Genomic DNA, 110,479 nt, shown 5'->3' with positions numbered 1-110,479 from the left:
TTTCCCCGTTCGGCCTGCAAGGCCATGCAGGCGCTGCCGTTGGTGGAAAGCGGTGCCGCGGATGCCTACGGCTTCGATGCCAAGGCTCTGGCCCTTGCCTGTTCATCGCATTCCGGCGAGCCGGAACACGTGGCGCTCGCGGCGAAGATGCTGGCCTCCGCCGGCCGCGATGTCAGTGCGCTTGAATGCGGCGCCCATTGGTCCTTCTACCAGAGGAACCTTATCGCCCAGGCGCGCACGCTTGAAAGGCCGAGCGCGCTGCACAACAATTGCTCCGGCAAGCACGCGGGGTTTATTTGCGCCTGCTGCCATTCCGGCGCGGAGCCGGACGGATATGCCGGCTACGGCCATCCGATCCAGCAGGAGATCCGCGGCATCATGGAAAGCCTCACGGGCGCGCTTCTTTCCCGCGACAATTGCGGCGTCGACGGCTGCTCGATCCCGACCTATGCCGTCCCGATGAAGGGCCTTGCCCATGGTTTCGCCCGCATGGCGACCGGTGTGGGTCTGGCGGCGGAGCGGGCCCGCGCCTCGAAGCGGCTGATCGAAGCCTGCATGGCAGAGCCCTTCTACGTTGCCGGCACCGATCGCACCTGCACGCGGCTGATGAAGGCGGCGCCGGGGCGCGTCTTCGCCAAGACCGGCGCCGAGGGCGTATTCTGCGCCGTGATCCCGGAAAAGGGTATCGGCATCGCCGTCAAATGCGAGGACGGCACGACCCGCGCCGCCGAGTCGATGGTCGCGGCGACGCTCGCACGTTTCTTCGCGGAGGACCCGGAGGTCCAGGCGGCGCTGATGGCGCAGGCCAACCACTCGATGAGCAACTGGAACGGCATCCATGTCGGCGACGTCCGTGTCACAGGAGCCTTGGCCCTGTAGCTCCGAAGCTGCCTGGATGGCGCCTAATGGATGTCGCCTAAAGCGCGCCGCGTGAATACGTTTAAATACGTCTGAACGCGACGCGCTTTAGGCCATGATCAGCGGCGTCGTGTCGCGATAGGGCGACAAGGCTTCTGCCGGTATATCCGAGGGCACGACAAGGCCGGCAAGCTCGCTGGCGCCCATGATTCGGCAAGGCGAGGCGGCGCCGAATTTCTCAGGCGTAGCAAGGAGATAGGTCTCGGCGGACTGCCGGGCGATCGCCCGCTTGATGGCGGCTTCCTCGTAATCTCCGGTGGAGAGCCCGTGGGCCGGATGAATGGCGGTGACACCGAGAAAAAAGATGTCCACACGGATCTGTTCGATCGCCGCAATCGTCACCCCGCCGGTCGCCACCATGGAATGCTTGTAGAGCCTGCCGCCGATCAGGACGACTTCGGCAAGATGATGCTCGAGTTCGGCGGCGATCGTCGGGCTGTGGGTGACGATGGTTGCGCGCAAGTCACGCGGCAAGGCACGTGCGAGTTCCGCATTGGTCGTGCCGCCATCGAGAAAGACGAACTGACCCGGCTTGACGAGTTCCGCCGCCCGGCGGCCGAGCCGGCGTTTGACGCCGCTGGCGATGGTCTGCCGGGCGGCAAAGTCGGGGAGCGGCGGCGCCAGCGGCAGCGCGCCGCCGTGGACCCGCTTCAGCAGTCCCTCGGTCGCCATTTCCCTGAGATCGCGGCGGATCGTATCTTCCGAAACGCCGAGTTCGTCTGCAAAGGTCTTGGCGACGATTTGTCCATCGCGCGCCAGCCGCGCCGAGATCATCGCCCGTCTCTGTGTGGTCAGCATCGATTCCCCCTTGACTCTTCACGATATTGCATGAACTTTCATGAAAATTCCAGAAACGATTGGAATGTTCGTGCAATTTCGTGGAGAGAGTCATGTTTATCCTGATAGCTGGTCCCTATCGCTCGGGTACGGGCGACGATCCGTCCAAGATGGCGGAGAATTTGAAGCGTCTGGAGGAACCGTCCTATGCGCTTTTCAAAGCCGGACATGTCCCTATGATCGGCGAGTGGGTTGCCTTGCCCGTCTGGCATGCGGCGGGTGGGGCCGATGTGGGGGGCGACCTCTATGAGGAGATCTTCCATCCCGTCGCCGGCCGGCTGCTTGCACTTTGCGATGCGGTGCTGCGGTTGCCGGGCGATTCCAAGGGCGCGGACAACGACGTGCGCATCGCCCTGGAGCGCGGCATCCCGGTCTACTATCGCCTCGAAGAGGTGCCCGGCTGTTCCGCCATGGCAGCGTGAGTGAAGCGTGCCGGCGGATCTCCCGCCGGCATCACGCGACTATTCATCCACATGCGGCTCGGCGACGAAGGTCAGCGTCGCCGTATAGCCGGCCTCGCCGGCGGCGCTGCGGCCTTCGAGCGGCACGTCAGGGCTGACCGCCAAAACGTTCAGCCCTGCATTGCGCAGCGTCACCTCCCGCTACGCCCTTTGCGTCGGTCTTCGCCGAGACCAGGTCCGGCAGGCCGACATGGTCGAGCATGACCTCCTTGCCTTCGAGCGGCCGGCCCTCGAAGGCCACCAAATACCAGGTCTTGTCAATTCCTTCGATTTCATCTCTTCTGCTGCCCGAATGCCGCTGCAACTGTTGCGCCGTCGGAGCGGGAACCCGGTTCTCCCGCGCCGGCTCGACAGATGATCGAGGAGCATGCTGATGCTGAAACTGTTTTATACGCCGGGAACCTGTTCGCTTGCCTCCCATATCGCGCTGGAGGAGGCGGGCGCCTCCTATGAGGCGCAGCGCGTCGACTTTTCGAAGGCCGAGCAGACGAAGCCCGAATATCTCGCCGTCAATCCGAAGGGCCGCGTTCCCGCCCTGGTGACGGACCGGGGCACGCTGAGCGAAACCCCGGCGATCCTGGCCTATGTCGCGCAGAGCTTTCCCGATGCCCGGCTCGCGCCTGTCGCCGATCCCTTCGAGTTCGCCCGGCTGCAGTCGTTCCTGAGCTATCTCTGCTCGACGGTCCACGTTGCCCACGCGCATGCCCGTCGAGCCGCACGCTGGGCGGATGATCCGGCCGCACACGAGGCGATGAAGGCGAAGGTGCCGAAGAACATGGCTGATTGCTTCGCCCTCATCGAAGGCACGATGTTCACCGGCCCCTTCGCCATGGGCGAGACCTATACGATCGCCGATCCCTATCTCTTCACCATTGCCGGCTGGCTCGAGGGCGACGGCGTCGATCCGGCGCAGTTCCCGAAAATCCTCGCCCACCGCAACCGGATGGCTGAGCGGCCGGCTGTCGCCAGGGTGCTGGAGGTAGTGCGTGCCTAGTGCATGTCGCCCAAAAGTGTGCAGCGGTTTTGGGACAACGACATGCACGAAAACAAAGACCTAAAGCGCGCCGCGTGAATAGCTTTGAATGCGACGCGCTTTCGGATCAGCGCGAATCGGCGGCGACGAATTGCGCCGCGAGCCGCTTCGGCGCCTTTTCACGCCAGGCGGCGATCAGCCTCTGCGTCAGCGCTGCATCGTCGATGATCGCGAGCCGCACGAGCATTGCCGGCCAGCCCTTGTAGTGGTCGGTCTCGAAGAAGTGCGACGGATCGAGTTCCATCAGCATTTCCTTCTCCTCGAGCGCGCACATCACCACAAGCGTCTCGGCGTCCTTCATGCGCGCGAAGCTTTTGCCTCTGACGAGCAGCGCCGGCGTGCCATGGGACGTTCCGACGGTCGTTTCCGGCAGGCCGGCCGCTTCGGCAAGGCGCCGGACGCGCGCAAAGACTGTGTCGATCTCCTGCATCATCGGTGACAGCCGTCGTTCGCCAGGAGCGGATAGAACCCGAACTGTGACCGCGATCAGGCGCGGCCGCAAGTGTTGCTTGCAGTCGCGCGAGGCCATGGCCAGCCGGGGAATGGCAGGTCCGCAAGCTCGCGCTCCGCCATGCGCGCAAGATCGGGATGCTGGAGCGGATCGCGCAGCCAAGCGGCAGGCGCTTCGGCTTGATGGTCGCGCTGCGGTGCGATCAGTTTCAGAATAGAGAAAAGCTTCGGCATGGCGGGCCCTCCCTTCGATGTTCCACGATGTCATGAATGCGTTCAGATCAAATACGCGGCCATTCACAACGCTTTGAACTGGCAGCGAAATTGCTCCATCTAGCCAAAGCAGTTACTGGCAGCATCTTCCTGTTCGGATGAGTTTGCAATTGAGATTGCCCCGTGCTTCGTTTAGAAAACCTATATGAAAGACCTCAACACGATCCATCTGAACGGGCTGCGCGCCGTCGAGGCGGCCGGGCGGCTGGGGTCGCTCGCCGCCGCGGCGGAAGAACTCGGCGTGACGCCCGGTGCCGTGAGCCAGCAGATTGCCAAGACCGAGGCGCAGCTTGGCCGGACACTTTTCGAGCGCTTACCGCGGGGCCTGGTGCCGACGGAGGCGGGCCGCTTGCTCTTGGTGCGGCTCTCGAGCGCCTTTGCCGAACTTGCCGAAGCGGTGGCTGGGGCCCGACGCCGTGACGAATCGGTGCTGACGGTTTCCGTGGCGCCGGTCTTTGCGGCGCGCTGGCTCGTCTACCGGCTCAATCACTTTGCCGACCGTTATCCCGAAATCAGGCTTCGGATCGATGCGACCACGAAGCTCGCCAACCTCGACACCTCCGATGTCGATCTCGCCATTCGCGTGGGCGCGGGACATTGGCCGGGCGTGCGCGCCGAGTTGCTGTTGGAGCAGGAGGTCTTTCCCGTCTGCTCGCCGGCCTTGGCCGCGGGACTGCGCGAGCCGGCGGACATCCTGTCGCTGCCGGCAGTAATCGACGAGCACGCGATGTTCTCTTGGGAGGTGTGGTTGAAGGCGGCCGGCCTTTCCGGCGCCGAGATGACCGTGCGCCACACCTTCAACGACGCGTCCCTGGCGCTCGATGCCGCTATTGCCGGCCAGGGCGTCATGATCGCCTGGCAGACGCTTGCCGGCTATGCCGTGATGAAGGGCAGCCTCGTGGCACCTTTTGGGATCCGCGCCAAAACGGGCTTCGGGCATTATTTCGTGACCTCGGCCTCCAGGCGTGAAAGCAAGGCGGCGCTCGCCTTCAAGCAATGGGTGCGCGAAGAGGTGGAGGAGGGGATGCGGCAGCTCTCTGCTATTCCGGCTCCTTCAGCCGCTCTTCCATCATCGCCTTGAAGTGCGGCCTGGATTGGCAGCGCGCCAGCCACGCCTTGACGCGCGGGTGCCGTTCGAATAGCGCGGTCTGGCTCATCGTGTAGCGGAACACCTCCGCCAGATTCAGGTCGGCAACGGTAAAGCGGCCGCCGACCAGGTAGTCGCGGCCGTCGAGATGCGCCTCGAGCCTGGTAAAGGCTTTCTCGAGCGACCGCCCGCAGGCGGCGATCAGGGCCTGCCCGTCGGGCGTGTTCTCGATGCCGTCGTCATAGGCGAGGACGATCTTGACCGCATGCGGCTCGATTTCGGTCGCTGCCCACATGGTCCAGTTGCCGATCTGCCCTTCCTCGGCAATATCGGTCGGCGCCAGCGGCCCGCCGTGTTTGCGGGCGAGATAGAGATTGTTGGCAAGGGATTCGGTCAATATCAGCCCGTCGTCGTCGATTGCCGGTATGAGGCCCATCGGATTGACGGCGAGGAAGCTCGGTGAGCGTGTGTTGAGCGGAGCGTCCGCGGCCAGCGGATCGGCGAGGCGGCGAGCCTGGATGACCGGGACCGACTTGAAGGGAATGCCGAGTTCGCGGGCCATCCAGTAGTTGCGCGATGCGCGTGAGCGGTAAACACCATAAATCGTCAGCATCTTCGGCCTCCTCGGTTGGCGATGCGCGATTTCATACGCAATTGTCGATGCCTGCTGTAGCCGTCCGCTTTGATGTGCGCATGAAATCTTTTGATGAGAGCCGCTCTCCGAACGGTCGCACCGTTCGCGGTTGTAAAGCGCGGTGCCACAATCGTGATTGCGTGTTTACTGGCGCAAGCCCGGCTCCAGCCGTAAATGCGAGCCTGGAGTACGATCGCGGGCGCAGTTTTTAGCTTGCGTCCTGCTCCGACTTGTCGATATCGATCACCAGGATGGCTTTGCTCGACGCAGAATCATCGTCGCACCGCTCTCTTTCCTCGCTGCACTCAAACCATCAGAGTTCGATGTCATCGCTGCCTGACTTTTCCCGCCGCCAGTTTCTCCGCGCATCCGGACTCGCAGTCGCCTCCGCCGGCCTTGCGGGCTGCACGTCGTCGATGAACACCGACCGGTTTCGCCAGGAAACGATGCCGGTCTACCGTAACCCTGCTCTAGAAAGCCGCTGGATCGACCCGCGCGCCGAGGGCATCATCGAAGAGCCGCTGACCGGCCTGCCGCCGCAGGACGCCTATTTCGCCGATATCTACGCGGAAAAGGACGATGGCGGCTTTCTCATACCGGCGGTGCCCTACCGGCAGATCGACCCGCGCTTCTATCGCCAGGAGGTCAGTGATCCGTTCGGCGAGGCGCCCGGCACGATCGTCGTCGATACGGCCGATCGCTATCTTTACCTGATCGGGACCGGCGGCAGCGCCACGCGCTATGGTGTGGGCCTTGGCCGCGAAGGCTTCGCCTGGTCCGGGCGCGGCGTCATCCAATGGAAGCAGAAGTGGCCGAGATGGACGCCGCCGGATTCGATGATCGCCCGGCAGCCGGTGCTCGCCAAATACTCGGCCGACAACGGCGGCATGCCGCCGGGCCTCGACAATCCGCTCGGCTCGCGCGCGCTCTATATTTTTCAAAATGGTCAGGACACGCTCTATCGCGTCCATGGGACGCCGGAATGGCAGTCGATCGGCAAGGCCGTCTCGTCGGGCTGCGTCCGCATGATCAACCAGGACGTCATCGATCTCTATGATCGCGTGCGCGGCAAGGCGCCGATTCTCGTCATCTGACCCTTTTGACGGATCATTCGGCTTCCGGTCCCTCGACCGGACCGTCGGCGAGGCGCTGCGTCAGCCGATGCAGCGCGTCACGCAGTTCGCCGACTTCCTCGAGACTGCATCCCGTCGCCCTGCCGATCTCCGCGAGAATCCTGAAAGCCTCGGTCTTCAGACGCCGGCCGTTCTCCGTGAGGCTGACGATAACCTGTCTTTCGTCGGCGGGGTCGCGCATCCGCCCGACATAGCCGGCCGCCTCCAGCCGCTTGAGCAGGGGCGAGAGGGTGCCGGAATCGAGGCCCAACTCTTCGCCGATCCGCTTCACCGTCATACCGTTCCGTTGCCAGAGCGCAAGCAGCACGAGATATTGCGGATAGGTGATCCCAAAGCGGTCGAGGAGCGGCTTGTAGACCCGGTTGAAGGCATGCGCGGCGGAATAGACGGCAAAGCACAGTTGCTGGCCGAGGGCCAGCGCCTCGTCGGGCAATGCATCCTGGAATTTTGCCGCTTTTGTCGTCATGCCGCTATTGTCGCAAATTCATGAGGTGAATGCAATTTGCAAAATTAATTTGCGCGCAATTTAATTTTGAGCTATTCAACGTCCATCGACAACCAAACCAGGAAGGAGAACTGCCATGCCCATTCTCTATCGCACCACCGCATCCGCCACCGGAGGCCGCGCCGGCCAGGCCAAAAGCGCCGACGGCGTTCTCGACGTGACCCTCACCCTGCCGAAGGAACTTGGCGGGGATGGGGCACGCGGCACCAATCCGGAGCAGCTTTTTGCCGCCGGCTATTCCGCCTGCTTCCTCGGCGCGCTGAAGTTCGTCGCCGGCAAAGAGAAGGTAAAGCTTGCGGAAGACACCAAAGTGACAGGCGCGGTCGGCATCGGTCCGCGTGACGACGGCACGGGTTTCTACATCGATGCGGCGCTTGAAATCTCTTCGCCCGGCGTCGACAAGGCCGTGCTCGAAGACCTCGTCCAGAAGGCGCATATCGTTTGCCCCTACAGCCATGCGACCCGTGGCAATGTCGACGTGAAACTTTCTGTGGCCTGAGAGTATATCGTGCTTCTTGTTGCTGAAGCCCGCAGCTGCGGGCTTCAGCCGCCCTTTTCACCCACTACTGGATCCACTGCATGTTTCCTTAAATCGTAGCCATTTTAAGAAAAAAACATGCAGCGATTCAAAGTGCTACAGCGTCCTTAGTGCGTCTGAAAAGACGCACCGCGCTGTAGGGCGCCATCAGGCCTTCTTGAGAAATTCGGTGCGCAGCACCAGCCCCTGACCTTTTCGACACGGCACTCGACCTCATCCGGATTGTCCGTCAGGCGGATGCCTTTCACCAGCGTACCGCGCTTCAGCGTGGTCGAGGTTCCCTTCACCTTCAGGTCCTTGACCAGAGTGACATTGTCGCCATCCTTCAGGATGGCGCCGTTCGAATCCTTGACGTCCATTGTCGGTCCTTTCCGGGCGATACCTGGCGGCAACTTTGCCGATGACGGATCGCTGCACCTCCGTAAGCAGGAGAGAGGCGCGAGCGCAAGCCCGAGCCTAGCCTATCGCTTCAGGCTGCCGAGAATACCGCGGACCAGTGCCCGTCCAACCTGGGTCGCGACCGTGCGGGCGACCGATTTCATCGCCGCCTCCATGATCGTTTCGCGCTGATAGCCGGATGAACGCGGCCGGGCCTGTCGGCCTCGGGCGTCCTCTTCTGCGTCGTCCCCGAAGCCCGGGAGGGTCCAGCGGCTGCGGCCGGTCTGTTCTTCGGCAGCCTGCGCTTCGGCCTGTTCGGCGGCCTCGGCCGCCTTTTCGGCCCGCTTGACCAGCATCTCGTAGGCCGATTCCCGATCGAAGTCCTCGTCGTAGAGACCGCGTACGGGGCTGACATTCATCACATTCTGCCGCTCGGCGTCCGTCAGCGGCCCGAGCCGCGAGGCGGGCGGCCGGATCAGGGTCCGCTCGACCATCGAGGGCGAACCCTTGCCCTCGAGCGTCGACACCAGCGCCTCGCCGGTGCCGAGATTGGTGATCACCTCGGCGCAGTCGAAATCCGGATTGGGGCGGAACGTCTCGGCCGCCGTCCTCACCGCCTTCTGCTCGCGCGGCGAATAGGCCCGCAGCGCATGCTGGACGCGGTTGCCGAGCTGGGCGAGCACGGTCTCCGGCACGTCGAGCGGATTCTGGGTGACGAAATAGACGCCGACGCCCTTGGAGCGGATCAGCCGCACCACCTGTTCGACGCGCTCGACGAGCACCTTGGGTGCATCGTTGAAGAGGAGATGCGCCTCGTCGAAGAAGAACACCAGTTTCGGCTTGTCCGGATCGCCGACCTCCGGCAGTTCCTCGAAGAGTTCCGACAGGAGCCAGAGCAGGAAGGTCGCATAGAGCCGCGGGTTCATCATCAGCTTGTCGGCCGCGAGCACCGAGATTGCGCCGCGCCCGTCATTGGTCGTGCGCATGATGTCGGTGATCTTCAGCGCCGGCTCGCCGAAGAAATGTTCGGCACCCTGCTGCTCGAGGATCAGCAACTCGCGCTGGATCGAGCCGACGGACGACTTGGAGATGAAGCCGAACTGGTTGGAGAGTTCGCTCGCATTCTCGCCCATGTAGTTCAGCAGCGCCTGCAGGTCCTTGAGGTCGAGGAGCGGCAGGCCGCCTTCGTCGGCGATCTTGAAGGCGATGTTCAGGACGCCCTCCTGGGCGTCGCTGGCGTTCATCAGCCGCGACAGGAGAAGCGGCCCCATCTCCGAGAGCGTCGTGCGGACCCGGTGGCCCTTTTCGCCGTAGAGATCCCAGAAGATCACCGGGAATTCCTGGAAATCATAGGGCGAAAGGCCGATCTGCTCGGCGCGCTTGACGAGGAAGTCCTTGGCCTCGCCGATCGCGCCGATGCCGGAAAGATCGCCCTTCACGTCGGCGCAGAAGACCGGCACGCCGGCATTCGAGAAGCCCTCGGCAAGGATCTGCAGCGTCACGGTCTTCCCCGTGCCGGTGGCGCCGGTGACCAGACCATGGCGGTTGCCGAACTTCAGTTCCAGATATTCCGGCTTGTTGATCGAATCGTCCGGCTTGCGGCTGGTACCGATATAGAGCTTGCCTTCCTGCAGCATGGCATTCCTCTCCGTCGAATCGATTTTGTCAATGGAACCGGGCATTTGCCGGACGTCTTACAACTTCCGTCATCGAAATATTGTTCGGTTCTGTTATAGGCCGCGCATTGCGACCCGGCAACACGGGTTGTAGGGGAGGCAGGGCTCCCTCCAGCGCCTGAGCATCGGCTACGGTGACGCAGGACGTATTGGTGTTGCGGTGCTATTGTCATTTCGGAAGCGATAACTTACCTTGACGTTCACGTCAAAAACTACGAGGAGATTCCCATGAGTGAACTGGTCACGCGCGTGGCGGAGAATGTCGGTATCGAGACCGCGACGGCGGAGAAGGCGGTGGGCATGATCCTCGGTTTCCTCCAGCGCGAAGCGGCCGAGGGGCCGGTCGCCCAGATGATCGAGTCGATTCCCGGCGCGGCTGAACTGGTCGCTCAGTACAACGGCGAGGGCGGCAATGGCGGCGGCCTGCTCGGCGGGCTGCTGACGGCGATCGGTGGCGGTGGGGTCATGGCGCTCGGCCAGCAACTGATGAGCCAGGGGCTCGGCATGGGCGAGATCACCGGGCTCGCCCGTGAAACCATCGCCTACGCCAAGGAAAAGGCCGGTGACGAGGTCGTTGACGAGGTGGTCGCCTCGGTTCCGGGTCTCAGCCAGTTCGTCTGATCCTTCGCGTGCAAAAAACCCCCTCTGGCCTGCCGGCCATCTCCCCCACAAGGGGGGAGAATATGTGCGGCTGACCAATTGCTCCGATCGAAAGGGCTCAGCAAACAGAACGCATCTGATGGGGTGAAAGGCGTGCCAAATCGATTCTCCCCCCTTGTGGGGGAGATGGCCGGCAGGCCAGAGGGGGTATCAATCGCCGCTCCCTCAAGCGTCCCACTCAGGCGCCAGACCTCCCGGGTTGACGATCCGCCCGTCCGGGCGGGCAAGCCCGCGGATCGCCGCCATTTCCTCCCGGGTCAGCGCGAAATCGAAGATCGCGAAGTTCTCCTTGAGCCGCGCCTCGGTGGCGGTTTTCGATAGCGTGATCACATCCTGCTGCTGCACGAGCCATCTGAGCGTCACTTGCGCGGCGGTCTTGCCGTGGCGGGCGCCGATGTCGTTCAGCAGTTGCTCGGAAGGCACCTTGCCGTTGGCCATGGCGTAATAGGCGGTGAGCGACATGCCGTGCCCTCGGGCAGCCTGCAGCACCTTCGTCTGGTCGAGATAAGGGTGGTATTCGACCTGGTTGGTCGCAATCGGCGCATCGCTGAGACTTACCGCCTCCTCCATCTGCGCCGTGTTGAAATTGCTGACGCCGATATGGCGCACCTTGCCCGCCTTCCGGACCTCGTTCAGCGCGCCGATGCGCTCGGCCATAGGTACGTCACTGCCGCCCGGCCAGTGCAGGAGCAGCAGATCGACGTGATCCGTCTTCAGCTTTCTGAGGCTCTCGTCGACGGAGGCGATGAGGTCGTCATGGCGATATCTGTCGACCCAGACCTTCGTCGTCAGGAAGATGTCGGCGCGCGGAATTCCGGAATGGTGGATAACCTCCCCGACCTCCGCCTCGTTGCCATAGGCCTGTGCGGTGTCCACATGGCGGAATCCGATCTTCAGCGCTTCCGGCAGGATCCGAAGCACCTCGGCTCCCGACATGCGGAAAGTGCCGAAGCCGAGGGCGGGGATGTTGGCGCCATTGGAATTGACTGCATGCATGGGGGCTCCTTGATCAGGGTCGCGGCAGTGAAATGAAGAGACATCCTCCTGTACTTGTCGCGGCCGATCGAGGTTTCAAGGGAGCTGGAAGACCGCTCGTCGTCAGTTCAGGGCGCCTTGACGGCGACGATGAACAGACGGGGAAAGCGCAGCAGCACCCGCCCGTCGGCCATGGCCGGATAGGCCCTGCGGACTTTCTCGGCATAGGCGGCGAGATAATCCTTGCGCCGGGCTGCGGGCAGAGCATCGAGGTAAGGCCGCAGGCCCGTGCCCTTCACCCACTCGACGATGGCATTCGCGCTGGCGAGCGGGTGGTAGTAGACCGTGTGCCAGACATCGACGCGCGCCGCCTTCGGCGCCAGTTTTTCGACATAGGTTCTCGGCGAGGGGAGGGGCGTGCGACGGATCGTCCGGCCGCCGAAATCCGTGGCGAAAGTCCGCTCTTCGGCCGTTTCCTGCATCAGGAGATGCGACGGCTCGTCGAGGTTGTCGGGCATCTGCACGGCGAGCGTTCCGCCCGGCGCCAGCGCATCGAGGAGCCGCTCGAAGACATCGGCATGTTTCGGCAGCCACTGAAAGACGGCGTTGGCGAAGAAAAGCGCAGCCCCTTGGGGAGGCGTCCAGCCCGCAAGATCGGCCCTCTCGAAGCGCAGGCCGAGCAGCCGCTTGCGGGCAGCTTCCAGCATGTCCTCGTCGCTGTCGATGCCCACGAGCGGGTTGTTGGGAAAGCGTTCGAGGATGAGCTGCGTCGAGTTGCCCGGTCCGCAGCCGAGGTCGAAGGCGGGGCCGGCGGGGAGGTCGGGGACCTGCGCCAGGAGGTCGCGCGCCGGCCGCGTCCGCTCGTCCTCGAACTTCACATATTGCGCTGCCGACCAGGCCATCGTGCCGCTCCGTCATATACCGAATTGCAGGCTTTCCAGCGAGGGCAGGATGAGTGACGGGCCATAATCCCTGTATTCGTCAGGCATGTCGGCGCGGTTGATCCAGACCGTGCGGAAACCGAATTTGGTGGCGCCGGCAATGTCGAAGCGGTTCGACGACTGGAACGAAACCGCGTGCGGATACAGCCGGTATTGCGTCGTCACCAGGTCGTAGACGGCCGGTGCCGTCTTGAAGGCCCTGACCGTATCGACCGAGAAGACGTCGTCGATGATGATGTCGAGGGCGGCATTCTTGACGGCCGACGCCAGCATGGCCGGCGAGCCGTTCGAGAGAATGGCGATGCGGGCGCCGCGCTCCTTCAGCCCCTTGAGCACGGCCGGGACCTCCGGATAGCAATCAAGGGCCCAATAGGCGTCGAGCAGTTGCTTCTTGAGTTTCGGATCGGCGGAGGGAAAGCGGGCGAAGGCGTAGTCGAGCGATTGCTCTGTCAGTTGCCAGAAATCGGCATAGGCGCCCATCAGCGAACGCACCCAGGAATATTCGAGCTGCTTGGCGCGCCAGAGCTCGGAGAAAGCCTGGCCATCCGGTCCCATTGCCTCGGCATGGCGCCGCACAGCCGCATGGACGTCGAAAAGCGTGCCATAGGCATCGAAGACATAGGCCGCATGAGACATTGAACTCTCCCGTCTTTACCATCGTCTGCGGCGCTCCCGATTGGTTGCAGCAGCGAAGGCTCTTGCGACGAAGAACGCGCCGCTTCTCCATTTGTTTTTAGGGGATCATGTCAAATTTTTGTGCGCCGCACAATGCGTCTTGCCCTCGCCGTGATTGCTCAGCCTTTCCAGCTCTTTGTCGGAAACCTGAGCGCCTGTTTGGCAAGCTTGCCCTTGAGCCCGAGCGCCGCGTCGCAAAGGCCGACCACGTGGCGGTTGGGCTTGGCCTCGGGCCGCAGCGCGTGCAGGGCGGCCGCCGCCTCTTCCGGTTCCATGTAGCGCGCCAGGATGCCGAGCGTCAGCGCGGTCGAGCGGCCGATGCCCCTGAGACAATGGACCAGCAGCTGCGCGTCCCGCGGCAGCCCGTCGATGAAGGCGAAAGTTGCCTCGACCGCCTGGGCGCGCGCCGCATCCGGCGCATCCGGGTCTGTTGCGTCGCCGAAATAGAGCTCCAGATGCCGCTCCGGCGGCAGTTCGATCATCGAAAGCAGGCGGGTTGCAGGCGCACGGATCGAGACGAGATGCGTCGGCGCCCAGTGCGCGCGATTGTGCCGCGCCTCGGTCTGCGAGCTCACGATCAGGCGCACCGGCCAGCCGCTCGGATGGGCCGCATTGGTGCCGAGAACGGGCCGGTAGAGTTCGCCTTCCGTGGCCTGGGCCGCAAGCGCCATGACGAGACCTCCCTGATTCGTCGTGCTCGCGATGAGGATAACAGTGCGTCGGCAGGATCGAAATCCCAGATCGGAAATCGGATGCCAGGACGTGAAGGGGTTTGCCCCTCTCCTCGGGTTTAACCCGAGGACTAGCCCTCTCCCCGTAAAAACGGGGAGAGGGGACCAGCGCCGGCGCGGCATATCCCTTCTCCCCGCGTGCGGGGAGAAGGTGCCGGCAGGCGGATGAGGGGCAGCGTCTGCCCACGAGAACTTCGCAACCGAGGCTATTGCAAGCCGACCGAGGCCCGCTAAAAAGGAGGGAAAGAGAGGGAATCGTCACCTTTGAAACTTTCGGTTGAGGACTTCATCGCGCGCTGGCAGAACCTCGAGGGCGGCCAGGAGCGCGCCAACTACGCGCTGTTCCTGACGGAGCTTTGCGACGTCCTCGACCTGCCGCATGCCGAGCCGGCCGGCGCCACCACCGAAACCAACGATTACGTCTTCGAGCGAGTGGTCAAGGAAGCGGGCAGGGACGGCCTCGCCTCCTTGAAGCGCATCGACCTCTACAAGCGCGACTGTTTTATCCTCGAGGCGAAGCAGAGCCGCCTTGCCGGCGAGAAGAAGCTGGCGGAGCCCGCCGACGCACCGACGTTGCCCGGCATCGCAACGGCACCCCGCGGCCGGCGCGGTGCGAGCCGCGCCTGGGACGTGCTGATGATGAATGCCCGCCAGCAGGCGGAGAACTACGTTCGCCTGCTGCCGGCTTCGCACGAGCCGCCGCCATTCGTAAGCGCCGCGTGATGGAGCCCTATCTCAACGCCAAGAAGCCGCTGTCTCTGGTGATGGCGATCCCCGACCACCCCTGGACGAAGGTGACGAGGGACAGCGCCGCCGTGCGCATCGCCATGACGGTCGCGGAGGCCGGCAAGCATGACGGGCTGTTGATGGAAGTGACGGCGGAGGAGGGGGTAGATACCGACAGTCCCGTGACCCTTTTTGACGAAACGCGCGGTAGGATCAATTCGGATTTGACGGTTGGCGTGGACTTAACAACTGTATCAGAATTGGTTGCAAATACGGGCATTGGCCACGACGGCGTAAAGCTTCACGGCGATGGATTTATTGTATCTCCGCAGTTGGCAGAACATTTAGGCCTCGGTCGTGTCGAAGGACTCGCGCAATTTATCCGACCGTACCGCAATGGACGCGATATCGCGCACCGATCGCGCGGAGAAATGGTAATCGACCTTTTTGGCCTCGATCAAGATCAGGTTCGTAGTCAATTTCCCAACGTATACCAGCATCTCCTCACCACGGTTAAGCCGATTCGTGACCAAAACAATCGCGCGTCATATCGGGACTATTGGTGGTTGTTTGGAGAACCACGGCGCGAAATGCGCCCGGCGCTCAAAGATATACGAAAATATATAGCAACGGTGGACACTGCCAGACATCGCGTCTTTCAGTTCTTGAGTATCGACATTGTTTGCGTGGATAAGATAGTGATTATAGCGTCCGACAATCCCTTTATCCTGGGAACGCTGAGTTCTCAGGTGCATGTCGCTTGGGCGCAGCGGGCAGGTGGCTGGCTAGGTGTGGGCAATGACTCCGTCTACACCAAGACCCGCACATTCGACCCCTTCCCATTCCCCGCCGCCACAGACGAGCAGCAAGTCGCGATCGGCGCCATCGCCGAGGAACTCGACGCCCATCGCAAGCGGGTGCTCGAGGCGCATCCGCATCTGACGCTGACCGGCCTCTACAATGTGCTGGAGCGCCTGAAAGCGGGCGCCAGGCCGGACGATCTCGACGACAAGGAGCGCCGCATCTTCGATGACGGGCTGGTGCTGATCCTGAAGGAGTTGCACGAAAGGCTCGATGTCGCCGTCGCTGAAGCCTATGGCTGGCCGGTCGACCTGCCGGAGGAGGAGGTTCTCGCTCGCCTCGTCGCGCTCAACACGGAGCGGGCGAAGGAGGAAAAGCGCGGCCTGGTTCGTTGGCTGAGGCCCGAATACCAGATCCCACGCTTCGGCTCGGAGAAGGAAAAGGCGAAACAACTGGAAGCCGATCTCGGCGGCGCCGCCGAAGTAGCAATTCCTGGCGCGAAACCAGCCTTTCCCTCGGGCGACGCGGAGCAGACGGCCTTCGTCCTCAACGCCCTCGTCGAAGCCGGCGCGGCGCTCAACGCCGCCGATATCGCCGCCCGCTTCAAGCAGGGCCAGAAGGTCCGCCCCGCCGTCACGAGCGTGCTGGCCTCGCTCTACCGCATCGGGCTCATCTCAACCGCCGACGGCGGCAAAACGTTTGCGTGGCGCCGGGCGGCGTGATGACGCCTGCGCCGCGTCAGCTGCACGGAAGCTAGAACCCCTCCCCAACCCCTCCCCACAAGGCGGAGGGACTTCCAGTGCCCGCCGCGCCCGACAGCCATTTGCCCAAGCCTTGCGCCTGCCGCTACGACCAAGAGGGCCGCAAGGGCGCGGCAGGTTAAGCCCCTCCCACCTGTGGGGAGGGGTTGGGGAGGGGTCTTCTGCGCCGCTCGGTCGTCAAAACCGCGTGATCACGCTGATGCCGAGATCGGTCGCGCTGTCCATCGCCGTCAGCGCCGGCACCGCTTCATCGAGCGAGATCTCGCGGCCGATCAGCCGCTTCGGGTCGAGCTTGCCGGCCACGATCATCGCCAGCATCGCGTCATAGCGCCAGGCCTGCATGCCGTGGCTGCCGTAGATTTCCAGCTCGTGGCCGATCACCTGGGCCATCGGGATTTCAGGCGTCGCGTGCTCCGCAAGCATGAGCCCGACCTGGACGTGGCGGCCGCGGCGGCGAAGGTTCCTGATCGAGTTGAAGCAGGTGGCGGGCGAGCCGAGCGCGTCGATCGAGACATGCGCGCCGCCTCCTGTGATCTCCCGGACGGCGCCGGCGACGTCGTCCGTTTGGCGCGTATTGATCGCGGCGACAGCGCCGAGCGTCCGCGCAAAGGCGAGCTTTTCCTCGGAAATGTCGATGGCGATCGGATTGGCGCCAAGTGCCGCGGCGATCATGATCGCCGAAAGACCCACGCCGCCGCAGCCATGCACCGCCACCCATTCGCCGCCCTCTACCCGGGCCTGGTCGGCGATCGCCCGGAAGGAGGTGGCAAAGCGGCAGCCTAGGCTGGCAGCCGTCGCAAAATCCATGCTCTCCGGCAGATGCACGAGGTTCTGGTCGGCAAAGTCGAGAGCCACATATTCGGCGAAGGAGCCCCAATGGGTGAAGCCCGGCTGGAACTGCGCCTCGCAGACCTGTTGGTTGCCGGAGCGGCATTCGCCGCAGCGACCGCAGCCGGAAACGAAGGGCACGGTCACCCGGTCGCCGACCTTGTAGCGGACGACGCCGCGCCCGGCGGCGGCGATCGTTCCCGCCAGTTCGTGCCCGGGCACGTGCGGCAGGCGGATGTCCGGGTCGTGCCCCATCCAGCCGTGCCAGTCGCTGCGGCAGAGCCCCGTCGCCTCGACCTTGATGACGACGCCGTTTTCGCTTGGGCTCGGATCGGGCAACGTCCGGATTTCCGGCGTTTTCTCGAAGGCATCGTAATACATCGCTTTCATCGGCGACCAGTCTCCATTGCTCTCTCACCCATTCTGGCACGGGGTCCGGTGCATGTCGCCCAAAAGTGTGCAGCGGTTTTTGGGACAACGACATGCACAAACAAAGGCCTAATGCGCGTCGCATGAATGCCACGCGCATTAGGCCGGCTCCAGAATGGACGCCATGACATTTTTTGATGTACCCATTCACCCCGATGCTGCTTTTTCCGGCTAAACCGGAAAGAACGCGAGGACGAGACGAGAGGAGGCGCCAATGGCCGTCGATACATCCCCACGATCCACCACCTGGACCTATGTCGACGGTGAATGGCTTTCCGGCAATCCGCCGCTGATCGGCCCGACGTCGCATGCGATGTGGCTCGGCTCGACGGTGTTCGACGGCGCCCGCTGGTTCGACGGCATCGCGCCGGACCTCGACCTGCATTGCCAGCGCGTCAATCGTTCGGCGGAGGCGCTCGGCCTGAAGCCCACCATGGCGGCCGAGGAGATCGAGGCTCTGACCTTCGAGGGCGTCAAGAAATTCGACGGCAAGACGGCGATCTATGTGAAGCCGATGTATTGGGGCGAGCACGGTTCGTGGAGCGTCGTGGCGGTCGACCCGGAGTCGACCCGCTTCGCCCTCTGCCTGTTCGAGGCGCCGATGGGCAACGCCCATGCCGGCTCGGCACTGACGCTTTCGCCCTTCCGCCGTCCGACGCTCGAATGCATGCCGACCGACGCCAAGGCCGGCTGCCTCTATCCCAACAATGCCCGCATCCTTCAGGAAGCGCGCTCGCGCGGCTTCGACAACGCGCTGGTGCGCGACATGCTCGGCAACATCGCCGAGACCGGATCTTCCAATGTCTTCATGGTCAGGGACGGCGTCGTCTTCACGCCGGCCGCCAACCGCACCTTCCTCGCCGGCATCACCCGCTCGCGCGTCATCGGCCTCTTGCGCGAGTCGGGTTTCGAGGTGGTCGAAACGACCCTGACGATGGCCGATTTCGAAGCGGCCGACGAGATCTTCACCACCGGCAACTATTCGAAGGTTCTGCCGGTGACCCGCCTCGACGATCGCGACCTGCAAGCCGGCCCGATCACCGCCAAGGCGCGCGATCTCTACATGGATTGGGCGCATTCGAGCGGGGACGTGTGAGACGCGGGGGTGTACCCTTTCGCCCCTCATCCCGCTGCCGCGACCTTCTCCCCGTTTTTTTAACGGGGAGAAGGGACCCGCCGCGTGCTCCCAGTCCCCTCTCCCCGTGCCTACGGGGAGAGGGTTAGGGTGAGGGGCAAATTTCAGCTTTCGACCGGACGGACGAGGACATCGGCGGAGGAGCGTGTGGTCGGTCCGTGATAGACCGCCTCGACATTGTTTCCGTCGGGGTCGAGGAGAAAAGCGGCATAGTAGCCGGGGTGATAGGGGCGCTCGCCGGGTGCGCCGTTGTCGGTGCCGCCGTTTGCGAGGCCCACATCGTAAAAGCGCTGCACTGCGTCGGGGCCCGAGGCCTGGAAGGCGAGGTGAACGCGACTCAGATAGTCATCCGCCTGATCGACGAAGAACTCGTCGAATGCAAAGAAAGCGTCGGTCTCGTAGGTGGGCCGATGGCCAAGGGCGCCAAGCACTGCCTGATAGAAGCGCTTGCTGACGGCGAGATTTTCGACACGCAGATGCACGTGGTCGATCAACCGTCCCTGATGGAATTCCATTCTTTCCTCCTGTGTCGAGGACGAAGTGAGTGGCTTAACTCCGTAAGGTAGGACAGGAATCCTGTGCGTCGACATTTCGCTTCAAGCGCGCATGGCGATCGCCGAATGAAAGTATTTTGCGCGGCTTAGGGAAATTTTGGCACCGCATCGGTTGCCTCCCGCAGAGCCGGTGCCTATGTTCCCGCTCACAGATTTCCGTCACGAAATCCAATGCCAAGAGGAGATGCCACAATGGCTTTCGAATTGCCGAACCTTCCCTATGACTACGATGCGCTCGCGCCCTATATGTCGCGCGAGACGCTCGAATACCATCACGACAAGCATCACCTCGCCTATGTGACGAACGGCAACAAGCTCGCCGAGGAAGCCGGTCTTTCCAATCTGTCCGTGGAAGAAATCGTCAAAAAGTCCTACGGCACCAACCAGCCGCTGTTCAACAATGCCGGCCAGCACTACAACCACATCCACTTCTGGAAGTGGATGAAGAAGGGCGGCGGCGGCACCAGCCTGCCGGGCAAGCTCGACGCCGCCGTCAAGTCCGATCTCGGCGGCTACGACAAGTTCCGCGCCGACTTCATCGCGGCCGGTACCGCCCAGTTCGGCTCCGGTTGGGCCTGGCTCTCGGTCAAGAACGGCAAGCTCGAAATCTCCAAGACCCCGAACGGCGAAAATCCGCTCGTGCACGGCGCCTCGCCGATCCTCGGCGTCGACGTCTGGGAGCATTCCTACTACATCGACTACCGCAACGCCCGCCCGAAATACCTCGAGGCTTTCGTCGATAATCTCATCAACTGGGATTACGTCCTCGAAATGTACGAGGCTGCGACGAAGTAACCGTTTGGTTTCTGGTCAGGAATCGGCCCGGCGCTTGCGTCGGGTCTTTTTTGTTTCGGGTTTGATTGGAGCAGTTGGTGGTTGTCGTGCACGTCGGTGAATTGCCCCTCACCCTAACCCTCTCCCCGTTTTGACGGGGAGAGGGGACTGAGTGGATGCCGCGAGTCCCTTCGCCCCGCGTGCGGGGAGAAGGTGCCGGCAGGCGGATGAGGGGCAAGCCGTTACGCGTCCCTCGCCTCGAGCGCCCGCCCGGCATTTGCCCTCCACCCTGCCATCCACACCTGTCTCAGCGTCTCGCCCTCTCCGCGGAAGTAAGCCCCGACCGGCTCGCAGTGCTCCACACGGTCGGCGCGGAAGTTGCGGATATCCTGGCGCAATTCGCACCAGGCCACCATCATCGCATGTTCCGAATAGTAGATCAGTGCCAGCGGCCGCACGGTGCGTTCCGTTGCCCGCCCGAACTCGTCGCGATAGTCGAGCGCGAGCTTTTGCTCATCGCGGATTGCGCGGCGGATCATCGCGAGGTCGACCGCGGGCGGCGGGGCGGCGACCGTGCCCCAGGCGTGCAGCGCCTGCGACTGGAAAACCTGGCGCAGCGGCTCCGGGACGGCGCCGGTGATCTTACGGCTGACCCGCTGGGCCGCGGACTTCAGCTCCTCGTCGCCGGTGCGTGCCAGCAGCGCCAGCGCCAACACGATCGCTTCCGTTTCCTCGATCGAAAACATCAGCGGCGGCAGGTCGAAGCCGGGTCTCAGGATATAGCCAAGGCCACGCTCGCCTTCGATCGGCACGCGCATCGCCTGCAGGGCGACGATATCGCGATAGATCGAGCGCGTCGTCACCTCGAGCTTCTCGGCAATCTCGGCGGCGGTGACCGGCCGCCGGGCGAGCCGCAATATCTGGATGATCTCGAAAAGCCGAGCCGCCTTGCGCATGGCAAAAACCCCCACCAACTCGAAGCCTCCTGACAGAACCCTGTCAGTTGGAGAGAGCTATAGCATGTGCCAACGGATTGAAAAATTGGCGATCCGGCCCCGCAACTCATGCAAAACTCGATGAGCAACTGACATGACCTACGCAGAAAACCTCTGGCTCTTCTTCACGCTCCTTTTCGGCATCATCGTTGTCCCGGGCATGGACATGGTCTGCGTGCTGGCCAATGCGGTAACGGGGGGACGCAGCACCGGGCTCGCCGCGACGGCCGGCATCATGGCGGGCGGCGTGCTGCACACGCTCTATGCCGCGCTCGGCGTCAGCGTCGTGCTGCATCTGGTGCCGGAGCTCTTCAACGTGCTCCTCGTCGCCGGGGCCGCCTACATCGCCTGGATCGGCTTCTCGCTGCTGCGCAGCTCCATTACCATCGGGGGTGTCGAGGAGGGGGCGAGGCTCTCACGCCGGGCAAGCTTCCGGCAGGGAGCCTTGACGAGCCTGATGAACCCGAAGGCCTATCTCTTCATGCTCGCCGTCTATCCGCAGTTCCTGAAGCCGCAGTTCGGTCCCGTCTGGTCGCAGGCCGCGGTGATGGCGCTGATGATCGCCGTGACGCAGCTTGCCGTCTATGGCGGTCTGGCGCTTGCAGCCGGCCGCGGCCGCGACCTTATTGTCGGCAGCCCCGGTGCCACGGCGGCGATCGGCAAGGCAGCCGGTCTTCTGCTCGTCGTGATCGCGGTCTTGACCGTGTGGCAGGGCTGGAGCGGTGCGCACTGAGATCGCATTTTTCGCGTTGTGGAGAGCGAATTCTGCTGAAATGACAAGCACATCAAGAAAATGTTACTTCCGTCGAAAAGCCAAAATGCCATCATGCCGGCGCCTTCAACAGGAAGCCGCGCGAGCGGGTTCGAATGACCGGAGACCATGATGAAGATACGAGCTTTTATGCTTGCGGCCGTCCTCGCAGGCCTGGGTGTGACCGCTGTCACCGCTGCCGATGAACCTCAGGCGGTCCGCCAGCAGCTGATGAAGAAGGTTGGCCAAGCCACCGGCGCGCTGAGCGGTATCGCCAAGGGCGAAAAGCCCTATGACGCGGAAATCGTGAAGGCGTCGCTCTCGACGATCAGCGAAACGGTCAAGATGTTCCCCAGTCATTTCCCCGCCGGCTCTGAAACCGGCATGGAGACGGAAGCGAGCCCGAAGATCTGGCAAAACATGGATGACTTCGAGGCGAAGGCTGCCAAACTTGGCAGCGATGCCGACAAGTTCCTCGCCCAACTCCCTTCCGATCAGGCCGGCGTTGGCGCCGCACTGGGCGTCCTTGGCAAGGACTGCGGCAGCTGTCACGAGAGCTATCGTTTGAAGAAAGAGTAGCGGCAGGCCGTTGGTTCTTCCTTCGATGCGCCGGTTCGCCCGGCGCATTCTTTTCTGCAAGTGAGGAAAGGCGATGGGGCGGCGCGCAACAAGGCTTTTGTCCGGTCTGGTTCTGCTGACCGTGGTCGGCGCCGGCGCGTTCTGGTGGCTGACGAAGCCTGCCCCTTGGGATGCCACGCATTGGGAGGGGCTGGGCGAGCCGGACCTCGCCGATGGCGAGCGGGTCTTCTGGGCCGGCGGCTGCACCAGCTGCCACGCGGCGCCCGGCGCCAAGGACGACGCCCGGCTGGTGCTCGCCGGTGGCCGGCCGCTGAAGAGCCCCTTCGGGACATTCTACCCTCCGAACATTTCGCCGGACGAGACCGCCGGGACCGGCAGCTGGACGCTCGCCGAGTTCGGCAACGCCATGACGCGCGGGGTAGGAAAGAACGGCGAACACCTCTATCCGTCCTTTCCCTACGGCTCCTATGCGCGGATGACCGTCAAGGACATCAACGATCTCTGGGGCTATATGCGAACCTTGCCGAAGAGCGCCAATGTGGCGCCGCCGCATGATCTGCCGTTCCCCTACAATATCCGCCTGGCGCTGGGCGGCTGGAAGCTCCTGTACCTCACGGATGCGCCGCGGGTTGACGTCAATGCCGCGGACGCGAAGCTCGCGCGCGGGCAGTATCTCGTCGAAGGCCCCGGCCATTGCGGCGAGTGCCACACGCCGCGCAACGCACTCGGCGGGTTCGAAGCTGACCGGTGGCTGGCCGGCGCGCCCAATCCGGAAGGCGAGGGGCGGATTCCCGACATCACCCCGGGGTCCAAGAGCATCGGCAGCTGGAGCGCGTCGGATATCGTCTCCTACCTCGAGACGGGTTTCACACCCGACTTCGATTCCGTCGGCGGTTCGATGGTCGAGGTGCAGAAGAACATGGCAAAGCTGCCCGCATCCGAGCGCGAGGCGATTGCCGCCTATTTGAAGGCGCTGCCTCCGTCATAAACGATCGCCGCGTCCGCTCAGCCGAGCTTCTGCATATAGCGCATTCCGGTCACCGGCCGCGGCACGAAACGCTCCGACTCATAGAAACGATGCGCCTGGAAATTGCCGGTGGCGGCGCTGACCGCCAGGTATTCGCAGCCGGCCATCCTTGCCTGTTCGCGCGCCTTGGCGACGAGGTGGCGGCCAATGCCCGTGCCGCGATGGGCGGGGCGCACGAAGAGATGATGCAGTTCCATGCCGCGCGCGCCTTCGGCCGCCCGGTACTGGGGAACCAGGATCGCGTAGCCGATCAGCTGGCCGCCGGCCTCCGCGACGAGCGCTGTGATCCACGGGGCGCGGCCGAAGAGGTCGCGTTCGAGCTGTTCCGACGTGAGCGGGGCGGCATCGCCGTGGTGGGCGGCAAGCTCGACGACCATCTCGCGCAGTTCGGGAAGATCGCGCGGCTTGGCACAGCGGATCGTCACCATCGGCGCTCTGACGGACGCAAGGTGGTGGAGGTTGGGGGTGGCAGTCTGCAGCATTCTCGGCTCCTATGGTTTTACCGCCATCAGGTGCCGTGAAAAACAAAAGCCGCCTGATGGCGGCCTTGTTGAATATGATCAGCAGGCCGCTCCTATCGGAACAGCCAAAAATACGCGCGGCAAATGGGTGCGTTCTTGATCATGCGCGTAGATTGTTCATTTCCGCGAAATTGTCAACGGGATTGTGGAACCCTGCCTCAGTGCTCGCTGTCGCACAACGAATGATCGGCAAGCGCGCGGATGACGTAACAGTCACCGATCGTGTGATCGCCGTGGCACGCGACGATGCGCTCCAGTTCGTGCTCCAGCTTCCTAAGGCGAGCGATCTTCTCCCGCACGGAAGCGAGATGTCCGCTCGCAATGCGATCCGCCTCGCCGCAGGGCCGTTCCGGATGTTCGCTCAGCGCCAGGAGGTCGCGGATCGCCTCGATCGACAGCCCCAGGTCGCGCGCATGGCGAATGAAGGCAAGCCGCTCGAGCTGACGTTTCTCGTAGCGCCTCTGGTTGCCCTCCGAACGTTCCGGCGCCGCGATCAGCCCCATTTGCTCGTAATAGCGGATCGTCGGGATTTTGACGCCGGTTCGCCGCGAGAGGTCGCCGATCGAATACATGCGCGCTCCATAGCTATAGTTTCTGGAGCTATATGGGGACCGCTCCCGCTGGACACAAGGCCGTCGCATTCCCGCTTGCCTGCCAAAGGAGCGCCATTGCCGTCAGTCGTGAAGTCAAGGCAGCGTGTAGGCGATGACATAGTCGCCGGGTTTGGTACCGACCGAGCCGTGCCCGCCTGCGACCATCAGCAGATACTGCCTGTCGCCGACCATGTAGGTCATCGGTGTCGCCTGGCCGCCGGCCGGAAGCCGCGCCTCCCAAAGCTGGTCGCCGGTGGTGAGGTCATAGGCCCGCAGGAAATTGTCGACCGTGGCGCCGAGAAAGGCGACGCCGCCCTTGGTGATGATCGGTCCGCCGATACCCGGAACGCCGAGCTTGAAGGGAAGGGGCAGCGGCGTCATGTCGTAGACGGTGCCGTTCTTGTGCTTGTAAGCGATCCGGCCGGTCCTGAGATCGGCGCCCGCGACATAACCCCAGGGCGGCGCCTGGCAGGGAATCCGCAAGGGACCGAGGAACGGACCCATGAAGACGCCGTAGGGCGCCCCTTCGTTGCGGTTCAGCCCTTGCTCGCTGCCCTTCTCGCCTTCGCCCTTGGGAGGAATCTGGTCGCGCGGGACGAGGCGCGAGGTAAAGGCCAGGTAGGTGGGCATTCCGAACATCACCTGGCGCTCCGGATCGACGGCGACCGAGCCCCAGTTGAAGGCGCCGAAGTTGCCGGGATAGACGAGCGTTCCTTCGAGCGAGGGAGGCGTATAGCGGCCTTCATATTTCAAGGAGAGAAACTCGATCCGGCAGGCGAGTTGGTCGAACATGGTAATCCCCCACATGTCGCGCTCCGTGAGCGGCGGCGGCATGAAGGTGAGGCCGGAGACCGGCTGGGTCGGAGCGGTGAAATCCTCCGCGATCGCACCGCCGGGGGCAGGCACTTCCTCGACCGGAATGATCGGTTCTCCGCTTCGCCGGTCGAGCACATAGACATCGCCCTGCTTGGTCGGGCCGACGAGCGCCGGCACGACGCTTCCGTCGTCCCTGGTGATGTCGAGCAGGACCGGCTGCGCCGGCACATCCATGTCCCAGAGGTCGTGGTGTACCGTCTGCCTGACCCAACGCACCGCCCCCGTATTGATGTCGAGCGCGACGATCGAGGAGGAATATTTCTCCACATGCTCGCTGCGTCCCATGCCGAGCTGGTCGGGCACCTGGTTGCCGAGCGGGATATAGATAAGTCCGAGGCTTTCGTCGACGGAGGAGACGGACCAGCTGTTCGGCGAATTGGTCGTGTAGAACTCGCCGGACGGCAGCGGCGCAGTCTGCTCTGGATTGCCGCTGTCCCAGTTCCAGACGAGCGCCCCAGAATTGATGTCGAAAGCGCGGATGACGCCGGACTGTTCCTGCGTCGAATAGTTGTCGTTGACGGCGCCGCCGACAATGATCTTGCCGGCGACGGCGACGGGTGGCGATGTCGAATAGTAATAGCCGGCGGGATTGTACCGCATGCCCTGTTCGAGGTGCAGAACGCCCTGGTCGGCAAAGCCGGTGCAGACCGTGCCGTTTGCGGCATCGAGCGCGATCAGGCGGGCGTCCGAGGTTGGCAGGTAGATGCGCTCGGCACACGGGCTGCCGGCAGCCGCCGTCGGATCGGCCCAATAGGTGACACCTCGGCATGTCTGGTGCTGACGGTCCGGGTTCAGCCCGGAGTTCGAGTCATACCTCCATTTCTCCTTGCCGCTCGCAGCATCAAGCGCGATAGCCCAATTGTGCGGTGTGCAGAGATAGAGGGTGTCCTTCACTTTCAAGGGCGTCACCTGATAGGTGGTCTCGGCGACATCATCCGGCAGTTTCACATCCCCGGTCTGGTACTGCCACGCGACCTTGAGCGTCGCGACGTTTTCACGGTGGATCTGGACGAGCGGCGAATAGCGCTGGCCGAAGAGCGTGCGGCCGTAGTGGTGCCATTCGCCGTGCGGCACGTTGCCGCCGAGATTGGCGTCTGCCGCGACGATGTCAGTCGGCAAGTCGCCGCGAATGCCGTGGATGTCCTGTGTCATCGCATAGAGCGCGACGCCGATCGCGATCAGGCTGGCAAGCGCGAGCGGCCAGACGCCGGCGCTGTATCGTTCGCCCGAGGGGCTGACGAAACCGAGCGGCCGCCTGATCCACGGTGTTAACAGCCAGAGGCCCAGCAGAATGATCACGCCGCCGCGCGGGGCAAGCTGCCACCAGTCGAACCCCACCTCCCAGATGGCCCAGCCGAGCGAGCCGAGGACGATCAGCGTATAAACCCAGATAGCCGCCGCGCTCCTGCGATAGAGCAGCAATGCCGCGAGCAGGAAGCTCAAGCCGGCGATGAGGTAGTATGGACTGCCGCCAAGCAGGACGAGCGCCGTCCCTCCGGCACTGAGCGCGAGACCGATCAGTGCGAAGAGAAGGGCCGTCGGTACAATGAGCATGAATTCCAACTCCCCGAGTTGAAAGACGATGCGGCCGCAAGGCTAAGCGCCGCGCGGGCCGCAACAGAACGAAAGGAGGAAGAATGCGTGCGATTTCCGCTTCCGGCCTCCGTCTCAACCTATACGCATCGAGCGGCGGCATTCAGCGCGCCGATTGCGAAGGTAACGCGATGCACGTGCCTTTCAATGGCGCTCACGACTGCCCCGCGCGTCTTTTCGGACGCGCGGGGGGCCTCGGTAGCGCTTTGATTTGCTGGATTTTTTGCCTCCAGACCCGGTTTGGATCGAAGGAAGCCGAAGAGCGCCCCGGTTCGTCAGGTGCCGCAGAAGGTTTGCAGCACCTCTTCGCCGGGCTGCGGCGGTGCGGCATAGGCGGCATGTCCGGGTTGCTCCTCGTAAGGCTTCGAGGTCACGTCGAGAAGCGCCTCGAATAGCGAGAAATCGGCATTTTCGGTCGCTGCTTCGATCGCCTGCTCGACGCGGTGATTGCGTGGAATGAAGGCCGGATTGACGGCGCGCATGTCTGACGCGCGTTCCGCCGGCTGGCGCGCTTCGCGTTCGAGCCGGCGGCGCCAGTCCTCGAGCCAGGGCGACAACGACTCGGGTGCGTGGAAGAGCTTGGCAAGCTCGGCATCGGCGCCAGCGTCTTCCGCCGACGCAGCAAGCCTTCGGAAGGTGAGGGTGAAATCCGCGTTGCCCTTGTGCATCAGCGCCAGCAGCGCCTGCACCAGCTCCAGGTCCCCGTCTTCCGCGGTCGAGAGCCCGATCTTGTTGCGCATACCCTCGAGCCAATGGTTCTGAAAGATCGTACCGTATTCGCCGAGCACATCGTTGGCGAGGTTCACGGCCACGTCGGCGGTCGGGTCGAAGAGCGTCACGAGCGTCTCGGCGAGGCGGGCGAGGTTCCACTGGCCGATGGCCGGCTGGTTGGCATAGGCGTAGCGGCCGAACTGATCGATCGAGCTGAAGACCTTCTTCGGATCGTAGACGTCCATGAAGGCGCAGGGTCCGAAGTCGATCGTCTCGCCGGAAACGGTCATGTTGTCGGTGTTCATCACGCCGTGAATGAAGCCGATGTGCAGCCAGCGTGCGATCAGCGCCGCCTGCCGCGCCGCCACCGCCTTGAGGAGGCCGAGATAGGGGTTCTCGTCGCCTTTCAGTTCCGGATAGTGGCGGTCGATCACGTAGTCGGCCAGCCTCCTGACCGCGTCCATGTCGCCGCGTGCGGCGAAGAACTGGAACGTTCCGACGCGGATATGGCTGGCTGCGACCCGGGTAAAGACGGCCCCTGGGAGGATCTGTTCGCGATAGACGGGCTGGCCGGTCACCGTAGCGGCAAGCGCGCGGGTGGTCGGCACACCAAGGGCATGCATCGCCTCGCTGACGATATATTCGCGCAACACCGGCCCGAGCGCTGCCCGCCCGTCGCCGCGGCGCGAATAGGGGGTCTGGCCGGATCCCTTGAGCTGGATGTCGCGGCGTTTGCCATTGCGGTCGATCACTTCGCCAAGCAGGATGGCGCGGCCGTCGCCGAGTTGCGGGACAAAGGTGCCGAACTGGTGCCCGGCATAGGCCATGGCGAGTGGCTCCGCCCCCGCCGGAACCGCATTGCCCGAGAAGATCGCCGCGCCACCGCGTTCGAGCGCCGCGATATCGAGGCACAACTCTTCTGCGAGCGGCCGGTTGAGCTTGATCAGCCAAGGCTCCGCCACGGGCGTCGGCTCGACCCGGGCGTAGAAATTCGCAGGCAATCGCGCATAGCTGTTGTCGAAGGGAAACGGGGCGGTCGCCGAGCCCGATTGCGGCGGTACGTAATTCATCATACTCCAGCGGCCCTGCTTAACTAAGTAACCGGCCGCCCTTTCCCGACAAGTCTACACGAGCGGTCCACTTTTCGCGAGGGTCGGGATCCTCCCGCCACAATGGCGGGAGGATTTTGCGTGATCAGGCACTCAGCGCTTCCGGTAGCAGGCAGGCCTCGCAGATTGCCGCGATATGGCGGTGATCGGTGCCGCAGCAGCCGCCGAGGACGCGCAAATGCGGCATGCGGCCGGTGAGCGAACGATAGCGCCGCGCGAGATCGTTGATGTCGCCTATGTCCAAAGTTTCGCTTTCGTCGAGTTCGGCGTGGCTCTTCGTCGAGGCGTTGGCGCGAATGCCCCCGATCCGCCGCACCCAGGCCTGGCGCTGATCCAGGCTGCTCTCGAAATGGCTCGGATGGGCGCAGTTGACCATGTAGTAGTGCGGATAGCCCTCGGTTTCCGCGTCCACCGTTTCCACGGCCTCCTGGAGGGAGCGACCCGTCACGAGCCGCCCGTCGGTCTCGACGGTGAAAGAGATGGCGCAGGGCATCCCGTGCTTCTTCGCCGCTCGTGTCACGCCGATAGCTTCGTCGACATTCGTCATGGTCACCGCCGTCACCATGTCGGCTTCGCTGCCGGCAAAGGCGGCGACCTGGGTCACGTGGTAGTCCTCTGCTTCTGCCGCGTCCATCACGCCGGCCTTGTAGCCGTCGCCGCGCGGACCGATAACGCCGTTGAACACGATCGGCACCTGAGGCCGCTCGTACTGCGCGCGCAGTTCTGTCAGCAGATAGACCGCGTCGCGATTGACCTGATCCAGGGCTTCGGCGTCGTAACCGAGTTTCTTGCCCCAATCGGCATTGGCGCGCCATGTGGCCGTATCGAGAACAAAGCCGGTATCGTGGCATCGGGCGATTTCCAGATAGCGCGTGTAATAGTGGAGGAGCTGCCTGCGGCCCTCCATCGAGGACAGCAGAACGAAGGACGCGAAATGCGGCAGATCGGCTCCCTCGTGGAAGATCACGGCAGTCTCCATGCCGCCGTCGCTGAGGAAAATGCCTCCCCGCAGAAGTGGCAGGTCGTGTCGGTACTTGGCGCGTTCGTGTTCCATCGTTCCCTCCTGTTCCTACTGCATGTCTCCATAAACCGACCTCGCTTCAAGGAGACACGCAGCAATTCAAGTGCTACGGCGACCTTTGGCGTCTTATAAGACGCGCGGCGCTGTAGAGGACGCTCCGGCGCGAGATCGGAAGAAGTTCTGCCGATTTATCATCTGCTAAACTAGCCGGCTTGCGGTACACTATGGCGCAATAATCCGCATACCGATGTTACATCAGGAACTTGCCGTAGGATTTAGGCGACCGGCGAATGGCCCGCCGCTGATTTCCGAACGGAAAACTTTACCGGCGGTACAGGAGTGTACCATGCGAAAGGGCGAGGAGACGCGTGCGAAGATCCTGGATGCAGCCGAAGCCGCGATGCTGGCGAAGGGCTTTGGGGCCACTTCGATCGACGAACTGATCGTCGAGACCGGCATTACCAAGAGCGGGTTCTTCTATCATTTTCGCGATAAGAACGAGCTCGCCAAGGCGCTGCTCGAGCGTTACATCGAGAATGACGAGCGCATTTATGACGAGATTTTCGGCCGAGCACACGAACTCGCCGACGACCCGCTGCAGGCGTTCCTGATTGGTCTGAAGCTGCTTTCAGAATTGCTCTCCGACCTGCCGAACGGGCATCCAGGATGTCTGGTCGCCACGATGTGTACCCAGGAGCGCGCCTTCGACCGGGAAATCCAGGAGATGAACCGCCAGGCGGCTCTGATGTGGCGCCGGCGTTTCGGCGCCATGTTCCGCGAGATCATGCAAGTCTACCGGCCGCGCGAACCGCTGGATGCAGACCAACTTGCAGATATGGTCTCGACCGTCCTCGAGGGCGGCATCGTTCTTTCGAAAGCGCTGAAGGAGCCGAAGAGCCTGCCCGATCAGCTCCTCGTCTTCCGCAGTTTCGTGCGGCTGCTGTTCCAGCCCGCCGTCCAGCCGTGATGCCGATCAGGCACCTTCGTCTTCCATGGCCGCCGCCAGTTCCGCAAGCTTGCGCACGGTGTTGAGATTTCGTGCCGTGCCGGGTTTGAGCGCCGGCAGCTTGAGCTTCGACCGGCCGGATCCATTCGGATAGTGGATATAGATCTCCCGCCCGTCGATCTTCACTTCCTCTCCATCCGGCGCGACCAGCTTGTCGAGCGCGTCCGCGGCGGGCGGCTCCGGCAGGAATGCGATGAGCAGGAAGTTCGGCTTGGCATCCGCAAACGGCACCTTTGCCGCCACCGCCTCGAGTTCACGCCGGCTGCGCAGCAGCACGCCCGGCGCCTTGCCCATCCGTTCCGCCAGCGCCGCCTCGAGTCTGCGCTGAACCTCGGATCCTGCAAGTTCGGAGCGGATCAGCACGTTGCCGCTCTGGATGTAGGTCTTGACGTCGGCAAAGCCGAGACCCTCGCAGATGGCCTTCAGCTCCGCCATGGAAAGCGTGCCGGTACCGCCGACGTTCACCGCCCTCAGCAGCGCGACATGGACCGGCATGGCGCATCTCCTAAATCCTACCGGCGACCTTGATGGCGAAGGCGTATTCGAAAGCGATTTCTTCCAGCCGCTGGAACCGCCCCGACGCGCCACCATGTCCGGCGTCCATGTTGGTCTTCAGCAGGATCGGCTCGCTGCCGGTGGTCTTCTCCCGCAGCCGGGCGACCCATTTTGCCGGTTCCCAATAGGTGACGCGCGGATCGGTCAGGCCCCCGAGCGCCAGGATCGCCGGATAGGGCCTGGCATCCACATTGTCGTAGGGGGAGTAGCCGGCAATGATGTTGTAGAATTCGGCGCTCTCGATGGGATTGCCCCATTCCGGCCATTCCGGCGGCGTCAGCGGCAGGGTGTCGTCGAGCATGGTGTTCAGGACATCGACGAAGGGAACGGCGGCGATGATGCCGCGGAACTTCTCCGGCGCCATGTTGGCGATCGCGCCCATCAGCATGCCGCCGGCCGAACCTCCCTCGGCGACGATGTTCGCGTAGGATGTGAACTTCTGCTGATTCAGATAATCAGCCGCGGCGATGAAGTCCCTGAACGTATTGGTCTTCTTCGCCATCTTGCCGTCTTCGTACCATTGAAAGCCCTTGTCCTTGCCGCCGCGGATATGGGCGATGGCATAGACGAAGCCGCGGTCGACGAGCGACAGGCAATTGGTATTGAAGCCGGCCGGAATGGTGATGCCGTAGGCGCCATAGCCGTAGAGGAGGCAGGGCGCCGAACCGTCAAGCGGCGTATCCTTGTGATAGAGGAGCGTCACCGGAACCGTGGCGCCGTCGTAAGCGGGGGCGAAGACGCGGCGCGTCACGTAGTCGTCCGCATCGTGGCCGGAGGGCACTTCCTGGGTCTTCAAGAGCGTGCGCTCGCGCGTCACCATGTTGTAGTCGAAGAGCTGCGAGGGCGTCGTCATCGACGAATAGGAGAAGCGGATGACGTCGGTGTCGTATTCGGCGGCACCCGAAAGCCCCAGTGAATAGGCCTCCTCGGCAAAGGCGATCGCATGTTCTTCACCGGTCTTCCGGTCACGGATGACGATCTCGGGCAGGCCCTCGCGGCGCTGCAACCAGACAAGATGGCGGGCGTAGGCCATGTGGCTGAGGATCAGCGTGCCGGGCCGGTGCGGTACGACCGCGCGCCAGTTTTCCTGCTGCGGCGCATCCACCGGCGCTTCCATGATCTTGAAATCCTTGGCACCGTCGGCATTGGTCAGAATGTAGAAGACCTCGCCGCCCTCGGTCATCGAATATTCAAGGCCGGTCGCACGTTTCGCCACAATCTGCGGCTCGGCCGTCAGGTCCCTGGTCGAAAGCAGCCGGTACTCGCTGGTCTCGTGATCGTGGATGTCTATGTAGATGAAGTCGTCGAGCAGCGACCCGCCGACCGACATGAAGAAGCCGGGGTCGGATTCCTCATAGACGAGCCGATCCTCCGACTGCGCCGTGCCGACGACGTGGTGGTAGATTCGCGACGGCCGGTGGTTCTCGTCGAGGACGGTGTAGAAGAAGCTCTTGCCGTCCGGTGCCCAGGCGCCGCCGCCGCCGGTATTCTCGACCACGTCTGCCAAGTCCTCGCCGGTCGAAAGATCGCGCACCTTCAGCGTGAAATATTCCGATCCCTTGTCGTCATAGCCCCAGATGCCGCGGGCATGGTCGCTCGAATGGTCGAGGCCGGCGATGCGGAAGTAAGCCTTTCCCTCGGCTTCCTTGTCGCCGTCGAGCAGCACCTGGCGGATCGTCTCGTCGCTGGCGGCTCCATCGCGCGGGATACGGAAATAGCGTGGATGCTCGCCGCCCTTCACGTAGGACGTTCCGTAGGCAAAGACGCCGTCCTTCATCGGTACGGAGGAATCGTCCTCCTTGATGCGGCCGCGCATTTCGGCAAACAGCGCCTTCTGCAAATCCTTGGTGTCGGCCATCGCGGCGTTCATGTAGTGGTTTTCCGCCTCGAGATGGCGGCGGATTTCCGGATCGAGGATCGAGGGATCCTTGAACATTGCCTGCCAGTTGTCGGCCCTCAGCCACGCGTAATCATCGGTCCGGCTAATGCCGTGGCGCGTATCCGTGATCGGCTTCTTGTGAGCGACGGGCGCGGCGGGCAGGTTCTTGAAAACGGACAAGGGTCTCTCCGGGATCTCTTCGGTGGGAGATCATGAGATAGAGAGCGCCCGACCGCCGATCAAGCGGAAAGCGCCGCCGCGTGCCGGCGGTAGGTGGCTCTGCCGTCGGAGATCAGGCCGTCGAGGCGGCGAGATTGAGTCCGATGCCCCATGGGTCGGTGAGACGATGGATGCCGCCCTCCTGGCGCACGGAAATCTGGAGTTCGTCGAGCCTTCCGATCACTGCAGCGAGCCCGTCGGCCTCCCGGAAACGGATCGTGTAGTCGGAAAGCCCAGTCATGTTGCCCTGGCGTTTCTCCGCCCCGCGCGAGTTCCAGATATTGGCTGCGACATGATGGTGGTACTTGCCCGAGGCGAAGAAGCTCGCTCCCGGATAGCGCGCCATCAGGTCGAGGCCCAGGATGTCGCGGAAGAAGGCGTCCGCCTGCGGTATGTCGGAGACCTGCAGATGGATGTGGCCGATCACGGTACCGTCCGCCAGGCCGTTCCAGCCGTCTTTCGGTGCCTCGTCATAGAGCGACTGTAGGTCGAGCGGCAAGGTGTTCATCGCGACCGTACCGTCTGCCTGGTAATGCCATTCGCTACGCGGTCGATCGCGGTAGATCTCGATACCGTTACCCTCCGGGTCGGCCAGATAGATCGCCTCGCTGACGAGATGGTCGGAGGCGCCCTGGAGGCGAATGCCGTTGTTCCCGGCATGGGCCAGCCAGCGTCCGAGCTCCAGCCGGTCGGGCACCAGGAACGCGGTGTGGAAAAGGCCGGGCGCGTTGCGCGGCGCCCTTGTCGCGGCCGCGTCCGTCGTCAGCGTCAAGAGGGGCCTTCCGGCGACACCCAGCGTCTCTCCGCTTGCGCTCGTATCGAGCGGAGCAAGGCCGAGCACCTTTTGATACCAGGCCGAGATCATCGGCAGATCCTGCACGACGAGATGGGCCAGGTCGATATAGGCCGGCATCGCTGTCGCGTGATCGGCAGGGAGATTGGTAACAGGCTGCGATTGCATCGTCATTTCCTTGAGCTACGCCTTTTGGAGCGCACCCCGGCTCTCTTAGTACCTGCCGTGGCGCCCTGAACTGTAGCCCAATATGAGCACGTGAAGGAGTTCGGGAAAGCTATTATGTTACTTGATGTTGTGTTCGATGAACGTTGACGGTCGCGGCCGTCGCGCTACCTCATCTTGAATGGTGCGAGCGCGCGAGTGGTGGCCGATTTGATTTCGATCAGTCGGGATCGCCGCCTCCGCTCACTTTCGGCCCGCAGGGCGAAAAATGCGGGATCTGGCATTCCGCTCAAATCCGCCCTCGGGTCCGGAGGATCGCCTCGTTTTCCAGCCGGCGACCGGGAACGCAACAGAAGGGAGCGTGTCTGTATGTACAGGAAGATTATCGTCCCGATCGCGATGGATCAGCTCGAACACGGTGAATCCGTTCTCGGCGTCGCCGAGAAGCTCATCGACGAGGGAGGGGAGATCATCCTCCTCAACGTCGTCGAGGATCTCAACGCCTACGCCCAGGGCTATATGATCGTCGATTTCCCCCTCGAGATGATCGAGGAATCGCGCAGGCATGCGGTCAAGACGCTGGAGGCGCTGAAGACAAAGCATGGCATCAAAGGGCGGATTGAAATTCGCACGGGTGGGGCGGCCGGCACCATCAACGCGCTCGCCAAGGAAGAGAACGCGGACCTGGTGATCATCGCCTCGCACCGTCCGGGGCTGATCGACTATTTCATCGGTTCTACCGCCAGCCGCGTGGTCAGCCACTGCCCCTGTGCCGTTCTCGTCGATCGCTAACCAACAAGAAGAATGCGGTGCGACTTTGCTGTGCCGCGACCCAAGGGAGCCCCCGCAATGGACAAATACGCGCTTGATGATTTTCGCGAAAAGCTTCTGCGCCGCAAAGACGAACTCTATGGCCGTCTGGTGAAGATCGAAGAAGATCTGGACCAGCCGATGAATGCCGACGTGCCGGACCGCGTCACGGAGCGGGAAAACGACGAAGTGCTGGAGGGACTCGGCCTGGCAGGCCAGGGCGAGATCCGTGCCATCGATGCGGCGCTCGACCGGATTGCGGCCGGAACCTATGGAATCTGCGTGCGCTGCGGCGATCCGATTTCTCAGGAAAGATTGCACGCGGTACCGCACGCGCCGCTCTGCCAGACCTGCGCCGCGGAAGTCGCCTCGCGCACCAGATAAAGCGGCCATTCACGGCCGCGCGCCTGGGCCTTCCGGCGCGGCCGTGATCACACTTTTCCACCCGGACCGGCCGCCTTCGCGGGGACCGGGCAATTGTTGTAATGCGTTGCAGAATTTGATCCTTTAGCCCCAAACCGGCGCTTTGCCGGCAATGATCCCTGTGGCACGATGAAGCGATCCGTCGGAGGGGCTACGGTGGGGGCGAGTTGGTTCGACCAGGTCACTGCGGTCCAGGACACGTGCCGATATCGGAAGCGATGCGGGATCTGGAGGGGGCCGCGTGGATATCAGCGAGGTCAAATGGAGCTATGACCGGTCGGAACTGATCGCCGACGGTATTGTCCACGGCATCGGCCTTTCCGCCGCGCTCGTCGGCGTCACGGCCCTGATATTCTACGCAACCGTCTGGAGCACCTCGGGACAGCTTGTCGCTGCCTGGATCTACGGTGCGGGCCTCGTCCTCACCTTGTCGGTATCGTTTCTCTACAATCTCTATCCGATCTGCCGGACGAAGTGGCTCCTGCGCCGCCTGGACCATTCCGCCATCTTCGTGCTGATCGCTGCGACCTATACGCCCTTTCTCCAGCGCGGCTGGGATGATCCGTTCCTCTTTTCGATGCTCTTCGGCATCTGGGCGGTCGCTCTTCTCGGCATCTCGATCAAATGTCTTTTTCCGGGACGGTTCGACCGGTTGATGATCCTTCTCTACCTGGCCATGGGCTGGGGTGGCGTTCTTGCCGCAAAGTCCTTGTTCGCCGCCCTCAACGCAACGACCTTGCTTCTCGTCGTCGTTGGCGGTGTCATCTACTCGATCGGCATCATCTTCCATGTCTGCGAGCGGCTGCGCTTCCAGAACGCCATCTGGCACGGCTTCGTGGTAGCCGGCTCGGCCGTGCACTATTCCGCCGTCCTCAGCTGCATCAGCGGTGCAGCCGCCGCCTGATCGGCAGATCGGCAGGCTTGCAGCGCCGGCCTCCTCACTCGGCTGGCTGGCAATCGTCCGACGGTCGCAGCGCTGCTGCCATGCGCGAGATGACGCCGTCGAAGCTCGTCAGCTTCGACTTGCGATATTGCAGCCGGAAATAGGCGGCGCTGCCGTCGCAGAGCGCGATCGCCCTTGTGTAGAAGACCTCGCGGCCACGAGCGCCCGAGAAGCTCGCCCAGGCGGGTGTCACGCGCGAGTAGAGAATCCTCCAATCGTCGTCTTTCTCGTAGCCGATCCGATCGGCGACATCGGTCTCGAAATCGCCCGCCGGAGGGTGGGTTCCGAACACGATCAGCGTCGCGCCATTGTCGTCGGCACGGAAACTCGCGCCGTCGTCGTTGTCGGTCCTTTGGTGCATCTCGAAACCCGGAGGAATCTCGACCGTGTAGCCGAAACGGGGATTGGAATAGGGGTGCCAATCGTCCTGCGCGACCGCCGGCAGCGCGAGCCCGGAGAGCAGAGCGAACGAAAAAAAGACGCGGCGCATGCGCAGAGCATTCCTTCGGTTGCTTACCTGCCGCTTTCCCTCAGAGAATCGCGCGTTTCCCCGGATGCGTAAAGCCCCTTGCAATGGCTGTGAGATACCGCACCGGCCATGCTCGAACGTTCCGAACCAAGACCTATCCAGTAGTCCTGCCGCCACGTCTTATCTGTTCCCCGCGGAACAGGGACACGTGTTCCTCAATCTTCCTCGAAGGTCATCGCCGTGCCGTTCAGGCAGTAGCGCAAACCCGTCGGTGGAGGGCCGTCGGGGAAGACATGGCCGAGATGGGCATCGCAGTCGGCGCAGCGGATCTCTGTCCGCACCATGTAATGCGACCGGTCGACATATTCGGCAATCGCCTGCTCATCGATCGGCGCGAAATAACTCGGCCAGCCGCAGCCGGAATCGAACTTCGTGTCGGAACGGAAGAGCGCCCGGCCGCAGCAGACGCACCTGTAGGTGCCGAGCCGCTTCTCGTTGAGAAACGGACCGGTGAAAGGGCGTTCCGTGCCATGTTCGCGGGTGATGCGGTATTGCTCCGGTGTCAGCTGTGCCCGCCACTCCGTGTCCGTCTTCTGCATTTTCCGCACTCCTGCGTCGGCCATTGTCAAAACTCCCTTCGATCGCAGCGATTATATAGGATCAAGGCCGCACGCCGACAAACAGAGAAACGGCTGCCGGACGCTGCTGGCGCCGCGCCAATGTCCCGCGCTTAACAGAGAGTTTGTTCGGCTTTGCACAGTATAACCGCGCGGATAACCGAGCACGCAACCGATTTCACTTGAGGCGAACCGGCCCTTCTTCTATGTCCGATATCAAATTGACCGAATGATCAAAGCGGGAAGGAGCATGCCAAGGCGATGGATGTCACGGCCCTGACATTTATGGCGCTCGCGCTTCCTTTCGCTGCGGCCCTTGTCGCTCCTGGGCTGACCCGTTTTCTCGGGCAGAATGCCGCCTGGGTTCTGGCCCTTGCTCCTGCGGCGATTTTCTTGCATTTCTTTCGCTTCGTTCCCGAAGTCGCGAGCGGCGAGAGCCTAACCGGCGGCTATGCGTGGATACCGTCTTTCAACGTCAGCTTTTCCTGGCTGATCGACGGTTTGTCGCTCACCTTCGTGCTGCTGATTTCCGGAATCGGGGCGCTTATCGTCCTCTATTCGGGCGGCTATTTGAAAGGCCACCCGCAACAGGGCCGCTTCTTCTGCTTCATCCTGATGTTCATGGGATCGATGCAGGGGCTCGTCGTCGCCGACAGTTTTCTGATGCTTTTCGTCTTTTGGGAACTGACGTCGATAACGTCCTTCCTGCTGATCGGCTTCGATCACGGCCGCGAGGCCGCGCGCCGCGCCGCTCTGCAGGCCTTGGTCGTCACGGGGGGAGGCGGTCTCCTGCTGCTCGCCGGTCTGCTGATCCTGTGGAATGTCAGCGGTGTCACGCAGCTTTCGCTGCTTCTCTCTTTCGGCTCCGAGTTGAAGGAAAGCCCCTTCTATCTCGCCGCACTGCTGCTGGTCCTCGGCGGCGCCTTCACCAAGTCGGCGCAGTTTCCGTTTCACTTCTGGCTGCCGAATGCGATGGAGGCGCCGACACCGGTTTCGGCCTATCTGCATTCGGCGACGATGGTGAAGGCGGGCGTCTATCTGTTGATGCGCCTCAATCCGGTCCTTGGCGGAACGCCGGAATGGCAGCTCTTCCTGTCGCTCTTCGGCGTCGCGACGCTGGTGATCGGTGCGGCGCTTGCGGTTCGCGAGTCCGATTTGAAGCTGATGCTTGCCTACACGACGATGGCGTCGCTCGGCTTGCTGGTTATGCTGATCGGGCTCGGCTCGCCGCACGCGATCGAGGCGGCGGCGCTCTACCTCGTGGCGCATGCGCTGTTCAAGGGCGCGCTGTTCATGGTGGCGGGCATTCTCGATCACGAAACCGGATCGCGCGACCTGTCGCACCTCGGCGGCCTGCGCTCGACGATGCCGCTGACCTTTTCGGTTGCCCTTGCCGCGGCGCTCTCGATGGGCGGCCTGCCGCCCTTCTTCGGGTTCCTCGCGAAGGAGGAACTCTATTCGGCTTTCACGGCGACGGATTTGCGCTCTGCGCTCTTCGCGACGCTCACTGTCCTCGGCAACGCCCTTATGTTTGCCGTCGCCTTCGCCGTCGCGCTGAAACCCTTCCTGGGGCCGCGCGTGAGCACTCCGAAGCATGCCCACGAGGGGCCGCTGCTTCTATGGATCGGCCCGGCCGTTCTTGCCCTGAAGGGGCTCTCGATCGCGCTCATGTCCGGTTTTGCCCATCGGCTCATCTCGTCGCCCACCGCCTCGGCGATCGCCGGCGAGCCAAGGACGGTCGAGATATCGCTCGCGCCGCATCTCGGTCTGCCGCTCGTGCTTTCTGCTTTGACGGTGGCGCTCGGCCTCGCCTTCTACGTCAATCTTGCCCGTTTGCGCGCCGCGATGAAGGCAATCCTCATCGATATCGGCTGGGGCCCGGATCGGGGCTTCGACCAATTCATGCGAGGTCTCGTGCGCTTCGCGGTAGCGGTGACGCGGCGGCTGCAAGGCGGTCGCTTCGAAGTCTACATGACCGCCACCTTCGCGCTCGTCGCCTTCATCCTTCTGGCGGTGCCGTTGCGCTACGGCGAGTTCCCGCGCGCCCCCTTCTTCTCCGCGGACGTTCCGGCGCACGAGCTCGCCATCATGGCAATCGCCGTCGGCGGTCTCTTCGCTGTCGTCGTTGCCGCCGACCGCCTCACCGCGATCGTATCGCTCGGCATTCAGGGATTCGCCGTCGCCGTGATCTACCTGCTCTACGGAGCGCCGGACCTGTCCTTCACGCAACTCATGGTCGAAACCCTGTCGGTCGTGGTACTGGCCCTGGTGATGACCCGCCTGCAGCTCTCACCCGCCGACCACCGACCGCTCCCGGAGAAACTACGCGACGTTGCGATAGCGCTTGCCTGCGGCCTCGGCTTCGGCCTGTTCCTTCTGAGGGTCACCGCCGTGCCTTTCGACAGGACATTGACGGAGTTCTTCAACCTCTACTCGAAGTCGGTTGCGCATGGGGCGAACGTCGTCAACGTGATCATCGTCGATTTCCGCGCCACGGACACGCTCGGCGAAATTGCCGTTGTGATGATTACCGGCCTTGCGATCCTGGCGCTGGTGCGTCTAAGGGCCGGTTCGCTCAAGCGTGCCGTGGCGCCGGAGCTCTCCACGGACGAAAGTGCCATGGAGGAACGGGTATGAAGTCGGTGATCTTCCGGACGGTCGCCCCCGTCCTGACGAGCCTGATGGCGCTCTTCTCCATCTTCGTACTGCTGCGCGGCCATAATGAGCCCGGCGGCGGCTTCATCGGCGGCTTGATCGCCGTTTCCGCCTTGGCGATCTATGGCATGGCCTACGGTGTCGAGACGGTAAGGCGGGCCATCTTCTTCCATCCGATGGCAATCGCCGGGGCCGGGCTCCTCGCAGCCACCCTTGCAGGCCTGATCTCGATCTTCGCAAGGGTCCCGTTCATGACCGGGCTCTGGATCTATCCGGCCATTCTCGGCCTCGAGGTGCCGCTCTCCACCGTGCTCCTCTTCGACGCCGGCGTGTACCTTGTGGTTGTGGGCGCCATCGGTTCGATCGCGCTGTCGCTCGAAGAGCGGGGAGGCGAGTGATGGAGGCCTGGTTCGCCTTGCTCGTCGGCATCTTCTTCACCGTTGCCGTTTACCTCCTGCTCTCGAAGTTCATCATCCGCGTGCTCCTGGGCGTCGCCATCCTGGGGAATGCGGTGAACCTGCTGATTTTCGCCGGCGGCCGGCTGACGCGCGACGTGCCGCCGATCATACCCGACGGGGCCGAGGCGCTGGTTGCTCCGGCGGCCAACGCGCTCCCCCAGGCGTTGATCCTGACGGCGATCGTCATCTCCTTTTCGTTCTTCGCTTTCCTGCTCGTTCTTTCCTGGCGTGCCTACAAGGATCTAGCGACGGATAACACGGACGAGATGCGCGTCGCCGAACCGGTGGACGAGCCGGTCCCTCCGCTTGGATATTGACCGCGTCATGGCCGCTTCGATCGCCCCTTCCGCCGACCTTTCCACAGCGCTCGTTCATGCGCCGCCGACGGCGGCCGCATGGCTGGTGATCCTGCCGGTCGCCTGGTGCCTCGCGGTCGGGGCGCTCCTGGTGATGCTGCGCCGCCCGATCGCCCTTCATCCGACCATTGCCATTGTCGGCCTTGCCGGGCTCGTGCTGATCGACGGGCTGCTTCTCAGGGAGGTCGCCGAAAACGGTCCAATGACCATGGTCATGGGGCGCTGGCTGCCTCCCTTCGGCATCGCCTTCACCGCCGATCTGACCGGGGCCTTGTTCGCCCTTGCCGCCGCGATTGTAGCGCTGGTCGCCGGCGTTTTCTCGCTTGCGGATATCAACGACAGCGGCCGCCGCTACGGCTTCTATCCGTTGCTGATGTTGCTGATGGCGGGCGTCTCGGGTGCCTTTCTGACCGGCGACATCTTCAATCTTTACGTCTGGTTCGAGGTGCTGCTGATCTCGTCCTTCGGCCTTCTCGTCCTTGGCTCGGAACCTGAGCAGATAGACGGCACGGTGAAATACGGCTTTCTCAATCTGGTCGCCACGACGCTGTTCCTGATCGCGACCGGATATCTCTATGCCGTGCTCGGGACGCTCAACATGGCAGATATCGCCCGAAAGGCCGAGGGACTGCGCGACAGCGCGCCCCTGGTGACGCTGGCTGGCCTCTTCATGCTCGCCTTCGCCATGAAGGCCGCGGCCTTCCCCGTGAACTTCTGGCTGCCCGCCTCCTACCATACTCCCCGCGTCGTCGTGTCCGCTCTCTTCGGAGGATTGCTCACCAAGGTCGGCGTCTACGCCTTGGTCCGCGTTATGGTCATGCTTTTCCCGGTGGAACGGGAGGAACTGAGCTTCGTCCTCGCCGTTGCCGGGGCCCTGACGATGATCGTCGGCGTGCTCGGCGCACTGGCGCAGACGGATTTCCGCCGCATTCTCGGCTACCTCATTGTTTCCGGCATCGGCTCGATGCTCGCCGGTATCGCCGTCGGTGGACCCGGCGGCACTGGGGGAGCCATCTTCTATGCGCTGCATTCCATGCTCGTGATGACGGGACTTTACTTCGCTTCCGGGATCGCCCTACGCCTCGGTGCGAGTTCCTCGATCGACACGCTCGCCGGCCTTTACCGCAGGCACGCCGGATTTGCCGCTCTCACGTTGATGTTATGTTTCGCCGTCTCCGGGCTTCCGCCCTTTTCCGGATTTTGGCCGAAGGTTATGCTCGTCAAGGCAGCTCTTGATATCGGCGCCTGGTGGCTTGCCGCTACGCTTCTTCTTGCGGGGTTTCTGACAACGATCGTCACCGGCCGCCTTTTTCTTCTGGCTTTCTGGCGGGAGGGGGCGCATGCGGCCGGCGAGGTTGAGGCGCTGTCGCCAGCGACATTGGGCCCGCTGGCGGTGCTCACCGGTCTGACCTTATTGATCGGTCTTTACCCGGAGCCGTTGCTGGTGATGATCCAGAACGCCGCAGCAGGCCTCGCGGAGCCGTCGGGCTACGTGGATTCGGTCTTCCCGGGGGGGCGGCCGTGATGAAATTCCTGCAGATCAATCTGATTTTCACCGTCATCTGGGGTGCCATCAGCGCCAGTTTCACGCCCGCGAATCTTGTGCTCGGCTTTGCCGTCGGCGCCTTGTCCCTGTGGCTGATCCGGCGCGAGCTGCAGCTGGTCACCTACCCGCTCAGACCATTGCGGCTGGTGCTGCTTGCGGCCCTGTTTTTCAAGGAGCTTGCCGTTTCGGCAGTCAAAGTCGCCAGTCTTGTCTTGCGCTCGCGCATGCGCCTGAAGCCCGGTATCTTCGCCTATCCGCTGACTGCCAAGAGCGATTTCGAGATCACTTTGCTCGCCAATCTCATCACGCTCACCCCCGGCACGCTTTCCGTCGACATATCCGAGGACCGCAAGACCCTCTATGTGCACGCGCTCGACTGCGCAGATCCGGGCGCCTTGCGGCAGGAGATTGCGCGCGGCTTCGAGAGGCGCATCCGGGAGGCTTTCGAACGATGACGCCCGCACCTGTCCTGGCCGCAGCGACCAGTCTTGCGCTCCTGCTCCTGTCTCTCGCCCTGCTGATGACGATGCTGCGCATTATCCGCGGGCCGACATTGCCGGATCGGGTACTCGGCCTCGATATGCTGGTTGCGATTGCGATCGGCTTCATCGCGGTCATAGCGATCAAGACCGGCTTCAACCTCTATATCGACATCGGGATTGCCCTCGGTCTTGTCGGCTTCCTCGCGACAGTCGCCTTCGCACGCTTCATCCTGACGCGCGGCCTCGCGCCGGAGCAGGCGGAAGAGGGCACTGTGGCACCGGGCATAAAACCAGCGTTGAAACGGGGCGGGGCTCTGCAGGCTGGCCGCCGCAAACGCCGGGGAGGGCGCTGATGGGGACGCTAATAGTAGCCGCGATCACGCTTCTCGTTGCACTCATCATCGTGGTCGGTGCGTGCTTTTCACTGCTGGCGGCCCTGGGGCTTCTCCGCTTCCCGGATCTTTACACGCGCATGCATGCCGCCTCCAAAGCGGGTACTGTCGGTTCGGGGCTGTTGCTGGTCGCAGCCGGGCTGCATTCGCTCGATTCTGCCGTCTTCTTCCGCGCACTTGCCGGCTTTGTTTTCCTGGTGCTGACGGCGCCGATCTCGGCGCATCTGTTGGCGAAAGCTGCACATCAGGCCGGTTACAGGATGACGAAACTGTCGGTTATAGATCAGCTGCCGCAAAAGGAAGAGCCGCGGCGCCATTGATTGGCGGCATTTCTGTCTCTGTATTTCGGCGACAATTCCGCCACGTGTGACAATTTTAGTGATCTGAAATAGATTTGCTGCGCACTGGCAAAAATTATGTTTTGACTTTTTGCAGATCAGTGTTAAGCCAGTAACCGCAAAGTGTCGTCGTATTCAATACTTTGAACTGGAATTCCAGCTTGAGTTGTGATTCTTATCCGTTGCTTTGAGGTGCCAAGGGGTACGGCACCTTGGTGACGGATTTCGCTGTCACGAATCGAGCCTTGATGTTGCGGCGGAGCGGTGCTCCCGTTGCGCGGTTATCGCTCAGTTCCAAGGCAGCAAGCGCTGTTCGGCGGCATTTTGGCACGTCCTCCCCCTGAGACCCTGTCTCAGGTTTTGTTGCTGGATTCCGATAGGAGAAAAAAATGAGTGAGAATACGCTCGGTGCGAGCAACGAACTCCTGGTTGAGCTGACGGCGGAAATCGTTGCCGCCTATGTCAGCAACCACGTGGTTCCTGTTGCCGAGCTGCCGACGCTGATAGCCGATGTCCATTCGGCTCTCAATAATACGACGGCTCCCGCGCCGGTGGTCGTTCCGGTCGAAAAGCCGAAGCCGGCAGTCTCCGTTCGCAAGTCCGTGCAGGATGACCAGATCACCTGCCTCGAATGCGGCGGCACGTTCAAATCGCTGAAGCGCCACTTGATGACGCACCACAATCTTTCGCCGGAAGAGTATCGCGAGAAGTGGGATCTGCCTGCGGACTATCCGATGGTGGCGCCGGCCTACGCGGAAGCCCGCTCGCGCCTCGCCAAGGAAATGGGGCTGGGGCAGCGTCGCAAGCGTCGCGGCAAGTAAGCCCGGCAACGGACGGGCGAAAGCTCGGGCACCGTGAACCGATGCCTGATGGCTGCAGAGTGGCTGTTGAATTGGAAGCCGGGCTGTATCAGTCCGGCTTTTTGGCGCCTGGCTTTTGCAGTTCCGCCTCGCCTATATCACGCCGGCAGGCGTGTCTCGGCTTCGCCCTTGATCCTCCGGATCATCGAGCGCAGGCCGTTGGCGCGCTGCGACGAGAGATGCTCGATGAGGCCGATCTTGCCGAAGATATCGAGAGCGTCGATTCTGGCGATCTCGGAGGCGCGCTTGCCCGAAAAGATCGCAAGCGCGATCGCCACCAGGCCACGGACGATGTGCGCGTCCGATTCGCCCTCGAAGGTCAGCACCGGATCCTCCGGATTGCCGGAGGTGCGGGTCACCAGCCAAACCTGGCTGGCGCAGCCCTGAACCTTGTTCTCGCTGGTCCTCCAGACTTCGGGCATTTCCGGCAGGCTCTTGCCCAGTTCGATGACGTAGCGGTAGCGGTCTTCCCACTCGTCGAGAAAGGCGAAATCGTCGATGATCTGGTCAAGTGAAACCATGGCTGATCCGAATGTGGCGCACTCTCGATCGACTGCGCCCTGCTCCGTCCCGTGCCAACCCGGCGGCCGGGATCCCATTCATCCATCATATAGGGGATGCGGGCCGCAAAGAGAACAGCCCTATCGCTTCCAGGAAGGTTTCATTCCGCTGAGGCTTCGACAGAAACCGACGCGAGGAGACGGGCGTCTTCGCGGCGGCACAGTTGCCAGCCGAGGCATTCCGGCAGAACTGTGCTAATTGGTCGGAGCCGACTTGGGGTCAAGGCGTCTTTCCGGGACCGGCGTGCGCTTGAAGGCCGGCATGGCTTCATTCTCGGACTCAGCCGGCAAGAGGTCTTCGGCAGTCCCCACGGTGCCGGTCATGACCTTGGCGTCGGGCGTTCCGGTGCCGGTTTCGGCAAATTGGCTGTCCAGGAACTCGTAGGCGATGCGCGCACCCTCACGGGCACGATGGCCGAGAGCGACGAAGGTCTCGGCACCTTTCTCGCAAACCTCCGGCTTCTGGATGCAAATCGCACGGATATACTGGAAGGCTTCGTTGGCGGCAGAGAAGGTATCGCCGATCTCCACCTTCGGCCCATTCTCCAGCTTGGCGCTGCTCGACGGGTCAAGGAAAGGCAGCAACACGAGCACCAGCGAAAACCAGAACGTCGCCTTTACGAGAAACCACATGTTCTGCCCATCCTCTGTCAAGCCGCCGCTTCCGGTCTTCTGAGCCGGATTGGTGTCTTCGGCATGCCCTCTATCGCCTACGCCTTTTGTTGCCCAGTGGCGATGTCGCTGCGCTCCGGGCTCGTACTGCGAGCGACGGTAGAATAGGAATCACAAGACGGATTTTCGAGAAATGCCGGGATTTGCTTCAAATTTTAGCGAACTGGCCGATTCTGGCTTTCCTGGCGGGTGCTCGTTCCGCATTTTAACGATCGCCGTTAAGGTTCGTGGCAAGCTATGTGGCGCCAGGCCCGAGAGCCTCGACACCGCCGCCGGCGCGCTCTGCCCAAATTGTTAACGGCAAGCAGAAAATCCACCAAAATCCGCTGCTTACGCACCGTTAACCACAAGAGACGAAGCTCACCGGATTTGCTTCGAAATGGGAATTTTCGCCCCTTTCGCCTGTCCGCGCGGGGGCGGCGCTTATCCTTTCATTAAGTCGGGAATGCGAGATTCGGACCATCACGAGGCGGTCCGGTTTACCCGCTTGCGAACTGCGCAAGGACTGTGGGCCTGCCCTCGCAAAAACAATAAAGGTGGCAGGGCAAGCGTGAGTGTATTGCGTAACATGGCTGGCAAATGGGCATCCCGCGTGGATGAAGCCGCCGCAGCGTGGTTGCCGCGCCGTCCGGATGGCCCCGTTGCGGAACGCTATGATTTCAGGCGACTGCGCACCATGGCCGCCGTCTCCCTGACGGCACTGCCGATCATGCCGCTGGCCTTGTCGGCTGTCCTGCCCGTTTCCGTGGCATTGCCGGCGGGAACGGCGCTCTGGGCGTCGGCCTCGTTGCTGGCCGCGGCCGCGAGCATTGCGGCACGCCGCATGGTACCTGCCTCCGCAGAGACGGAGCCGTCGAGCGCTATCGACCTGCCTGATCTTTCTGCGGCCTATGATCTCTTTGCCGGCCTTGTCACGGTTCACGACCCGCGCGGGCACGTGCTGTCCGTCCATGGGCGCGATGCCGCCGATCACCTGAAGTTGATGCGCGACCCACGCGGTGGCGGCTTCATCGAACAGATTCACGTATCCGACCGCATCACCTTCCTGAGGGCGATCGATGCATTGCGCCAGGATGGGGAGCACTCGGCGATCGATGTCCGGCTCGAGCGCCCGTCGGCCTCCGCCGATGGCGCGCAGTTCGTGCACATGCGCTGCGAGATGACGCCCCTTCGCGATGCCGAGGGGCGCCTGATGGCGATCATCGCCCAATCCCGCGACGTCTCGGACGAGGCCCGCCTGCGGGCGGAAGTCGCCGCCAAGGCAGCGCATGCCGAATCGGCCAACGATGCCAAGACGCGCTTCCTTGCAGCTGTCAGCCATGAGTTGCGCACACCGCTCAATGCCATTCTCGGCTTTTCGGATGTACTTTCCGGAGAGTATTTCGGCAGGTTGGAGAATGACCGGCAACGGGAATATGTTTCATTGATCCACCGTTCCGGCACGCATCTGCTTTCCGTCGTCAACACGATGCTCGACGTGAGCAAGATCGAGGCGGGCCGCTATGAGCTGGTGCCCGAGCCTTTCCGGATCGCCGACGCGATCGCCGCTTGCGAAGCAATGCTGTCGCATCAGGCGCGCGAAAAAGGCGTGAGGCTGGCAAGCCGCGTGACGCGGTCGGTGAGTGAAATCAATGCCGACCAGCGCGCCGTCCAGCAGATCCTCATCAATCTCGTCGGCAATGCCGTGAAGTTTACGGAAAAGGGCGGCCTCGTCACCGTCGATGCGGAACTCGACGGTGCGGCGCTGAAGTTGACCGTCAGCGATACCGGCATCGGTATTGCCGAAGACAAGCTGGAAATGCTCGGCCAACCTTTTGTCCAGATTCAAAATGACTATACGCGCCGCTACGAGGGAACCGGTCTCGGCCTGTCGCTGGTCAAGGGCCTCGTCGAATTGCATGGCGGCAGGATTTCGATCCGCAGTTCGGAAGGCGAGGGGACAGTGGTCGTGGTGTCCATACCGCGCGACGGCTCCGGTATCTTCGAGCGGGAGCAGGCGAGCACGCGCGGGACAGTGGAGTTTCCGCCGCGGTTGAAGGAGCGCGACGAAACGACGAGCGATTTGCGACTGCAGACAGAGGCTTCCGAAAGAATAGTCAGGGAAAGGGGACATGGCGCCGCGCAAGCGAAAACAGCCTGAGCGGAAACGCGGCGGGCGGCCGCGGCCAGGCCTCGCGTTGCGCGGACTGGCGCTCGCGGGTCAGGGCCTCGGCCGTTGCGCGGTGCTTGCCGGCCGGTTGATCGCGCACCATCCGGTAGGAGCCGGCGGGTCGGCAGCCTTCGCCGTCGTGTTCAGTTTCGTGGCGGCGAACGCCATGTGGTATCAGCCTGGTACCCATCCCTCGCCGCTGTTGCGCACGCGAGTTCCGCTGGTCGGCCCCGAGGTTGCCGAGCGTTTGGCCGCCGCCAATGGCGAAGCCGTCGAGCTGCGCAAGGTGACGACCTTCGTGATCGAACGCGAAGGTGAGGTGGAGACCCAACAGGTGAATGACACGGTCGCAGCGCAAGGGGGTTCGCCTGAGCGGCCGACGGAGACCATGCCGGAGATGGGTGCTGCCCTACCGTCGGCCCTTGTCGCCGATGTCCAGAGGGAACTGGCCCGGCTCGGCCTTTACGGCGGCAAGCCGGATGGCCGCAGCGGTCCGAAGACCGCATCCGCCATCCTTCGCTTCGAAAAGCGCGCCGGTCGCATGGAGACCGGGGTGGCCAGCTCCGATCTCCTTCAGGCGCTCCGGGCAGAGCACGGTTCCGAGCTGGCCGTCGCAGCCCCCAGCAATCGCCCTTATTCCGATCCGAAGACGATGGCCGCCGAAATCGATTCGGTCGCCGCGGCAATCCGCACTGCGGAAGGGGATGCAACGCTCATTCCGCGTGCCGAGATTCCTGTATCGAGCGAGCTGGTTATGAATATCCAGAAGGGGCTGAGCAATCTCGCCTATGCCGATATCGTCGTCGACGGCGTTGCCGGAGATCAGACACGGGCGGCGATCCGCCATTTCGAGAAGCACTACCGGCTTCCACAGACCGGTGAGCCGAATGGCAAGGTTCTCGAGAAGCTGAAGGAAATCGGCGCGCTCTGAGCGACGGCCGAGAAGCCGCGCAGTTGAACGCCCGTGCGGTCATTTGCATATCGATCATCGCGCGTGTATCTGCCTGCAATGCGCGTGAAAACCCATATCTTCGTCGCTTCGCTCCTGCGCCGCGTTTTTTCGAGCGGCGGTTATGCCGCCGTGCTGCGCAAGGGAGCGGAAGAGGCCGGGGCGATCTTCGTTCGCCACCGCACCCGCGCCGGAATGGAGACGCTCTATGGACCGGCGCCGCAGAGCTTCTTCGAGGAGGAAGGCGATAGCATCCGTAAGTTCGAGATTCGGCTGCGGGACGCGGAGGCGGAAAACGTCGACAGCGCCCTCTCATCCGAAATCCGCTTCGACCCGGATTGCTGGATCGTCGAGATCGAGCTCGACGATTGCGGCGACCTGTTGCAGGTCGTCGCGGATACTGACGCCAGCCGTTGAGCGCGAAATCCGCAGGGCCGCGACGAGGCGGCGCGTTATTTTCGCCCGATGTTCCGCTTGGCCTGTGCCGCAATCGGAGGGGCAGCGGCAGCCGTGCGGGTTTCAGGCCGAAGCGAGTCGGATGCTCGATTCCCGGCGAAATGGGTTTCGTGCCGGACCGGCCTTGCGGCTCCGTCCCGGTCGGCGCGTATCCAGGATTCGACGCGTTCGAGGCTCGTCTTGCGGTCGATGCTCCTGATCAGTGCCTCGGCCCGGCTGCCTGAGCCGAGCCTATCGGAAAGATGCGGGTAAAGCGCCAGAAGCAGCGGGGCCAGCTCCCGGGCGGGAAAGTCGAGCGCTGCCAGCGTTACGGCAAGCTGTTGGCCGGAAACATCCAGGAGGATTCTTTCAGCAAGCGCGCGGCTCGCTCCCAGAGCGTCGGCAAGCGCCGTCGCGAAAAGGACCGGCTCGCCGTTGCGGGCAAACCGCAGAAGCAGCGCCTGATGAAGCTCGTCGATCGGCTGAATACGTGCCCCTTCGTGGGGAGGCTTGGACCCGGCGCGCGCCAGCCCCCTGATCTCCTCACGCAACTTGTTTTCCCGGGCGACGCGCTCGGAAGAAGGGCGATCGTCGGCCGTGGCCGGCGAGGACGGCACGGCCGCGACGGGCATGTCGGCGCGCGGCGCGGCGGCGGTGAGCTGGTGGTGTTCGACAAGCGCGTCGACGACCGATGGCGAAAGGTTCTCCCGGTGCGCGATCGCATTGGCATGGGCGGCGCCCTGCTGGCGAATTATCGACATGAGGGTCCGGTCCGGGATCGCTTTCGACCGGGTAAGAAAGATCGCGGCGATCGAGATCGGCATGCTGCCGATCAGCAGCGCAACCGATTCGGGCACATGGGCACATTGCGACAGGGCGGCCGCCGCCTGACGGCGCGCTTCGTTGCTGGAGCCGAGGAAGAGCGGTTCGAAGAGTTCGGCAAACTGCTTGAGGTCGGACTTGCGCGGAATGCGAAGGCTTTCGAAGCCGGTGACGGTCGCCATCAGCACGACGTCCTTCAGTCGGCCCGTCTGTGGCCTTTCCAACTCACGAAACCGGTTCGTCACGACAAATCCCAGATGCAAAAGCATGACGCCATTGCCGATGGCTCGGAACGGCACACGTCTCAAAAAATAGATCGAAAACGTTAGCGTAGCATTAACTATGGACCTTGAGGCTTTATTCAGGCTTGCGGCATCCGCGTGGCGGCCGGTTGGCGCTGCATGTTTCCTCAAATCGGAGCCGATTCAAGATGAAATCATCCAGCAATTCAAAGTGCTGCGGCGACCTTTGTGCGTCTTAAAAGACGCACGGCGCTGTAGCGGCCGCCATCACGCCCGACGCGGCAGATCAGCCTTAAAAACTCCACAAGCCGCTCTATTCCTTCCTATGACGGTGAAGGGCGGTTTCGCCCGCCGAGGCAGAGGGCCGATGGCCTTCCGATGGGAGAAGTGTCTGTGAATAAAGCATTCTTGCGGGTGGCGGCTATCTGTGCGCTCTCGCTCATGCCGTTCGTCGCCGAAGCGGCGGAAGGCTTTGCCACCGCCAATGTCAACATGCGCTCGGGTCCGAGTACCCGCTATCCTGCCGTGACGATTATTCCGGTGGGTGAATCGGTGGAAATCCATGGATGCCTGGCCGACCGGCCCTGGTGCGACGTTTCCTTCTATGGCGGCCGCGGATGGGTCGCCGGACAATATGTTCAGGTGCTCTATCGCAGCAACAGGGTCTATGTGGAGCCGGAATATTACCGTCCGCTCGGAATCCCGACGGTCGTCTTCGAGTTCGATCGCTATTGGGATCGCTACTATCGGGGACGCGATTTCTATCGTGACCGCGACCGCTGGCGCAGCGGGTCCGATTGGGCCGAAGAACGCGACTGGCAGTGGCGACGCGAGGAGGAGCGCCGCGAATCGCAACGCCGGCAGGCCGCAGAACGCCGTGAGTGGGAACGCGAGCAGGATCGCCGCGAATGGGAACGCCAACAGGCGAGGGAACGGCAAGAGGCGAGAGAACGTCAGCAATGGCAGCGTGAGCGGGAACGCGAGCGTCGGGAGTGGCGGGACCGTCGCCGCGACGACGAGGCTCGGGAAGGCGGTTCGGCAGAGAACTATCAAGGTGCTCGCAAGGAAGAGCGGGCGCGTCAACTCCGCGAACTGCGGCGGGATGGCGAAGTCAGAACGATTCCGAAGTGCGTGTTAAACGATTTCGCCTGTGAGAATGACTGACCAAACAGCGGCTTCCGGCGGGGCGACCCGGCGCGGCGCACGAGCGAGAGGGCTGCTCAGTCCATGGTTTTCGGAAAGGCAGGCGGCGATTTGCCGCCTGCTTTTTCTTGCCCTCACTGGCGGAGTTTTGCGGGAACCAATTCCTTTCTCGACGCGTTGATTTCGCGCGAAAGGTAAGGAGCGGAGACAATGGCGGAAAAGAAGCTGGCAGCTGTGGGCCCCGAGATGGAAGTGGAAAAGACCGCGGCAGACACCCAGATGGAATTGCAGGTCCAGGTCGCGGAGTTGAGGGCCGAAATCGTTCGGCTGACGGAAACGGTTTCCGCCATCGGGAGCGGCGCGAAGGCGGTCGTGCAGGGGGAAGCGGAACTGATGACGGAACGATTGCGCGAGCGTGTTCGCGACGATCCGATCTCGACGCTGCTGACGGTCGCGGGAGTCGCCTTCCTGGTCGGCCTTTTCGCGAGACGCTGAGGTCCCTTCGGCGGTCACTCACACACCACCAGAATTGGGAATTGCTCTTGGTTAAGGCGCCTCAGTCTGGATTAAGATAGGGTTAACCAAACCGGGCTATGGCTCAATCGGAGTGGGCCGGTTATTATTGGTCCGCATCTGATGTGCATTGAAACAGGCGAAATCCGGGTGACCGGAAGAAAGTGAGTTGAGAAGGGCGCGTCTGTCCGGGTTTTCCGGGAATGCGCCAGCCCGCAATCGGGCAGGGTGAAATCTGTGTTCATCCGTCTCATGGAAGTATGGAGACGAGCATGGCAGACGTAATCAGATTGCAGGACCGCAAGGTCAAGATGCCACGAAGGCGCCCCGTCTCGGGCAGTGCCAAAGTGTTGTTTTTTACGGGCATCCGTTACGAGCGGCTCGACGGGCGTGGCCCGCAGCCAAGCGCTCCGACCGGACGGCAGGTCAAGAAGCAGTAGCCGGACACGCGCGATAGCCTCGCAAACCGCGGGCTCGCCGATGCTCAGCGCTGCGCGGCCCATCGATCTCTTCAACTTCCCACATTCACGTCACTGGCGGCGGAACGGCGCACAGCTCGATTCCGTCAGGAAATCGCGGACCTGCTCCTCGAAACTGTTGAGCGGCGCCAGGGCGCGCAGGACAGCATAGCCCTCGTCATCCTTCATCTCGATCATGATCGATTGGGCGAGCGCCTCCGGTGGCGCTTTGCGAAGCTCCACCAATTGGATTGGTGTGGCGACGACGAGATCGAGATCTCCATTGACGGCGGTCTGGTCGTTCATACTGAAGACCTCGTTCGACCCGCTATCGAAGATCGAGAGCGACCAGAAAGGCACGGCGCCGCGAGCGATGAACCGTGCCGGCGCATCCGCGATCGAGAAACTGCAGACGGCGGTGCGCAGAAAGGGATCGCTATTGTCCAGTCCGGTCGGACCCGGCTCGGCCGATAGCGCAAAGAAGCTGTCCATCTCGAGAAGGCCGAGGATCCGGGTATAGGCGTCGCGGCCGGTGAATTGCGGCAGGGAGAGGACGATGACGATATGCAGGAGGGCTGCGCCGACCAGACCGACGAGAAAGGTGAACAGAACCCTACGCATTGCCGCACCCGGTCTTGACGATCTTCGGCATTGCGAGGTCGATCAGTCCGGAGGAGCCGGCGGTCGGCGTATCGAGCAGGGTCAGGACGAGCTGAAAATTCCCCGTATGGCGGATGGCGAGCCAATTGTCCGGCTGTGCGGCCGGCGAGGCATGAATGACGAAGCTGCTGTCCTTGGCGCGCAATACCACCCACGAATTGATCGCTGAAGGTATCTCGGTTCCCGGTCGCAACGTAGCGCCGCCGGTGGTCGCGGCGTAGAGCGTCCAGAAACGGGCGGGCGGCGTAATCCCGGAAATGTCGTAGGAGCAGGCGGCGGACAGGCGTGCGCCGGAATCATCGGTGGCGGCTGTGAACCTCAACCCTTCCGCGCTGCCATAGAGCAATTCCCCGGCACGGGCCCGGTGCGCCTTTGCATAGGGATCGGCCGCGACGGTTTGCGCTTCGGGGAAGGCCACCCAAGGACCGATCGCGATCGATCCAAAGCCGATCGTCGCCTTCAGCGCCCATACGGCCGAAGTCATGCCGCCGACGAAGGCGACGACAAGGGCAAGGGCGACGAGGAGGGGAACGCGGAACAAGGGGGGCTCTACCGAATGATGTCTCGTTTATCCTGCACCAGAATCGGTTGTGCGGCGACGGCTATTGCATGTTTCCTTTAATCGTAGCTGATTCAAGGGCAAAAACATGCAGCAATTCAAAGTGCTGCAGCGATCTCTGTGTGTCTGGTAAGACGCACTGCGCTGCAGGCCGCCAGAAAACGGATTTGTCGTTGCGAAGTCAATTCTTCGCGGCATTTGTCATCAGCGGCGTCGCCGGCGCTCCCTCGGGCGCTCCAAGCGCCGCAACCCGGCCGCCGACCTTTTCTCTGGGTTTCAACGGCGACGCTTGCTCGAAGGCATTGCCGATCGATTTCAGAAGTCGGGTCACCTCGCCGGACAGGGATCGCGGCCGGACGAGGGGCGGCAAGGCGTTTTCATCCGGCGGGGCCTCGGCGACCGCCTCCGGCTTCTTTTGCGTTTCGGCCGGCGGAGCCTCGATGCCCGGGATTGCGCGATGCTCAATGCCCTGTTCGGCATAGTCCATCAGCCGCTTGAAGGTCATCGCCGGCAGGGAGCCACCGGTCATTTCTTCAGTGGAGGTGTAGTCGTCATTGCCGAACCAGACCGCCGTCGTATAGTCGCCGGTGAAGCCGACGAACCAGGCGTCGCGATAGGCTTGCGTCGTCCCCGTTTTGCCGCCCGCCACGACCCCATTGCTCAGCGCGGCCCTGCGTCCGGTTCCGATGACCGGGATCTGGGTGAGGATCCGGTTCATCGACGAGATGGCCTGTTGGCTCAGAACCCGTCGCGCCGGCGGCGCGTCGCGGCCGAAGTCGTAGAGGATGTCGCCGTCGTAATTCAGGATCTGACTGATGCCGTGCCGTCGGGATTCCAATCCTCCGGCAGGAAACACGGCATAGGCCGTCGCCTGATCGAGTACGGTTACCTCCGACGTGCCGAGCGGCATGGTCTTGTCGGTGCGGATCGGCGTTTCGACACCCATTCTCCTTGCGGTCTGGGCGATGACTTCGGTGCCGAGCTTGTCCTTCGCGAGGCGGACCGGAACGGTGTTGATCGATCTCGCCAACGCGTTCATCAAGGTGACCCGCCCGGCATACTTGCGGGCGTAGTTCTGCGGCGACCAGCCGCGCCAAGTGATCGGCGCATCGACGACCACCGTCTCGGGCGTCATGCCTTTCTCCATCGCCGCCGCGTAGGTATAGACCTTGAAGGAGGAGCCGGGCTGGCGCAGCGCCCGGGTCGCTCGATTGAACTGGCTTTCCCCATAGTCGCGGCCGCCGACCATGGCACGCACGGCGCCGCCATTTTCGATCATGACCAGCGCGCCCTGCTTCACCTTATAGCTTTCGCCATACTGCCTGAGGCTCGATTCGATCGATTCTTCGGCCGCCTGCTGCAGCCCCATGTCGATCGTCGTGCGCACGATGAGCGAATGCTGCGCGAATGGGGCGGCAATGCGCTGGACCTCATCGAAGGCCCAGTCGAGGAAAAAGTCCGGTGCCTTGACCTGGGCGCGGTCGATGACGGTTGCGGGATTGAGGCGGGCGGCGAGTACCTGGCCCTCCGTCATCAGGCCGCCCTGGACCATGTTGGACAAAACCTCGTTGGCACGAGCGCGCGCCGCCGGCAGGTTGACGTGGGGCGCATATCGCGCCGGGGCCTTGAACAGACCGGCCAGCATGGCGGATTCGGCGAGATCGACGTCGGTGATCGCCTTGCCGAAGTAGAACTGAGCCGCCGCTGCCGCACCGAAGGTGCCGCCGCCCATATAGGCGCGATCGAGATAGAGGCGGAGGATCTCCTTCTTCGAGAGATTGCTTTCGAGCCAGACGGCGAGAAACGCTTCCTTGATCTTGCGCTCGATCGTCCGCTCGTTGGAGAGGAACAGGTTCTTGGCGAGTTGCTGCGTGAGCGTGGAGCCGCCCTGAACCACGCCGCCGGCGCGGGCGTTTTCCGTCATGGCGCGCGACAGGCCGAGGAAGTCGATGCCCCAGTGGTCAAAGAAACGGCGGTCTTCCGTCGCCAGGACCGCCTTGATCAGGTGATCCGGCAGTTCGTCGATCGGAACCGAATCTTCGTGGATGATGCCCCGATGGCCGATCTCGTTGCCGTAGCGATCGAGAAAGGTGACGGCGAAGTCGCTTTGAGCCCGCCAGTCGCCCTTGGTTTCCTCGAAGGCCGGGAGCGCCAGCGCAAGCATCAGCACGGAGCCCGCGGTGCCCCAGGTCATCCCTTCGCCGAGCACTTCGAAAAGCACTTTTTTCCAGCCGCGCATGCGAAAGCGACGGAAGAAGATCGTGGTGTCTTCCCACCATTCCGCCAGGCCGAATCCGGCATTCCACACGGTCGAGTCGATCCAGGAATCGATTCGCAGAAAGATGTGTCGCTTCTTCGGCCGGTTTTCCTCTTTCGGCGGTTCCTGCACGGCTTTCATGTCCCGAAGCTTCCTTGCCACACGACGATATTTGCACGACGCGAAGTTCCAATCTACTTGCATATCGTGCCGTCGGCCTTAAAAAACCGGCAATTTTCTGCAAACTTTCCATGTCGGCGTGGAAGTGACGAAAGTGTGACGCGATGGGCGAAATGCCTTTCTGGAAGACGAAGAACCTGGAAGAGATGACCAACGCCGAATGGGAGAGCCTTTGCGACGGCTGCGGTCTCTGTTGTCTCAACAAGCTGGAGGACTGGGACACGGGTGAGATCGCCTGGACCTCGATCCGCTGCACCCTGCTCGACGGCGAGAGCTGTCGCTGCAAGGACTATGATAACCGGCAGGCGACCGTTCCCGACTGCGTCCAATTGACCCCGCAGGCGGTGCGAGAGATCAGCTGGCTCCCGCCGACCTGCGGTTATCGTCTGGTAGCCGAGGGCCATGACCTCTACTGGTGGCACCCGCTCGTCTCCGGCGATCCGGAAACGGTGCATGCGGCCGGGATCTCCGTGCGCGGACGCACAATCGCCGAGGACGGCATCGACGTCGAAGACTACGAAGATTACCTGGTTAGCTGGCCTCTGGAAGTGGGTCTGGAACCCGCGAAGTAGCCTACGCGTCGCGTTCAGACGGGTTCATGCGACGCTCCTTGTTTTCATGCATGTCGTTGTCCCAAAACCGCTGCACACTTTTGGGCGACATGCATCAGTGGCGGCCGTTTTTCCGCACGAGGCTCTTTGGGGCGGCATTCCTCCAGGCCGTCTCCAGCGACTGGCGAATGAGCTCCTCGTCGGCATCTACGAAGTAGAGAGATGTCCAGCCTCGCTCACCCCAGCCCCCGGGCACCGCGGCGCAGACGCCTGGTTCCATTTCGAGCAGCATACGCTGCTGATCGGGCGTCAGCTTGAAGACGGCACGGCCTGCCTCCGGCAGGGTCATGAATATGCGCTTGCCCACTCGGAAGTCCCGCGCTCCGAAATGGGCGTTTTCCTGCGTTCCGGGAAGGCTCAGTGCCAGCTTTTCGATCTCTTCGGTTAGCATCCGAAAAGAGTAGCACGAATTCCGTAATTGACAAAAACTCGCGCCACGATGCGTCAGCGGGCGCAATCCAATGCTTTCACGGGTATGAAGGCCACTTCTCGGCGAACCAATCGCCGAGAAGGAGTGATCATTTTGCAGCCGGAATCGGCCTTGGAGCAGTTTCGCTGGCCGCGCGCATTTCGCGCCACTCGTTTTCGAAACGGTCGAGCAGCGACTGTGGAATCCTGGACTGCGGCGATACGAGCGGCTTGTTCGCGAGTGACTGCATCCGGTCCTCCTGAGCGAGACGGTTGGAATGGCGCCGACCATTTCATAAGGCAAATACTTTGTAAATCAGTCGGTTAAACTATTTAAACGATTGAAAAAACTTTAAATCGATTAAGGGTTGCTCGTCCACAGACGTGCTTTCCATCCACCTCCGATGGACTTGCAAGGGGGAGACCTGCGCGCCATTGCGTATGATTCCGGAAATGATGGGTGGGATGGAATAAAAGACGAGCCAAAAGGTAATCATCTTCAAAGGCTTGCGAGCAAAGCTGGAATCGCCTTCGAGCTGCCTTACTCGACTTTCGATGACCCGGAATCGAATTCTGAGAAAAAGCCTCCAAGCAATTCGGCCGATTCGCGATCGGCGAAGCCGCATCTCAGCTACGATTGAGGCAAAGCCCGCCGGTCCCAGAGTGTGATGCAAAGATCTTAACGGGCTGCGGACCTGTCGGATGAGGCTGTGCGGCAGGCCACCGACCGTTGCAATCCCTGGTGGATCTCCGGCTTGGGCGCGCCGACGTCCGCCACGGGATGTCGCGCGTCGCTGGACCGACATTCATTTGCCATTCAGCCTCTATCAGCTAATGATTTTGCCATGATCTTCCCAAGTCGAAAGTGCGTTCATGTCTTCATCAGTGACCATAGCCGCGCTCGCCGCAGGTCTCGCAGGTTTTTCGCCGCCTGCCTTTGACATGCCTACGGTTGTTGTTCGCGCGGCGGGTGATTGCAGCGCTGCGGCGGCGCAAGTCGTCGCCGAGACGGGCGGCGAATTGCTTTCCGCCCAGCCGACAGCCGATGGCAAGTGCGTCGTTACCGTGCTAATCCCGGGCAATGGAGGGCGGCCGAAGAAGGTGACGGTCAAGGTGCCGATGTAGGCATCGGCGGCGCCCGTTGCAGAGGGAAGTAGAAGCAAGATGCGCATCCTGATAGTCGAGGACGACGTCAATCTGAACAGGCAACTGGCCGAAGCGCTGAAGGAAGCCGGTTACGTCGTCGACCAGGCCTACGACGGAGAGGAAGGCCACTACCTCGGCGACGCGGAACCCTATGACGCGATCATCCTCGATATAGGCCTGCCGGAAATGGACGGCATCACGGTGCTGGAAAAGTGGCGGGCCGACGGCAAGACCATGCCGGTGCTGATCTTGACGGCTCGCGACCGCTGGAGCGACAAGGTGGCGGGGATCGATGCCGGCGCCGACGATTATGTTGCGAAGCCCTTCCATGTCCAGGAAGTGCTCGCCCGCATCCGGGCTCTGATTCGGCGCGCCGCCGGACATGCCAGTTCCGAGATCGTCTGCGGCCCGGTCCGCCTTGACACGAAAGGCTCGAAGGCGACCGTCGGCGGTGTCGCGCTGAAGCTGACCTCGCACGAATTCCGGCTGCTTTCCTATCTCATGCATCACATGGGGCAGGTGGTTTCCCGTACGGAACTCGTCGAGCACATGTATGATCAGGACTTCGACCGCGACTCCAATACGATCGAGGTCTTCATTGGCCGGCTCCGCAAGAAGATCGGCAATGACCTGATCGAGACGGTGCGCGGTCTCGGATATCGGATGCAAGCACCCGGCAATGGCCATTAGATCCCTCACGGCGCGCGTTCTGGCGGTTTCGACCGTCTGGGCTGTCGTTGCCCTCGTCGTGATCGGAGTCGTCATCTCGGCGCTCTATCGGCAGGGCTCGGAGCGCGGCTTCCAGGACCTTTTGCGCGCCCAGCTCTACAACGTCATTAATTCGATCTCCGTCGACGAGAAGGCCGCCCTGACCGGCAGTCCCCAACTCGGCGACCTGCGCTTCTCCCAGCCGCAGACCGGATGGTATTGGATCGTCGAGCCGATCGGCGAATTCAATACGCCGCCTTTGCTGTCGACGTCGCTCGGTTCTGCCAAACTGCCGATCGTGAGCGTCGATGAGGTTCCCTTCGACATTCGCTACGAGCGCTTCTACACGACCGAGGATCCTTTCGATAATGAGGTCGAGGTCGCCGAGACCGAAGTGGTGCTCGACATTCAGGGCCACGCAGCGCGCTTCCGGGTTGCCGGCAACCGCGACGTCCTGGAGGCGGACATCGACCGCTTCACCCGCAACTTGACGATCGCGCTCTCCATCTTCGGTCTCGGCGGGCTCGGGGTGAACGCCTTGACCATTCTCTTCGGCCTCAGGCCGCTCGACCAGGTGCGCCGCTCGCTCGAGAAGATCCGCACGGGCCAGAGCGAGCGTCTGGACGGTGCTTTCCCCCGTGAGATCCAGCCGCTTGCCAACGAAGTGAATGCGCTGATCGACAGCAACCGCCGCATCGTCGAACGCGCCCGCATGCAGGTCGGCAATCTCGCTCACTCCCTTAAGACGCCAATCGCCGTGCTGCTCAACGAGGCGCGCGTTCTCGAGGTCCCGCACGGCGAACTGATCAGGACGCAGGCGGACGCGATGCAGACGCAGGTTCAGTCCTATCTCAGCCGCGCCCGGATCGCCGCCCAGCGCGGATCCATTCTGGCGCGCACGGAGGCTCAGCCGGCGCTCGAAAGGATCGTCCGGGTGATGCGGCGGCTCAATCCGGAGAAGCAGTTCAGCCTGTCGATCGATCCGCCCGGGCTGGTACTGGCCATGGAGCAGCAGGATGTCGAGGAAACCGTCGGCAACCTGCTCGAAAATGCCGCGCGATACGCACGGGATCATGTCGCGCTCAGTGTCGAGCCCGCCACCGACCAGAAGCGCAGCAAGGAGTCCGGCCGCGAATGGATCGTGCTCAGCATCGACGACGACGGCCCGGGACTCGACCCGGATCAGATCGCCTTGGCAATGAAACGCGGCAAGCGGCTCGACGAAAGCAAGCCCGGCACCGGACTGGGACTGTCGATCGTCAGCGAGATCGTCGGCGAATATCAGGGCAGCGTCGAACTCAGTCGGCGCGAGGAGGGCGGGCTCAGGGCCAAACTCGTTCTGCCGGCGGCCGTCTAGCGCGGGACGTGAGGCGGTGGTTCTGTTCGGACCGGCCCATCTCAGCCGCCATCGTGGTCCGGCGGTCACACCGGCAGTCGAAAATGCCCGATGCGGCACGGGGCGCGGTTGCCTAGCGGGGCCGGGGGTGCAAAAAGAAATCGAAAGCGCCGCCGCTTCGACGCCATCGCCGAGATGCAAGCGGCGACCGGTCAGTGAGGGTTCAGTTGTCGCGTATCATGAGGATTAACGCAGAAATGGGACGGGCGGTCGCCTTGGGCGGCAGGATCGTGGTCGTCGCATCGACTGTCGCCTTTGCCGGCTGCGGGACGACTGGCGGCGGCCGGGGCGGCGCAGCCGTCGCGGGTCTTGGCGCAGCCGCAGCGGGCGGAGCGTCGTCGGCCGCCTATATCGACGCCCTGCAGGGCGGCGTCATCGCGCGCCTCGGCAATCTCGATCTTGGCAAGTCCGACCGGCAGCGCGCGCTCGAGGCGGAGTATCGTGCGCTCGAGGCCGCTCCCGGCGGCCAGCCGGTGGCATGGGAAGGGCGCGGCGTGAGCGGCTCGGTCGTGGCTGCCGCCCCCTATCAGGTCGGCTCCCAGAATTGCCGGCAATACAGCCATACGGTGGTGATGAAGGGTCAGTCATCGACGGCACGCGGCGCGGCATGCCGCAACACCGATGGCACCTGGTCGCCGCTCACCTGAGCCATCGCCACGCATTGCCCTGGTGCCGTTGCCGTGCCGCCCCTGCCGGCCGGCGCGTGCATCGTTGCGGCGAAACGCCTCAAATCTCCGTCATTTTCGGTTTTCGAGTTGGAAAGCCCGGAACCTCATAGTATTTCGCATCCATGCTGTTCTGGATTCTCGTCGCCATCTTGACGGCGGCTGTTGCTGTCGTGCTTGTCCTCCCGCTGATGCGGGCGGCGTCGCCCCTTCCGTCTCCTCACAGCCATGACCTGGAGGTCTACCGCGACCAGCTCGAAGAACTGACGAGGGATCGCGAGGCGGGGCTGATCAGCGACGAAGACGCGGAACTCGCCCGGGCCGAAATCGGGCGCCGGTTGATTGCCGCCAGCGCCGCCGACGCATCAAGCGTGGAAAGCGTGTCCAGGCGGCTTGGGTCGACGCGCTTGGCGCAGGCGTTCATTCTCCTCTGTCTTCCGGCCGTCGGGCTCTGTCTTTACTTGACGACGGGCAGTCCCGGCGTGCCGGCGCAACCGCTCGCAGCGCGGCTTGCCAATCCCGGAGAAGACATCAACATCCTGATCGCCAAGGCTGAAAATCATCTGGCTCTCAACCCCGACGACGGGGCGGGGTGGGACCTGCTCGCTCCGATCTACATGCGCAGCGGCCGCGTCGACGATGCGGTCGCCGCCTATGATCGCGCAATCCGACTGCTTGGGCCGACCGCGGCCAGGCTGGGCGGCTATGCCGAGGCGCTGATCGTGCAATCCGGCGGCCTTGTGACGGCGGCGGCACAGGACGCCCTGAAGAAGGCGCTGGCTCTCGACGCCAATGATCCGCGCTCGGAGTTCTATCTCGCCCTCGGCCTCAAGCAGGAGGGAAAGCGTGGCGATGCGCTCGCCGCCTTCCGCAAGCTCGCCGGCACTTCGCCTGCCGGGGCGCCATGGTTGCCGCTCGTCAATCAGCATATTGCCGAGCTTACCGCCGGCGAGCCCGGTGCCGGCGGCGGAGCGCCCGGAAACCCGACTTCCGAGGATATCGCCGCCGCCGAGGGAATGAGCGCCGACGATCGTCAGGCGATGATCCGTGGCATGGTCGACGGTCTTGCCGGCCGTCTGAAGGAAAATCCCGACAACATCGAGGGCTGGATGCGGCTGATCCGGGCCTATGTTGTCCTCGATCAAAGAGACAAGGCCGAGAATGCTCTACGCGAGGGGCTGCAGGCCTTTCCGGCAAGCGGCGGCGAGGGCAAGCGATTGCTGGCGCTCGGCCGCGAACTCGGCATTGACGGCGGCGGAGCGGAATAATGACGCGTAAGCAGAAACGGCTGGCGATCATCGGCGGCGGCGTAGGCTTCCTGACGGCCGCCGTGCTTCTGGTGATGTTCGCCTTCAGCCAGGCCGTGGCCTATTTCTATGTCCCGGGCGACCTGGCAAAGGCGGATCTCGCGCCGAATACACGCATCCGCCTGGGCGGGCTGGTGGAAGCGGGCTCGGTGAAGCGAGGCGACGGCAAGACCGTCACCTTCAGCGTGACCGATACGCTCGCGACAGTGCCGGTGACCTATACCGGCATTCTCCCCGACCTCTTTCGCGAGGGCCAAGGGGTCGTCGCGGAGGGGGCCTTCGTCGCCGGCAGCCCGGTTTTCGTTGCCGATACGGTGCTTGCCAAGCATGATGAGACCTACATGCCGAAGGACGTGGCCGACCGCCTGAAGGCGCAGGGCGTCACGCTCGGCGGGAAGGAAAACATCCGATGATCATCGAGCTCGGACACTATGCGCTGGTGCTGGCGCTCGCGACCGCGCTCATCCAGTCGGTGCTGCCGCTCGTCGGCGTGCGGCGCGGTGATCGGGCCCTGGTCGAGCTGGCGGGCAGCGCCGCGATCGTCTCCTTCCTGCTAGTCACCTTCTCCTTTGCGGTGCTGACCTTCGCCTATGTGACCTCCGACTTCTCGGTCAGGAATGTCTGGGAGAATTCGCATTCGCTGAAACCGCTGATCTACAAGATCTCCGGCGTCTGGGGCAATCACGAGGGCTCGATGCTCCTGTGGCTGCTGATCCTCGCCTTCTTTTCCGCTCTCGTGGCAAGCTTCGGCCGTAACCTGCCCGAAACCTTGAAGGCGAACGTTCTGGCGGTTCAGGCCTGGATCGCCGCCGCCTTCACGCTGTTCATCCTGCTGACGTCCAATCCTTTCGCCCGGCTGGTTCCAGCCCCGGGCGAGGGCCGGGATTTGAATCCCGTCCTGCAGGACATCGGTCTCGCCATCCATCCGCCCTTGCTCTATCTCGGCTATGTCGGCTTTTCCGTCTGCTTCTCCTTTGCGATCGCCGCGCTGATAGAGGGTCGGATCGATGCGGCCTGGGCGCGTTGGGTCAGGCCCTGGGCCCTGGCCGCCTGGACATGCCTGACGGCGGGCATCGCCATGGGCTCCTACTGGGCCTATTACGAGCTCGGCTGGGGCGGCTGGTGGTTCTGGGATCCGGTCGAGAACGCCTCCTTCATGCCTTGGCTGGCCGGGACGGCGCTCTTGCACTCGGCGCTGGTCATGGAGAAGCGCGAGGCGCTGAAGATCTGGACGGTGCTGCTGGCGATCCTCACCTTCTCGCTGTCGCTGCTCGGCACGTTCCTGGTGCGCTCGGGCGTGCTGACATCGGTTCATGCCTTCGCGACCGATCCGACACGCGGCGTCTTCATCCTGGCGATCCTCGTCGTCTTCATCGGCGGAGCGTTGTCGCTCTTTGCATTCCGTGCCTCGCATCTGAAGTCCGGAGGACTTTTCGCGCCGATCTCGCGCGAGGGCGCTCTCGTCTTGAACAACCTGATCCTGACGACGGCAACGGCGACAGTCCTCACCGGTACGCTTTATCCGCTGGTGCTCGAGGCGCTCACCGGGGACAAGATCTCGGTCGGCGCGCCGTTCTTCAACATGACCTTCGGCCTGTTGATGCTGCCCTTGCTCTTCGCGGTTCCTTTCGGGCCGCTGCTTGCCTGGAAGCGTGGCGACCTTGCCGCTGCCGCGCAGCGCCTCTTCGTCGCAGTAGGCGCCGGTCTGCTGTTTGCTGCTGCCGTCTACTATGCCAGGAACGGTGGTCCGGTTCTCGCCGTCCTCGGCATCGGCCTCGGCGTCTACCTGATCCTCGGTTCCATCACCGATGTCGCCCTTCGCTCCGGCTTCGGCGGGGTGGCCGGCGCTGTCGCCTTCCGGCGGTTCTTGGGCCTGCCGCGCTCGGCCTTCGGGACGGCGCTCGCCCATGTCGGTCTCGGCGTCACGCTGATCGGCATCGTCGCCGTGACGGCCTACGAGACGGAGACCGTCGTCGAGATGAAGCCTGGAATGCTGGTCGACGCCGGCGGCTATAGCCTGCGCTTCGATGGCATGCGCCAGGGCCGCGGGCCGAACTATACCGAGGACACCGGCCATTTCACCGTCAGCCGCGGCGGGGTGAAGGTGACCGAGATCTGGTCGTCGAAACGCCTCTATTCGGCGCGCCGGATGCCGACGACGGAGGCCGGGATCAGGACGTTCGGCCTCAGCCAACTGTATGTCTCGCTGGGCGACGAGATAACCGGCGGCGGTATCGTCGTGCGCATATGGTGGAAGCCGCTGATCCTCTGCATCTGGGGCGGCGCCCTCGTCATGATGGCGGCGGGCATCGTTTCCCTGAGCGACCGGCGCCTGAGGGTGGGCGCCCCGTCGCGCGCCACGAAAACGGCGCGGCTTGTAGCGGGGGCCGCCGAATGATCCGCATCCTCGTCGCGCTCTTCCTTTGCATCGCTTCCGCCGCCCCGGTCTTCGCCGTCAACCCGGATGAAGTGCTTGCCGATCCGGCGCTCGAGGCGCGGGCGCGGGCAATCTCCGCCGAGCTTCGCTGCATGGTTTGCCAGAACCAGTCGATCGACGATTCCAATGCCGAACTCGCCAAGGATCTGCGTTTGCTCGTGCGCGAGCGCCTGAAGAACGGTGATACCGACGAGGCGGTGATCGCCTATGTCGTCTCGCGCTATGGCGAATTCGTGCTGCTGAAGCCGCGCTTCGAGGCAAAGACGCTGGTTCTCTGGGGCATGCCGGTCGTCCTGCTCGTCCTTGGCGCGGTCACGCTGGTCGTCGCCGCGCGCCGGCGTCGCACGCGGCCGGCGGGCTCGCCGCTTTCCGACGATGAAAAGGAAAAGCTGGACAAGCTGCTCCGGTCCTAAGGTTCCGTCGACGCCAGTCCCGAATTCGAAAGCCGTTCAGGCGGTTGAACGAACGGTTCACGGCCCGTTTTCACCGCCCGTTTCTCCGCTCCGCCGAAACATTACGAAAAATTCATCTTCCGGACAGAACCCAGTAAGGTCCCATCCGTTACACGTTGCGTCATCGGCTGTTCCTCCAGTCACAGCCAGACGAGCGGTTCCGGGCGGTTTCGTCCGCAATCGGGCTCGTGGTCAAGGTTTCGAGGCTGTCCACCGCTCGGGGGGCTGCTTCATGCAAGAGAGAAGGCAAAACAAATGTCCATGATCAAAACTCCGCGTCCCTCGCTGAAGACCGTTCTGAAGACCTCCACGGTCGCCGGTCTTGCCGCAATCATGCTGACGACAGGTCTGCCGGCTGAGATCACCCAGTCCTTCGCTGAGGCGGTAAGGGTGCAGGCACCGTCCGTTCCGAGTTTCGCCAACGTCGTCGACGCTGTTTCCCCGGCCGTCGTCTCCGTTCGCGTCCAGGCGCGGGAGCAGGCATCCAGTGACGAAAGCAACTTCACCTTCGACTTCGGTGGCCGTGGTTTCGAAGACCTGCCTGACGACCATCCGTTGAAGCGCTTCTTCCGTGAATTCGGCGGTCCCGATTCGCGCGACGGCGACCGCGCCGATCGCTGGCGTGATCGTCGCGGTCCCCGTGGTGAGGGTCGCCTGCGCCCGAGAGCCCAGGGATCCGGCTTCTTCATCACCGAGGATGGCTACCTTGTCACCAACAACCACGTCGTTTCCGATGGCTCCGCCTTCACTGTCATCATGAACGACGGAACGGAGCTCGACGCCAAGCTCATTGGCAAGGACAGCCGCACCGACCTGGCCGTGCTGAAGGTCGATGCCGCCAACCGCAAGTTCACCCATGTCAGCTTCGCCGATGACAACAAGGTCAGGGTCGGAGACTGGGTGGTCGCGGTCGGCAATCCCTTCGGCCTCGGCGGCACCGTGACGGCAGGTATCGTCTCGGCACGCGGCCGCGACATCGGCTCCGGCCCGTATGACGACTATCTGCAGGTCGATGCGGCGGTGAACCGCGGCAATTCCGGCGGCCCGACGTTCAATCTCTCCGGCGAAGTCGTCGGTATCAACACGGCGATCTTCTCGCCGTCGGGCGGCAATGTCGGCATCGCCTTTGCAATTCCTGCCTCCGTCGCGAAGGATGTCGTCGACGCCCTGATCAAGGATGGTTCCGTTTCGCGCGGCTGGCTCGGCGTTCAGATCCAGCCGGTTACGAAAGACATCGCCGAGTCGCTCGGCCTCTCGGAAGCCAACGGTGCGCTCGTCGTCGAGCCGCAGACGGGTTCGCCGGGCGAGAAGGCGGGCATCAAAAAGGGTGATATCGTGACCGCTCTCAACGGCGAACCGGTCAAGGACCCGCGCGACCTCGCACGCCGGGTCGCGACGATGCGCCCCGGTTCCACCGCTGAGGTCACCTTGTGGCGTGACGGCAAGTCTGAGAGCGTCAAGCTCGAGATCGGCACGCTGCCGGAGGAAGCCAAGGCCACCCCGCCGGACACCCGCGACGAGCAGACGGACCAGGGTCAGGCTGGCGAAGAGGCACTGGCGGATCTCGGCTTGGCGGTCACCCCCTCGGAAGACGGCACGGGTGTCACCATCGCCTCCGTTGACCCGGACTCGGATGCTGCCGATCGCGGCCTGAAGGAAGGCGAGAAGATCGTCTCCGTCAACAATCAGGAAGTGAACTCGGCTGACGACATCCTGAAGGTGATCAACAACGCCAAGAAGGATGGCCGCAGCAAGGCGCTCTTCCAGATCGAAGCCGATGAGGGCAGCCGCTTCGTGGCGCTGCCGATCGCTCAGGGCTGAGACGCGGCGATAGCAAGACACCGGGACCGGGCGGGCAGGCTCCAAGAGCGCTCACCGCCTGCGTCTTGGACGAAGACGAGGCGCCGCGACATCTTCCGATATCGCGGCGTCTTCTGTTCCGGTCGAAGCTTGCGTTCGACCCGCAATGCGAACCCCGAAACCGGTTGAGGCGAACAGAGGTCCGGGACTATGGTCACCCGTATGAAGATTCTGATTGTTGAAGACGACCTCGAGGCCGCCGCCTATCTCGCGAAGGCGTTCCGCGAAGCGGGCATCGTGTCCGACCACGCCAGCGACGGCGAGAGCGGCTTGTTCATGGCGAGCGAGAACGCCTATGACGTGCTCGTCGTCGACCGCATGCTGCCACGCCGGGACGGCCTGTCGCTGATCACCGAATTACGGCGCAGGGGCGTCCACACGCCGGTGCTCATCCTCTCGGCCCTCGGCCAGGTGGACGACCGGGTGACCGGCCTTCGTGCCGGTGGCGACGATTACCTCCCCAAACCCTATGCCTTCAGCGAGCTCCTGGCGCGTGTCGAAGTGCTCGGCCGGCGCAAGGGAACGCTGGACCAGGACATGGTCTATCGCGTCGGCGACCTCGAACTGGACCGGCTCGCCCATTCGGTCCGCCGGCAGGGCAAGGAAATCCCGCTGCAGCCCCGCGAGTTCCGGCTGCTCGAATATCTGATGAAGAATGCCGGGCAGGTGGTGACGAGAACCATGCTGCTCGAGAATGTCTGGGACTATCACTTCGACCCGCAGACCAACGTCATCGACGTGCATGTGTCGCGCTTGCGCTCCAAGATCGAGAAGGATTTCGAACCGCCGCTGCTGAGAACCGTTCGCGGCGCCGGTTACATGATCAAGGACGACCGGACCGCTGAGATATGAGCAAATTCGGCGTTCTGTTCAGGACGACCGCGGTCAGGCTCTCCGCGCTCTATCTCGTCCTCTTCTCCCTCTGCGCCGTCTTCCTCGTTTTCTACGTCACCGGCATGTCCGAGCGTCTCCTGCAGCAGCAGACGCGTGAAGCGATATCCGTGGAGGCAACCCAGATCGAGGACATCTACGAGCGCGCCGGCGTCAGTGGCCTGCTTCGCTCGCTGGAGCGGCGCGCGCGCCAACCCGGCGCCAACTTGTATGTTATCGCGGGACCGAGCGGGGAAATCCTGGCAGGCAACGTCGCCGGTCTAGAGCCCGGCTTGCTCGACGACGAAGGCTGGACGTCCGAGCCTTTTCACTACCGGCGCTTCACCGATGAAAACCGCGCGGACAACCATGTCGCGCTCGCCCAGGTGCTCGTCCTGGACAACGGACTTCGCATCCTCGTTGGCCGCGATTTGCAGGAACCGGAAAAATTCCGCGTCCTCGTCCGCCAGGCCCTGGTCGTTGCTCTCGGCATCATGGGGCTCGGCGCGCTGGTCATCTGGTTCGGCATTGGCCGCAATGCCCTGAGGCGCATCGACCGAATGTCGGAGGCGAGCACCAAGATCATGGCGGGAGACCTTTCGCAACGGCTGCCGATGAGCGGTTCGGGCGACGAGTTCGACCGGCTGTCGGAATCGCTCAATGCCATGCTGGGGCGGATAGAGAAGCTGAACGAAGGCCTGAAACAGGTTTCCGACAACATCGCGCATGACCTGAAAACCCCGTTGACGCGGCTGCGCAACAAGGCCGAAGCGGCGCTCGCCAGCAAGGAGGGCGGGAACCAGAACGGCGCGCTCGAGGAGATCATTGGGGAATCCGACCAACTGATCCGCACCTTCAATGCGCTATTGATGATTTCGCGCGTCGAGGCGGGCTCCGCGGTCGCCGAGATGAGCGACGTGGACTTGTCCGGCATCGTCGGCGATTGTGTTGAGCTTTACGAGCCGCTCGCCGAGGAAAGCGCCCTCCGTCTGGAAGCGGACGTCCAGCCGGGTGTGGTGATCTCCGGCAACCGCGAGCTGATCGGCCAGGCGCTCGGGAACTTGATCGACAACGCGATCAAATACGCGGAAGGGGCGGAAAATCCGCGCATCCGGCTCGAGATGAAGAAAAGCGGCGTCAACGTCGTCCTGGCGGTCGCCGATCACGGCCCAGGCATCCCCGAGAACATGCGCCGCGAAGTGGTCAAGCGTTTCGTGCGGCTGGACGAGAGCCGCACGAAACCCGGCACCGGTCTCGGCCTTTCGCTTGTCGAGGCCGTGATGGAGATGCACCATGGCTCACTGGATCTCTGGGCGACGGAACCGGACGGAAATGGCCTGACGGTGCGCATGGTTTTCCCGGCCGGCGCTACCTGATACACCAGCCAGGCCGGTGCCGGCTGGATCAAGGTTTTCCCGACGATCCGAAGGGGAGGAGAAGACCGATGGTGGACGCGACCGAGAAGCGCTTGTCCGATATCGAGGCGGTGCCGATCCGCCCGGCAAGCCAGGCCGACGCCAAGGTCGCTCTTTCCGTTCTCAAGGATATGGCAAAGGGATGCGAGCCGATTGCGAAGCTTTTGGCGTCCGATACGCCGCTCAAGCACTTTGTCCTTGCCGCTTTCGCACTCTCGCCCTTTCTGCGCGATACGGCCGCCAGCAGCCCCGCCATTCTCGAGGCATTGCTTAGCGAGAGCCTGCCTGGATTTTTGCGAAGCCGGATCGATGCGGCGCGGGTAGCCTGGCGGGGCGAGGTACCAGGCAGGGCCCTGCCGGACACCGAGATCATGTCGCGGCTGCGGCGCGCAAGGCGCGAAGTTGCCTTCGCAGTCGCGCTCGCCGATCTCTCCCGCCTGTTCGATGGTCGCGAAACGACGCGCTGGCTGAGCGATTTCGCCGGTGCCGCGGTGTCGGCTGCGATCGATCACCTCCTGCTCGGCGCGCATGAGAGCGGCAAGTTCGTCCTTCCGGATCCATCAGCGCCGAGTGTCGGCTCGGGCGTCGTGGTGCTGGGCATGGGCAAGCTCGGCGCCGGCGAACTCAACTACTCCTCCGACATCGACCTCGTGATCTTCTACGATCTGCAGTCCGGCATCCTCGTCAGCCGCGACGAGGCGACGGAGATCTTCGCAAGGCTATTGCGAAGGCTGATACGCATTCTCCAGGAGCGGACCGGTGACGGCTACGTTTTCCGCACGGACTTGCGCCTTCGACCCGATCCCGGGTCGACCCCGCTCGCGATCCCGGTCGAGGCGGCAATGCTCTACTATGAGAGCAGGGGGCAGAACTGGGAGCGGGCGGCCTTCATCAAGGCCCGGCCGATCGCCGGCGACTTTTCGGCCGGCGAACGCTTCCTCAAGGAACTGACGCCCTTCGTCTTCCGAAAATACCTGGACTATGCCGCGATCGCCGACATTCACTCGATCAAGCGGCAGATCCACGCCCACAAGGGCCACGGCGAAATTGCCGTGAAGGGGCACAACGTCAAGCTTGGCCGCGGCGGCATCCGCGAGATCGAGTTTTTCGTGCAGACACAGCAACTGATTGCCGGCGGCCGGACGCCCGCGCTCCGGCTGCGCGAAACCGAGGCTATGCTGCATGTGCTCGCGGAGACCGGCTGGATCGATCGGGCAACGGCGCATGAACTGATCGATGCCTACTGGTTCCTTCGTGACGTCGAACACCGCATCCAGATGGTGCATGACGAGCAGACCCACCTTTTGCCCGAGACCGAGGCGGAGCTGAAGCGCATTGCCTCGATGCTCGGCTTTGAGGATACGGCGTCCTTCTCAAGGGAATTTTCGCGTGTGCTGCGGACCGTCGAACGGCGTTACGCGCAGCTTTTCGAACAGGAGGCAAAGCTATCGGCCGAAACGGGCAACCTGGTCTTCACCGGCCAGCAGGATGACCCGGATACGCTCGAAACGCTGAAGAGGCTGGGCTTCCAGCGCCCCTCCGACATCGCCCGGATCATCCGCACCTGGCATTACGGGCGTTATCGGGCGACCCAATCCGTGGAGGCGCGCGAACGCCTGACGGAATTGACGCCGGAGCTTCTGCGCGTCTTCGGTGAAAGCCGGCGCGCCGACGAGGCTTTGCTGCGCTTCGACCAGTTCCTCTCCGGCCTGCCGGCCGGGATCCAGCTCTTTTCGCTGCTCGGCAGCAATCCGGGGCTGTTGTCGCTGATCGTCAATATCATGTCCTCGGCGCCCCGTCTGGCGGATATCATCGCCGCCAGGCCGCATGTGTTCGACGGCATGCTGGACCCCGGGCTGCTCGCCGAACTGCCGACGAGGGACTATCTGGCGCCGCGGATCGCCAATTTCGTCGCCGGCGCCCACCATTACGAAGAGGTGCTGGATCGGCTGCGCATCATCGCCGCCGAGCAGCGCTTTCTGATCGGCATCCGATTGCTGACCGGCTCGATCTCCGGCCTGCAGGCGGGCAGGGCATTCACCGATCTCGCCGACCTGATCATTGCCGCCGCGCTCGACGCGGTTCTGGAAGAGGTCCGCTCGGCGCATGGCCGTTTTCCAGGGGGCCGCGTCGCCGTTGTCGGGATGGGAAAGCTCGGCAGCCACGAATTGACGGCCGGATCCGACGTCGACCTCATCCTGCTCTACGACTATGACAGCGATGCCCACGAATCCGATGGTGCCAAGCCGCTCGATCCGACACGCTATTTTACCCGTGTGACGCAGCGGCTGATCGCCGCTCTTTCCGCCCCGACCGCCGAGGGCATCCTGTACAACGTCGACATGCGGCTCAGGCCTTCGGGCAACAAGGGCCCGGTCGCGACGCGCATCACCGCCTTCGCGAAGTATCAGCGCGAGGAGGCCTGGACCTGGGAGCATCTGGCGCTGACGCGCGCCCGCTGCATCTGCGGCGACGAAAGCCTGATCGGCGAAGCGGAAGCGATTTTCGCCGAGGTCCTGTCTCAAGAACGCGACATCGCCAAGGTCCGCAAGGACGTCGAGGAGATGCGCGATCTGATCGACAAGGAGAAGCCGCCGAACGACATCTGGGATTTCAAGCTCATCCCTGGCGGCCTCGTCGATATCGAGTTCATCGCGCAGTATTTGACCCTTGTGGCGCCGGCGAAAGGCGAGGCGCCGCCGCCTGCCGGGACCCATACGCTCGAGGCGCTGAAGCAGCTCGGCGCCACGCTGATGGATGCAAACGAACTCGACACGGCCATCGAGGCGCTGGCGCTGTTTACGGAGGTTTCGCAGATCGTCCGGCTCTGCATCGACGGCGATTTCGTTCCGAAGGACGCGCCCGCCGGACTCGTCGATCTCGTATGTCGGGCCGGCGACTATCCGGACCTGAAGCACCTTGAGGCTGACATACGCCGCTTCTCCAAAGCGGTGCGCGGCATATTCCAATCGGTTCTCGCGGGTTGACCGACGCGCTGCGGCTCGGTTCAGGCGAGGTCGGGAATGCGCACCGAGATGATCGTGCCGACATTCTCGGCGGAATGGATCTTCATCCGGCCTCCATGGAGCCGGGTCAGAGACCGGGAGATGGCGAGCCCTAATCCGGAGCCGCCCTTGCTCTTGGCATACTGGCTCTGCACCTGCTCGAAGGGATGGCCGATTTTCTGCAGGGCATGCCTCGGAATGCCGATGCCGGAATCGGCGATCGTCAGCGTCACCGCGCCGCGAACCTTGCGGGCCCTGAGTGAAATGCGTCCACCCTCATTGGTGAACTTCACCGCGTTCGATAGCAGGTTGAGCAGCACCTGCTTCATCGCGCGGCGATCGGCAAACATCGTGAGGCCCGAGGAGATCTCCTGGACGACGCGGATGTTCTTCTGCTGCGCCGGGATTGTCGTGAAGCGAAGCGTCTCCTCGATCAGCGGCGCAAGATCGATCCTCTCGCGCGTGATGCGCATATGGCCGGCCTCGATCTTCGACATGTCGAGTATGTCGTTGATGACGTTGAGCAGGTGCTTGCCGCTCTCGTGGATGTCACGGGAGTACTCGTGGTATTTCTCCGAGCCGAGGGCGCCGAACATCTGGTTCTGCAGGATCTCGGAAAAGCCGAGAATGGCGTTGAGCGGCGTGCGCAGCTCATGCGACATGTTGGCGAGGAACTCCGACTTCGCCCGGTTAGCCGCTTCCGCCCGTTCCTTTTCCGCCTGGTAGTTGGCGTTGGCGACGGAAAGCTCGGACTTCTGCCGTTCGAGCGTGATGCGCGAAGCCGAAAGGTCGCCGATCGTCGCCATCAGCCGCCGCTCGGATTCGCGCAGGCGCACCTGATGCCGCTTGAGCAGCGTGATATCCGTCCCGACCGAGACAAGGCCCCCGTCGCGGGTGCGTCGTTCGTTGATCTGCAGCCAGCGCTCGTCGGCGAGCTGCACCTCGCTCGTCTGCGAGTGATTGCTGCGGTCCGGATCGGCGACGCGCCGCTCGACAACGGGTCTGGCCGCCGCCGCATGGACGACCGCGCGATCCGTGCCCGGCACGAGGACGTGGTCCGGCAGCTGATAGGCCTGCTGGTAGTGGGTGTTGCACATGACAAGCCGATCCTGCTTGTCCCACAGCACGAAAGCTTCCGAAGTACACTCGATGGCGTCCGCCAGACGCTGATCCGCTTCCGCGTACCGCTGGGCAAGCCGATGCTGCTCGGTGACGTCCATGGCGATGCCGATGAGGTGTGTCCGGCCCGAGGCCGTGCGGATGACCTGGGCGCGTGCCCGAAGCCACACGTAATGACCGTCCGCGTGGCGCATGCGGAACACCTGGTCGATCTGGCGCTCGCTGCCCTTGGCGATCGCACGCGCCACCCGGTAGATGCCACGGTCCTCCGGGTGCATGAGGCGCGCCGCGTCGCCGAACGACAACACGCTGCTGTCGCCCGGCATGCCGAGCATCTCGTACATCGAGCGAGACCAGAACAGGCGCCGATTGGCGAGGTCGAAATCCCAAAGCCCGCAGCGGCCGCGCGACAGTGCGGTCTCGACGCGCAGGTTCGATTCGGCGAAGACGGAATCGGCGTCCCGCGCGCGCTTGGCCTGGATATAGTAGGCGTAGAGCACGACGAGCAGGATTGCCGAGATGCCGGCGAACAGCGTGACGTTAAGCGAGACATCGTCGCGCCAGGCGGCTTCGAACTGGGCGACCGGCGTTGCTGCCAGGACGACCCCCGCGGAAGCCGGCACCTGCATCAGGGCCACCAGGTGTTCGACACCGTCGATGGTCGCCCTCATCGCGCCGGCGCCTTCGCCGTAATATTGCAGGGAGGCCACGTCGGGGGCGACCGAGGTGAGCGTGCGTCCGATGAAGTGCGCCCCCTCCTGGGTGCTCGCAAATATCCGCCCGTCCCGGCGAACCGTCAGCAGGAACATGCCGCTGTCGAGGAGTTCGGCAGGCAGATATTCGGCGAGCCTGCGTTCGGCTTCCCAGCGCTGCCCATCGGCGAAGAGCTCCGAGGCATCTGCCTGGAAAGCCGCTGTCGCGGCGGTCGCCGCCAGGCTGACGGTCCGGCGCGAACTGGCCTCCATCCGGGCGTGCTCGCCCATGATTCCGGACATACGCGAAATGGCAACGATCAGCAGGAAGGCGATGATGAGGACGGGAATTGAGCGCTTGAGAATGGGCTCGGCCAGCGCGAGCCGACGGGATGCCGGTTCGGCAAAGAGCCTCGCCCTGTCGATGAGCTCCCGTTCCAGGCCGGAAAGGCCCGGGAACTTGAGTCGCAACCGCCCGTCGGCTGCGCTTCCCCGTCGCGCGTCCGCCATCTTTCCCAATCTCTGCCGTCCTCGAGAGCGTCCCGCATTTGAATGCAAAGGGAACGCTGTGATCCTCTCAATCCGAAGCGTCATCGGAAAACTGGGACGCCTCGGTGATTCGGTGCGCCGCCCGCCCGAATCTGACTCAATGAATCACAGGGCGATTCGCCTTGTCTAGGGGCATGGGTAAAGATTTGTTAACCAATTTTCATCGTTGGAAAGTCATAGCCCCTACGGCGCCGCGCGTCGGTTCAGAGGCCTCAGTACACGTCCCAGCCTACTGTGCCTCGTCGGTTGCGGTACGGCAGGGCCTCTCCTCGGGTCCTCATTCCTGTGCTTGTCACAGGAACCCAGCCAGACCCAGTCCTTGGGCTGAAAAGACTCTTCCGCGCCGCGGACGCGGCGCTACTGGATCCCTGTGACAAGCACAGGGCGACTTCAGGCGCGTGCAGCACGCGAGGATCGGCGAAGTCACGCCGTGCTGCCGTCGCTCAGCATTCGATCGACGATGTCGCTTACGTCGGCCGACAGGTTGGCGGCCCCGGCGATTTCCTTGAGGGCCTCCTGGGCGTGATTGGCGCGCACCTGCTCCAGCGACCGCCAGGAGCGCATCGACGTCAGGATGCGTGCCGCGAGTTGCGGATTGCGGGGATCGATTTCAAGGATCTGCCGCGCGAGGAAGCGGTAGCCTTCGCCGTCCGCACGGTTGAAGCCCGTCGGGTTGGAGAAGGCGAAGGTGCCGACGAGAGAGCGCACGCGGTTCGGGTTGCTCGGGTTGAAGTGCGGATCGGACATCAGCGCCTTGACCCGCTCGAGGGTGGAGGCGCCGGGGATCGTCGCCTGGATGGCGAACCATTTGTCGATCACCAGCGCATTGTCCGCGAAGCGCTTCTTGAACGTGGCCAGCGCATCGAGCGTCTCTTCCGCGTCCGGAAAGCGGTGGGCGAGCAGCGTCAGCGCCTGGCTGAGATCGGTCATGTTGTTGGCGGAACGGAACGCGCTCACCGCTTTCTCCGGCCGGTCGTCCCCATAGACGAGATAGGAGAGGGCGGCGTTGCGCAGCGCCCGCCGGCCGGCGCTCGCAGCGTCGGGACGGAACGGGCCGGAAAGTGTCATCTCCCCGAGCAATCGCGTGAATATGTCCTTGCCGGACGCGGCGATGGCGGAAAGGATCGCCTGGCGGCCCGACTGGATAGCGTCTGGGTCGTTGTCGCGGCCTATTTCCCGGGCTATGTCGGCTTCGCTCGGCAGCGAGAGGACCTGTGCGCGGAACGCCGGCTCCAGCCGTTCGTCGCCCGCGGCCGCGAGAAGCCCGCCGATGAGGGCCTCGTCGCAGGCGATCGGCTGACCGCTTCGCGCCTGTACCGCCGCCTTGGCCAGATTGTCGAGCGCCATGGCATTCAGCGCCTGCCATCGGGCGAAGAGGTCGATCTCGTGGCGTGCGATGAGCGCGCGGTCTTCCGCGCTTTGCTCGATGTGCAGGTTGATAGGTGCCGAGAAGCCGCGATTGAAGGAGGGCACGGGCCGAGACGGAACGCCGGAGAAGACGACGGTCTGCCTGCGCTCCGTCAGATGCACCACGTCTGCCATGACGTCGGCGCCCGAGACGGTGGCCGGCTTCGCCTCGCTTCCGTCCTCGAGCAGGAGTCCCACGCGGAGCGGGATATGCATTGGCTTCTTGGCGCTCTGGCCGGGGGTCGCAGGAACCGTCTGCTCGAGCGACAGGGTATAGCTCTGCTTCGCAGCGTCGTAGGATCCGGAGGCGGTGATCAGCGGTGTGCCCGCCTGGTGATACCAGAGCGAGAACTGCCCGAGGTCGCGCCCGCTCGCGTCCTCGAAGCAGGCGATGAAATCCTCGATCGTCACCGCCTGGCCGTCATGGCGGTCGAAATAGAGATCCATGCCTTTCTTGAAGAGGTCGCGTCCGAGAACGGTCGCGATCATCCGCGTCACCTCCGACCCCTTCTCGTAGACGGTCGTCGTGTAGAAGTTGTTGATCTCGCGATATTTCGTCGGGCGCACCGGATGGGCGAGCGGGCCGGCATCCTCGGGAAACTGTTCGGATTTCAGATGCCGCACCTCGGCGATGCGCTTGACGGCGCGCGAGCGCATGTCGGCCGAAAACTCGTGATCGCGATAGACGGTCAGCCCTTCCTTCAGGCACAGCTGGAACCAGTCGCGGCAGGTAATGCGGTTGCCCGTCCAGTTGTGGAAATATTCGTGGGCGATGATCGCCTCGATATTGGCATAGTCCGTGTCGGTCGCCGTTTCCGGATCGGCAAGAACGTATTTGTCGTTGAAGACGTTGAGCCCCTTGTTCTCCATTGCGCCCATGTTGAAGTCGGAGACGGCGACGATCATGAAGATGTCGAGGTCGTATTCGCGGCCGAAGACCTCCTCGTCCCACTTCATCGAGCGCTTGAGGGCGTCCATCGCATAGGCGGCGCGTGGCTCCTTGCCGTGCTCGACATAGATCTTCAGCGCCACTTCGCGGCCGGAGGCGGTCGTGAACTTGTCCTCGACCACGCCGAGATCGCCGGCGACCAGCGCGAAGAGATAGCTCGGCTTCGGATGCGGATCGAACCAGGCGGCGAAGTGCCTTCCGTCGCCCATGTCGGCGCCGCCAAGATAGTTGCCGTTCGAAAGGAGAAGGGGGGCGGTCGCCTTCTCGGCAATGATGTTGACCGTATAGACGGCGAGCACGTCGGGCCGGTCGGGGAAATAGGTGATGCGGCGGAAACCTTCCGCCTCGCACTGCGTGCAGTAGACGTTGTTGGTGCGGTAGAGGCCCATCAGCTTCGTGTTCGTCTCCGGCGACAGGAGCGTCGTCACGGTGATTTCGAAGGGGGCGGTCTCGGGCAGGCCGCGGATCGTCAGCGTGTCGTCCGCCACGTCGTAGAGCGCCGTCGGGACTTCTTCCTGGTCGAGCAACAGGCCGGTCATGGTCAATTCGTCGCCGTCAAGGACCAGCGGGGCGGCGGCGTCGACGCCTTCGCGGCGGTGGAAGATGAGCCGCGCCTCGACCTTCGTTTCCTTGGGGTCGAGTTCGAAGGTCAGGTCCACTCTTTCGAGAACGAAATCGGTCGGCCGGTAGTCTTCCAGATGAATGATCTGGCCAGTATTTGTCCGCATGGTCAGTCCCGCTTGCGCCTTCCGTTCCTAAGTTAGAGGGCGCCTGTGATGGTGAAAAGGCCAAGAGGCGAGATTTTGTGCTTGCAATGCCGTCGACCGCACTTCGGAACCAAACACGTTTGATTTCCCCGCCCCGATCGCAGGTTTAACGAAACGGCACTAACAAGAACTAAATCCCACAAGATTTTTTCGCGATCGCTAAAGCATGGCAATGAAGGCAGGCCGGAAGGGAAAGCCATCACGAAAATGCCGCGCCCATCAACAAAATTGATCCAACATGCCGCGCCGCGCAGCTAGAGTGGTGCCATCCTCCCGCGGCCTGCGCCGCGCCCGTCCTTCCCGCCCGGTTCGCCGGTGACATCTCGAAATGTCCTCCATGGATGCCGACATTCACAACCCGATGAAGGGGATTCTGCTCAAGGTCCTGTCCGTCCTCGTCTTCGTTTGCATGTCGACCTGTATCAAGGCGGCCGGCACCGACATCGCCACGGGGCAGATCACCTTCTATCGATCCGCCTTCGCCATGGTACCCATTCTCGGTTTCCTGGCCTGTAGCGGCCAGCTGCGCGACGCTTTCCGCACAACCAATGTCGCGGGGCATCTGGTACGCGGCTTCGTCGGCATTCTGTCGATGAGTTGCGGCTTCTACGGGCTCGTGCATCTGCCCCTTCCAGAGGCGATTGCGATCGGCTACGCAATGCCGCTCCTGGCGGTTGCCTTCGCCGCGCTGTTTCTCGGCGAGATCGTCCGGCTCTACCGCTGGTCTGCGGTGGTCATCGGCTTGATCGGTGTGCTGATCATCACCTGGCCGCGGCTGACATTGTTCGGCGAAGGAGGATTCGGCTCGTCGGAGGCAGCCGGTGCGGTCGCGGTGCTGCTTTCTGCGACGCTCGGCGCGGTCGCGATGGTTCTCGTGCGCAGGCTCGTGCAGACGGAGCGCACGCATACGATCGTCCTCTACTTCTCGCTCTCCGCTGCGGTGTTTTCGCTGGCAACGCTCCCCTTCGGCTGGTCGGCAATTTCGTGGACGTCCTTCCTGCTTCTGATGCTCGCGGGCTTCTGCGGCGGGGTTGCGCAGATCCTGTTGACGGAGAGCTACCGCCACGCCGACATGTCGACGATCGCGCCCTTCGAGTACACGTCGATCGTGCTCGGGATTGTCATCGGCTACGTCCTTTTCGGCGACGTGCCGACCGCCGCCATGCTCCTTGGCACCGCAATCGTCGTCGGAGCGGGCATCTTCATCATCTTCCGCGAGCACCGGCTCGGCCTTGAGCGAAAGGGCGCGCGCAAACACGTCACGCCGCAGGGCTGAAGCGCCTGCTTGCCCTGCAAACCGCGAAGGGGTGCGCTTTCGGTGAGCCTACAGTAGCGGATCAGTTGGGCAGCAGCGGGCTGACTGCAACACGGTGCGCGCGGCGGCTGTCCTTGATCGTGCTCAGCCTGCTGAACTCGCGCGAGGCACGCACGGCGGTGCCGATGTCAGAGATGGTGTCGAGCAGGCTGCGGATAGACATGATCGTGATCTCGGGCGAGGCGCCGGGGCACGGAGGCCGGCGCCCGCGCTGACTGGTCAGCGTTGAATGAAATCGGCGTAGATCTGTGCCGGACGGCGCGTCGTGCGCGCCAGGCCGATTGCCGTCATCTGCTCGTTGGTTACCTTGCCGAAGCTGTTGTACGGCGTCCGCAGAGCGACGCGGGCCTGGCGAAGCGTCTCAAAGCTGCTGTGGATCGGGCGAAAGCGGGCAGTCATGGTTCAGTTCCTTAATCCATTCCTCCCGTTGTGCTATATTGCGATGCAGCATTGATTTTGCAACGCACTAAAACGCGTCGCTGACATGCGCAAATTGCATGGCTTTGTTCATATTTCCTTCACCTGTCGGGCAAGGCCCGTCAGCCGGTTATCCGGGCCTTGAAGGTCAGGAGGTCTTGCCAAGCGAAGCGCTTGTTGACCGGCGCGGTGATGAGATCCTGCGGGTGCAACGTCGCGAGTGCCGGCACGAGGTGACCTCCGGCCGAAAGCTCGCGCCATTGCCCCCTCGTCTGGTGGATCGTCTCGTTGGTGCCGAAGAAGAAGCGGGCGGTGAAATTGCCGAGGAGAAGCAACTGCCTGGGCTCGGCGAGCGCAATCTGCCGCTCGATGAAGGGACGGCAGATGTCGGCCTCCCGTCCGCTTGGCACGCGGTTCCCGGGCGGCCGCCAGGGCACCACATTGGTAAGGAGCACGTCTGACCTCGAAAGGCCGATGCCGGAAAGCATCCGTTCGAGCATATCGCCGTGTCTGCCGGCGAAAGGCTGGCCGTCCCGGTCATCCTCCGCATAGGGCATCGGGCCGACGATCATGATACCGGAGGCGGCATTACCATCGGCGAAAACGAGGTTACGGGCACTGTTCTTCAGGTTGCAGCCGGTAAACGCCTCCATCGCCGTGCGCAATTCGGCAAGCGATCGGGCGCTTTCGGCGGCGAATCGCGCCTCGCCGATCGCCTGCTCGTCGGGGATGGCCACTGTCGGCTGAACGCTTGCCGGCGCGGCAGGAAGGGCCTCCCGGAACTTGCCGGAAGCCGCCGGCTGGGGCTGGCCGCTCGGCGCCCCCGAGGGGTCCGGCTGCCTGACTTGCGGCGCGGCCCGCGCATCGGCGCGTTTTGCCTTCATCGCTTCGAATTCCGCCAGCCGATCGACGGGCTCGTCTTCAAGCAACCATTCGACGCCCGCCTCCGCATGGAAGGCAAGGAGCGCGGCGAGTTCCGAACGTGAAAGGTCGTTGGCCGAGATCATGGGCGGAACTTAGCAGATAGACAAGAACGGTCCAGCAGGTGGGGGGATATTTACGCGGCGATCGTCCAGGCCGAGATGTCCTCGCGCTCGCCGATGAGGGCAAGCCCGTGGGCGATCGACAGGAGTTCCCCGCCGCTCTCGATCCGCTCCTCGCCGAAGCGATAGTCGAAGAGCCGGCGGACTGCGGGCACGAACGACGTGCCGCCGGTCAGGAAGATCCGGTCGATGTCGGCCGGCGCGGTTGCCGTCGTTGCCAGCACCTCGTCGAGGGCCGCTTCGATGCGGGCGAGGTCGGGCGCGATCCAGGTCTCGAAATCCTTGCGCCGCACCGACCGCCGCGAGCGCTCGCCCAGCGGTGCGAAGAAGAACTCGGTTTCCTCCTCCTGCGACAGTCGCATCTTGGTGGCCGAGACCGCCTGATAGAGCGGGTAGCCTTCGTCATGCTCGACCAGATCGACGAAAGCCTCCAGTTTCTCCGGCTCGAGGCTCGTGCGCACGAGCTTCTTCAATTCCGCAAAATCCTTGAGCGTCTTGAAGATCGACAGCTGGTTCCAGCGGCCGAAATTGGCGTAGTAGCTCGACGGGACTTCAAGCAGCTTGTCGAAGCTCTTGAACAGACTCCCCTTTCCGATGAGCGGCGCGACGATGTTGTCGATGATGCGGAAATCGAAGTGATCGCCGGCCACGCCGACGCCGGAATGCCCGATCGGCGTGGCGATCAGCCGTCCGCGGCGGCTTTCGAAGCGAATGATCGAATAGTCGGTCGTGCCGCCGCCAAAGTCTGCGACGAGCACCGTCGCATCGCGTTCCAGCTTGCGAGCGAAGTAGAAGGCAGCCGCGACCGGTTCATAGACGTAATGGATTTCCGGAAAATCGAAGCGTGCAAGCGCGCGGCTGTACCGTTCGATCGCCAGCTTCTCGTCCGGACTTGCACCGGCAAATTGCACCGGTCGCCCGACGACGAGGCGCCGCAGCGTGCCGTCCCAGTCGTCTCCGGCGTAGTCCCTGAGGCGGGCCAGGAAGCTGTACATGAGGTCCTCGAATTCATGCCGTTTCGCAAAGACGAGGGTGCCTTGAAAAAGTGCGCTTGCGGCAAAGGTCTTGATCGACTGAAGGAAACGGCATTCGCCCGGATTGTCGATGAACTCGCGGATCGCCGCTTGTCCCGCTTCGATCTTCAAGGAAGCGGTACCCTGCTGCTTCAGGAAGGAGAGAGCCGTTCGCGTCGTGTCGAACCGACCGGCGGGGCTTTCCACGAAGAGGGAGCGGGTGGAGGCGCCCTGCGCCAGCGCCAGGACGGAGTTGGTCGTTCCGAAATCAAGGCCGAGGGCGGACGCCATGATTGTCTCCTTGCGAAGGTGGACGGGGGCGGGCCTCGTTGCATGCGAGCGCCGCAAAAGCAAGCTGACCGACAGGATATTTCCTCGGATTTATTTACGTTTACGTTCAAGTAAGATAAGCGATTGTGCTAAACTCATGAAGTCATGCGCAAATGCAGAGACAGTCTGTCGCATCCCGGCTCGACAAGGTTTGCGGCATTTGTCATGACGGGATGATTTGCTGGGAACGGGCCGGCGGAGAACGGCAAGACTGGAGAACGCGACAATGACCGAGCGACAAGAACTCCCCGAGCGCGAGAGCATGGAATTCGACGTGGTGATCGTCGGGGCGGGTCCGGCCGGGCTTGCCGCGGCGATCCGGCTGAAGCAGGTCAACCCCGAGCTCTCGGTTGTCGTACTGGAGAAGGGTGCCGAGGTCGGCGCGCACATCCTTTCCGGCGCCGTCGTCGACCCGATCGGCATCGATCGGTTGCTGCCCGGCTGGCGCGACGAACCGGATCATCCGTTCAAGACCGAGGTGACTGACGACCATTTCCTGTTCCTCGGGCCGGCCGGCTCGATCCGCCTGCCGAACTTCCTGATGCCGCCGTTGATGAACAATCACGGCAACTACGTCGTATCGCTCGGCAATGTCTGTCGCTGGCTGGCGACGCATGCCGAGGCGCTTGGCGTCGAGATCTATCCGGGCTTTGCCGCGACCGAAGTGCTCTACAATGACGAGGGCGCGGTGATTGGCGTCGCCACCGGTGACATGGGCATCGAACGCTCCGGCGAGCCGGGTCCGAACTTCGCCCGCGGCATGGCGCTGCTCGGCAAGTACACGCTGATCGGCGAGGGCGTGCGCGGGTCGCTCGCCAAACAGCTGATCGCCAAGTATCGGCTCGACGAGGGCCGCGACGTGCCGAAATTCGGCATCGGCCTGAAGGAGCTCTGGGAGGTCAAGCCGGAGAACCATAAGCCGGGCTTGGTGCAGCATTCCTTCGGCTGGCCGCTCGGCATGAAGACCGGCGGCGGTTCGTTCCTCTACCATCTCGAGGACAATCTGGTGGCCGTCGGCTTCGTCGTCCACCTGAACTACAAGAACCCGTATCTCTATCCGTTCGAGGAGTTCCAGCGCTTCAAGACGCATCCGGCGATCCGCGGCACCTTCGAGGGCGGCAAGCGGCTCTCCTACGGCGCCCGCGCCATCACCGAGGGCGGCTACCAGTCGGTGCCGAAGCTCTCCTTCCCGGGCGGCGCGCTGATCGGCTGTTCGGCCGGCTTCGTCAACGTGCCACGCATCAAGGGCAGCCACAATGCGGTGCTGTCCGGCATTCTCGCCGCCGAGAAGCTGGCGGATGCGATCGCTTCCGGCCGCGCCAATGACGAGCCGATCGAGATCGAGCGCGGCTGGCGCGACAGCGCCATCGGCCAGGACCTGAAGAAGGTGAGGAACGTCAAGCCGCTCTGGTCGCGGTTCGGCACGGCAGTCGGCGTCGCTCTCGGCGGCCTCGACATGTGGACGAATACGCTGTTCGGCTTCTCCTTCTTCGGCACGCTGAAGCACGGCAAGACTGATGCCCAGTCGCTGGAGCCGGCCGCCAAGCACCAGAAGATCGACTATCCGAAGCCGGATGGCGTATTGACCTTCGACCGGCTCTCCTCGGTGTTCCTGTCGAACACCAACCACGAGGAGGACCAGCCGATCCACCTGCAGGTGAAGGACATGGACCTGCAGAAGCGTTCCGAATACGACGTCTATGCCGGACCCTCGAGCCGCTACTGTCCGGCCGGGGTCTACGAATGGGTCGACAAGGACGGTCAGCCGACCTTCGTCATCAACGCCCAGAACTGCGTCCACTGCAAGACCTGCGACATCAAGGACCCGAACCAGAACATCAACTGGGTGCCGCCGCAGGGTGGCGAGGGACCGGTCTATCCGAACATGTGACGCTCGCGAAGAGGTCTGCACCGACCTCTTTCGACGCCCAGGGCGCAGCCGGGACGAGTTTCCCGGCGCGCCTGACCGCGCCTCCGCGCAGCGGCGGCAGATGAAGTTTTTGCCGCCAAGGCCTTCAATTGTCTATCTTCGTGAAAAAAGACAATGAGCGCGATCACTGACGCAAATGGGCAAGCCTTTGCCCGAGAGACTCGATAGCAATAACATCAGCCATTGATCGGCAGTTTGGATCGATGGCGACGAAGACCGTCTCATCCGGTCTCCGGATCGGAGGAGGTCTGATCCAATTGCTGTCCGCTGCCGCGGTGAGGCTGGCAGTTCGTCACGGGTACACCGTCAGAACAGAGGGAAACGAAATGAAAAAACTACTTGCAACGACATGTCTGGCCGTTGGCCTCTTCGGACTTGGCAGCGCCGCATCGGCGCAGGAATGCGGCGATGTGACGATCGCCAACATGAACTGGCAGAGCGCCGAAGTGCTGGCAAACGTGGACAAGTTCATTCTGACGGAAGGCTATGGCTGCAGCGCCGAGCTGGTCGTCGGCGACACGGTGCCGACGATCACATCGATGATTGAAAAGGGCGAGCCCGACATCGCACCGGAAGGTTGGGTCGACCTGCTGCCCGACGTCGTCAACCGCGGCCTGCAGGAAGGCAAGCTCGTCGGCGCAGCGCTCTCGCTCTCCGACGGCGGCGTCCAGGGCTGGTGGGTTCCCAAATACATTGTCGACGCCAATCCCGATATCAAGACGATCGACGACGTACTGAAGCACAAGGAACTCTTCCCGGATCCGGAAGATCCGAGCAAGGGTGCCATCTTCAACGGCCCGCAGGGCTGGGGCGGCACGGTCGTGACGACGCAGCTCTACAAGGCCTACGGCGCCGAAGCTGCCGGCTTCACCCTCGTCGATACCGGCTCCGCCGCCGGCCTCGATGGCTCGATCGCCAAGGCCTACGAGCGCAAGCAGGGGTGGGTTGGCTATTACTGGGCTCCGACGGCGCTGCTCGGCAAATACGAAATGGTCAAGCTCGACCACGGCGTGACGGCTGATCCGGCCGAATGGAAGCGCTGCAACACCGTCGCCGATTGCCCCGATCCGAAGAAGAACGACTGGCCGAAGGACAAGGTCCAGACGCTCGTGACGAAGAGCTTTGCCGATCGCGCCGGTCCGGCGGTCATGGACTACCTCAAGAACCGCTCCTGGCAGAATGATACCGTCAACAAGCTGATGGCCTGGATGACCGACAACCAGGCGAGCGGCGAAGAAGGCGCCAAGCATTTCCTCGAGGAGAATCCGGACATCTGGACCAAGTGGGTCTCCCCGGAAGTCGCAGAGAAGGTCAAGGCCGCCCTCTGATCGACTCTCACATCAACAGACGGCGCGCACAAAGGCGCGCCGTTTTCATTTAGCCACGTGCAGGAATTCGTTCACCGCATGTCGGTTTGAGAATAAGATTGCGCTGTCTCATTAGCTACAGCGCATGGTGCGTCTGAACGACGGCGGCAGCCAAGAAAAACAAAGATGTGCCGCTAAACGGTTGCGAAGGGGAATCAAGACATGGAATGGCTGACCAAATTTCCGCATATGAATGACGATAGCCTTCGAGAACTGAAGAAGGCGATCGACGAAGGCTTCCGGACATTTACGCGTGCCTATGGCGACGGCATCGAATCCTTCTTTGATCCGCTGCAATTCTTCCTGATCGAGGCCGAGCGTTTCATGACGCGCACGCCATGGCCGATCATATTGGTCCTGATCGCACTGATCGCCTGGTTTGCGAGCCGCAATTGGAAAATCGTCGCGGGCGCCATCGGCACGCTGCTCCTGATCGGCTATTTCGACATGTGGGACGACACGATGAAGACGATCTCGATGATCTTCGTCTGTACCGTTCTCTCGATCGCGATCGGCATACCGATGGGCATCATCATGTCCCGCTCCGATCGGGTACAGAATGTCGTCAACCCGGTGCTCGACGTCATGCAGACGATGCCTAGTTTCGTCTATCTCATTCCCGTCGTCATGCTGCTCGGCATCGGCAAGGTGCCCGGTCTGATCGCCGTTGTCATCTACGCGATCCCGCCGATGATCCGCCTGACCAATCTAGGCATTCGGCTGGTCGACAAGGACGTCCTCGAAGCAGCGGACGCCTTCGGCTCGTCGAGCTGGCAGAAGCTGAAGAACGTGCAGATGCCGCTGGCGCTGCCCACCATCATGGCCGGTATCAACCAGACGATCATGATGGCGCTTGCCATGGTCGTGATCGCGTCGATGATCGGCGTCCAGGGCCTCGGCCAGCCGGTGCTGAAGGCCATCGCCAACCAGTACTTCACGCTCGGCATCTTCAATGGCCTTGCCATCGTCGGGATTGCCATCATTTTCGACCGGGTCAGCCAGGCCTATGGCCGGCGCCTGCAGCGGCACCGTGAAATCGTTCACGGCTGACGGTGAATGCAGGCCGCGGCCGGCTCCGTGCCGCGACGGATGAAGGAGTTGGCCCGGGGCACACGTCCCGGGCCGCTTGCTTTTCAGGCTCATGCCTACAGCGCCGCGCGCCTTATCAGGCGCGCAAAGGTCACTGTAGCACTTTGAATTGCTGCATGTCTTTGTCCTTAAATCGAGGTCGATTTAAGGAGACATGCAGTAGCCGATCCGAGAGAGATGCCGGTCGGGAGCGCGACGTGCGGCCGTCACGACTGCGACGGTGTCGAATGGCCTGAAGCTGCCGCCCATGTGTGGCCGCTGCACCGCGGCAACTGGATCGCGGAAGTCTTTGCCCGCGTCCTCTGGAAACCCTCGCGGCCGCCCTTATCTCAGGAGCTGAAATGTTTCTGGACAGAGAGGACAATCCTTGAAAATTAAGGCCATCTTCAATCGAGATGGGGGGACTTTCCGCACCACGGATATGGAGACCTATGGCAGGCGGGTCGAGGAGGTCTTTCGCGCCGCTGGACACGAGGTAGAAATTGCCGTGGTGGCTGCGAGCGATATCCCGCAGGCGCTGGAGACGGCCTGCCGGCGCGACGATCTCGATGCGATCGTCGCAGGTGGCGGCGACGGCACGATCTCCGCTGCAGCCGGCGTTGCCTGGCGAACCGGCATGCCGCTCGGCGTCATTCCGGCTGGAACGATGAACCTGTTCGCCCGCTCCCTGAAACTGCCGCTCGATATCTGGAAGGTCCCCGAGGTTCTCGCCAATGGAAGGATCATCGATGGCGACATCGGTAGCGCCGACGGCCGGGCTTTCGTGCATCAATTCTCGATGGGACTGCACGCCCGCATGGTGCGTTATCGCGAATCCTATAGGTTTGCCTCGCGTCTCGGCAAGATCGGCGCCAGCGTTCGCGCCGCCATCGGCGTGATCTTCAACCCGCCGGATTTCGAGATCGAATTCGATGCCGATGGCCACCGCGAGCTTCGGCACGTGTCCGCTATTTCGGTCTCGAACAACCATTTCGGACACGCGACGCTGATGTATGCGGATGATGTGACGGCCGGCCACCTCGGTTTCTACACGGCTCCGCCACTGAGCCCGGCAGGTGTCGCAAAGCTCGCCTTCGATATTCTGCGCGGTCGTTTCCGCGCAAGCCCGCTGATCACCGAGATGAGCGCACTGGCCGTCGATCTGCACTTTCCAAAGGTAGACCGCAAGATCAACTGCGTTATCGATGGCGAGCTCCTGCCTATCCAGCGGCGCGATGTCGCTCTGCGTGTCCACCCGGGCGAATTGAAGCTCCTCGTCGGCGCGGAAAGGCTTTAGCCGAGGCTTATTCGCCCACCCAGATATAGCTGAACCGATAGCGATCCGGTCCGGCCGCGTGGATGTAGGGCAATTCAAGTCTGCGCGGCGCTGCCGCCGAATCCGGAACGCCGGATGCCTTAAGAGCCTCGCTCAGGGTGGTGGGAAGCGGCGTAGGGCTTGCTTCGTCGCGCCAGACGACCAGTAGTGGCCGCTTCGCTGCGTCGATTGGCGGGGCGCCCGACAGATGCGGGATCACCACTGTAGCGTTGGCGAGTCGCGTCCTGATGTTCCCGGCTGTCTGCCTGTCATTGGTCAGCACCAGCGCCGGGGACCGGCCTTCCGCGTCTACGACCGCTTCGACGAAACCGGCATAGGGGATGTTCAATTTCGAGTAGTCGCCGAACCACGGGCGCACCATGGCTCGGGCGGACACAATGACGAGCGTCCCAAGGACGATGCAGGCAATCAATGGCACGAAGCGCCGGAAGCCCGGCGCCGGGTCGATCTTCGCCGCCTCGATCTTGAGACAGAGATAGAGCGGCAGCAGGACCAGAAAGAGGACCAGCCATTTTTCGCGGACATGGGTCGCGGCGACGCCGAGAACGACCAGCAGCACGGCAAAAAGGCAGGTCGCGATCATGCGCCCGATGATGCGGGTCCATTGGCTTTCAGCCCGCCAGATCGCCCGGATGTTTCCGCGGAAGACGACGCCGAAGACGAGAAGGGTAACGAGACTGCCGCCGATTATTGCCGAGGCGAGGGCGAAGACGCCGTGCAGCGCCTGCATCAGGCGCCCCTCTGCCTCGCGCTCCTTCATTTCGTTCAACGTGCCAGACGAGGCGGCGTCGAGATTCTGAAGCACCCACACCCCATGCGGCAGGGCAATGATGCCGGCGATGCCGATCGCCGCCAGGATTCGCCAATCGAAGATACGCTTGCGCAACTCGGCTTCGGGCAGCACAGCAAGGATTGCGGCGATCGGCACGACGACGAAGTTATACTTGGAAATTACCCCGATGCCGACGGCTGTGCCGGTCAGGAGATAGGAGAAAAGACTCGGGCGCGTGAGCGTCCGCAGAAAACCGTAGAGGAAAAGCGAAACCGCGAAGAGCGCCGCAACCGTATGGGAGAGATCGCGCTGCGCAAGCAGGAAGACCGGCGGCAGGCTCAGGACGCCGAACATGGCGATCGCCGCCAGGCGCCGGTCCTTGAGAACAAGCTGCGCCGCGAGGCCGTAGAAAAGGCAGCACAGGAACAGGAGGCCGTTCTTGAGAATGGTCATCGTCGCGAGCGACGTGCCGATCAATTGCGCCAGACCGTATTGCAGCCAGTTGTAGAAAGGCGGCTGCGGCCCGTATCCGAGCTGCAGGAATTGCGACAGGAAGGCCTGTTCCGCCTCGTCGATTTCGAGCGAAGGCGACGCGGCAAGGCGCAACATAATGCACAGCAGGAAGTAACCGGCCATCGCGATGAAGACCAGGTTCGGCCGTCGGTCGACGATATCACGCATGCGGCTGATCCTGCCCGAAGACCTGGCGCACGATATAGCTCGCCGTCTCGTCGTCGCGGAAATAGGCGCGCGCCATCATTTCCGCGAGAATGCCGGTGGTGATGAGCTGGACCGAGGACAGGAACAGCATGACGCCGACGATCAGCATCGGCCGCGTGCCGATATCGTTGCCGAAGAGGAACTTGTCTATCGCGAGATAGAGCAGGATGAGGGCGCTCAAACTGCCGGTCGCAAGTCCGATCGAGCCGAAGAAGTGTCCAGGGCGAGCCTTGTAGCGCATGAAGAACAGGACCGCGAGCAGGTCGAGGATGACGCGGAAGGTGCGCGAGATGCCATATTTCGATACGCCGAAGTGTCGGGCGTGATGCGTCACGGGCATCTCGCCGATTCGGCTGCTCGGCACGACGCCGGCAACCCAGGCCGGAATGAAGCGATGCATCTCCCCCATCAGCTTGACCTGCTTGATGATCGCACTGCGATAGACCTTGAGGCTGCAACCGTAATCGTGAAGCTTCACCCCGGTGATCTTGCCGATAAGGAAGTTGGCGCACCAGGACGGGATCTTTCTGAGCAGGAGGCCGTCTCGGCGGTTTTCCCGCCACCCGACCAAGAGGTCGAGTTCGCGTTCCTCGATGGCCGCAACCATTTGGGGGATGTCTTTGGGATCGTTCTGCAGGTCACCGTCGAGCGTCGCGATCAGCCGGCCGCCGGCGGCGTCGATCCCCGCCTGCATGGCGGCGGTCTGGCCGAAATTCTTCTGCAGCTCGATGATCGTCAGACGCAGGTCCGGTCGAGAAAGTTCCTTGCGCGCATTCGGCAAGGTCCGGTCGGTGCTGCCGTCGTCCACCAGGATCAATTCCCAGGGTCTGGCGAAGCCGGCCATTGCCTCCCGGATGCGGGTAACAAGCGGCCCGACGCTTTCCTCCTCGTTGAACACCGGCACGACGATGGACAGTTCGATCGCGTCCATAGCGCCGTTCATAGCCTTCAGAGGTTCTTCCAGGTGGTTCAAGGCGTCTCTCCGGTGTGCCATCGCAGGTTTTCTTGCACAATTAACGGTGATAACCAACGCTGAATTGCGTGGCTCTGTACAGGAAATCGGTATCTCATGAATTCGGACTGGCAGTTGAGCCGGCGCGCGTGGCTCGCGCGCAACCGCATGGCACTGATTTCGGTGGCGGCCATAGCGGCTTATGCCCTCTTCGTCGAGTGGGTCTGGGGATGGTTGGTCCTCTCGCGGCAATGGGTCGAGGTGGGATTCTCGTCCGCGCTCACCGCGCTTGGGCTTCTCATCGCGACCTATTTCGTACGCTGCTACCGCATCTACGACTACTTTCCGGAACAGACAGCGGGCCAATTCCTGCTGCTCTTTCGCGTGACGCAGGTCCACAATCTTCTCAACATCATGCTGCCCTTCAGGGCCGGCGAGACGAGCTTTCCGCTGCTCATGCGCGCCGAATTCGGCGTTCCGCTGCTGCGCGGCACATCGGCGCTGCTCGTCATGCGCCTTCTGGACCTGCATGCGCTGCTCACCGTAGCAGCGATAGGCCTGGTCATCGGCCGAAGCAATCAAACCCTCGCATGGCTGCTTTGGTCCATGGCCTTGCTCTCGCCGCTCGCGTTCTTCCTGCTGAAGGCCAGGATTCTACGCCTGGCGCGTCGCGTGGCGCCAGCGCGATTCATGCACCATGTCGACGAGTTCGAGGCCGGTTTGCCGGAGCATGTTCCGGCGTTCCTGCGCGCCTTGGCGATGACGATGCTGAACTGGGGAGTGAAGGTCGCGGTGCTCGCCTGGGTTCTGGCGATCATGGGCGTCGCGCCGCTTGCCGCCTCGTTCGGCGGCGCGCTTGGGGGCGAGCTCTCTTCCGTTCTCCCCGTGCATGCGCCCGCCGGAGTCGGCACCTACGCGGCGGCGATCGTTGCCGGCGCGGTTTCCTTTGGCGCGGCCGGCGGACAGGCCGCGCTCGAGATGCTGGGGCGCGCCAGCGTCAACGCCCATCTGCTCATCATCGTCTCGGCCGTGGCCGGCACGTTGCTTTCGCTCGCCCTGAGGGCAAAGAGGTGACCTGCCTTACTGGAACGACGTCTCGTAGAAGCTTCTGAGCTTGCGCGAATGCAGTTTCTCCGGCGGCATGGCGGCGAGCTTCTGGAGCGCCAGTATGCCGATCTTAAGGTGCTGGCTGACCTGTGTACGGTAGAAGGCGGTGGCCATGCCGGGCAGCTTCAATTCGCCGTGCAGCGGCTTGTCGGAGACGCACAGCAGCGTTCCATAGGGCACCCGGAAACGGAAGCCGTTGGCGGCGATCGTCGCCGATTCCATGTCGAGTGCGATGGCGCGGGCCTGCGACAGTCGCTTGACCGGGCCGCGCTGGTCGCGCAGTTCCCAGTTGCGGTTGTCGATGGTTGCGACCGTGCCGGTGCGCATGATGCGCTTGAGATCGTAGCCCTGATAACCGGTGACTTCCGCCACCGCATCCTGCAGGGCGACCTGCACTTCCGCCAGCGCGGGCAGGGGGATCCATACCGGCAGGTCGTCGTCGAGCACGTGGTCCTCGCGCATATACGCATGGGCCAGAACGTAGTCGCCGAGCCGCTGGCTGTTGCGAAGCCCGGCGCAATGGCCGAGCATCAGCCAGACATGCGGCCTCAAGACGGCGATGTGGTCGGTGATCGTCTTGGCGTTGGAAGGGCCGACGCCGATATTCACCAGGGTGATGCCGCCGTGGCCCTTTTTCTTCAGGTGATAGGCCGGCATCTGCGGCAGGCGGGCGAGCGTATAGTCGGCCTCGGGCCTGTCGGCGCCGGCGGGTGTGACGATGTTGCCGGGCTCCACGAAGGCCGTGTAGCCGTTGCCGCCTGCGGCCATCTGCTGGCGTGCCCAGGCGCAGAACTCGTCGACATAGAACTGGTAGTTCGTGAAGAGCACGAAATTCTGGAAATGCGTTGCGCTGGTTGCCGTGTAGTGGCTGAGGCGGGCGAGCGAATAATCGATGCGCTGGGCCGTGAATGGCGCAAGCGGCGAGGGCTCGCCCGGCCCGGGCTCATAGGAGCCGTTGGCGATCTCATCATCCGTCGTCGTCAGGTCGGGTGCATCGAAGAGGTCGCGCAGCGGAATGTCGATCGTCTCGGCCGCCGACGCCTCGACATGGGCGTTCTCGCCGAAAGCAAAGTGCAGGGGGATCGGTGTCGAGGATTCCGATACGGTGACGCCGACGCCGTGATTGCGCATCAGATGGCCGAACTGCTCCTTCAGATAGTGACGGAACAGCCGCGGCCGCGTGATCGTCGTCGTGTAGACGCCGGGCGCGCTGACATAGCCGAAGGAAAGCCGCGAATCGACGTGACCGAAGCTGCTCGTCTCGATGCTCACCTGCGGGTAGCAGGCGCGGAAACGCGTGAGCGGCCGACCGTTCTTGCCCAGCCCCTCGAAAGCCTCGCAAAGGAACCGGGTGTTACGTTCGTAAAGAGCCTGCAAGCAAGCGACGGCTGCGGCCGGATCGTCGAAGGTTTGCGGCTCGAAGGCTTCGGGGGTGGCGACGGAAAGGATAGAGTTTGAAGAGATTCGTGTGTCCATGGCGCATTATAGGCTGCGCCATCTGACAAGCAAACGACAAGATGCACTGTCCATGCGCCCGTCTAACGTGGGCCGGCGAGAATGATCGTAGTGCCGACCAGCGCCACAGCCATGCCGGTCAGGTCCCAACGGTCGGGCCGCACGCCCTCGGCGAGCCAGAGCCAGACGAGCGAGGCTGCGATGTAGACGCCGCCATAGGCGGCATAGGCGCGCCCAGCTGCCGGCACATCTATCATCGTCAGCAGCCAGGCAAAGAGCGCCAGAGACCCCATACCGGGAACGAGCCACCAACAGGACTTGCCGAGCCGGAGCCATGCCCAGAAGGCAAAGCATCCGGCGATTTCGGCCATCGCGGCGATTGTATATAGCGCGAATGCGGGCATCATGTTCGACCTTTCGACCGCGAAGGGAGCGAAGAGTCAGGGCATGTGCAAGAGGAAATTTCGTTTCGTGCGGCGCCACCGCGGAACGAGGCAGTTTTTCGCGTCGTTCGACGGGTGGAGATCAGCTCATCGCCTGGCGCTGCAGCGTGACGAAGAGGACAAGGCCGGCCCCATGCTTGCCGATGCCGGCGCCTGTGGCCTTATTGTAAGCGACTGCTCCGATCGGTGCCATCAGCAGGCCCGTGAGTACCAGGAGCCGAAGCGAGAGGATGGCGGAAGAGACGAGAGCGGCCATTTTGGTGTCCCTCTACAGCTTGGCTTGGCAATATTGCGCCGTGTGCGCGGTGCAGTCGGTCAGCGAGCCGATATAGGTGTTTTGGCGGCGACGCTCCGTATCGGCGCCGACTGCGGCGGCGAGCGACATCGCGAATACGACCATCAACAGGCTGATGATGGTGAGGCGGCGAGCGAGAATATCCATTGTTCTGTCCGTGGGCTGGAGAGACGTTCAAATCGATTGAGCGTCTTTTCGCACAACCAAACTGAATTCTTGCTGAGATGCCCGTTCATCTGCCGTTCATCTTCGGCTCGACGCGGTCTTGCCAGCGCCGGAAGGTGTTCCTACGTCTGTGTGTCCACAACCTCAGGAGAGACCGCCTATGACCGCTCCCATCGAGCTCTATTACTGGCCGACGCCGAACGGCTGGAAGATCACCATCATGCTGGAGGAGCTCGGCGTTCCCTATGTGGTCAAATACGTCAATATCGGCCGGGGCGATCAATTCGCGCCGGATTTCCTGAGGATCTCGCCGAACAACCGCATGCCGGCCGTAATCGATCCGGACGGCCCGGGCGGTGAGCCTCTCTCGATCTTCGAATCGGGCGCGATCCTGCAGTATCTCGGCCGAAAATTCGGGAAGTTCTATCCGGCCGACGAGCGCGCTCGCGTCGAGGTCGAGCAATGGCTCTTCTGGCAGGTTGGCGGCCTAGGGCCGATGGCAGGCCAGGCCCATCATTTCCGGCAATATGCTCCTGAGAAGATCCAATACGGCATCGACCGTTACACCAATGAGGTGAACCGCCTCTATGGCGTGATGAACAAGCGGCTCATCGACCGGCCGTTCCTCGCCGGCGAATATTCGATCGCCGACATGGCGGCCATCGGCTGGGTGATCCCGCATGAGAACCAGGGCCAGGATCTCAACGAATTCCCGAACCTGAAGCGTTGGTTCGACACGCTGCTGGCACGGCCCGCTGTTCAGAAAGCGCTCGAGGTGGGCAAGGAGGAGCGGGCCCGTCAGAAGAGCCTTGCCGAGGACAAGGAAGCGCAGAAGATCCTGTTCGGTCAGCGCGCCCGCTGAAGCGAGGCGAGGGCGGTCACCGCAGGCCGCCCTCGCGGGAGTGCGAAAGAACTAAAGCCGCGTCCAGGTCTGCGACTTGCACAGCACCTTCAGCACGCAGCCTTTCATCTTCAGCGAATTGCCGTCGACCGAGCCTGAGCCGCTGTAGGTCTTGTCGCTTTCCGGATCGGTGATCTCGCCGCTGTAGCTGCCAGCGGTTCCGGCTAGGTTGCCGATGCGTTTGCCCGCGTGCTTGCCCGTCTTCAGCGTGACGCAGAAAGCACCGCCGCATGGGGCGATTTCCGCCGTGGCTCCGCTCGCTGTCTTCCAGTTCCCGACGATCGGTTCGGCGGCATGAGCCGCCCCCATGGCTCCGAAGACGAGCGCCGCGCTGACGAGCAAAGTACGAATCATTCAATGTCCTCCCTTGGAGACGGCCGGCTGCCAGCCGCCACGATCTGGATGCCTCGCATCGGCGGCCTCCTCGCCGCCCGAGCGCCGCACAATAGCTTACGCGTACGTAAAGGTAAATACGCCTCAGAAGTGCGAAAATGATTGCGGCTGAACTCTGGTACGGGTCGCGGAACCCGGCAGCGGTCGAACGCAGGTTTGTTCTTTGGTTAGCGATCGGTTGAAATCCGCGGTTGAATTTTTCGTAAATTTTGAGCCGAATTGCCGATGCCGCAGGCGCTCCGATGTTTAACGAAAACCCAAGTTTACCAAGTGTTTGAACTTTGTTTGCGTCAAATTAAGCATGGATTTTAAGCGCCCGTTGAAAGCCACGCTGCATAGTCGAACCCATAAGACGAGCGGAGACATCACCCCGCCAAATCAGCCGGAGCCGACGCCGCAGAAGACGGCGCGTCATCGGAAAGCCCGCCAAGAGGCAAGACTGAAACAGGGACAAGAAAGCAAGCAACTGAAGCCCGGCGCGCCCGAAGGGGGCGTGCCGCTTCGGCTGAACCAACAAAGAACGACAGGGACAAGACAATGGCACGCTTTGACTTCGAGATCACCTCGGATGCGGCAATGGGTGGCGAAAACCGCGCCGATACTCTTTGCGAAATGGGACTCGCTTATGCGACCGGCCGCGGCCGGCCGGTCGACCTGGTGGCCGCCCATAAGTGGCTGAACATCGCCGCCATCAAGGGTTCGGACCGCGCTGCCGGCCTTCGCGCCGACCTTGCGGCGACGATGAGCAAGACCGACCTTGCCGCGGCGCTACGCGCCGCGCGCGAATGGATGACGGTGCATTGATCCCGTATCGGCCGGCTCCCGCTAGCCCCCAGTCAGGCTCCTGAGCACTGCGGGGAGGGCGGCCCCGAGCAATTCCATCTCCGCGTCTGGGCCGGTGCTGATCCGGATGCAGCGATTGAGCGGCGAGACTCCCGGCATACGGACGAAGACGCCGTGATCGCTCATCAGCCGGTCGACGACGGCCCGGGCATAAACTGCATCCCGGCCGCAGTCGACCGCGACGAAATTCGTCGCCGAGGATAGCGGCAGAAGTCCGCTATCACGCGCAATGCCGGCTATTCTGTCGCGCGACGCCGCGATCCGCTGCGTCACGTCCTTTAGGTATTGCTGGTCGGAAAGGGCGGCGATCGCCGCAGCGACACCGATTCGATTCATGCCGAAATGGTTGCGGATCTTGTCGAAGGCCTGCGCGGTACCCGGCGTCGTCAGCGCATAGCCGACGCGCGCGCCGGCGAGGCCATAGGCCTTGGAGAAGGTGCGGGTACGGATGACGTTCGGGCGATCGATGAGGCTTTCGATCGACGGCAGAGCCTCGAGCGGAGCCGTTTCGCAATAGGCTTCGTCGAGGATGAGCAGCGTCGTTTCCGGCAAGGCGGCCGCGAACTCGATAACGCGCTCGGCGGGCCACCAGCTCCCCATCGGGTTGTCGGGGTTGGCGAAATAGACGAGCGGCGCCGCCTCGCGCCTGACCGCGGCAAGCAGGCCATCGAGGTCTTCGCGATCATCGACGAAAGGAACGGTGACGAGCCGGCCGCCATGTCCCGCGACGTGATAGTTGAAGGTCGGGTAGCCTCCCAACGAAGTGACCACCGGCGTGCCCTGCTCAACGACGAGGCGGACGATCTGCCCGAGCAGGCCGTCGATTCCCTCTCCGACGGCGATATGGGCAGGAGATGCGCCGAGATGCGCCGCAAGCGCGTGCCTTAAATCGTAGTTCTCAGGATCGGCATATTTCCAGGTTTCGCCCGCGGCCCGCTGGATGGCGAGCAATACGGAATCGGCCGGCCCGAATCCGCTCTCATTGGCACCGATGCGGGCGGCGATCTGACGGCCGCGCTGCCGCTCGATCGCTTCCGGACCGACAAAGGGCACCGTGGCCGGCAGCGATTGGACGAGCGGCGTGAAACGCGAAAATGCGGACATCTGAAAACCCTGAGCTCCGTTCGAAAAGCGCCGCGGAACTTATCGCATCGGAACGGCAAGCGGAATGCTCAAAAGAGACGACGGTCAGGCTCTGGCATCCCGCAGCAGTGCAAGCGGCTGTCTCGGAGCCGCGGGACGATTTCCGCCGGCGCCCTACTGCATGTGTCCTTAAATCGTAGCCGATCTAAGGACAAAAACATGCGGCAATTCAAAGTGCTACAGCGACCTTTGCGCGTCTGATAAGACGCGCGGCGCCGTAGGCCTGACGTTTCCGGCCTGGCCGGTGAAAAACTCGTGGCGCACGATCTGGTGCAGGAACGTTTCGTCGATGACCTTGATGAATTGCACCCCGATTCGGTTGTCCCGCCGGTGAACCTCGGCGCAGCCGATCCGGAAATTCGTTCCGACGATGTGGAGATAGTAGTGCAGCGGCAGGCCGATTGTCGTGCTGACGGACAAACTCGCTCCCCCGCGCGAGATATCGATCATCCTGCAGGCGTGTATCGAAATCCCTCCGAGGGCTGGCCGAACCGACATCAGCGTTGCGGCATGTCCGACCGCGAAGCGTTCGTAGCGCCGCTCGTAAAGCGGCGACGGGACAAGCGAATACATGGTCGACTGCAGCATGGTCGTGCTCCGATGATCGCGGGCGCTCGCGAGGGACGCCATGCGGTCTTCCGCCCGTCGGCCCAACGGAGTTTTGCGAGACTCCGGCAAAGTCATTTGCCGGCACCCCTGAGGCGGCGAGACGCCTGGAAGGTCGACGGTCAGTTTCCGCCAGCAATCTTGCAATCGCTTGAAGATATTCAATAGAAATCTAATGAGCGCCGATTCGGCCCCAAGCACGGGCGGAGGCCCGCACTTACAATCCGCTCGAGAACTGGATGCGAATCAGGCGGCTCAGGAAATCCTGCGCCAGCAGCATGTTGAAGCGCACGCCGAGTTCGGCGCCGCTGCGATGCACTTCGGCGCAGCCGATCTCCTCCTTGAAGCCGTCGATTTCCAGAAAGAAGTGCTTCGGGAGGAGGATTGCGGCGTTGACGTCGAGCATGGCGCCGCCGATGGAGATGTGCCGCAGCAGCGCCTGATATTTGGTCTTCGCCTTCAGCTGACTGCCGATGACGAGAATGCGGCAGGGACGCTCTATGTGGTAATGCGGATAGGAAACGGCCGACTGGCCGGGCTTTCCTTGCGCGAGATGCATGATCATCGACATGGCAGGGTCCGGTAATACCTGTCTACTCCACCGGAGAAACCCACATGTACGGAATCTCGCGTGGCGACATAGGCCACACTCCATGATGCGACTTGCTTCAGCCTTGCCGTGGCGCGATTCGATTTAGCCCGCGCGACCACGACGAAAATGGCGGGATTTCCTGAAATCCGACAAAAAAATCTTGCATTGAAGGCGCGCTGCCACTAGTCAGGCGCTAACGGAGAGGTGGCCGAGTGGTCGAAGGCGCTCCCCTGCTAAGGGAGTATACCGGAAACGGTATCGAGGGTTCGAATCCCTTCTTCTCCGCCACCAACACTTCCCAAGCATCCTTATCCACACCCACGCGGCCTTGATTTGCCGCGTTTTTTGTTGCTTGTGTTTCCCATGGGTTCCCATCGTTAGAGACCGCTACCCACTCATTTGTGGGTATTTGTGTGGGTACCGGAAACGCAAAATGTGGGTATCAGGGCGCATGAGTGTTTTAACGGACAAACAGATCAAGAACGCAAAGCCAGCGGCTAAAGACTACAAGCTCGCTGATGGCAGCGGCCTTAACCTCTTCGTTCTCACCACAGGCACCAAGTCGTGGCGGCTCCGGTACCGGTACGAAGGGAAGGAGAAAACCCTCGTCATCGGCAACTATCCCGACATCTCACTCGCTGACGCCAGGGGCGAGCGTGAGAACGCAAAGGAGGTCCTGAAATCCGGTCGCGATCCTAGCCTTGTGAAGAAGGTCGAAAAGCTCGTAGGCAAGAAGAAAACGGCGGACACTTTTGAGGTCATCGCCCGAGAGTGGTATGATCTGCAAAGGCGGCATTGGGTCGAAAAGCATGCGGCCGACGTTCTCGACTCGTTGGTGAAAGATGTTTTCCCCATCATTGGCAAAATGCCGATTAAGGACATTGACGCGCCAACGGTGCTCGCCGTCCTCCGGATAGTTGAGAACCGCGACGCCAAGGAAACTGCTCGCCGAATCCGGCAGCGGATTTCATCCGTCTTTGTATATGCGATCGCATCCGGCAGAGCGACTCAGGATCCGGCCGGCGTCTTTCGCGGGGCAATGGCTCCACAAAAGAAGGGTCGACAGCCCGCGATAACCGATCTCGACAAAGCCCGCGAGATGCTGATGACCGCTTGGGCCACGCCCTCGCATCCTGTGACGAAACTCGGGCTGCGGCTGCTGGCACTGACCGCGGTCCGGCCGGGCACGCTGATAGCCACGCCCTGGGCGGAGTGGAACCGCGTCGATGAAGATGACCCAATTTGGCTGATCCCGGCGGCCCGAATGAAGCTCAAGCTCCAGCACAAGGATGATGAAGCGCGCGACCACCTCGTCCCGCTGTCCCGCCAGACGATGGACACCATGGCGGTGCTGCGCTCTATCACGGGCAGGGGGCCATTCGCCTTGCCGAACGGACGGCACGCGCACAAGGCGATGTCGGAGAATGCGCTTGGCTACCTGCTGAACCGTGCCGGGTACCACCACAAGCACGTCCTGCATGGCTTCCGATCGACGTTTTCTAGCATCATGAATGAACGCTACCCCGCCCGATCGCCAAATCATCGATCTGATGCTGGCGCATACGCCCAAGGACAAGGTCGAAGGCGCTTACAATCGTGCAGAACATTTACCGCGGCGCAAGGAACTCGCACAGCTCTGGGCTGATCTGATTTTGAAAGACATGCCTTCCGCCGAGGAACTGCTCCACGGACCGCGCAAGATCCTCAAGGATACACATACCATATTTTCAGAGTGAAGAGCCAGACAGCGAGGATTACTGTCGCCGCTACGACGACTCGAGCTTGCGGCCGCGCCGCTTCCTGAAGGTGGCCCAACCTAATTCTGCTCATGGCGGTCTCCCGCGAGCTCGTGTTTTCTGATCCGCAGAGCCGTCAGGAATGTCTCGACGATGATGATCCCAGACTTTCGCATCAAGGTGGTGGTCGCTAGTTCGCATCCCTTCAAGGCGAGGGATTGCACTCGCGGCGGTGCATCGGCCGGCCACTGATCGTCTTGAACGGGTGGAGAGCGGTCGTCGCCAAGCTATCGCCGAATACCTGTTTCGGACCCCAACAGATTCTTGCTTGGCGATGAGGATCGCAGACGTTCAACTGCGATCGGATTGGTGAAGCTGTAACTGATTACCCCGCTGCCCCGTATATCTCGGCAAGATCACCAAGGTCCCAGTTCCCGCCAGACAACACCGCACAGACTTTTTCATCGGGCCTGACGTCTATGATGCCCGCCAACAGTGCTCCGACGCCAATCGAGGCGGCTGGTTCAGCGATCAATTTCGCATCCTTGGCAAGAGCGCGCATCCCGGCGATGATGTGCTCGTCTTCAACAAGAACAATCTCGTCCACATATTTTTCGATAATCGGATAAGGGTTTTGACCCGGAACACTTATCCTCAAGCCATCGGCAATAGTGTTCTTCAAGGGAAGCGATGTGCGCTCCTTGTTGATCCGGCTGTGAAAATACTTCGGTGTCAAGGCAGGCTCTGCCCCGATGACCCGCACCGACGGCTTCGTTTCCTTGATAGCCGTTGCGATTCCCGAGATCAGGCCTCCACCGCCTAAGGGAACAATGACCGTGTCCACATCGTCCAGGTCTTCGAGTATCTCGCACCCGATCGTTCCCTGGCCAGCCATTACAACGGGGTCCTCGAAGCCGTGAATAACCGCATACTTGTTTCCTTCAGCAATTTCGTAGACCTTTTTCCATCGAGCAGCATTATCACCGTCAAAAAGAATGACTTCCGCACCAAGGGCTTTTGTATTTTCAATCTTGATTTTGGGTGTGGTGACCGGAAGTACCAATATCACTTTTACGCCGAGCATCTTCGCCGCGTAAGAAAGCCCCTGGGCATGGTTGCCCGACGACGTCGCGATAATGCCGTTTGCGATCTCTTCTCTCGAGAGCGAGAGAGCCTTGTTCAGGGCACCGCGGATCTTGAAGGCGCCAGTAATCTGCAGGGTTTCGGGTTTGAGATAAAGCTGACAGCCAGCGGCCTTCTCGATTTTCTGCGCACGCAATAGCGGCGTGTGCCTGACGTGCGGTTTCAGCCGTTCCTGGGCTTCACGGATGTCCTGAATGGTGGGGTAATTGCGCATGGTCATTACTCAAAGAACTGAAAGAAGGTGCCGACGTTATTGGCTATGGCGTTCTGATAGATTTTGCTGGCTGTCGTATTGTCTTGTATGGCCATTCCCGTGGAATCGAAAATCGTGATTTCGTCATCACTTTCTCGTCCCGGCTTCCTTCCCAGCAATACCTCGCCGATTTCGCCATGGATGTCGTCTTTGGTGATGATGTTTCCATTCAGCGGGTGCCAGGTCTCGCCCTTTTCAGTGCATTGCGCGATCGAGTCGACGATGATTCTTGCGTTTCTGAATATCTCCGGATCCAGCTCCTGTTTGCCGCGTTGATCCGTGCCGATTGCAACGATGTGTGTGCCGGGCTTCACCCAATCTGCTTCCACAAGCGACCCTTTCCCGCGGGTCGTCGTGATCAGGACATCGGCCTGCTCAACGGCTTCTTTTTTGGAGTTGGCCATGATTACAGGAATACCGAATTCGCTTTCGATATCGGTCTTGTATTTGGAAAGCGTATCCGGGTTATTGTCCCATGCGTGGATCTCTTCGATCTTCATGGTCTCGTTGATCGCCCGGATTTGCATTCTTGCCTGATTGCCAGTGCCAATCGATGCGATCGTCGAGGCGTTCTTCCTCGCCAGTGCTTTGACGGAGACGGCTCCAGACGCCCCCGTTCTAAGACCAAGGATCAAGCTTCCATCCATGACGCAAATCAACGCACCGCTCCTGCCATCAAACAGGAAAATAGTCGCCATGCCGTTGGGCACGCCGTGTGCTGTTGGGTTATCGATGAACCCTCCAGAAGAGGCTTTCATGGAGATCACTTCATTGGCTTTGTAGTAGCCAAGCTTGAAGTCAATTTCCCCACGAGGCGACGGGAGATCTATTCCGATATAGTCGGGTTGTTCGACCTGATCGCTGTTAAAGGCCTTGTATGCCTCCTCCACCGCGCCGATGACTTCCGCCATGCCGATTAGCCGTCTTACTTCATCCTTCTTAAGCAGCAGCGTTTTCATGCATGACCTTTCTATTTTCTGGCATCGGTACAGCACGCCCAAGACCGAAATCACGATAGTCGGAGAGCGGGGAGATTAGTGGCCGGATTCGCCTCGACCGGAAGCAGATTGCTCTGTATCGCATAGAGGCTTTGGCAGAGAGTTGCGGCATGCGCCTTTTCCGTATTTAGGCGTCAGAGTGTAGGCTCGCCACGGTCGGCACAAGATGCGGTGTGGGCGGCATAGGTTAGCGCGAACGCTTCGCGCACTGCCTTGCGTCGGGAGGAACTGCTGTCTTCTGCGGTTTACCTTGAACCTTGAAGACACAGGCCGGAACCGCATCATGACCAACCAAGCGATCATTCTCGAGAAGATGACACCAAAGCATCTGGACAGGGCATTGGAGCTGTCCCGCCAGGTCCGATGGCCGCATCGGCGCGACGATTGGGAACTGGTCCAGTCAATCAGCCAGGGAATCGTCGCGCTCGAAGAGGAGCGCCTCGTCGCGACCGTCATGATGACGCCCTATGGCGATGACGCCGCCACCATCAACATGGTCATCGTCGATGCCGCGATGCGCGGCCGCGGCCTCGGCCGGAAGATGTTGGAAGAGGCGCTTGCCAAGGCGGGAGAGCGCACCTGCTATCTGGTGGCGACGCAGGAAGGTCTTCCGCTCTATGAGAAGGTGGGTTTCGCTGCGACTGGCGAGACCGTGCAGCACCAGGGCGAGCCGTTGCGGGTTGAGGCGCCGGCCCATGTAACATGGAGCGGGCGCGGCGATCATGCCTACCTGGTGGCGCTGGACAGCGCGGCAAACGGCCATGACCGTTCGGCATTGATGGAGATTCTGCGTGAGCGGGCGAAGTTCGCTGTCATTCGCGATGCCGGCGAGATCCAGGCCTTCGCGGCGATCCGGCCTTTCGGCCGTGGGCTGGTCATCGGACCGGTGGTAGCGAGAAACGATTCCGAAGCCAGGGCCCTGATCGATTTCCTGCTCGCCCATCACCAGGGCAGGTTCGTCCGTATCGACACGGATGCCTCCACGGATCTTGCAGGATGGCTCACCGCGCGCGGGCTCAACCACGCCGGCAGGGGGATCAAGATGCGACGTTTGGGGGCCGCATGCGGGCAAAGCAAGCCCACGTATCACCGCAACTACGCGCTGGTCAGTCAGGCACTCGGTTGATCTGGTCGAAAAGCTGCGGGGACTCGCTTGTCGAACCCGACGGTGCGATCTGCCTCATCCACTCGCCCTCCTATCGCCGCCATGAGGCGGCGGACGGGTGCTGAAATCGGCCAAGGACGCGACTGTCGCCTGCGCGACCGGACATAAGCTGCTCGACGGGGTTCGTGGGGGGTCTGTGGGGCGTCAATGCCCGATACGGGCAGGACAGTATCGTCATCCAAGGTCGCGAACGCAGCCGTCTATAGCGTTTGATACATGACGAAGGCGTCAACATAGCCATGCGTCGGGTGACTGAACGCGCCGGGCAATGTGCCCACAATTTCAAAACCCATTTTCTGCCATAGCGAAACAGCTCGTTCGTTGGTGCTCACCACGAAGTTGAACTGCATCGCCCGATACCCGTGGGCGCGGGCGGTTGCCATTGAGTGTTCGCACAAACTACGTGCGACGCCTTTACCGGTCGCATCAGGCGCTGTGACGTATCCACAATTGCAAACATGCTGACCACCGCCAGCCTGATTGGGACGCATGTAATAGGTGCCGAGGATGGCGCCCGCTTGCTCGGCAACGAAGACTTCCTTGTCTGCTCCCATCCAGTACGCGAGAGCCTCTGCCCGGCTCAGGTTGGGATCAAGCGCATAGGTTTCTCCCGCTCGGATCACGGGCTCAATAATTGACCAGACGGCGGGAGCGTCTGCGGATGAGGCGGGGCGAATATGCATGGCGGCATGATTAGCTTTTGCGGCAGGTGCTGAGAAGCGGGTCATGGTGTTTCTATCCTTTGTTGACTGGAAAATGGCGGCTCCGCCTCGGCGCCTCGAGGTTGCATCACCCTCCGCGCGAAATCGAAAGAGCCAACCTGGTGTTAGTCCGGAATTTTCTGCTGACGAGCCGAGGAATCCGGCCGCCACACCGCCCGCATCGAGGTCTGCTGCGAGATTACTGCTGGAACAGGCTTGCCAGCGGCAAATGCGCTTTGACCAGGGGCGATTTCAGCACGACGAAGCTGAAGTACTTGTCAATGCCGATTTCCGAATCGAGGAGCCGCTCCATCAACGTCTGATACTCTTCGATTCCGGCGGTGACGAATTTGACGAGATAATCGTAGCCTCCGGAAACTAGATGGCACTCGATGACCTGATCGACCTTCTCGATCGCAGTAAGAAATCTGGCGAAGTCCAATTGACGGTGGTTCTTCAGCGTGATTTCGGTGAACACCGTCAACGTCTGGCCCAGCTTTCCGATATTGATCTGGGCAGAATAGCCCTCGATATAGCCCTCCGCCTGCAGCTTTTTCACGCGCAACAAACAGGGACTTGGCGAGAGATTGACCATTTCCGAAAGCTCGACATTCGTCATTCGGCCATTCTTCTGCAATGCGTTAAGTATCTTGACGTCGATGCGATCAAGTTTCATTGGCTAGCTCCCGCTGATATGGTTGCGATGGAGTATTCACGCATCAAACTTCTCAGTAGCCTTATTCGCTCAAGCTGGCTGGCCAGCGGCCTTTGCTGCGCCTCCGGCGCCATGCGCTGGCGCCGACGCCGCGACCCCGCCGAAAAGCAGGCTCTGGCGGAGCCGGAGAGGAAGCATCCGAGATGGTGCTTGCTCCGCGCCGAACCGGCGGCACTGGCATCCTTAGCGCCGCCTGGCAGGTTATCCTTCCGAGCTGTCAAATTCCGCAGGGAGCGCTGGTCAGCGTTGATCGAGCAATTTGATCTGGAGATCTTCCCAGTGCTCCTGGAACGCCTCTCGCGCCGTATCGTAGTGGCGGCTTCTCAAGCTGTTGATGAGCCGCTCGTGTTCTTCCGCCATTTCTTCCGCAGTGGCGTAGAAATCCTGCCGCTGTGCGAGGAGAAGCTCGATCTCGCCCTCGAGGTCTGAATAGGTTCGCTTCAGCCGAGCGCTGCCGCTAGCGGCAATGATCGCGCGGTGGAAGTCACGGTCCGCGGCAACCAGCAGCGATCTGTCGGAGGATAGAGTCGACCTGTGCATCACCTCGACCGCCTCCAGCGCCAGAGGTGGGATGACCCCGGTCAGCACGATCAGACGAATGGCCTCGCCTTCGATGGCGCCGCGCACGCGTGTGATGTCGACGATATCGTCGGGCCCGAATTCGGGCACCACAAAACCTCTGTTCGGTATCTGACGCAGCAGGCCCTGCGTGACGAGCACCTGGGCTGCTGTACGGAATGTGTGCCGCGAGGTCGAATGCTCCTCGCACATCTTCACGTCCCGGAGGAACTCGCCCGGTTGGAAATCCCCTGACAAGATGCGCCGTCGCAAGGCGTGTGTCAGGGTTTCCACCGCGCTAGCGGGCAAGGGCTCGACATTCATCTCAAGATCTTCGGCTTGATTCCTGGCGTGCAGCGTCGGCATGGCTTTGGCTTCGCTCGTTGATTTTTGCATACCTACGCCATATGCGGCGGCGTAGGGCAAGGGAGATGATATTGTGCCGCCCATGGTGGCGGGTCCTAGATCTGCACGCACCGAAGCGCCTCGTCGACGCCCTCGAGCAGACGTGCCGCGTTGGCCGATGTGAAGATGAGCGGGGGCCTGATCTTCAGGATATGCGCGTCCGCTCCGGTCGCGGAAATGAGGATGCGCCGGTCGCGCAAGGCATTGACGGCTGCAAGCGCACGGTCCATGTCCGGTGTTCTCCGGTCTCGATCCTTGACGAGTTCGACGGCGAAATAGAGGCCGGTCCCGCGAACATCGCCGACGAATTCATATTTCGTCTGTAGGTCCCGGAGGCCGTCGAGGATTTCGCCGCCGACCGTGGCGGCGTTGTCTAACAGGCCCTCTTCGAGGATCGTGTCGAGCACGGCCCTTGCAGCGGCGATAGCGACGGAGTTGCCGCCAAACGTGTTGAAGTAGCGCATGCTGGATCCGAACTCGGCGACGAGTTCGGGCCGCAGGACCACGCCGGCAACGGGATAGCCGTTGCCCATGGGCTTGCCCATGGTGACGATGTCGGGATCGACCTTGTGACGGGAGTGACCCCAAAGATGGGTGCCGGTCCGCCCGAATCCGGACTGCACCTCGTCGGCGATGAACAGGCCGCCCGCCTTTCGCACCACTTCCGCCACCGGCGCCAATACGTCCGTCGGATCGACATAGAGACCATCGGAAGAGAAGACGGAGTCGGCGATGAAGGCCGCCAGGCCGCCGCCATGCCGCTCCATGTCGCCGATCTGCCGCGCGACATCCTCCGCCATCCGCCGGCCGATTTCCTCGACGGGCAGGCGATAGGAATCCGGCGCGGCGACCGTGCGAAGATAGGGATCCAGAGCCGACTTCTTGCCGAGCGACGGCGAGATTGCCGCCACCGCGCCGCTGTTGCCGTGATAGGCTTCGGCCGTGACGATTACGCCGGTCTTGCGTGTGTGGTAACGCGCGATACGCAAGGCGAGATCGTTGGCTTCCGAGCCGGTGCATGTGAACATCGCGCATCCGGTCCGCCCGAGTTCGCCACCGAACGTATTGATCAGCGCTTCAGCATAGTCCAGCAGGGGCTCCTGCATGTAACGCGTGTGGGTACAGAGTACCTCGAGCTGCTTCTGGATCGCCTCGACGACACGCGGATGAGAGTGACCCAGCGATACCACGTTGTTGTAGGCGTCGAGATATTCGTTGCCATGCCTATCATAAAGGAAGACGCCCTTAGCGCGGGAGACCTCAACCGGCGACTTGTAGAAGAGCCGATAAGCGGGCCCGAGCAGCCTTTGCCGCCTGGTGATATGCGCCAGATCTTCACTTGTGAGATGAGACGTGTCCTGAGGATTGAAGCCATTTGGCATGTCACCACGGAAGCCCTTGGGCAGGGTAGTCGCTTGCTTGGACATTACGGTTCCTATCGTGTCAGAAGATCGGAAATCTGTGCGGTCGAAATCGAGTGGAACCACTCGAGGTGGGCCCAGCCGGCTTCGGTATTGCGCAGGATATAGCGGCTATTCTCGGGGAAGATTTCGGCGCGCCAGCACGTCAGCAGCGCACGGACCGCAAGACGGCCCATCGACAGGAAGGGGATGAGCCGGAGTTCCTCGTCCGTCAGTTCGGCGTGGCGGAGATAGCCGCGCAGAACGTCGCGCGGTTCGTCGAACAGGTCACGCCGGTTCCCATGGTCGAACGTTTTTGGCATCTGATTCATCAACGCCGTGGAGACATCGACGGCGATGGCGGTACGGACCGCATCGCCGAAGTCGATGACGCCGGTCAGGAACTGCGGGCTGGCGTGATCGACGACCAGGTTCGACGTATTGAAGTCGTTGTGGAGCACCTGCCGCCGGCACAGGTCGAGGCTCGGCTTGACTTCGGCAAACCGCTCGAGCGCGCGGACGGTCCAGGCCCGCTTGCCGCCCGCGGGGATGAAGCTCAACAGATCGGTGAGATCGAGCAGATGGGTGACGTCCCATGCCACCGCCCGGCCGTCTGCGGGATGCGAGAAATCGGCCATGGAATGACGCAGCTTGGCCAGGATTTCGCCGATCCGTTCGCGCTGCGGGGCTGTGGCAGATGTCCGATCGAGCGGAGTGCCGGGAAGGAAGGTAATGAGCCGCACCACTCGCCGCTCGCCGGCCCTGATCGCGACGATGGGCAAATCCGCGCCGTCGAGGTCGCGAAGTGCACGGGGGATGGGTAGGTCAGGGGCCCGCTGCTCGAGATGGCGCATCAGCGCGACCTGGAAATCGAGCTCTTCCATCCGCTCGGAAGGATGAGCGATCTTCAGCACGAACTTCCCGCGGGTCGCGCAGTTGAGGAGGAACGTGTCGTCTTTCTCGGTTTCAAAGCGCGTGGCCGAGCCACGCGCGCCGTATAGTCGTTCGGCGATTTCTTCGGCTTCCGCAGCGCCCACGGGATGGCACGCCTCGGAAAGCTCAGGGACGCGGGCTGGCCCGCACTGATGCTTGTGACCCATCTTCAACTCATTCAGATCCTGCCTCGGGAATGGGCAGCTCGATGGCCTCAGTATCTCACATTCGGAATTTTGTACAACAATTTCTTTTCTGGTGGAGGTTTCTTGCCGCTGGAATCGATCTCTTTCTGACGAATGGCGGTTGACGACAGCGCAGAGATATACCAATGAAATACCTACAAAAATCTCAGCGTTATCGGGCATTTCAGCTATATGTTCGCGCAATTTGTTGGTGCTTGGATGCGGCGCACGCAAGCTGTCGGCAAGCGCCAAGGAGACCGGTTACCGGAAAAATTGTTGGACAATCTGTTGCCATCGCCGAAAAGTTATGCCAGTGTGCTCGCACTGGCCGGAATGCAGTTACGATGACCTTGGATAGGCACACTGTGCCGAAAAAACTGGATAGGATACACGCCATGACTCAATTTCGACCGAAGTACGTCACCTTCGACTGCTACGGCACGCTCACCAATTTCGACATGGCCGGCGCTGCGCGACGCGTCTACGCCGAGCGTCTCTCCCCAGAAGCGATGGCCAGCTTTGTCGAGGCTTTCAGAGGCTATCGGCTTGACGAGGTGCTAGGGCCGTGGAAGCCCTTCCTCGAAGTGGTGCACAATTCCATCGAACGCAGTTGCAAACGCATCGGCATTCCTTTCAAACCCGAAGACGCGCAGCGCATCTATGACGAAGTGCCAACCTGGGGTCCGCACCCGGACGTCCCGGCTGGCCTGTCCAGGGTGGCCAAGGAAATTCCGCTGGTCATCCTGTCGAACTCTATGAACAGCCTGATCATGTCGAACGTGGAAAAGCTGGGCGCGCCCATCCATATGGTCATCACGGCAGAAGAAGTCGGGGCATACAAACCTCTGATGAAGGGCTTCGAATACATGCTCGACAAGCTCGGCTGCGGGCCCGAAGACATCACTCATGTGTCCTCATCCTTCCGCTACGACCTGATGACCGCCTATGACCTCGGCATCAAGAGCAAGGTCTGGGTCAACCGCGGCCATGAGCCGGCCAATCCCTATTACGAATACACCGAGATCAAGGATATCGGCGGGTTAGCCGCCGCCGTTGGCCTGGAGCCAGCCCTAAAGCGCGCCTGAAAAGTCTAGCGCTCAGGCGCTGTTGCTACGATGAGACTGGGGCGGGTCATTCGCCCCTTCTCTCGTTCGAAGGGGAGCAAGCATGGGCCTTTCCGGGGACTCCTTCCGCACGAGTGACCTGCTGGCGTTAGAGGATGGTGTGATCCGAACGTGACGCAACGGAACGTCGGGCTCGACGCGTTTGTTACGCGGCCGCTATCAATGTCCGCTTTCGAGTAACCGGGGCTGCTCCTCAACGACCGAGTTGGGGCGGACGGCGGTCGTCCGCGAAGCATGCGGGAGTGACTGGACCGGGGTCGATCTTTCCGGTTCCCATCTATCCTGACAGCTCGACGGGTCCACGGGTCTGTGGTGCGTAATGCCGGATACGGGCAGGGCAGCATCGCCATCCAACCCGAACGCCGACCCGTGTGTAGCGCTCGAAGGCGGCGGGAGCGTCAGCGGATGAGGCGGGGCGAATATGCATGGCGGCATGTTCAGCGTTTGAAGCAGGTGCTGAAAGGCAGGTGTTTTCATCCTTTATTGACTGGAAAATGGCGGCGCCGCCTTTCGACGTCTCGACGGTGGGATCATCGTCCATGCGCAATCGAAAGGGCCAACCGGACTTCGAGTTCAGAATTTTCTGCTGACGAGCCAAGGAAATCGGCCGGTAGAGCGGCTGAGGCGAGCCTATGATTGCTCATAACGGAAACAGATCCCGCCAAAAAAGGACGAAGCGCATGGCCACTTTCCGCCCGAAATACATCACTTTCGACTGCCACGGCACGCTAATCAACTTTCAGATGGCGGAGGCGGCGCGCGATCTTTACGGCGCCCGAATGAGCGAGCAGAAGATGCTGCAGTTCATCGCGGACTTCTCTGCCTACCGGCTCGATGAAGTCATGGCCGACTGGAAGCCCTATGCGGAGGTGGTCTACAACGCACTGTCGAGGACCTGCAAACGCAACGGCATCGACTTCAAGGACGAAGACGCCCAGAT

At 62.5% G+C, this 110,479-nt stretch carries 112 protein-coding genes, 1 tRNA gene and 1 pseudogene (2 of these 114 running past the window's edge); 58 read left to right on the top strand and 56 right to left on the bottom strand.

Annotated elements, in window-relative coordinates; genetic code table 11:
* Positions 1–879, top strand: partial view of an asparaginase gene (locus tag AU381_RS07340; protein ID WP_064241092.1) — the 3' portion only. Its footprint begins 129 nt before the window's first position; 879 of the gene's 1,008 nt are visible here — the last part of the coding sequence; the start codon falls outside the window, past its left edge; it ends in the stop codon at positions 877–879.
* A gap of 87 nt (positions 880–966) precedes the next feature.
* Here AU381_RS07340 and AU381_RS07335 read toward each other — a convergent pair whose 3' ends face one another.
* Positions 967–1,716 carry a DeoR/GlpR family DNA-binding transcription regulator gene (locus AU381_RS07335; protein ID WP_064241091.1) on the bottom strand — a complete coding sequence of 250 codons (750 nt, stop codon included), beginning with the start codon at positions 1,714–1,716 and terminating at the stop codon, positions 967–969.
* A 92-nt stretch (positions 1,717–1,808) separates the two neighbouring features.
* Between AU381_RS07335 and AU381_RS07330 the strand changes: the two genes are divergently transcribed.
* Positions 1,809–2,177 (top strand): hypothetical protein, encoded by a 369-nt coding sequence (locus AU381_RS07330; RefSeq protein WP_064241090.1) that lies wholly within the window; start codon positions 1,809–1,811, stop codon positions 2,175–2,177.
* A gap of 39 nt (positions 2,178–2,216) precedes the next feature.
* Here the strand turns inward: AU381_RS07330 and AU381_RS31025 are convergent, their stop codons facing one another.
* Complete coding sequence (locus AU381_RS31025) at positions 2,217–2,351, bottom strand: hypothetical protein (protein WP_280137776.1); 135 nt, start codon at positions 2,349–2,351, stop codon at positions 2,217–2,219.
* Between the two features lie 238 nt (positions 2,352–2,589).
* Here AU381_RS31025 and AU381_RS07320 point away from each other — a divergent pair, with 238 nt between their 5' ends.
* A complete protein-coding gene (locus AU381_RS07320; protein WP_064241847.1) occupies positions 2,590–3,210 on the top strand; it encodes a glutathione S-transferase family protein in 621 nt (206 codons plus the stop codon).
* Positions 3,211–3,316: 106 nt separating this feature from the next.
* Here AU381_RS07320 and AU381_RS07315 read toward each other — a convergent pair whose 3' ends face one another.
* Both AU381_RS07315 and AU381_RS07310 read right to left on the bottom strand, forming a co-directional pair.
* Positions 3,317–3,682 (bottom strand): MmcQ/YjbR family DNA-binding protein, encoded by a 366-nt coding sequence (locus tag AU381_RS07315; protein WP_064241088.1) that lies wholly within the window; start codon positions 3,680–3,682, stop codon positions 3,317–3,319.
* 53 nt (positions 3,683–3,735) lie between these two features.
* Entirely contained in the window at positions 3,736–3,933 is a 198-nt protein-coding gene (locus AU381_RS07310; RefSeq protein WP_064241087.1) for a hypothetical protein, read from the bottom strand.
* Positions 3,934–4,117: 184 nt separating this feature from the next.
* Here AU381_RS07310 and AU381_RS07305 point away from each other — a divergent pair, with 184 nt between their 5' ends.
* Positions 4,118–5,053, top strand: coding sequence for a LysR substrate-binding domain-containing protein (locus tag AU381_RS07305; protein WP_064241086.1), 936 nt, complete (start codon positions 4,118–4,120; stop codon positions 5,051–5,053).
* Here AU381_RS07305 and AU381_RS07300 read toward each other — a convergent pair.
* Positions 5,013–5,672: a glutathione S-transferase family protein gene (locus AU381_RS07300; protein WP_064241085.1), complete on the bottom strand. Its 660-nt coding sequence runs from the start codon at positions 5,670–5,672 to the stop codon at positions 5,013–5,015. The genes AU381_RS07305 and AU381_RS07300 overlap by 41 nt on opposite strands.
* A 344-nt stretch (positions 5,673–6,016) precedes the next feature.
* On the opposite strand from AU381_RS07300, the gene AU381_RS07295 reads away from it, so the two are divergent.
* Positions 6,017–6,787: a L,D-transpeptidase family protein gene (locus tag AU381_RS07295; RefSeq protein WP_064241084.1), complete on the top strand. Its 771-nt coding sequence runs from the start codon at positions 6,017–6,019 to the stop codon at positions 6,785–6,787.
* Between the two features lie 13 nt (positions 6,788–6,800).
* On the opposite strand, the gene AU381_RS07290 is transcribed toward AU381_RS07295, so the two are convergent.
* A complete protein-coding gene (locus tag AU381_RS07290; protein WP_064241083.1) occupies positions 6,801–7,292 on the bottom strand; it encodes a MarR family winged helix-turn-helix transcriptional regulator in 492 nt (163 codons plus the stop codon).
* A gap of 115 nt (positions 7,293–7,407) precedes the next feature.
* Here AU381_RS07290 and AU381_RS07285 point away from each other — a divergent pair, with 115 nt between their 5' ends.
* Positions 7,408–7,830, top strand: a complete 423-nt coding sequence (locus AU381_RS07285; protein ID WP_064241082.1) for an organic hydroperoxide resistance protein — start codon at positions 7,408–7,410, stop codon at positions 7,828–7,830.
* A gap of 186 nt (positions 7,831–8,016) precedes the next feature.
* On the opposite strand, the pseudogene AU381_RS07280 reads toward AU381_RS07285, so the two are convergent.
* Both AU381_RS07280 and AU381_RS07275 read right to left on the bottom strand, forming a co-directional pair.
* Positions 8,017–8,228 (bottom strand): annotated as a pseudogene (locus AU381_RS07280) (alkylphosphonate utilization protein).
* A 102-nt stretch (positions 8,229–8,330) separates the two neighbouring features.
* Complete coding sequence (locus tag AU381_RS07275) at positions 8,331–9,884, bottom strand: helicase HerA-like C-terminal domain-containing protein (RefSeq protein ID WP_064241846.1); 1,554 nt, start codon at positions 9,882–9,884, stop codon at positions 8,331–8,333.
* A 267-nt stretch (positions 9,885–10,151) separates the two neighbouring features.
* Between AU381_RS07275 and AU381_RS07270 the strand changes: the two genes are divergently transcribed.
* A complete protein-coding gene (locus tag AU381_RS07270; protein ID WP_064241080.1) occupies positions 10,152–10,544 on the top strand; it encodes a DUF2780 domain-containing protein in 393 nt (130 codons plus the stop codon).
* Between the two features lie 204 nt (positions 10,545–10,748).
* Here AU381_RS07270 and AU381_RS07265 read toward each other — a convergent pair whose 3' ends face one another.
* The 4 genes from AU381_RS07265 to AU381_RS07250 form a co-directional block, all read right to left on the bottom strand.
* Positions 10,749–11,579: an aldo/keto reductase gene (locus tag AU381_RS07265; RefSeq protein WP_064241079.1), complete on the bottom strand. Its 831-nt coding sequence runs from the start codon at positions 11,577–11,579 to the stop codon at positions 10,749–10,751.
* Between the two features lie 107 nt (positions 11,580–11,686).
* Complete coding sequence (tam, locus tag AU381_RS07260) at positions 11,687–12,460, bottom strand: trans-aconitate 2-methyltransferase (protein ID WP_064241078.1); 774 nt, start codon at positions 12,458–12,460, stop codon at positions 11,687–11,689.
* 12 nt (positions 12,461–12,472) lie between these two features.
* Complete coding sequence (locus tag AU381_RS07255; protein WP_064241077.1) at positions 12,473–13,135, bottom strand: haloacid dehalogenase type II; 663 nt, start codon at positions 13,133–13,135, stop codon at positions 12,473–12,475.
* 158 nt (positions 13,136–13,293) lie between these two features.
* The gene (locus tag AU381_RS07250) at positions 13,294–13,845 is read right to left on the bottom strand and encodes a hypothetical protein (RefSeq protein ID WP_064241076.1); all 552 of its coding nucleotides are present in this window, start codon (positions 13,843–13,845) and stop codon (positions 13,294–13,296) included.
* Between the two features lie 324 nt (positions 13,846–14,169).
* On the opposite strand from AU381_RS07250, the gene AU381_RS07245 reads away from it, so the two are divergent.
* Both AU381_RS07245 and AU381_RS29580 read left to right on the top strand, forming a co-directional pair.
* Positions 14,170–14,628 carry a type IIL restriction-modification enzyme MmeI gene (locus AU381_RS07245; RefSeq protein ID WP_064241075.1) on the top strand — a complete coding sequence of 153 codons (459 nt, stop codon included), beginning with the start codon at positions 14,170–14,172 and terminating at the stop codon, positions 14,626–14,628.
* Positions 14,628–16,154 carry a type IIL restriction-modification enzyme MmeI gene (locus AU381_RS29580; RefSeq protein ID WP_156528558.1) on the top strand — a complete coding sequence of 509 codons (1,527 nt, stop codon included), beginning with the start codon at positions 14,628–14,630 and terminating at the stop codon, positions 16,152–16,154. Before AU381_RS07245 ends, AU381_RS29580 begins: the two co-directional genes overlap by 1 nt.
* 216 nt (positions 16,155–16,370) lie before the next feature.
* On the opposite strand, the gene AU381_RS07235 is transcribed toward AU381_RS29580, so the two are convergent.
* Positions 16,371–17,411 (bottom strand): zinc-dependent alcohol dehydrogenase family protein, encoded by a 1,041-nt coding sequence (locus AU381_RS07235; protein WP_064241073.1) that lies wholly within the window; start codon positions 17,409–17,411, stop codon positions 16,371–16,373.
* Between the two features lie 253 nt (positions 17,412–17,664).
* Here AU381_RS07235 and AU381_RS07230 point away from each other — a divergent pair, with 253 nt between their 5' ends.
* A complete protein-coding gene (locus AU381_RS07230; protein WP_064241072.1) occupies positions 17,665–18,546 on the top strand; it encodes a branched-chain amino acid aminotransferase in 882 nt (293 codons plus the stop codon).
* Between the two features lie 143 nt (positions 18,547–18,689).
* Here AU381_RS07230 and AU381_RS07225 read toward each other — a convergent pair whose 3' ends face one another.
* Positions 18,690–19,100, bottom strand: coding sequence for a VOC family protein (locus AU381_RS07225; RefSeq protein WP_064241071.1), 411 nt, complete (start codon positions 19,098–19,100; stop codon positions 18,690–18,692).
* A gap of 231 nt (positions 19,101–19,331) precedes the next feature.
* On the opposite strand from AU381_RS07225, the gene AU381_RS07220 reads away from it, so the two are divergent.
* On the top strand, positions 19,332–19,934 hold the full coding sequence (locus tag AU381_RS07220) for a superoxide dismutase (protein ID WP_064241070.1): 603 nt from the start codon (positions 19,332–19,334) through the stop codon (positions 19,932–19,934).
* 221 nt (positions 19,935–20,155) lie between these two features.
* Here the strand turns inward: AU381_RS07220 and AU381_RS07215 are convergent, their stop codons facing one another.
* Positions 20,156–20,869, bottom strand: a complete 714-nt coding sequence (locus AU381_RS07215; RefSeq protein ID WP_064241069.1) for a helix-turn-helix transcriptional regulator — start codon at positions 20,867–20,869, stop codon at positions 20,156–20,158.
* Positions 20,870–21,002: 133 nt separating this feature from the next.
* Here AU381_RS07215 and AU381_RS07210 point away from each other — a divergent pair, with 133 nt between their 5' ends.
* The 3 genes from AU381_RS07210 (at position 21,003) to AU381_RS07200 (ending at position 23,226) form a co-directional block, all read left to right on the top strand.
* Positions 21,003–21,641, top strand: a complete 639-nt coding sequence (locus AU381_RS07210; RefSeq protein ID WP_064241068.1) for a LysE family translocator — start codon at positions 21,003–21,005, stop codon at positions 21,639–21,641.
* A gap of 150 nt (positions 21,642–21,791) precedes the next feature.
* Positions 21,792–22,238, top strand: a complete 447-nt coding sequence (locus tag AU381_RS07205; protein ID WP_064241067.1) for a c-type cytochrome — start codon at positions 21,792–21,794, stop codon at positions 22,236–22,238.
* Between the two features lie 73 nt (positions 22,239–22,311).
* Positions 22,312–23,226, top strand: a complete 915-nt coding sequence (locus AU381_RS07200) for a c-type cytochrome (RefSeq protein ID WP_064241066.1) — start codon at positions 22,312–22,314, stop codon at positions 23,224–23,226.
* Positions 23,227–23,243: 17 nt separating this feature from the next.
* On the opposite strand, the gene AU381_RS07195 is transcribed toward AU381_RS07200, so the two are convergent.
* The 5 genes from AU381_RS07195 to AU381_RS07175 form a co-directional block, all read right to left on the bottom strand.
* A complete protein-coding gene (locus AU381_RS07195; RefSeq protein ID WP_064241065.1) occupies positions 23,244–23,747 on the bottom strand; it encodes a GNAT family N-acetyltransferase in 504 nt (167 codons plus the stop codon).
* 197 nt (positions 23,748–23,944) lie between these two features.
* Positions 23,945–24,358 (bottom strand): MerR family transcriptional regulator, encoded by a 414-nt coding sequence (locus AU381_RS07190; RefSeq protein ID WP_064241064.1) that lies wholly within the window; start codon positions 24,356–24,358, stop codon positions 23,945–23,947.
* 114 nt (positions 24,359–24,472) lie between these two features.
* Positions 24,473–26,809 carry a glucose/quinate/shikimate family membrane-bound PQQ-dependent dehydrogenase gene (locus AU381_RS07185; protein ID WP_064241063.1) on the bottom strand — a complete coding sequence of 779 codons (2,337 nt, stop codon included), beginning with the start codon at positions 26,807–26,809 and terminating at the stop codon, positions 24,473–24,475.
* Between the two features lie 314 nt (positions 26,810–27,123).
* Positions 27,124–28,629, bottom strand: coding sequence for a protein adenylyltransferase SelO (locus tag AU381_RS07180; RefSeq protein ID WP_064241062.1), 1,506 nt, complete (start codon positions 28,627–28,629; stop codon positions 27,124–27,126).
* Between the two features lie 124 nt (positions 28,630–28,753).
* Positions 28,754–29,722, bottom strand: a complete 969-nt coding sequence (locus AU381_RS07175) for a homocysteine S-methyltransferase family protein (RefSeq protein ID WP_064241061.1) — start codon at positions 29,720–29,722, stop codon at positions 28,754–28,756.
* Positions 29,723–30,035: 313 nt separating this feature from the next.
* On the opposite strand from AU381_RS07175, the gene AU381_RS07170 reads away from it, so the two are divergent.
* Positions 30,036–30,656 carry a TetR/AcrR family transcriptional regulator gene (locus tag AU381_RS07170; RefSeq protein ID WP_064241060.1) on the top strand — a complete coding sequence of 207 codons (621 nt, stop codon included), beginning with the start codon at positions 30,036–30,038 and terminating at the stop codon, positions 30,654–30,656.
* A 6-nt stretch (positions 30,657–30,662) separates the two neighbouring features.
* Here the strand turns inward: AU381_RS07170 and AU381_RS07165 are convergent, their stop codons facing one another.
* From AU381_RS07165 to AU381_RS07155, 3 genes are all read right to left on the bottom strand, one after another.
* Positions 30,663–31,190, bottom strand: coding sequence for a DUF1697 domain-containing protein (locus tag AU381_RS07165; protein ID WP_064241059.1), 528 nt, complete (start codon positions 31,188–31,190; stop codon positions 30,663–30,665).
* A 10-nt stretch (positions 31,191–31,200) separates the two neighbouring features.
* On the bottom strand, positions 31,201–33,309 hold the full coding sequence (locus tag AU381_RS07160; protein WP_064241058.1) for a S9 family peptidase: 2,109 nt from the start codon (positions 33,307–33,309) through the stop codon (positions 31,201–31,203).
* A gap of 112 nt (positions 33,310–33,421) precedes the next feature.
* Entirely contained in the window at positions 33,422–34,309 is an 888-nt protein-coding gene (locus AU381_RS07155; protein ID WP_064241057.1) for a VOC family protein, read from the bottom strand.
* Positions 34,310–34,675: 366 nt separating this feature from the next.
* On the opposite strand from AU381_RS07155, the gene AU381_RS07150 reads away from it, so the two are divergent.
* The 3 genes from AU381_RS07150 (at position 34,676) to trhA (ending at position 36,443) form a co-directional block, all read left to right on the top strand.
* Positions 34,676–35,098: a universal stress protein gene (locus AU381_RS07150; RefSeq protein ID WP_064241056.1), complete on the top strand. Its 423-nt coding sequence runs from the start codon at positions 34,676–34,678 to the stop codon at positions 35,096–35,098.
* A gap of 57 nt (positions 35,099–35,155) precedes the next feature.
* Positions 35,156–35,500 (top strand): TraR/DksA family transcriptional regulator, encoded by a 345-nt coding sequence (locus tag AU381_RS07145; protein ID WP_064241055.1) that lies wholly within the window; start codon positions 35,156–35,158, stop codon positions 35,498–35,500.
* Between the two features lie 280 nt (positions 35,501–35,780).
* Positions 35,781–36,443 (top strand): PAQR family membrane homeostasis protein TrhA, encoded by a 663-nt coding sequence (gene trhA / locus AU381_RS07140; RefSeq protein ID WP_064241054.1) that lies wholly within the window; start codon positions 35,781–35,783, stop codon positions 36,441–36,443.
* A 34-nt stretch (positions 36,444–36,477) separates the two neighbouring features.
* On the opposite strand, the gene AU381_RS07135 is transcribed toward trhA, so the two are convergent.
* Together AU381_RS07135 and msrB are read right to left on the bottom strand one after the other, a co-directional pair.
* Complete coding sequence (locus AU381_RS07135) at positions 36,478–36,972, bottom strand: hypothetical protein (protein ID WP_064241053.1); 495 nt, start codon at positions 36,970–36,972, stop codon at positions 36,478–36,480.
* Between the two features lie 194 nt (positions 36,973–37,166).
* Positions 37,167–37,574 (bottom strand): peptide-methionine (R)-S-oxide reductase MsrB, encoded by a 408-nt coding sequence (gene msrB, locus AU381_RS07130; protein ID WP_064241052.1) that lies wholly within the window; start codon positions 37,572–37,574, stop codon positions 37,167–37,169.
* Between the two features lie 255 nt (positions 37,575–37,829).
* Between msrB and AU381_RS07125 the strand changes: the two genes are divergently transcribed.
* From AU381_RS07125 to mucR, 8 genes are all read left to right on the top strand, one after another.
* Positions 37,830–40,205: a putative monovalent cation/H+ antiporter subunit A gene (locus AU381_RS07125; protein ID WP_064241051.1), complete on the top strand. Its 2,376-nt coding sequence runs from the start codon at positions 37,830–37,832 to the stop codon at positions 40,203–40,205.
* Positions 40,202–40,621 carry a Na(+)/H(+) antiporter subunit B gene (locus tag AU381_RS07120; protein WP_064241050.1) on the top strand — a complete coding sequence of 140 codons (420 nt, stop codon included), beginning with the start codon at positions 40,202–40,204 and terminating at the stop codon, positions 40,619–40,621. Before AU381_RS07125 ends, AU381_RS07120 begins: the two co-directional genes overlap by 4 nt.
* Positions 40,621–40,998, top strand: a complete 378-nt coding sequence (locus AU381_RS07115) for a Na+/H+ antiporter subunit C (protein WP_064241049.1) — start codon at positions 40,621–40,623, stop codon at positions 40,996–40,998. The genes AU381_RS07120 and AU381_RS07115 overlap by 1 nt, the downstream gene beginning before the upstream one ends.
* Positions 40,999–41,005: 7 nt before the next feature.
* Positions 41,006–42,562, top strand: a complete 1,557-nt coding sequence (locus tag AU381_RS07110) for a Na+/H+ antiporter subunit D (protein WP_064241048.1) — start codon at positions 41,006–41,008, stop codon at positions 42,560–42,562.
* Positions 42,562–43,038, top strand: coding sequence for a Na+/H+ antiporter subunit E (locus tag AU381_RS07105; protein ID WP_064241047.1), 477 nt, complete (start codon positions 42,562–42,564; stop codon positions 43,036–43,038). The genes AU381_RS07110 and AU381_RS07105 overlap by 1 nt, the downstream gene beginning before the upstream one ends.
* Positions 43,035–43,418, top strand: coding sequence for a cation:proton antiporter (locus AU381_RS07100; protein ID WP_064241046.1), 384 nt, complete (start codon positions 43,035–43,037; stop codon positions 43,416–43,418). Before AU381_RS07105 ends, AU381_RS07100 begins: the two co-directional genes overlap by 4 nt.
* The gene (mnhG, locus tag AU381_RS07095) at positions 43,418–43,777 is read left to right on the top strand and encodes a monovalent cation/H(+) antiporter subunit G (protein WP_064241045.1); all 360 of its coding nucleotides are present in this window, start codon (positions 43,418–43,420) and stop codon (positions 43,775–43,777) included. The genes AU381_RS07100 and mnhG overlap by 1 nt, the downstream gene beginning before the upstream one ends.
* Before the next feature lie 407 nt (positions 43,778–44,184).
* A complete protein-coding gene (mucR, locus tag AU381_RS07090; RefSeq protein ID WP_012707336.1) occupies positions 44,185–44,616 on the top strand; it encodes an exopolysaccharide biosynthesis transcriptional regulator MucR in 432 nt (143 codons plus the stop codon).
* Between the two features lie 137 nt (positions 44,617–44,753).
* Here the strand turns inward: mucR and AU381_RS07085 are convergent, their stop codons facing one another.
* Positions 44,754–45,176 (bottom strand): SufE family protein, encoded by a 423-nt coding sequence (locus tag AU381_RS07085; protein ID WP_064241044.1) that lies wholly within the window; start codon positions 45,174–45,176, stop codon positions 44,754–44,756.
* A gap of 234 nt (positions 45,177–45,410) precedes the next feature.
* Positions 45,411–45,848, bottom strand: a complete 438-nt coding sequence (locus tag AU381_RS07080) for a DUF5330 domain-containing protein (protein ID WP_064241043.1) — start codon at positions 45,846–45,848, stop codon at positions 45,411–45,413.
* Positions 45,849–46,455: 607 nt separating this feature from the next.
* On the opposite strand from AU381_RS07080, the gene AU381_RS07075 reads away from it, so the two are divergent.
* From AU381_RS07075 to AU381_RS07065, 3 genes are all read left to right on the top strand, one after another.
* Complete coding sequence (locus tag AU381_RS07075; RefSeq protein ID WP_064241042.1) at positions 46,456–48,027, top strand: sensor histidine kinase; 1,572 nt, start codon at positions 46,456–46,458, stop codon at positions 48,025–48,027.
* The gene (locus tag AU381_RS07070) at positions 47,999–48,967 is read left to right on the top strand and encodes a peptidoglycan-binding domain-containing protein (RefSeq protein ID WP_064241041.1); all 969 of its coding nucleotides are present in this window, start codon (positions 47,999–48,001) and stop codon (positions 48,965–48,967) included. Before AU381_RS07075 ends, AU381_RS07070 begins: the two co-directional genes overlap by 29 nt.
* 78 nt (positions 48,968–49,045) lie before the next feature.
* A complete protein-coding gene (locus tag AU381_RS07065; RefSeq protein WP_064241845.1) occupies positions 49,046–49,402 on the top strand; it encodes a DUF1491 family protein in 357 nt (118 codons plus the stop codon).
* A 35-nt stretch (positions 49,403–49,437) separates the two neighbouring features.
* On the opposite strand, the gene AU381_RS07060 is transcribed toward AU381_RS07065, so the two are convergent.
* On the bottom strand, positions 49,438–50,511 hold the full coding sequence (locus AU381_RS07060; RefSeq protein WP_064241844.1) for a DUF2336 domain-containing protein: 1,074 nt from the start codon (positions 50,509–50,511) through the stop codon (positions 49,438–49,440).
* A 366-nt stretch (positions 50,512–50,877) separates the two neighbouring features.
* Between AU381_RS07060 and AU381_RS07055 the strand changes: the two genes are divergently transcribed.
* The 3 genes from AU381_RS07055 to AU381_RS07045 all read left to right on the top strand — a co-directional run bounded on the left by AU381_RS07055 (position 50,878) and on the right by AU381_RS07045 (position 52,580).
* Positions 50,878–51,648 carry an SH3 domain-containing protein gene (locus AU381_RS07055; RefSeq protein ID WP_064241040.1) on the top strand — a complete coding sequence of 257 codons (771 nt, stop codon included), beginning with the start codon at positions 50,878–50,880 and terminating at the stop codon, positions 51,646–51,648.
* A 189-nt stretch (positions 51,649–51,837) separates the two neighbouring features.
* Positions 51,838–52,122 carry a hypothetical protein gene (locus AU381_RS07050; protein ID WP_064241039.1) on the top strand — a complete coding sequence of 95 codons (285 nt, stop codon included), beginning with the start codon at positions 51,838–51,840 and terminating at the stop codon, positions 52,120–52,122.
* A 290-nt stretch (positions 52,123–52,412) separates the two neighbouring features.
* Positions 52,413–52,580 (top strand): sodium ion-translocating decarboxylase subunit beta, encoded by a 168-nt coding sequence (locus AU381_RS07045; protein WP_162273408.1) that lies wholly within the window; start codon positions 52,413–52,415, stop codon positions 52,578–52,580.
* Between the two features lie 90 nt (positions 52,581–52,670).
* Here AU381_RS07045 and AU381_RS07040 read toward each other — a convergent pair whose 3' ends face one another.
* The 3 genes from AU381_RS07040 to AU381_RS07030 all read right to left on the bottom strand — a co-directional run bounded on the left by AU381_RS07040 (position 52,671) and on the right by AU381_RS07030 (position 56,215).
* The gene (locus tag AU381_RS07040; protein ID WP_064241037.1) at positions 52,671–53,219 is read right to left on the bottom strand and encodes a DUF1254 domain-containing protein; all 549 of its coding nucleotides are present in this window, start codon (positions 53,217–53,219) and stop codon (positions 52,671–52,673) included.
* Positions 53,212–53,799 carry a DUF1214 domain-containing protein gene (locus tag AU381_RS07035; protein WP_064241036.1) on the bottom strand — a complete coding sequence of 196 codons (588 nt, stop codon included), beginning with the start codon at positions 53,797–53,799 and terminating at the stop codon, positions 53,212–53,214. The genes AU381_RS07040 and AU381_RS07035 overlap by 8 nt, the downstream gene beginning before the upstream one ends.
* 199 nt (positions 53,800–53,998) lie before the next feature.
* The gene (locus AU381_RS07030) at positions 53,999–56,215 is read right to left on the bottom strand and encodes a transglycosylase domain-containing protein (RefSeq protein ID WP_064241035.1); all 2,217 of its coding nucleotides are present in this window, start codon (positions 56,213–56,215) and stop codon (positions 53,999–54,001) included.
* 143 nt (positions 56,216–56,358) lie between these two features.
* Between AU381_RS07030 and AU381_RS07025 the strand changes: the two genes are divergently transcribed.
* A complete protein-coding gene (locus tag AU381_RS07025; protein WP_064241034.1) occupies positions 56,359–56,826 on the top strand; it encodes a YcgN family cysteine cluster protein in 468 nt (155 codons plus the stop codon).
* A 94-nt stretch (positions 56,827–56,920) separates the two neighbouring features.
* Here AU381_RS07025 and AU381_RS07020 read toward each other — a convergent pair whose 3' ends face one another.
* On the bottom strand, positions 56,921–57,256 hold the full coding sequence (locus AU381_RS07020; protein WP_064241033.1) for an MmcQ/YjbR family DNA-binding protein: 336 nt from the start codon (positions 57,254–57,256) through the stop codon (positions 56,921–56,923).
* 127 nt (positions 57,257–57,383) lie between these two features.
* Positions 57,384–57,524: a hypothetical protein gene (locus AU381_RS30245; RefSeq protein WP_164476170.1), complete on the bottom strand. Its 141-nt coding sequence runs from the start codon at positions 57,522–57,524 to the stop codon at positions 57,384–57,386.
* Positions 57,525–58,146: 622 nt separating this feature from the next.
* On the opposite strand from AU381_RS30245, the gene feuN reads away from it, so the two are divergent.
* From feuN to AU381_RS06960, 12 genes are all read left to right on the top strand, one after another.
* Positions 58,147–58,398, top strand: coding sequence for a two-component system FeuPQ modulator FeuN (feuN, locus tag AU381_RS07015; RefSeq protein WP_064241032.1), 252 nt, complete (start codon positions 58,147–58,149; stop codon positions 58,396–58,398).
* 39 nt (positions 58,399–58,437) lie between these two features.
* A complete protein-coding gene (feuP, locus tag AU381_RS07010) occupies positions 58,438–59,109 on the top strand; it encodes a two-component system response regulator FeuP (RefSeq protein ID WP_064241031.1) in 672 nt (223 codons plus the stop codon).
* On the top strand, positions 59,099–60,484 hold the full coding sequence (locus AU381_RS07005; protein ID WP_064241030.1) for an ATP-binding protein: 1,386 nt from the start codon (positions 59,099–59,101) through the stop codon (positions 60,482–60,484). The genes feuP and AU381_RS07005 overlap by 11 nt, the downstream gene beginning before the upstream one ends.
* A gap of 218 nt (positions 60,485–60,702) precedes the next feature.
* The gene (locus AU381_RS07000) at positions 60,703–61,170 is read left to right on the top strand and encodes a hypothetical protein (protein WP_425288611.1); all 468 of its coding nucleotides are present in this window, start codon (positions 60,703–60,705) and stop codon (positions 61,168–61,170) included.
* Positions 61,171–61,313: 143 nt separating this feature from the next.
* Positions 61,314–62,456 carry a c-type cytochrome biogenesis protein CcmI gene (gene ccmI, locus AU381_RS06995; RefSeq protein ID WP_064241028.1) on the top strand — a complete coding sequence of 381 codons (1,143 nt, stop codon included), beginning with the start codon at positions 61,314–61,316 and terminating at the stop codon, positions 62,454–62,456.
* Positions 62,456–62,908, top strand: a complete 453-nt coding sequence (gene ccmE / locus AU381_RS06990; RefSeq protein ID WP_064241027.1) for a cytochrome c maturation protein CcmE — start codon at positions 62,456–62,458, stop codon at positions 62,906–62,908. Before ccmI ends, ccmE begins: the two co-directional genes overlap by 1 nt.
* Entirely contained in the window at positions 62,905–64,893 is a 1,989-nt protein-coding gene (locus AU381_RS06985) for a heme lyase CcmF/NrfE family subunit (RefSeq protein ID WP_064241026.1), read from the top strand. The genes ccmE and AU381_RS06985 overlap by 4 nt, the downstream gene beginning before the upstream one ends.
* Positions 64,890–65,345, top strand: coding sequence for a cytochrome c-type biogenesis protein (locus AU381_RS06980; RefSeq protein ID WP_064241025.1), 456 nt, complete (start codon positions 64,890–64,892; stop codon positions 65,343–65,345). Before AU381_RS06985 ends, AU381_RS06980 begins: the two co-directional genes overlap by 4 nt.
* A 294-nt stretch (positions 65,346–65,639) precedes the next feature.
* The gene (locus AU381_RS06975; RefSeq protein WP_064241024.1) at positions 65,640–67,205 is read left to right on the top strand and encodes a Do family serine endopeptidase; all 1,566 of its coding nucleotides are present in this window, start codon (positions 65,640–65,642) and stop codon (positions 67,203–67,205) included.
* A gap of 189 nt (positions 67,206–67,394) precedes the next feature.
* On the top strand, positions 67,395–68,096 hold the full coding sequence (locus AU381_RS06970) for a response regulator transcription factor (protein WP_064241023.1): 702 nt from the start codon (positions 67,395–67,397) through the stop codon (positions 68,094–68,096).
* Entirely contained in the window at positions 68,093–69,490 is a 1,398-nt protein-coding gene (locus AU381_RS06965; protein ID WP_064241022.1) for a sensor histidine kinase, read from the top strand. The genes AU381_RS06970 and AU381_RS06965 overlap by 4 nt, the downstream gene beginning before the upstream one ends.
* Positions 69,491–69,558: 68 nt before the next feature.
* The gene (locus AU381_RS06960; RefSeq protein WP_064241021.1) at positions 69,559–72,516 is read left to right on the top strand and encodes a bifunctional [glutamine synthetase] adenylyltransferase/[glutamine synthetase]-adenylyl-L-tyrosine phosphorylase; all 2,958 of its coding nucleotides are present in this window, start codon (positions 69,559–69,561) and stop codon (positions 72,514–72,516) included.
* Between the two features lie 20 nt (positions 72,517–72,536).
* Here the strand turns inward: AU381_RS06960 and AU381_RS06955 are convergent, their stop codons facing one another.
* Both AU381_RS06955 and pepN read right to left on the bottom strand, forming a co-directional pair.
* The gene (locus AU381_RS06955; RefSeq protein ID WP_064241020.1) at positions 72,537–74,864 is read right to left on the bottom strand and encodes a PAS domain-containing sensor histidine kinase; all 2,328 of its coding nucleotides are present in this window, start codon (positions 74,862–74,864) and stop codon (positions 72,537–72,539) included.
* Positions 74,865–75,317: 453 nt separating this feature from the next.
* Positions 75,318–77,978 (bottom strand): aminopeptidase N, encoded by a 2,661-nt coding sequence (gene pepN, locus AU381_RS06950; RefSeq protein ID WP_064241019.1) that lies wholly within the window; start codon positions 77,976–77,978, stop codon positions 75,318–75,320.
* Positions 77,979–78,354: 376 nt separating this feature from the next.
* Between pepN and AU381_RS06945 the strand changes: the two genes are divergently transcribed.
* Entirely contained in the window at positions 78,355–79,293 is a 939-nt protein-coding gene (locus AU381_RS06945; protein WP_064241018.1) for a DMT family transporter, read from the top strand.
* A gap of 61 nt (positions 79,294–79,354) precedes the next feature.
* Here the strand turns inward: AU381_RS06945 and AU381_RS30240 are convergent, their stop codons facing one another.
* The 4 genes from AU381_RS30240 to AU381_RS06930 all read right to left on the bottom strand — a co-directional run bounded on the left by AU381_RS30240 (position 79,355) and on the right by AU381_RS06930 (position 82,096).
* A complete protein-coding gene (locus tag AU381_RS30240; protein ID WP_082909693.1) occupies positions 79,355–79,495 on the bottom strand; it encodes a hypothetical protein in 141 nt (46 codons plus the stop codon).
* A 56-nt stretch (positions 79,496–79,551) separates the two neighbouring features.
* Positions 79,552–79,731 (bottom strand): hypothetical protein, encoded by a 180-nt coding sequence (locus AU381_RS06940; protein WP_064241017.1) that lies wholly within the window; start codon positions 79,729–79,731, stop codon positions 79,552–79,554.
* Positions 79,732–79,871: 140 nt separating this feature from the next.
* Complete coding sequence (locus tag AU381_RS06935; RefSeq protein WP_064241016.1) at positions 79,872–80,756, bottom strand: uracil-DNA glycosylase; 885 nt, start codon at positions 80,754–80,756, stop codon at positions 79,872–79,874.
* A 50-nt stretch (positions 80,757–80,806) separates the two neighbouring features.
* A complete protein-coding gene (locus tag AU381_RS06930; protein ID WP_064241015.1) occupies positions 80,807–82,096 on the bottom strand; it encodes an Hsp70 family protein in 1,290 nt (429 codons plus the stop codon).
* Positions 82,097–82,361: 265 nt separating this feature from the next.
* On the opposite strand from AU381_RS06930, the gene AU381_RS06925 reads away from it, so the two are divergent.
* The 4 genes from AU381_RS06925 to AU381_RS06910 all read left to right on the top strand — a co-directional run bounded on the left by AU381_RS06925 (position 82,362) and on the right by AU381_RS06910 (position 87,797).
* The gene (locus AU381_RS06925; RefSeq protein ID WP_064241014.1) at positions 82,362–84,026 is read left to right on the top strand and encodes an electron transfer flavoprotein-ubiquinone oxidoreductase; all 1,665 of its coding nucleotides are present in this window, start codon (positions 82,362–82,364) and stop codon (positions 84,024–84,026) included.
* Positions 84,027–84,391: 365 nt separating this feature from the next.
* Positions 84,392–85,393 carry an ABC transporter substrate-binding protein gene (locus AU381_RS06920; RefSeq protein WP_064241013.1) on the top strand — a complete coding sequence of 334 codons (1,002 nt, stop codon included), beginning with the start codon at positions 84,392–84,394 and terminating at the stop codon, positions 85,391–85,393.
* Positions 85,394–85,594: 201 nt separating this feature from the next.
* A complete protein-coding gene (locus AU381_RS06915; protein WP_064241012.1) occupies positions 85,595–86,482 on the top strand; it encodes an ABC transporter permease in 888 nt (295 codons plus the stop codon).
* A gap of 406 nt (positions 86,483–86,888) precedes the next feature.
* Entirely contained in the window at positions 86,889–87,797 is a 909-nt protein-coding gene (locus tag AU381_RS06910) for a diacylglycerol/lipid kinase family protein (RefSeq protein WP_064241011.1), read from the top strand.
* A 7-nt stretch (positions 87,798–87,804) separates the two neighbouring features.
* Here the strand turns inward: AU381_RS06910 and AU381_RS06905 are convergent, their stop codons facing one another.
* Both AU381_RS06905 and AU381_RS06900 read right to left on the bottom strand, forming a co-directional pair.
* Positions 87,805–89,289, bottom strand: a complete 1,485-nt coding sequence (locus tag AU381_RS06905) for an ArnT family glycosyltransferase (protein ID WP_064241010.1) — start codon at positions 89,287–89,289, stop codon at positions 87,805–87,807.
* Positions 89,282–90,301: a glycosyltransferase family 2 protein gene (locus AU381_RS06900; protein WP_082909691.1), complete on the bottom strand. Its 1,020-nt coding sequence runs from the start codon at positions 90,299–90,301 to the stop codon at positions 89,282–89,284. The genes AU381_RS06905 and AU381_RS06900 overlap by 8 nt, the downstream gene beginning before the upstream one ends.
* 96 nt (positions 90,302–90,397) lie before the next feature.
* On the opposite strand from AU381_RS06900, the gene AU381_RS06895 reads away from it, so the two are divergent.
* Entirely contained in the window at positions 90,398–91,354 is a 957-nt protein-coding gene (locus tag AU381_RS06895; RefSeq protein ID WP_064241008.1) for a lysylphosphatidylglycerol synthase domain-containing protein, read from the top strand.
* Positions 91,355–91,360: 6 nt separating this feature from the next.
* On the opposite strand, the gene AU381_RS06890 is transcribed toward AU381_RS06895, so the two are convergent.
* The 4 genes from AU381_RS06890 to AU381_RS30230 all read right to left on the bottom strand — a co-directional run bounded on the left by AU381_RS06890 (position 91,361) and on the right by AU381_RS30230 (position 93,727).
* Entirely contained in the window at positions 91,361–92,863 is a 1,503-nt protein-coding gene (locus AU381_RS06890) for an AMP nucleosidase (RefSeq protein WP_064241007.1), read from the bottom strand.
* Positions 92,864–92,925: 62 nt separating this feature from the next.
* A complete protein-coding gene (locus AU381_RS06885; RefSeq protein ID WP_064241843.1) occupies positions 92,926–93,246 on the bottom strand; it encodes a YnfA family protein in 321 nt (106 codons plus the stop codon).
* Positions 93,247–93,367: 121 nt separating this feature from the next.
* Positions 93,368–93,541 (bottom strand): hypothetical protein, encoded by a 174-nt coding sequence (locus AU381_RS30235; protein ID WP_014761558.1) that lies wholly within the window; start codon positions 93,539–93,541, stop codon positions 93,368–93,370.
* Positions 93,542–93,553: 12 nt separating this feature from the next.
* Positions 93,554–93,727 carry a hypothetical protein gene (locus AU381_RS30230; RefSeq protein ID WP_012707384.1) on the bottom strand — a complete coding sequence of 58 codons (174 nt, stop codon included), beginning with the start codon at positions 93,725–93,727 and terminating at the stop codon, positions 93,554–93,556.
* A gap of 178 nt (positions 93,728–93,905) precedes the next feature.
* Between AU381_RS30230 and AU381_RS06880 the strand changes: the two genes are divergently transcribed.
* Positions 93,906–94,607, top strand: a complete 702-nt coding sequence (locus AU381_RS06880; RefSeq protein ID WP_064241006.1) for a glutathione S-transferase N-terminal domain-containing protein — start codon at positions 93,906–93,908, stop codon at positions 94,605–94,607.
* Positions 94,608–94,658: 51 nt separating this feature from the next.
* Here AU381_RS06880 and AU381_RS06875 read toward each other — a convergent pair whose 3' ends face one another.
* Positions 94,659–95,000 (bottom strand): DUF2147 domain-containing protein, encoded by a 342-nt coding sequence (locus tag AU381_RS06875; protein WP_064241005.1) that lies wholly within the window; start codon positions 94,998–95,000, stop codon positions 94,659–94,661.
* A gap of 576 nt (positions 95,001–95,576) precedes the next feature.
* On the opposite strand from AU381_RS06875, the gene AU381_RS06870 reads away from it, so the two are divergent.
* Positions 95,577–95,843 (top strand): sel1 repeat family protein, encoded by a 267-nt coding sequence (locus AU381_RS06870; protein WP_064241004.1) that lies wholly within the window; start codon positions 95,577–95,579, stop codon positions 95,841–95,843.
* Positions 95,844–95,864: 21 nt separating this feature from the next.
* On the opposite strand, the gene AU381_RS06865 is transcribed toward AU381_RS06870, so the two are convergent.
* The 3 genes from AU381_RS06865 to AU381_RS06855 all read right to left on the bottom strand — a co-directional run bounded on the left by AU381_RS06865 (position 95,865) and on the right by AU381_RS06855 (position 98,202).
* Positions 95,865–96,986: a pyridoxal phosphate-dependent aminotransferase gene (locus tag AU381_RS06865; RefSeq protein WP_064241003.1), complete on the bottom strand. Its 1,122-nt coding sequence runs from the start codon at positions 96,984–96,986 to the stop codon at positions 95,865–95,867.
* Between the two features lie 216 nt (positions 96,987–97,202).
* The gene (locus AU381_RS06860) at positions 97,203–97,655 is read right to left on the bottom strand and encodes a PilZ domain-containing protein (RefSeq protein ID WP_244520033.1); all 453 of its coding nucleotides are present in this window, start codon (positions 97,653–97,655) and stop codon (positions 97,203–97,205) included.
* A gap of 193 nt (positions 97,656–97,848) precedes the next feature.
* Positions 97,849–98,202, bottom strand: coding sequence for a hypothetical protein (locus AU381_RS06855; RefSeq protein WP_064241002.1), 354 nt, complete (start codon positions 98,200–98,202; stop codon positions 97,849–97,851).
* A gap of 219 nt (positions 98,203–98,421) precedes the next feature.
* Between AU381_RS06855 and AU381_RS06850 the strand changes: the two genes are divergently transcribed.
* A tRNA-Ser gene (locus AU381_RS06850) sits at positions 98,422–98,511 on the top strand.
* Between the two features lie 145 nt (positions 98,512–98,656).
* Positions 98,657–99,868: a tyrosine-type recombinase/integrase gene (locus AU381_RS06845; RefSeq protein WP_244520032.1), complete on the top strand. Its 1,212-nt coding sequence runs from the start codon at positions 98,657–98,659 to the stop codon at positions 99,866–99,868.
* Positions 99,869–100,344: 476 nt separating this feature from the next.
* On the opposite strand, the gene AU381_RS06840 is transcribed toward AU381_RS06845, so the two are convergent.
* Both AU381_RS06840 and AU381_RS06835 read right to left on the bottom strand, forming a co-directional pair.
* Entirely contained in the window at positions 100,345–101,322 is a 978-nt protein-coding gene (locus tag AU381_RS06840) for a threonine/serine dehydratase family protein (RefSeq protein ID WP_174552521.1), read from the bottom strand.
* A complete protein-coding gene (locus tag AU381_RS06835) occupies positions 101,322–102,314 on the bottom strand; it encodes an ornithine cyclodeaminase family protein (RefSeq protein WP_064241001.1) in 993 nt (330 codons plus the stop codon). Before AU381_RS06835 ends, AU381_RS06840 begins: the two co-directional genes overlap by 1 nt.
* A gap of 322 nt (positions 102,315–102,636) precedes the next feature.
* Between AU381_RS06835 and AU381_RS06830 the strand changes: the two genes are divergently transcribed.
* Positions 102,637–103,479: a GNAT family N-acetyltransferase gene (locus tag AU381_RS06830; protein WP_064241840.1), complete on the top strand. Its 843-nt coding sequence runs from the start codon at positions 102,637–102,639 to the stop codon at positions 103,477–103,479.
* A 239-nt stretch (positions 103,480–103,718) separates the two neighbouring features.
* Here AU381_RS06830 and AU381_RS06825 read toward each other — a convergent pair whose 3' ends face one another.
* The 5 genes from AU381_RS06825 to AU381_RS06805 all read right to left on the bottom strand — a co-directional run bounded on the left by AU381_RS06825 (position 103,719) and on the right by AU381_RS06805 (position 108,334).
* The gene (locus AU381_RS06825; RefSeq protein ID WP_064241839.1) at positions 103,719–104,201 is read right to left on the bottom strand and encodes a GNAT family N-acetyltransferase; all 483 of its coding nucleotides are present in this window, start codon (positions 104,199–104,201) and stop codon (positions 103,719–103,721) included.
* Between the two features lie 217 nt (positions 104,202–104,418).
* Positions 104,419–104,895: an Lrp/AsnC family transcriptional regulator gene (locus AU381_RS06820; protein ID WP_064241000.1), complete on the bottom strand. Its 477-nt coding sequence runs from the start codon at positions 104,893–104,895 to the stop codon at positions 104,419–104,421.
* 279 nt (positions 104,896–105,174) lie between these two features.
* Positions 105,175–105,858 (bottom strand): GntR family transcriptional regulator, encoded by a 684-nt coding sequence (locus tag AU381_RS06815; RefSeq protein WP_064240999.1) that lies wholly within the window; start codon positions 105,856–105,858, stop codon positions 105,175–105,177.
* Positions 105,859–105,953: 95 nt separating this feature from the next.
* The gene (locus AU381_RS06810; protein ID WP_064240998.1) at positions 105,954–107,324 is read right to left on the bottom strand and encodes an aspartate aminotransferase family protein; all 1,371 of its coding nucleotides are present in this window, start codon (positions 107,322–107,324) and stop codon (positions 105,954–105,956) included.
* 8 nt (positions 107,325–107,332) lie between these two features.
* Positions 107,333–108,334: a phosphotransferase gene (locus AU381_RS06805; protein ID WP_082909686.1), complete on the bottom strand. Its 1,002-nt coding sequence runs from the start codon at positions 108,332–108,334 to the stop codon at positions 107,333–107,335.
* 476 nt (positions 108,335–108,810) lie between these two features.
* On the opposite strand from AU381_RS06805, the gene AU381_RS06800 reads away from it, so the two are divergent.
* Positions 108,811–109,500, top strand: coding sequence for a haloacid dehalogenase type II (locus tag AU381_RS06800; RefSeq protein WP_064240996.1), 690 nt, complete (start codon positions 108,811–108,813; stop codon positions 109,498–109,500).
* A gap of 719 nt (positions 109,501–110,219) precedes the next feature.
* Positions 110,220–110,479, top strand: the 5' end (the start) of a protein-coding gene (locus AU381_RS06795) for a haloacid dehalogenase type II (RefSeq protein ID WP_064240995.1). 409 nt of this gene lie beyond the right edge of the window; 260 of the gene's 669 nt are visible here — the first part of the coding sequence; its start codon is at positions 110,220–110,222; its stop codon lies off the right edge, out of view.

This window comes from Sinorhizobium glycinis, from assembly GCF_001651865.1.
GTDB classification, from domain to species: domain Bacteria; phylum Pseudomonadota; class Alphaproteobacteria; order Rhizobiales; family Rhizobiaceae; genus Sinorhizobium; species Sinorhizobium glycinis.
Note: the sequence above shows the minus strand (reverse complement) of the source record. Positions and strands in the feature narration are given on the sequence as shown.

Coding starts and splice junctions, on each gene's coding strand:
- AU381_RS07315 (WP_064241088.1), bottom strand. CDS start 3,682: ATGATGCAGGAGATCGACACAGTCTTTGCGCGCGTCCGGCGCCTTGCC.
- AU381_RS07295 (WP_064241084.1), top strand. CDS start 6,017: ATGTCATCGCTGCCTGACTTTTCCCGCCGCCAGTTTCTCCGCGCATCC.
- AU381_RS07150 (WP_064241056.1), top strand. CDS start 34,676: ATGTACAGGAAGATTATCGTCCCGATCGCGATGGATCAGCTCGAACAC.
- AU381_RS06930 (WP_064241015.1), bottom strand. CDS start 82,096: ATGGCGTCCGCCCTCGGCCTTGATTTCGGAACGACCAACTCCGTCCTG.
- AU381_RS07335 (WP_064241091.1), bottom strand. CDS start 1,716: ATGCTGACCACACAGAGACGGGCGATGATCTCGGCGCGGCTGGCGCGC.
- AU381_RS07075 (WP_064241042.1), top strand. CDS start 46,456: ATGGCTGGCAAATGGGCATCCCGCGTGGATGAAGCCGCCGCAGCGTGG.
- AU381_RS07180 (WP_064241062.1), bottom strand. CDS start 28,629: ATGAATTACGTACCGCCGCAATCGGGCTCGGCGACCGCCCCGTTTCCC.
- AU381_RS06890 (WP_064241007.1), bottom strand. CDS start 92,863: ATGGACACACGAATCTCTTCAAACTCTATCCTTTCCGTCGCCACCCCC.
- AU381_RS06915 (WP_064241012.1), top strand. CDS start 85,595: ATGGAATGGCTGACCAAATTTCCGCATATGAATGACGATAGCCTTCGA.
- AU381_RS06985 (WP_064241026.1), top strand. CDS start 62,905: ATGATCATCGAGCTCGGACACTATGCGCTGGTGCTGGCGCTCGCGACC.
- AU381_RS06855 (WP_064241002.1), bottom strand. CDS start 98,202: ATGTCGATGATCATGCATCTCGCGCAAGGAAAGCCCGGCCAGTCGGCC.
- AU381_RS06920 (WP_064241013.1), top strand. CDS start 84,392: ATGAAAAAACTACTTGCAACGACATGTCTGGCCGTTGGCCTCTTCGGA.
- AU381_RS07050 (WP_064241039.1), top strand. CDS start 51,838: ATGGCGGAAAAGAAGCTGGCAGCTGTGGGCCCCGAGATGGAAGTGGAA.
- AU381_RS07065 (WP_064241845.1), top strand. CDS start 49,046: ATGCGCGTGAAAACCCATATCTTCGTCGCTTCGCTCCTGCGCCGCGTT.
- AU381_RS07135 (WP_064241053.1), bottom strand. CDS start 36,972: ATGCGCCGCGTCTTTTTTTCGTTCGCTCTGCTCTCCGGGCTCGCGCTG.
- AU381_RS07025 (WP_064241034.1), top strand. CDS start 56,359: ATGGGCGAAATGCCTTTCTGGAAGACGAAGAACCTGGAAGAGATGACC.
- AU381_RS07100 (WP_064241046.1), top strand. CDS start 43,035: ATGACGCCCGCACCTGTCCTGGCCGCAGCGACCAGTCTTGCGCTCCTG.
- AU381_RS07265 (WP_064241079.1), bottom strand. CDS start 11,579: ATGCATGCAGTCAATTCCAATGGCGCCAACATCCCCGCCCTCGGCTTC.
- AU381_RS06945 (WP_064241018.1), top strand. CDS start 78,355: ATGGATGCCGACATTCACAACCCGATGAAGGGGATTCTGCTCAAGGTC.
- AU381_RS07185 (WP_064241063.1), bottom strand. CDS start 26,809: ATGCTCATTGTACCGACGGCCCTTCTCTTCGCACTGATCGGTCTCGCG.
- AU381_RS06935 (WP_064241016.1), bottom strand. CDS start 80,756: ATGATCTCGGCCAACGACCTTTCACGTTCGGAACTCGCCGCGCTCCTT.
- AU381_RS07005 (WP_064241030.1), top strand. CDS start 59,099: ATGGCCATTAGATCCCTCACGGCGCGCGTTCTGGCGGTTTCGACCGTC.
- AU381_RS29580 (WP_156528558.1), top strand. CDS start 14,628: ATGGAGCCCTATCTCAACGCCAAGAAGCCGCTGTCTCTGGTGATGGCG.
- AU381_RS07110 (WP_064241048.1), top strand. CDS start 41,006: ATGGCCGCTTCGATCGCCCCTTCCGCCGACCTTTCCACAGCGCTCGTT.
- AU381_RS06960 (WP_064241021.1), top strand. CDS start 69,559: ATGGTGGACGCGACCGAGAAGCGCTTGTCCGATATCGAGGCGGTGCCG.
- AU381_RS06860 (WP_244520033.1), bottom strand. CDS start 97,655: ATGGCGTCCCTCGCGAGCGCCCGCGATCATCGGAGCACGACCATGCTG.
- AU381_RS06975 (WP_064241024.1), top strand. CDS start 65,640: ATGTCCATGATCAAAACTCCGCGTCCCTCGCTGAAGACCGTTCTGAAG.
- AU381_RS07145 (WP_064241055.1), top strand. CDS start 35,156: ATGGACAAATACGCGCTTGATGATTTTCGCGAAAAGCTTCTGCGCCGC.
- AU381_RS06865 (WP_064241003.1), bottom strand. CDS start 96,986: ATGTCCGCATTTTCGCGTTTCACGCCGCTCGTCCAATCGCTGCCGGCC.
- AU381_RS06980 (WP_064241025.1), top strand. CDS start 64,890: ATGATCCGCATCCTCGTCGCGCTCTTCCTTTGCATCGCTTCCGCCGCC.
- AU381_RS06895 (WP_064241008.1), top strand. CDS start 90,398: ATGAATTCGGACTGGCAGTTGAGCCGGCGCGCGTGGCTCGCGCGCAAC.
- AU381_RS07330 (WP_064241090.1), top strand. CDS start 1,809: ATGTTTATCCTGATAGCTGGTCCCTATCGCTCGGGTACGGGCGACGAT.
- AU381_RS06925 (WP_064241014.1), top strand. CDS start 82,362: ATGACCGAGCGACAAGAACTCCCCGAGCGCGAGAGCATGGAATTCGAC.
- AU381_RS07230 (WP_064241072.1), top strand. CDS start 17,665: ATGGCCGTCGATACATCCCCACGATCCACCACCTGGACCTATGTCGAC.
- AU381_RS07195 (WP_064241065.1), bottom strand. CDS start 23,747: ATGCTGCAGACTGCCACCCCCAACCTCCACCACCTTGCGTCCGTCAGA.
- AU381_RS06810 (WP_064240998.1), bottom strand. CDS start 107,324: ATGTCCAAGCAAGCGACTACCCTGCCCAAGGGCTTCCGTGGTGACATG.
- AU381_RS06875 (WP_064241005.1), bottom strand. CDS start 95,000: ATGATTCGTACTTTGCTCGTCAGCGCGGCGCTCGTCTTCGGAGCCATG.
- AU381_RS06870 (WP_064241004.1), top strand. CDS start 95,577: ATGGCACGCTTTGACTTCGAGATCACCTCGGATGCGGCAATGGGTGGC.
- AU381_RS07070 (WP_064241041.1), top strand. CDS start 47,999: ATGGCGCCGCGCAAGCGAAAACAGCCTGAGCGGAAACGCGGCGGGCGG.
- AU381_RS07045 (WP_162273408.1), top strand. CDS start 52,413: ATGGCAGACGTAATCAGATTGCAGGACCGCAAGGTCAAGATGCCACGA.
- AU381_RS06905 (WP_064241010.1), bottom strand. CDS start 89,289: ATGCGTGATATCGTCGACCGACGGCCGAACCTGGTCTTCATCGCGATG.
- AU381_RS07020 (WP_064241033.1), bottom strand. CDS start 57,256: ATGCTAACCGAAGAGATCGAAAAGCTGGCACTGAGCCTTCCCGGAACG.
- AU381_RS07120 (WP_064241050.1), top strand. CDS start 40,202: ATGAAGTCGGTGATCTTCCGGACGGTCGCCCCCGTCCTGACGAGCCTG.
- tam (WP_064241078.1), bottom strand. CDS start 12,460: ATGGCCTGGTCGGCAGCGCAATATGTGAAGTTCGAGGACGAGCGGACG.
- AU381_RS07175 (WP_064241061.1), bottom strand. CDS start 29,722: ATGGAACACGAACGCGCCAAGTACCGACACGACCTGCCACTTCTGCGG.
- ccmI (WP_064241028.1), top strand. CDS start 61,314: ATGCTGTTCTGGATTCTCGTCGCCATCTTGACGGCGGCTGTTGCTGTC.
- AU381_RS07215 (WP_064241069.1), bottom strand. CDS start 20,869: ATGCGCAAGGCGGCTCGGCTTTTCGAGATCATCCAGATATTGCGGCTC.
- AU381_RS07275 (WP_064241846.1), bottom strand. CDS start 9,884: ATGCTGCAGGAAGGCAAGCTCTATATCGGTACCAGCCGCAAGCCGGAC.
- AU381_RS07305 (WP_064241086.1), top strand. CDS start 4,118: ATGAAAGACCTCAACACGATCCATCTGAACGGGCTGCGCGCCGTCGAG.
- AU381_RS07170 (WP_064241060.1), top strand. CDS start 30,036: ATGCGAAAGGGCGAGGAGACGCGTGCGAAGATCCTGGATGCAGCCGAA.
- AU381_RS07250 (WP_064241076.1), bottom strand. CDS start 13,845: ATGGCGCTTGCGGCCCAGGCCACGGAAGGCGAACTCTACCGGCCCGTT.
- AU381_RS06830 (WP_064241840.1), top strand. CDS start 102,637: ATGACCAACCAAGCGATCATTCTCGAGAAGATGACACCAAAGCATCTG.
- AU381_RS06965 (WP_064241022.1), top strand. CDS start 68,093: ATGAGCAAATTCGGCGTTCTGTTCAGGACGACCGCGGTCAGGCTCTCC.
- AU381_RS06820 (WP_064241000.1), bottom strand. CDS start 104,895: ATGAAACTTGATCGCATCGACGTCAAGATACTTAACGCATTGCAGAAG.
- AU381_RS07310 (WP_064241087.1), bottom strand. CDS start 3,933: ATGCCGAAGCTTTTCTCTATTCTGAAACTGATCGCACCGCAGCGCGAC.
- AU381_RS07300 (WP_064241085.1), bottom strand. CDS start 5,672: ATGCTGACGATTTATGGTGTTTACCGCTCACGCGCATCGCGCAACTAC.
- AU381_RS07210 (WP_064241068.1), top strand. CDS start 21,003: ATGACCTACGCAGAAAACCTCTGGCTCTTCTTCACGCTCCTTTTCGGC.
- AU381_RS07125 (WP_064241051.1), top strand. CDS start 37,830: ATGGATGTCACGGCCCTGACATTTATGGCGCTCGCGCTTCCTTTCGCT.
- AU381_RS06970 (WP_064241023.1), top strand. CDS start 67,395: ATGGTCACCCGTATGAAGATTCTGATTGTTGAAGACGACCTCGAGGCC.
- AU381_RS06800 (WP_064240996.1), top strand. CDS start 108,811: ATGACTCAATTTCGACCGAAGTACGTCACCTTCGACTGCTACGGCACG.
- mnhG (WP_064241045.1), top strand. CDS start 43,418: ATGGGGACGCTAATAGTAGCCGCGATCACGCTTCTCGTTGCACTCATC.
- AU381_RS06815 (WP_064240999.1), bottom strand. CDS start 105,858: ATGCCGACGCTGCACGCCAGGAATCAAGCCGAAGATCTTGAGATGAAT.
- feuP (WP_064241031.1), top strand. CDS start 58,438: ATGCGCATCCTGATAGTCGAGGACGACGTCAATCTGAACAGGCAACTG.
- AU381_RS07165 (WP_064241059.1), bottom strand. CDS start 31,190: ATGCCGGTCCATGTCGCGCTGCTGAGGGCGGTGAACGTCGGCGGTACC.
- AU381_RS06835 (WP_064241001.1), bottom strand. CDS start 102,314: ATGAAAACGCTGCTGCTTAAGAAGGATGAAGTAAGACGGCTAATCGGC.
- AU381_RS07225 (WP_064241071.1), bottom strand. CDS start 19,100: ATGGAATTCCATCAGGGACGGTTGATCGACCACGTGCATCTGCGTGTC.
- AU381_RS07060 (WP_064241844.1), bottom strand. CDS start 50,511: ATGCTTTTGCATCTGGGATTTGTCGTGACGAACCGGTTTCGTGAGTTG.
- AU381_RS07320 (WP_064241847.1), top strand. CDS start 2,590: ATGCTGAAACTGTTTTATACGCCGGGAACCTGTTCGCTTGCCTCCCAT.
- AU381_RS06825 (WP_064241839.1), bottom strand. CDS start 104,201: ATGCATATTCGCCCCGCCTCATCCGCAGACGCTCCCGCCGTCTGGTCA.
- AU381_RS06840 (WP_174552521.1), bottom strand. CDS start 101,322: ATGACCATGCGCAATTACCCCACCATTCAGGACATCCGTGAAGCCCAG.
- AU381_RS07040 (WP_064241037.1), bottom strand. CDS start 53,219: ATGCGTAGGGTTCTGTTCACCTTTCTCGTCGGTCTGGTCGGCGCAGCC.
- pepN (WP_064241019.1), bottom strand. CDS start 77,978: ATGCGGACAAATACTGGCCAGATCATTCATCTGGAAGACTACCGGCCG.
- AU381_RS30245 (WP_164476170.1), bottom strand. CDS start 57,524: ATGCAGTCACTCGCGAACAAGCCGCTCGTATCGCCGCAGTCCAGGATT.
- AU381_RS06845 (WP_244520032.1), top strand. CDS start 98,657: ATGTGGGTATCAGGGCGCATGAGTGTTTTAACGGACAAACAGATCAAG.
- AU381_RS07115 (WP_064241049.1), top strand. CDS start 40,621: ATGGAGGCCTGGTTCGCCTTGCTCGTCGGCATCTTCTTCACCGTTGCC.
- AU381_RS06885 (WP_064241843.1), bottom strand. CDS start 93,246: ATGCCCGCATTCGCGCTATATACAATCGCCGCGATGGCCGAAATCGCC.
- AU381_RS07285 (WP_064241082.1), top strand. CDS start 7,408: ATGCCCATTCTCTATCGCACCACCGCATCCGCCACCGGAGGCCGCGCC.
- AU381_RS07105 (WP_064241047.1), top strand. CDS start 42,562: ATGAAATTCCTGCAGATCAATCTGATTTTCACCGTCATCTGGGGTGCC.
- AU381_RS07255 (WP_064241077.1), bottom strand. CDS start 13,135: ATGTCTCATGCGGCCTATGTCTTCGATGCCTATGGCACGCTTTTCGAC.
- AU381_RS07270 (WP_064241080.1), top strand. CDS start 10,152: ATGAGTGAACTGGTCACGCGCGTGGCGGAGAATGTCGGTATCGAGACC.
- AU381_RS07290 (WP_064241083.1), bottom strand. CDS start 7,292: ATGACGACAAAAGCGGCAAAATTCCAGGATGCATTGCCCGACGAGGCG.
- mucR (WP_012707336.1), top strand. CDS start 44,185: ATGAGTGAGAATACGCTCGGTGCGAGCAACGAACTCCTGGTTGAGCTG.
- AU381_RS07235 (WP_064241073.1), bottom strand. CDS start 17,411: ATGAAAGCGATGTATTACGATGCCTTCGAGAAAACGCCGGAAATCCGG.
- ccmE (WP_064241027.1), top strand. CDS start 62,456: ATGACGCGTAAGCAGAAACGGCTGGCGATCATCGGCGGCGGCGTAGGC.
- AU381_RS06880 (WP_064241006.1), top strand. CDS start 93,906: ATGACCGCTCCCATCGAGCTCTATTACTGGCCGACGCCGAACGGCTGG.
- AU381_RS07030 (WP_064241035.1), bottom strand. CDS start 56,215: ATGAAAGCCGTGCAGGAACCGCCGAAAGAGGAAAACCGGCCGAAGAAG.
- AU381_RS30240 (WP_082909693.1), bottom strand. CDS start 79,495: ATGTCTATCCGCAGCCTGCTCGACACCATCTCTGACATCGGCACCGCC.
- AU381_RS30230 (WP_012707384.1), bottom strand. CDS start 93,727: ATGGATATTCTCGCTCGCCGCCTCACCATCATCAGCCTGTTGATGGTC.
- msrB (WP_064241052.1), bottom strand. CDS start 37,574: ATGGCCGACGCAGGAGTGCGGAAAATGCAGAAGACGGACACGGAGTGG.
- AU381_RS07205 (WP_064241067.1), top strand. CDS start 21,792: ATGAAGATACGAGCTTTTATGCTTGCGGCCGTCCTCGCAGGCCTGGGT.
- feuN (WP_064241032.1), top strand. CDS start 58,147: ATGTCTTCATCAGTGACCATAGCCGCGCTCGCCGCAGGTCTCGCAGGT.
- AU381_RS07200 (WP_064241066.1), top strand. CDS start 22,312: ATGGGGCGGCGCGCAACAAGGCTTTTGTCCGGTCTGGTTCTGCTGACC.
- AU381_RS06940 (WP_064241017.1), bottom strand. CDS start 79,731: ATGACTGCCCGCTTTCGCCCGATCCACAGCAGCTTTGAGACGCTTCGC.
- AU381_RS30235 (WP_014761558.1), bottom strand. CDS start 93,541: ATGGCCGCTCTCGTCTCTTCCGCCATCCTCTCGCTTCGGCTCCTGGTA.
- AU381_RS07080 (WP_064241043.1), bottom strand. CDS start 45,848: ATGTGGTTTCTCGTAAAGGCGACGTTCTGGTTTTCGCTGGTGCTCGTG.
- AU381_RS07085 (WP_064241044.1), bottom strand. CDS start 45,176: ATGGTTTCACTTGACCAGATCATCGACGATTTCGCCTTTCTCGACGAG.
- AU381_RS07220 (WP_064241070.1), top strand. CDS start 19,332: ATGGCTTTCGAATTGCCGAACCTTCCCTATGACTACGATGCGCTCGCG.
- AU381_RS07190 (WP_064241064.1), bottom strand. CDS start 24,358: ATGTATTCGATCGGCGACCTCTCGCGGCGAACCGGCGTCAAAATCCCG.
- AU381_RS07000 (WP_425288611.1), top strand. CDS start 60,703: ATGAGGATTAACGCAGAAATGGGACGGGCGGTCGCCTTGGGCGGCAGG.
- AU381_RS07155 (WP_064241057.1), bottom strand. CDS start 34,309: ATGCAATCGCAGCCTGTTACCAATCTCCCTGCCGATCACGCGACAGCG.